At 60.1% G+C, this 113431-nt stretch carries 107 protein-coding genes, 1 tRNA gene and 2 pseudogenes (1 of these 110 cut by a window edge); 62 read left to right on the top strand and 48 right to left on the bottom strand.

The features are described 5' to 3' along the window. The 4 genes in view from ISS99_RS08110 to ISS99_RS08095 are tightly spaced (at most 11 nt apart) and all read left to right on the top strand, a layout consistent with a single transcriptional unit that may run on beyond the window. On the top strand, positions 1-130 hold the final stretch of the coding sequence (locus tag ISS99_RS08110) for a glycosyltransferase family 2 protein (RefSeq protein WP_204631110.1). The gene continues 1382 nt to the left of window position 1, outside the view; the window shows 130 of its 1512 coding nt (coding positions 1383-1512); the start codon falls outside the window, past its left edge; it ends in the stop codon at positions 128-130. After that, positions 127-1422 (top strand): YaiO family outer membrane beta-barrel protein, encoded by a 1296-nt coding sequence (locus ISS99_RS08105; protein ID WP_204631109.1) that lies wholly within the window; start codon positions 127-129, stop codon positions 1420-1422. Before ISS99_RS08110 ends, ISS99_RS08105 begins: the two co-directional genes overlap by 4 nt. Positions 1423-1433: 11 nt before the next feature. After that, on the top strand, positions 1434-3815 hold the full coding sequence (locus ISS99_RS08100; RefSeq protein ID WP_204631108.1) for an LTA synthase family protein: 2382 nt from the start codon (positions 1434-1436) through the stop codon (positions 3813-3815). After that, positions 3812-4747, top strand: coding sequence for a hypothetical protein (locus tag ISS99_RS08095; RefSeq protein WP_204631107.1), 936 nt, complete (start codon positions 3812-3814; stop codon positions 4745-4747). The genes ISS99_RS08100 and ISS99_RS08095 overlap by 4 nt, the downstream gene beginning before the upstream one ends. A gap of 222 nt (positions 4748-4969) precedes the next feature. Here ISS99_RS08095 and ISS99_RS08090 read toward each other — a convergent pair whose 3' ends face one another. Beyond that, positions 4970-5482, bottom strand: coding sequence for a GNAT family N-acetyltransferase (locus ISS99_RS08090; RefSeq protein WP_204631106.1), 513 nt, complete (start codon positions 5480-5482; stop codon positions 4970-4972). Between the two features lie 118 nt (positions 5483-5600). Further along, on the bottom strand, positions 5601-6086 hold the full coding sequence (locus ISS99_RS08085; protein WP_204631105.1) for a CYTH domain-containing protein: 486 nt from the start codon (positions 6084-6086) through the stop codon (positions 5601-5603). Between the two features lie 211 nt (positions 6087-6297). On the opposite strand from ISS99_RS08085, the gene ISS99_RS08080 reads away from it, so the two are divergent. Next, positions 6298-6630 carry a hypothetical protein gene (locus tag ISS99_RS08080; RefSeq protein WP_204631104.1) on the top strand — a complete coding sequence of 111 codons (333 nt, stop codon included), beginning with the start codon at positions 6298-6300 and terminating at the stop codon, positions 6628-6630. Between the two features lie 175 nt (positions 6631-6805). On the opposite strand, the gene ISS99_RS23505 is transcribed toward ISS99_RS08080, so the two are convergent. From ISS99_RS23505 to ISS99_RS08065, 4 genes are all read right to left on the bottom strand, one after another. Continuing rightward, on the bottom strand, positions 6806-6928 hold the full coding sequence (locus ISS99_RS23505) for a hypothetical protein (protein WP_275578128.1): 123 nt from the start codon (positions 6926-6928) through the stop codon (positions 6806-6808). Positions 6929-7079: 151 nt separating this feature from the next. Beyond that, a complete protein-coding gene (locus tag ISS99_RS08075; RefSeq protein WP_204631103.1) occupies positions 7080-7376 on the bottom strand; it encodes a HigA family addiction module antitoxin in 297 nt (98 codons plus the stop codon). Between the two features lie 257 nt (positions 7377-7633). Next, positions 7634-10486, bottom strand: a complete 2853-nt coding sequence (locus ISS99_RS08070) for a TonB-dependent receptor domain-containing protein (protein ID WP_204631102.1) — start codon at positions 10484-10486, stop codon at positions 7634-7636. Between the two features lie 345 nt (positions 10487-10831). Then, entirely contained in the window at positions 10832-12574 is a 1743-nt protein-coding gene (locus tag ISS99_RS08065; RefSeq protein ID WP_204631101.1) for a peptide-N4-asparagine amidase, read from the bottom strand. A 344-nt stretch (positions 12575-12918) separates the two neighbouring features. On the opposite strand from ISS99_RS08065, the gene ISS99_RS08060 reads away from it, so the two are divergent. The 4 genes from ISS99_RS08060 (at position 12919) to ISS99_RS08045 (ending at position 16080) form a co-directional block, all read left to right on the top strand. After that, positions 12919-13299, top strand: coding sequence for a VOC family protein (locus ISS99_RS08060; protein WP_204631100.1), 381 nt, complete (start codon positions 12919-12921; stop codon positions 13297-13299). Between the two features lie 107 nt (positions 13300-13406). Then, entirely contained in the window at positions 13407-13775 is a 369-nt protein-coding gene (locus ISS99_RS08055) for a VOC family protein (protein ID WP_204631099.1), read from the top strand. Positions 13776-13862: 87 nt separating this feature from the next. Continuing rightward, entirely contained in the window at positions 13863-14249 is a 387-nt protein-coding gene (locus tag ISS99_RS08050; RefSeq protein WP_204631098.1) for a hypothetical protein, read from the top strand. A 280-nt stretch (positions 14250-14529) separates the two neighbouring features. Continuing rightward, a complete protein-coding gene (locus ISS99_RS08045; protein WP_204631097.1) occupies positions 14530-16080 on the top strand; it encodes a glycoside hydrolase family 30 protein in 1551 nt (516 codons plus the stop codon). A gap of 269 nt (positions 16081-16349) precedes the next feature. Here ISS99_RS08045 and ISS99_RS08040 read toward each other — a convergent pair whose 3' ends face one another. Continuing rightward, positions 16350-17165, bottom strand: coding sequence for a sulfotransferase family protein (locus tag ISS99_RS08040; protein ID WP_204631096.1), 816 nt, complete (start codon positions 17163-17165; stop codon positions 16350-16352). Between the two features lie 162 nt (positions 17166-17327). Next, positions 17328-18473: a glycosyltransferase family 9 protein gene (locus ISS99_RS08035; protein ID WP_204631095.1), complete on the bottom strand. Its 1146-nt coding sequence runs from the start codon at positions 18471-18473 to the stop codon at positions 17328-17330. A 246-nt stretch (positions 18474-18719) separates the two neighbouring features. Between ISS99_RS08035 and ISS99_RS08030 the strand changes: the two genes are divergently transcribed. The 11 genes from ISS99_RS08030 to ISS99_RS07980 all read left to right on the top strand — a co-directional run bounded on the left by ISS99_RS08030 (position 18720) and on the right by ISS99_RS07980 (position 33096). Then, positions 18720-19505 carry a hypothetical protein gene (locus tag ISS99_RS08030; protein ID WP_204631094.1) on the top strand — a complete coding sequence of 262 codons (786 nt, stop codon included), beginning with the start codon at positions 18720-18722 and terminating at the stop codon, positions 19503-19505. A 61-nt stretch (positions 19506-19566) separates the two neighbouring features. Next, entirely contained in the window at positions 19567-25296 is a 5730-nt protein-coding gene (locus ISS99_RS08025; RefSeq protein WP_204631093.1) for an RHS repeat-associated core domain-containing protein, read from the top strand. A gap of 12 nt (positions 25297-25308) precedes the next feature. Then, on the top strand, positions 25309-25713 hold the full coding sequence (locus ISS99_RS08020; RefSeq protein WP_204631092.1) for a hypothetical protein: 405 nt from the start codon (positions 25309-25311) through the stop codon (positions 25711-25713). A 336-nt stretch (positions 25714-26049) separates the two neighbouring features. Next, positions 26050-26382, top strand: coding sequence for a hypothetical protein (locus ISS99_RS08015; RefSeq protein ID WP_204631091.1), 333 nt, complete (start codon positions 26050-26052; stop codon positions 26380-26382). Between the two features lie 409 nt (positions 26383-26791). Continuing rightward, positions 26792-27292 carry a DUF4142 domain-containing protein gene (locus ISS99_RS08010; RefSeq protein WP_204631090.1) on the top strand — a complete coding sequence of 167 codons (501 nt, stop codon included), beginning with the start codon at positions 26792-26794 and terminating at the stop codon, positions 27290-27292. Positions 27293-27396: 104 nt separating this feature from the next. Continuing rightward, complete coding sequence (locus tag ISS99_RS08005; protein WP_204631089.1) at positions 27397-27927, top strand: DUF3455 domain-containing protein; 531 nt, start codon at positions 27397-27399, stop codon at positions 27925-27927. Positions 27928-28091: 164 nt separating this feature from the next. Beyond that, positions 28092-28757 carry a response regulator transcription factor gene (locus tag ISS99_RS08000; RefSeq protein ID WP_204631088.1) on the top strand — a complete coding sequence of 222 codons (666 nt, stop codon included), beginning with the start codon at positions 28092-28094 and terminating at the stop codon, positions 28755-28757. Further along, positions 28754-30097, top strand: a complete 1344-nt coding sequence (locus ISS99_RS07995; protein ID WP_204631087.1) for a sensor histidine kinase — start codon at positions 28754-28756, stop codon at positions 30095-30097. Before ISS99_RS08000 ends, ISS99_RS07995 begins: the two co-directional genes overlap by 4 nt. Before the next feature lie 137 nt (positions 30098-30234). Further along, positions 30235-31044, top strand: coding sequence for an alpha/beta fold hydrolase (locus ISS99_RS07990; RefSeq protein ID WP_204631086.1), 810 nt, complete (start codon positions 30235-30237; stop codon positions 31042-31044). Further along, entirely contained in the window at positions 31041-31637 is a 597-nt protein-coding gene (locus ISS99_RS07985) for a cytochrome b/b6 domain-containing protein (protein WP_204631085.1), read from the top strand. The genes ISS99_RS07990 and ISS99_RS07985 overlap by 4 nt, the downstream gene beginning before the upstream one ends. 559 nt (positions 31638-32196) lie before the next feature. After that, complete coding sequence (locus ISS99_RS07980; protein WP_204631084.1) at positions 32197-33096, top strand: patatin-like phospholipase family protein; 900 nt, start codon at positions 32197-32199, stop codon at positions 33094-33096. A gap of 308 nt (positions 33097-33404) precedes the next feature. On the opposite strand, the gene ISS99_RS07975 is transcribed toward ISS99_RS07980, so the two are convergent. Next, positions 33405-33815, bottom strand: coding sequence for an MmcQ/YjbR family DNA-binding protein (locus ISS99_RS07975; protein WP_204631083.1), 411 nt, complete (start codon positions 33813-33815; stop codon positions 33405-33407). Between the two features lie 281 nt (positions 33816-34096). On the opposite strand from ISS99_RS07975, the gene ISS99_RS07970 reads away from it, so the two are divergent. The 5 genes from ISS99_RS07970 (at position 34097) to ISS99_RS07950 (ending at position 42240) form a co-directional block, all read left to right on the top strand. Continuing rightward, complete coding sequence (locus tag ISS99_RS07970) at positions 34097-34786, top strand: response regulator transcription factor (protein ID WP_204631082.1); 690 nt, start codon at positions 34097-34099, stop codon at positions 34784-34786. After that, positions 34779-36137: a sensor histidine kinase gene (locus ISS99_RS07965; RefSeq protein ID WP_204631081.1), complete on the top strand. Its 1359-nt coding sequence runs from the start codon at positions 34779-34781 to the stop codon at positions 36135-36137. The genes ISS99_RS07970 and ISS99_RS07965 overlap by 8 nt, the downstream gene beginning before the upstream one ends. Before the next feature lie 157 nt (positions 36138-36294). After that, positions 36295-37473: an efflux RND transporter periplasmic adaptor subunit gene (locus ISS99_RS07960; protein ID WP_204631080.1), complete on the top strand. Its 1179-nt coding sequence runs from the start codon at positions 36295-36297 to the stop codon at positions 37471-37473. Between the two features lie 49 nt (positions 37474-37522). Beyond that, positions 37523-40723 (top strand): efflux RND transporter permease subunit, encoded by a 3201-nt coding sequence (locus ISS99_RS07955; RefSeq protein ID WP_204631079.1) that lies wholly within the window; start codon positions 37523-37525, stop codon positions 40721-40723. After that, a complete protein-coding gene (locus ISS99_RS07950) occupies positions 40720-42240 on the top strand; it encodes an efflux transporter outer membrane subunit (protein WP_204631078.1) in 1521 nt (506 codons plus the stop codon). The genes ISS99_RS07955 and ISS99_RS07950 overlap by 4 nt, the downstream gene beginning before the upstream one ends. A gap of 615 nt (positions 42241-42855) precedes the next feature. Here the strand turns inward: ISS99_RS07950 and ISS99_RS07945 are convergent. Both ISS99_RS07945 and ISS99_RS07940 read right to left on the bottom strand, forming a co-directional pair. Then, positions 42856-43398: a DUF6630 family protein gene (locus ISS99_RS07945; protein ID WP_204631077.1), complete on the bottom strand. Its 543-nt coding sequence runs from the start codon at positions 43396-43398 to the stop codon at positions 42856-42858. 190 nt (positions 43399-43588) lie between these two features. Further along, positions 43589-44212 carry a PadR family transcriptional regulator gene (locus tag ISS99_RS07940; protein ID WP_204631076.1) on the bottom strand — a complete coding sequence of 208 codons (624 nt, stop codon included), beginning with the start codon at positions 44210-44212 and terminating at the stop codon, positions 43589-43591. Positions 44213-44309: 97 nt separating this feature from the next. On the opposite strand from ISS99_RS07940, the gene ISS99_RS07935 reads away from it, so the two are divergent. The 4 genes from ISS99_RS07935 to ISS99_RS07920 all read left to right on the top strand — a co-directional run bounded on the left by ISS99_RS07935 (position 44310) and on the right by ISS99_RS07920 (position 51724). Then, complete coding sequence (locus tag ISS99_RS07935) at positions 44310-45506, top strand: FAD-dependent oxidoreductase (RefSeq protein WP_204631075.1); 1197 nt, start codon at positions 44310-44312, stop codon at positions 45504-45506. A gap of 398 nt (positions 45507-45904) precedes the next feature. Beyond that, entirely contained in the window at positions 45905-47419 is a 1515-nt protein-coding gene (locus ISS99_RS07930; RefSeq protein WP_204631074.1) for an efflux transporter outer membrane subunit, read from the top strand. Next, positions 47409-48602: an efflux RND transporter periplasmic adaptor subunit gene (locus ISS99_RS07925; RefSeq protein WP_239537800.1), complete on the top strand. Its 1194-nt coding sequence runs from the start codon at positions 47409-47411 to the stop codon at positions 48600-48602. Before ISS99_RS07930 ends, ISS99_RS07925 begins: the two co-directional genes overlap by 11 nt. Continuing rightward, a complete protein-coding gene (locus ISS99_RS07920) occupies positions 48599-51724 on the top strand; it encodes an efflux RND transporter permease subunit (protein ID WP_239537799.1) in 3126 nt (1041 codons plus the stop codon). The genes ISS99_RS07925 and ISS99_RS07920 overlap by 4 nt, the downstream gene beginning before the upstream one ends. Positions 51725-51885: 161 nt before the next feature. Here the strand turns inward: ISS99_RS07920 and ISS99_RS07915 are convergent, their stop codons facing one another. After that, entirely contained in the window at positions 51886-52833 is a 948-nt protein-coding gene (locus ISS99_RS07915; RefSeq protein ID WP_204631073.1) for an HNH endonuclease, read from the bottom strand. A 517-nt stretch (positions 52834-53350) separates the two neighbouring features. On the opposite strand from ISS99_RS07915, the gene ISS99_RS07910 reads away from it, so the two are divergent. After that, positions 53351-53830 (top strand): hypothetical protein, encoded by a 480-nt coding sequence (locus ISS99_RS07910; RefSeq protein ID WP_204631072.1) that lies wholly within the window; start codon positions 53351-53353, stop codon positions 53828-53830. 246 nt (positions 53831-54076) lie between these two features. On the opposite strand, the pseudogene ISS99_RS23240 reads toward ISS99_RS07910, so the two are convergent. The 5 genes and pseudogenes from ISS99_RS23240 to ISS99_RS07885 all read right to left on the bottom strand — a co-directional run. Beyond that, positions 54077-54301: pseudogene (locus ISS99_RS23240) on the bottom strand (integrase core domain-containing protein); the annotation flags it as partial. Between the two features lie 354 nt (positions 54302-54655). Further along, positions 54656-55597 carry a hypothetical protein gene (locus tag ISS99_RS07900; protein ID WP_204631071.1) on the bottom strand — a complete coding sequence of 314 codons (942 nt, stop codon included), beginning with the start codon at positions 55595-55597 and terminating at the stop codon, positions 54656-54658. A gap of 388 nt (positions 55598-55985) precedes the next feature. After that, complete coding sequence (locus ISS99_RS07895) at positions 55986-56789, bottom strand: hypothetical protein (protein ID WP_204631070.1); 804 nt, start codon at positions 56787-56789, stop codon at positions 55986-55988. Between the two features lie 52 nt (positions 56790-56841). After that, on the bottom strand, positions 56842-57507 hold the full coding sequence (locus ISS99_RS07890) for a hypothetical protein (protein WP_204631069.1): 666 nt from the start codon (positions 57505-57507) through the stop codon (positions 56842-56844). Then, entirely contained in the window at positions 57455-58447 is a 993-nt protein-coding gene (locus tag ISS99_RS07885; protein WP_204631068.1) for a hypothetical protein, read from the bottom strand. The genes ISS99_RS07890 and ISS99_RS07885 overlap by 53 nt, the downstream gene beginning before the upstream one ends. A 1237-nt stretch (positions 58448-59684) precedes the next feature. Between ISS99_RS07885 and ISS99_RS07880 the strand changes: the two genes are divergently transcribed. Further along, positions 59685-60056, top strand: coding sequence for a nuclear transport factor 2 family protein (locus tag ISS99_RS07880; protein WP_204631067.1), 372 nt, complete (start codon positions 59685-59687; stop codon positions 60054-60056). 190 nt (positions 60057-60246) lie between these two features. Here the strand turns inward: ISS99_RS07880 and rpoD are convergent, their stop codons facing one another. Both rpoD and dtd read right to left on the bottom strand, forming a co-directional pair. Beyond that, positions 60247-62106, bottom strand: a complete 1860-nt coding sequence (gene rpoD / locus ISS99_RS07875) for an RNA polymerase sigma factor RpoD (protein ID WP_204631066.1) — start codon at positions 62104-62106, stop codon at positions 60247-60249. A 165-nt stretch (positions 62107-62271) separates the two neighbouring features. Further along, positions 62272-62712, bottom strand: a complete 441-nt coding sequence (dtd, locus tag ISS99_RS07870; protein ID WP_204631065.1) for a D-aminoacyl-tRNA deacylase — start codon at positions 62710-62712, stop codon at positions 62272-62274. Positions 62713-63133: 421 nt separating this feature from the next. Between dtd and ISS99_RS07865 the strand changes: the two genes are divergently transcribed. Then, positions 63134-64015, top strand: coding sequence for an LpxL/LpxP family acyltransferase (locus ISS99_RS07865; protein ID WP_204631064.1), 882 nt, complete (start codon positions 63134-63136; stop codon positions 64013-64015). Positions 64016-64111: 96 nt separating this feature from the next. Here the strand turns inward: ISS99_RS07865 and ISS99_RS07860 are convergent, their stop codons facing one another. The 4 genes from ISS99_RS07860 to ISS99_RS07845 form a co-directional block, all read right to left on the bottom strand. Continuing rightward, a complete protein-coding gene (locus ISS99_RS07860) occupies positions 64112-64438 on the bottom strand; it encodes a tetratricopeptide repeat protein (RefSeq protein WP_204631063.1) in 327 nt (108 codons plus the stop codon). Further along, positions 64435-66165, bottom strand: a complete 1731-nt coding sequence (locus tag ISS99_RS07855; RefSeq protein WP_204631062.1) for an ArnT family glycosyltransferase — start codon at positions 66163-66165, stop codon at positions 64435-64437. Before ISS99_RS07855 ends, ISS99_RS07860 begins: the two co-directional genes overlap by 4 nt. A gap of 74 nt (positions 66166-66239) precedes the next feature. Next, entirely contained in the window at positions 66240-67280 is a 1041-nt protein-coding gene (locus ISS99_RS07850) for a CDP-glycerol glycerophosphotransferase family protein (protein ID WP_204631061.1), read from the bottom strand. Beyond that, on the bottom strand, positions 67280-68098 hold the full coding sequence (locus tag ISS99_RS07845; protein WP_204631060.1) for a glycosyltransferase family 2 protein: 819 nt from the start codon (positions 68096-68098) through the stop codon (positions 67280-67282). The genes ISS99_RS07850 and ISS99_RS07845 overlap by 1 nt, the downstream gene beginning before the upstream one ends. A 224-nt stretch (positions 68099-68322) precedes the next feature. Here ISS99_RS07845 and ISS99_RS07840 point away from each other — a divergent pair, with 224 nt between their 5' ends. From ISS99_RS07840 to ISS99_RS07830, 3 genes are read left to right on the top strand one after another with little or no spacing between them, the layout of a single operon-like run. Then, positions 68323-69219 carry a glycosyltransferase family 2 protein gene (locus ISS99_RS07840; RefSeq protein ID WP_204631059.1) on the top strand — a complete coding sequence of 299 codons (897 nt, stop codon included), beginning with the start codon at positions 68323-68325 and terminating at the stop codon, positions 69217-69219. Continuing rightward, the gene (locus ISS99_RS07835) at positions 69216-70424 is read left to right on the top strand and encodes an O-antigen ligase family protein (protein ID WP_204631058.1); all 1209 of its coding nucleotides are present in this window, start codon (positions 69216-69218) and stop codon (positions 70422-70424) included. The genes ISS99_RS07840 and ISS99_RS07835 overlap by 4 nt, the downstream gene beginning before the upstream one ends. After that, a complete protein-coding gene (locus ISS99_RS07830; protein ID WP_204631057.1) occupies positions 70421-71254 on the top strand; it encodes a glycosyltransferase family 2 protein in 834 nt (277 codons plus the stop codon). The genes ISS99_RS07835 and ISS99_RS07830 overlap by 4 nt, the downstream gene beginning before the upstream one ends. On the opposite strand, the gene ISS99_RS07825 is transcribed toward ISS99_RS07830, so the two are convergent. From ISS99_RS07825 to def, 5 genes are all read right to left on the bottom strand, one after another. Beyond that, positions 71221-72231 carry a glycosyltransferase gene (locus ISS99_RS07825; RefSeq protein ID WP_204631056.1) on the bottom strand — a complete coding sequence of 337 codons (1011 nt, stop codon included), beginning with the start codon at positions 72229-72231 and terminating at the stop codon, positions 71221-71223. The genes ISS99_RS07830 and ISS99_RS07825 overlap by 34 nt on opposite strands. Next, positions 72218-73975 (bottom strand): ArnT family glycosyltransferase, encoded by a 1758-nt coding sequence (locus ISS99_RS07820; RefSeq protein ID WP_204631055.1) that lies wholly within the window; start codon positions 73973-73975, stop codon positions 72218-72220. Before ISS99_RS07820 ends, ISS99_RS07825 begins: the two co-directional genes overlap by 14 nt. A gap of 108 nt (positions 73976-74083) precedes the next feature. Beyond that, positions 74084-75379: a 16S rRNA (cytosine(967)-C(5))-methyltransferase RsmB gene (rsmB, locus tag ISS99_RS07815; RefSeq protein ID WP_204631054.1), complete on the bottom strand. Its 1296-nt coding sequence runs from the start codon at positions 75377-75379 to the stop codon at positions 74084-74086. Next, complete coding sequence (gene fmt / locus ISS99_RS07810; protein WP_204631053.1) at positions 75376-76311, bottom strand: methionyl-tRNA formyltransferase; 936 nt, start codon at positions 76309-76311, stop codon at positions 75376-75378. Before fmt ends, rsmB begins: the two co-directional genes overlap by 4 nt. Positions 76312-76456: 145 nt before the next feature. Beyond that, positions 76457-76966, bottom strand: a complete 510-nt coding sequence (gene def / locus ISS99_RS07805; RefSeq protein ID WP_204631052.1) for a peptide deformylase — start codon at positions 76964-76966, stop codon at positions 76457-76459. Positions 76967-77158: 192 nt separating this feature from the next. Between def and ISS99_RS07800 the strand changes: the two genes are divergently transcribed. From ISS99_RS07800 to purD, 6 genes are all read left to right on the top strand, one after another. Further along, the gene (locus ISS99_RS07800; protein ID WP_204631051.1) at positions 77159-78307 is read left to right on the top strand and encodes a LysM peptidoglycan-binding domain-containing protein; all 1149 of its coding nucleotides are present in this window, start codon (positions 77159-77161) and stop codon (positions 78305-78307) included. Between the two features lie 80 nt (positions 78308-78387). Then, the gene (dprA, locus tag ISS99_RS07795; RefSeq protein WP_204631050.1) at positions 78388-79533 is read left to right on the top strand and encodes a DNA-processing protein DprA; all 1146 of its coding nucleotides are present in this window, start codon (positions 78388-78390) and stop codon (positions 79531-79533) included. 136 nt (positions 79534-79669) lie between these two features. After that, positions 79670-82186, top strand: coding sequence for a DNA topoisomerase I (locus ISS99_RS07790; protein WP_204631049.1), 2517 nt, complete (start codon positions 79670-79672; stop codon positions 82184-82186). Between the two features lie 50 nt (positions 82187-82236). Next, positions 82237-82827 (top strand): L-threonylcarbamoyladenylate synthase type 1 TsaC, encoded by a 591-nt coding sequence (tsaC, locus tag ISS99_RS07785; protein ID WP_204631048.1) that lies wholly within the window; start codon positions 82237-82239, stop codon positions 82825-82827. A gap of 149 nt (positions 82828-82976) precedes the next feature. Then, the gene (locus tag ISS99_RS07780) at positions 82977-84350 is read left to right on the top strand and encodes an AMP-binding protein (protein WP_204631047.1); all 1374 of its coding nucleotides are present in this window, start codon (positions 82977-82979) and stop codon (positions 84348-84350) included. 75 nt (positions 84351-84425) lie between these two features. Beyond that, positions 84426-85709, top strand: coding sequence for a phosphoribosylamine--glycine ligase (gene purD, locus ISS99_RS07775; RefSeq protein WP_204631046.1), 1284 nt, complete (start codon positions 84426-84428; stop codon positions 85707-85709). 3 nt (positions 85710-85712) lie between these two features. Here purD and ISS99_RS07770 read toward each other — a convergent pair whose 3' ends face one another. The 3 genes and pseudogenes from ISS99_RS07770 to ISS99_RS07765 form a co-directional block, all read right to left on the bottom strand. Continuing rightward, positions 85713-86111, bottom strand: coding sequence for a VOC family protein (locus ISS99_RS07770; protein WP_204631604.1), 399 nt, complete (start codon positions 86109-86111; stop codon positions 85713-85715). Between the two features lie 141 nt (positions 86112-86252). Next, positions 86253-86549: pseudogene (locus ISS99_RS23825) on the bottom strand (GFA family protein); the annotation flags it as partial. Between the two features lie 78 nt (positions 86550-86627). After that, positions 86628-87008 (bottom strand): DUF2784 domain-containing protein, encoded by a 381-nt coding sequence (locus tag ISS99_RS07765; protein ID WP_204631045.1) that lies wholly within the window; start codon positions 87006-87008, stop codon positions 86628-86630. Positions 87009-87127: 119 nt separating this feature from the next. On the opposite strand from ISS99_RS07765, the gene ISS99_RS07760 reads away from it, so the two are divergent. Continuing rightward, entirely contained in the window at positions 87128-89002 is a 1875-nt protein-coding gene (locus ISS99_RS07760) for an MFS transporter (RefSeq protein WP_204631044.1), read from the top strand. Between the two features lie 12 nt (positions 89003-89014). Here the strand turns inward: ISS99_RS07760 and ISS99_RS07755 are convergent, their stop codons facing one another. The 8 genes from ISS99_RS07755 to ISS99_RS07720 all read right to left on the bottom strand — a co-directional run bounded on the left by ISS99_RS07755 (position 89015) and on the right by ISS99_RS07720 (position 94079). Beyond that, positions 89015-89884, bottom strand: coding sequence for a beta-lactamase induction protein (locus ISS99_RS07755; protein ID WP_204631043.1), 870 nt, complete (start codon positions 89882-89884; stop codon positions 89015-89017). 67 nt (positions 89885-89951) lie between these two features. Further along, on the bottom strand, positions 89952-90911 hold the full coding sequence (nudC, locus tag ISS99_RS07750; RefSeq protein ID WP_204631042.1) for an NAD(+) diphosphatase: 960 nt from the start codon (positions 90909-90911) through the stop codon (positions 89952-89954). Positions 90912-90927: 16 nt separating this feature from the next. Beyond that, positions 90928-91296: an iron-sulfur cluster insertion protein ErpA gene (gene erpA, locus ISS99_RS07745; protein ID WP_204631603.1), complete on the bottom strand. Its 369-nt coding sequence runs from the start codon at positions 91294-91296 to the stop codon at positions 90928-90930. Between the two features lie 82 nt (positions 91297-91378). Continuing rightward, positions 91379-91801, bottom strand: coding sequence for a bactofilin family protein (locus tag ISS99_RS07740; protein WP_204631041.1), 423 nt, complete (start codon positions 91799-91801; stop codon positions 91379-91381). Beyond that, positions 91788-92552, bottom strand: coding sequence for a DUF6776 family protein (locus tag ISS99_RS07735; protein ID WP_204631040.1), 765 nt, complete (start codon positions 92550-92552; stop codon positions 91788-91790). Before ISS99_RS07735 ends, ISS99_RS07740 begins: the two co-directional genes overlap by 14 nt. 120 nt (positions 92553-92672) lie before the next feature. Then, positions 92673-93143 (bottom strand): bacterioferritin, encoded by a 471-nt coding sequence (bfr, locus tag ISS99_RS07730; RefSeq protein WP_204631039.1) that lies wholly within the window; start codon positions 93141-93143, stop codon positions 92673-92675. 136 nt (positions 93144-93279) lie between these two features. Beyond that, a complete protein-coding gene (locus ISS99_RS07725) occupies positions 93280-93516 on the bottom strand; it encodes a (2Fe-2S)-binding protein (protein WP_425490444.1) in 237 nt (78 codons plus the stop codon). 23 nt (positions 93517-93539) lie between these two features. After that, positions 93540-94079 carry an RNA pyrophosphohydrolase gene (locus tag ISS99_RS07720; protein ID WP_204631038.1) on the bottom strand — a complete coding sequence of 180 codons (540 nt, stop codon included), beginning with the start codon at positions 94077-94079 and terminating at the stop codon, positions 93540-93542. A 185-nt stretch (positions 94080-94264) separates the two neighbouring features. On the opposite strand from ISS99_RS07720, the gene ISS99_RS07715 reads away from it, so the two are divergent. The 5 genes from ISS99_RS07715 to ISS99_RS07695 all read left to right on the top strand — a co-directional run bounded on the left by ISS99_RS07715 (position 94265) and on the right by ISS99_RS07695 (position 97314). Further along, a tRNA-Met gene (locus tag ISS99_RS07715) sits at positions 94265-94341 on the top strand. 163 nt (positions 94342-94504) lie between these two features. Further along, complete coding sequence (locus ISS99_RS07710) at positions 94505-95773, top strand: tyrosine-type recombinase/integrase (protein WP_204631037.1); 1269 nt, start codon at positions 94505-94507, stop codon at positions 95771-95773. A 207-nt stretch (positions 95774-95980) separates the two neighbouring features. Further along, the gene (locus ISS99_RS23785; protein ID WP_369418045.1) at positions 95981-96316 is read left to right on the top strand and encodes a DUF4258 domain-containing protein; all 336 of its coding nucleotides are present in this window, start codon (positions 95981-95983) and stop codon (positions 96314-96316) included. 51 nt (positions 96317-96367) lie between these two features. Beyond that, on the top strand, positions 96368-96832 hold the full coding sequence (locus tag ISS99_RS07700; protein ID WP_204631035.1) for a helix-turn-helix domain-containing protein: 465 nt from the start codon (positions 96368-96370) through the stop codon (positions 96830-96832). Between the two features lie 302 nt (positions 96833-97134). Next, the gene (locus ISS99_RS07695) at positions 97135-97314 is read left to right on the top strand and encodes a hypothetical protein (RefSeq protein ID WP_204631034.1); all 180 of its coding nucleotides are present in this window, start codon (positions 97135-97137) and stop codon (positions 97312-97314) included. Positions 97315-97389: 75 nt separating this feature from the next. Here the strand turns inward: ISS99_RS07695 and ISS99_RS07690 are convergent, their stop codons facing one another. Beyond that, positions 97390-97785, bottom strand: coding sequence for a hypothetical protein (locus ISS99_RS07690; RefSeq protein ID WP_204631033.1), 396 nt, complete (start codon positions 97783-97785; stop codon positions 97390-97392). Between the two features lie 361 nt (positions 97786-98146). Continuing rightward, positions 98147-98362: a hypothetical protein gene (locus ISS99_RS07685; protein WP_204631032.1), complete on the bottom strand. Its 216-nt coding sequence runs from the start codon at positions 98360-98362 to the stop codon at positions 98147-98149. 261 nt (positions 98363-98623) lie between these two features. Between ISS99_RS07685 and ISS99_RS07680 the strand changes: the two genes are divergently transcribed. Next, positions 98624-98851, top strand: a complete 228-nt coding sequence (locus tag ISS99_RS07680) for a hypothetical protein (protein ID WP_204631031.1) — start codon at positions 98624-98626, stop codon at positions 98849-98851. 96 nt (positions 98852-98947) lie between these two features. On the opposite strand, the gene ISS99_RS07675 is transcribed toward ISS99_RS07680, so the two are convergent. The 3 genes from ISS99_RS07675 to ISS99_RS07665 all read right to left on the bottom strand — a co-directional run bounded on the left by ISS99_RS07675 (position 98948) and on the right by ISS99_RS07665 (position 101700). Then, entirely contained in the window at positions 98948-100000 is a 1053-nt protein-coding gene (locus ISS99_RS07675) for an alpha/beta hydrolase (RefSeq protein ID WP_204631030.1), read from the bottom strand. Positions 100001-100542: 542 nt separating this feature from the next. Beyond that, entirely contained in the window at positions 100543-100740 is a 198-nt protein-coding gene (locus ISS99_RS07670; RefSeq protein ID WP_204631029.1) for a helix-turn-helix domain-containing protein, read from the bottom strand. Positions 100741-100755: 15 nt separating this feature from the next. Beyond that, positions 100756-101700: a toll/interleukin-1 receptor domain-containing protein gene (locus ISS99_RS07665; RefSeq protein WP_204631028.1), complete on the bottom strand. Its 945-nt coding sequence runs from the start codon at positions 101698-101700 to the stop codon at positions 100756-100758. A gap of 317 nt (positions 101701-102017) precedes the next feature. Between ISS99_RS07665 and ISS99_RS07660 the strand changes: the two genes are divergently transcribed. The 11 genes from ISS99_RS07660 (at position 102018) to ISS99_RS23780 (ending at position 109314) form a co-directional block, all read left to right on the top strand. Further along, positions 102018-102224, top strand: a complete 207-nt coding sequence (locus ISS99_RS07660; RefSeq protein WP_204631027.1) for a hypothetical protein — start codon at positions 102018-102020, stop codon at positions 102222-102224. 61 nt (positions 102225-102285) lie between these two features. Continuing rightward, positions 102286-102603 (top strand): hypothetical protein, encoded by a 318-nt coding sequence (locus tag ISS99_RS07655; RefSeq protein ID WP_204631026.1) that lies wholly within the window; start codon positions 102286-102288, stop codon positions 102601-102603. Positions 102604-102716: 113 nt separating this feature from the next. Further along, on the top strand, positions 102717-103271 hold the full coding sequence (locus ISS99_RS07650; protein ID WP_204631025.1) for a hypothetical protein: 555 nt from the start codon (positions 102717-102719) through the stop codon (positions 103269-103271). Between the two features lie 116 nt (positions 103272-103387). Beyond that, on the top strand, positions 103388-103621 hold the full coding sequence (locus ISS99_RS07645) for a helix-turn-helix transcriptional regulator (protein ID WP_204631024.1): 234 nt from the start codon (positions 103388-103390) through the stop codon (positions 103619-103621). Then, a complete protein-coding gene (locus tag ISS99_RS07640; protein ID WP_204631023.1) occupies positions 103618-103821 on the top strand; it encodes a hypothetical protein in 204 nt (67 codons plus the stop codon). Before ISS99_RS07645 ends, ISS99_RS07640 begins: the two co-directional genes overlap by 4 nt. Next, positions 103818-104522 carry a helix-turn-helix domain-containing protein gene (locus ISS99_RS07635; protein ID WP_284343774.1) on the top strand — a complete coding sequence of 235 codons (705 nt, stop codon included), beginning with the start codon at positions 103818-103820 and terminating at the stop codon, positions 104520-104522. The genes ISS99_RS07640 and ISS99_RS07635 overlap by 4 nt, the downstream gene beginning before the upstream one ends. Beyond that, entirely contained in the window at positions 104519-105304 is a 786-nt protein-coding gene (locus ISS99_RS07630; protein WP_204631022.1) for an ATP-binding protein, read from the top strand. Before ISS99_RS07635 ends, ISS99_RS07630 begins: the two co-directional genes overlap by 4 nt. A 132-nt stretch (positions 105305-105436) precedes the next feature. Next, on the top strand, positions 105437-107386 hold the full coding sequence (locus tag ISS99_RS07625) for a lytic transglycosylase domain-containing protein (protein ID WP_204631021.1): 1950 nt from the start codon (positions 105437-105439) through the stop codon (positions 107384-107386). Position 107387: 1 nt separating this feature from the next. After that, positions 107388-108356, top strand: a complete 969-nt coding sequence (locus ISS99_RS07620) for a hypothetical protein (RefSeq protein WP_204631020.1) — start codon at positions 107388-107390, stop codon at positions 108354-108356. Positions 108357-108358: 2 nt separating this feature from the next. Then, entirely contained in the window at positions 108359-108964 is a 606-nt protein-coding gene (locus tag ISS99_RS07615) for a hypothetical protein (RefSeq protein ID WP_204631019.1), read from the top strand. Beyond that, a complete protein-coding gene (locus ISS99_RS23780) occupies positions 108961-109314 on the top strand; it encodes an HGGxSTG domain-containing protein (protein WP_369418046.1) in 354 nt (117 codons plus the stop codon). The genes ISS99_RS07615 and ISS99_RS23780 overlap by 4 nt, the downstream gene beginning before the upstream one ends. A gap of 163 nt (positions 109315-109477) precedes the next feature. On the opposite strand, the gene ISS99_RS07610 is transcribed toward ISS99_RS23780, so the two are convergent. Continuing rightward, on the bottom strand, positions 109478-110101 hold the full coding sequence (locus tag ISS99_RS07610) for a hypothetical protein (protein WP_204631018.1): 624 nt from the start codon (positions 110099-110101) through the stop codon (positions 109478-109480). Positions 110102-110356: 255 nt separating this feature from the next. Continuing rightward, entirely contained in the window at positions 110357-110626 is a 270-nt protein-coding gene (locus ISS99_RS07605; RefSeq protein ID WP_204631017.1) for a hypothetical protein, read from the bottom strand. Between ISS99_RS07605 and ISS99_RS07600 the strand changes: the two genes are divergently transcribed. Beyond that, positions 110625-110873: a hypothetical protein gene (locus ISS99_RS07600; protein WP_204631016.1), complete on the top strand. Its 249-nt coding sequence runs from the start codon at positions 110625-110627 to the stop codon at positions 110871-110873. The two genes, ISS99_RS07605 and ISS99_RS07600, sit on opposite strands and share 2 nt — an antisense overlap. 229 nt (positions 110874-111102) lie before the next feature. Here ISS99_RS07600 and ISS99_RS07595 read toward each other — a convergent pair whose 3' ends face one another. Together ISS99_RS07595 and ISS99_RS23710 are read right to left on the bottom strand one after the other, a co-directional pair. Continuing rightward, positions 111103-111525, bottom strand: a complete 423-nt coding sequence (locus tag ISS99_RS07595) for a hypothetical protein (protein WP_204631015.1) — start codon at positions 111523-111525, stop codon at positions 111103-111105. Between the two features lie 304 nt (positions 111526-111829). After that, the gene (locus ISS99_RS23710) at positions 111830-112138 is read right to left on the bottom strand and encodes a DUF3761 domain-containing protein (RefSeq protein ID WP_204631014.1); all 309 of its coding nucleotides are present in this window, start codon (positions 112136-112138) and stop codon (positions 111830-111832) included. A gap of 222 nt (positions 112139-112360) precedes the next feature. On the opposite strand from ISS99_RS23710, the gene ISS99_RS07585 reads away from it, so the two are divergent. After that, positions 112361-112744 carry an SMI1/KNR4 family protein gene (locus tag ISS99_RS07585; RefSeq protein ID WP_204631013.1) on the top strand — a complete coding sequence of 128 codons (384 nt, stop codon included), beginning with the start codon at positions 112361-112363 and terminating at the stop codon, positions 112742-112744. 67 nt (positions 112745-112811) lie between these two features. Then, complete coding sequence (locus tag ISS99_RS07580) at positions 112812-113213, top strand: hypothetical protein (RefSeq protein WP_204631012.1); 402 nt, start codon at positions 112812-112814, stop codon at positions 113211-113213. Positions 113214-113431: the final 218 nt, after the last annotated feature.

Here is a 113431-nt window from a genome sequence, read left to right as displayed (position 1 = left end):
GTGGTTGTTGGGGCTGCGCAAGCACCATCGATGGGGACACATTTCCCGCGACGGTTCGTGGCAGCAAGAGCATGCAGATGGCGAAGCGATGCCCGCCGATCCGGTCGCCGACAGGAGCAGCCACCCATGAAAACCAGGAATTCATCCGTGGTCATACAACGGCAGCCATGGCAGATGTCCTGTCTGCGCTGGTCCCTGTTGCTCGCCTTGACGGCCGCTTCGCCCTGCTTGCTGGCGCAGACCGCCGCCCCCGATTCGCTCACCGCGCAAATGGTGCAGATCCGCCAACTTGCGACCAGCGGCCAACGGCAGCAGGCCATCCAGGCGTACACCGCCTTGCTGGCCCAGCATCCCGGCAACGGCGACCTGCTGCTGGCGCGCGGACGCACCTACGCCTGGGACGGGCAATACACCGCCGCCGAAAGCGATATCCGCCAAGTGGTGCAGCACAGTCCGGACTACGCCGATGCATGGTCGGCGCTGGGCGACACCTATCGCTGGGCCGGCGATTCGCGACAAGCCGTGGATGCGTATTCGCACTGGGTAGCCCTGGCGCCGCGCGATCCGAATGCGTACATCGCACGCGGTCGTGCGCAGCGCGACCTGGGTCAGCTCGCCGCTGCCCGCGCCGATTTCGACACCGCCGGAACCTTGGGCGCCAACCCCGCCGAAGTCACCGATCTGCGTGAAAGCCTGATGCCGCGTGCGGCCAGCAGCTACGGCGCGGGTTACAACTGGGGCGCGAGCCTCAGCTGGGACCACACCGGCTTCACCGGCGGCCAGCAAGGCTGGAACGACTGGGACCTGTCGTTGCGCCACTACTTCACCGAGGGTTCGCTCGCGGTGGAAATGCTGCGCTCCGACCACTACGGCATCAACGACAACGCCTGGGCCCTGGATGGCTACGTGCCGCTGTGGTCGCGTGCTTACGCCAACCTGCGTTACCAGGAAGGTCCCAGCTCCGGCATCCTGCCGAAGCAGGAATGGCGCGCGGAAGTTTTCCAGGGCGTCGGCCATGGCTGGGAACTGTCGGCCAGCATCGATCATCTGCGCTTCTCCAGCGACACCCAGTTCTACGGCATCGGCATCGGCCGCTACTGGGGCAACTGGTACGCGCGCTACAAGCTGCAATACGTACCGGGTGTGGGTTCCGGCAGCTGGAGCAACCGCTTCCTGTTGCGCAACTACTACCGCGGCGATGCGTACGACTATTGGGAAGTCAGCGTCAGCAACGGCCGCAGCACCGATCTGAACCGCTTCGGCACGCAGGTGATCGACAACAACGCCGCCTTCGGCGTGGCCTGGACGCACTACCTGACGCACCGCTGGGGCTTCAAGGTCAGTGCCGGCTACGGCCTGGGCAGCGACGTGCCCGATGTCAACGAGCAGATCCTGTCGCTGACCTTGTACACGCTGTGGTGAGGGTGTCGACGATGACTCCTGTGGACAACGGCAACGCCTGGTCGCGCTTTGCCGGCGCGTTTCCCGCACTGCTGCTGGCGCAGTTCGCGCTGGTGGCATGCGCGGTATTCAACGGCGTTGCCGATGCCGCCTGGGACGGCAGCCAGCGTTGGGCCATCGCCGGCATTGCACTCGCGCAGGCAGGGCTGGTGCTGCTGCGCGTGGTGCCGATCCTGCTGCTCTTGTCGCTGCCGTTGTTGCTCTTGCAGCGGGAGCGCATGCGCATCGTGGCATTGGCTGTGCTGTGGTCGCTGTTCGTGCTGGTGCAGGCCGGGCTCAATCAATACTTCCAGGTGGCGCACGTGCCGCTGGGTGCGGATCTGTTCGGCTACAGCATGGCGGAAATCCACACCACCTTGTCGGGCGACACGCCGCTCGACCCGCGCAGCGTGCTGGCCTACGTATTGCCGTTGCTGGTGCTGTGGATTGGCTTGTATGTATGCGCACGCCGATGGCCGACCGGCTCCATCCGCTGGACGACCTTGCTGTTGCTGATCGGCCTGCTGATGTGGCTGCCGTCGCTGCCGACCGGCGCGCACGTGTTGAAAGACGATGCAGCGCGCGATCTGGCCAGCAACAAGCTGGCATGGTTCTGCGGCGACGTCTGGCGCTGGTCGCACAACGACAGCGTTGCCGCGCCCGCATCCGGCAAGGCCGCAACCGCTGCCGCCAGCGATGACGAGCCGCCGCTGGATGCGCAGTTTCCGTTCCTGCATCCGGAGCAGACGCCGGACACGCTGGGCCCATATTTCTCTCCCACTTCCGACGGACGTCCGCCCAATGTGGTGATGATCGTGGTGGAAGGCCTGGGGCGCTCGTTCTCCGGTCCGCAGGCATCGTTGGGCAGCTTCACGCCGTTCCTCGACGAGCTGGCGACGCACAGCCTGTACTTCGACAACTTCCTGTCCAACCAGGGGCGCACCTTCGGCGTCCTGCCCAGCCTTTTCAACTCCGCACCGTTCGCCAAAGAAGGCTTCACTTCGCTGGGCGAGCACATGCCTTCCAGCCCGGGGTTGTTCAATCTGTTGCAGAAACAGGGCTACCACACCGCGTTCTACAACGGCACCGACACCACCTTCGACAACGAACGCGCCTTCATGCAACTGCAAGGCGTGCAGCACCTGGTGGACATGAAGAGCTTCGGCCCCGGCTACCAGCGCAACCCCTTCAGCGACTGGGGCTATCCGGACAAGGAGCTGGTCGCGCGCGTGCTGGCCGACAGTCCGTCATTGCAAACGCCGTTCCTGCTGGCGATGCAGACCATCACCATGCACACCGCCTACAAGTTCCCAGGGCAGGATGCGTATGTGGCGAAGTTCGAACAGCGCCTGCGCGACCTGCACGTACCCGAAGACCAGCTCGCGGCCTACCGCGCCAACGCCGACATCTACAGCGCCATCCTCTACACCGACGATCAGCTGCGCCACTATTTCGATACGGTGGCCAAGCTGCCCTGGTATGCCAACACCATTTTCGTCATCACCGGCGACCATCGCTTGCCGGAGATTCCGATGGGCGAGCACATCGACCGCTACCACGTGCCGCTGATCGTCTTCTCGCCGCTGCTCAAGCAGCCCAGGCACTTCCGCGCCGTGTCCTCGCAACTGGATGTCACGCCTTCGCTGCTGGCGCTGCTGTCTCACGACTACGGCCTGCAACGCCCAGCACAAACGCCGTGGCTGGGCACCGGCCTGGATGTGGACGACAGCTTCCGCAACACCCATCAATGGCCCTTGCAGCAAACCAAGACCAGCACGCCGGACTATCTCGCCGGCCGCTGGTGGCTGCACAACGGGCAATTGTTCGAGCTGCAGGACGGCATGCACCTTGCGCCGGCCGACGATGCCTCGGCGCTGGCATGGGTCACGCACCGCTTTCAGCGCTACGAGCAGGCCAACGCTATCTTCATGCAGAAACTGGCGCTGGCGCCTGACGGCGACCAGCCCAAACTGGTCGCCTATCGGGAGCTCGCGCAGAAAGCGCAGCTGGCAAACGATGTGCCTGCCATGCACGGCGTGTCGACTGAATCGGCCGACGTAACCGCGGTCGCGCAGGGCGTGCAACTCACCGCCATTTTCAGCAACGGCGATGCGCAGCAGAGCAGCACCTTCGTGCCGCTGGCCGTGCTCACTGCCGAAGACGGTCGCGAGTTGCAGGAAGTCTCAGGCAGCGCCTTGCAGCTTCCCCCGAACGGACAGCAACAGGTGCAACTCACGTTGCAGCGTCCCGAGGCATGCAGCCATCGCTGCTACGTATCGGTATTTCCATCCGATCCACAAACCGGCAAGGCGATGGGCCTGGGGCGATACCACATCCAGGTGGATGCCAACGTCGCAACCGGAACCGCTCCATGATCCGACTTTCCCGTTTGTGCCTGCTGCTGATGCTATGTGCCTTGCCGATCAGCGCGATGGGGCAGGTGAGCCGCGCCATCTGGACCTGGGAAGCCGACTCCTACGCCATGGTGAAAGATCCGGCCGTGGCGCAAGACGCGGTGGCCTACCTGCAAGCGCAGCACTTCGATACCGTGTACCTCTACGCCGATGCGTATCAGGGACACAACCTGATCGTCGAGCAGCCGAAGTTGTATCGCGCCTTCATTGAGCGCCTGCACCGGCAGCACTTCAAGGTGTACGCGCTGCTGGGTTCAGCCTACCTGCACACCGAAAACTACGTGCTGCCCGCCTATCGCAAACAGGCCGAGGACATGTTCCGCCGCGTGGTGCAATACAACGCTGCTTCGCCGGTAGCCGCGCGCTTCGACGGTGCGAACCTGGATATCGAGCCGCACATCCTGGGCGAATGGAACGACAACACCCGCGAACGCCTGCTGGCCGATTTCATGGACATGGGCGAGGCGATCATGAAGATCAAGCACGACTACCACGCCACCCTGGCAGTTGGCCCCGCCATTCCGTTCTGGCTGGACGGCATCGACGTGGACTGGAAAGGCGTAAAACGCCCAGCCAGCGAACGCATCATCGACCTGTTCGATTACGTCGCCCTGATGGATTACCGGCACAAGGCCCAAGGCAGCGACAGCATCCTCTCTCACGCGGCCAGCGAGATCGCCTATGCCGATCGCGTCAACAAGAAAGTGGTGATCGGCCTGGAGGTGTCACCGGGCGATCTGGAGAAGATCACCTTCGACAAGGTCGGGCCGAAGGTACTGGAGCAAGCCATGGCTACGGTGGAGCAAGCGTTGCAGAACGATCCGTCGTTCGCCGGGTTCGCGATCCATCACTACCGCACGTATCGGAATTGGATCGAGCGGAACAAGGACTGAGTCTGAGATCACTTCCACGTTCTCTAGCTCGTCATCCCAGCGAAGGCTGGGATCCAGAGACTTCGGTGCGGCAAAGTCGCTGGATCCCAGCCTTCGCTGGGATGACGGTGAGTCTCTTTGAAGGTCTCGATCAACCTGGAAGTGACGCTGATTTTGTTCGGGAACACTCAAGCAAAAACGTAGGGAAATCTCAGAGCTTGAGTGCAGGGTTGGCGAATTTCCTCAGCCAACATCGCAAATAAAGTAGCTGCTGGGCCCATCATGCCCAGGCAGTGCGATCTCCGCATCGAAGCGAAACCCCAGCTTTTCCAGCACCCGATGGGAAGCGGTATTTTCCGGCGAGGCAATCGCCACGATGCGCCCGATCTTCAACTGCTGCCGCGCCCGCTCCAGTACCGCGGCGCCGGCTTCGCTGGCATAGCCGTGGCCGTGGTGGCGTTGCAGAAAGGCGTAGCCGAGATCCGGGTAATCCAGCGTATCGCGGCGGATCAGTCCGCTCATGCCGATCACTTCGCCGGTCTGCTTCAGGCTCACGCGCAACAGGCCGTGCCCGTGCTTGGCATACATCGCCAACGGGCCGTCGCGCAGGTAGGCCTCGGCGCCCGCGATATCGCGCACACCCTTGTCGGCGATATTCCGGATGAAATCGGGTTCGTTCAGCAGCTCGAGAATGAAGCCGGCGTCGTCGAGTGATGCGTAGTCGATGCGAAGCCGCTGGGTTTCGAAAGGGCACATGTGTTTCGGGGTCCACGCGTTGGGTTGCGCCGGTACATTACCGCACGCTTGGCATCGGGGAAGCTTCTTTCGCGCGACGTCCTGTTATTGGGCAGGGGCAGGAGCAAGCCGCCTGGGCTCACTCGGTATCGAACCGCCGACTGCTTGCCAGCACCGCCCCGGAATACTGCGCGCAATCCGTTACTTCATCGCCCACAAAATCGGGCGGCACGTAACTCGCGGCCTCGCTCTCTGACCTAAAGTCCATTTCAAAAATGGCGACGGCATCCGCGCCCGGATAAACATCGATGCTACCGCCCGCCACGCCATAGCGACGCTTGCAGACCCGCGAACCCAGTAATGCCGCAAGCGAGAGATATTCCCGTTCCGAGAGATAGATATTGGTGATCGGATTCGCCAACGAATCACCGCGCCCATATTTCTTGCACAGCTTGTAAACAACCGCGCCAGACAAATCGGTCATCTTGCGCAAGCGAAGAAGCGTGCCTTCGATATAGAGATCTTCCACCGTTCGATAAGGCAGGTCTTCAAGCCGCCCAAGATATTCCGACGGCACCAGCCACCGGCGCTCAATCTCGACAAGGGAATATTTCGGCTGATCCACGAGGCTCTCGGCGAAGTCGGAAGATGCGCACACATGTCGTACTAGTCCCATATACACGAGTGTGCGTGACTTGATAGCGTCACACGGTCATCGGCGCATTTCGCGAATCGGGAACGCCGATGACCCAAGCAGCAATGCCTGGAAAAGCGCGGATCGTGAGAGTTACCGCTCCCACGACCCGCTAAGTCAAACCAACTGAACAGAGTTGATCATGACCTACACAAATCATACGGCACCTCCACGCCGATGGGTTCCGAAAGACCCAAAATCTAAACTCACCTCATCCGTCGACGATGCGCGCCTCGCCGAGCGCGCCGAGCGGGAGCGACGGCAAAGCTACGCGTCTCAACAGGCCGGCACCGCGCTTGCCGTGGCGGTGATCGAGGGTCTGCTCAAGGCTCACCGCATCTCCAAGCACGCAGGCGACACCGGCAAACGAACACATCTTTTGCCGCTCAACCCGGTGCAACAGATCGGCCTGGAGACCGCCGTCGACCTCCTGCATCACCACGTCGACATGCTCAGCCACGAGGGGGGTGGATAAACCGAGCGTGTCCGTGTGATGGGGTCATTGGGCGCATGGCGTCGGAAACGATGCGCCGTTTTCGGCACGCTGTTGTGAGAGCGGCGTGCCGGTTTTTTGAGAGTGGGTTACCTGGCTGGGATCTAGTCGTTATCCGTGTCGATCGTTGGCTTGGGGATGCCGGGGTCTGCCAACTTCAATACGCCCGGTGTTGTCGACCTTTGCGAGCGTTCTTCCAGTCGAGGGCGAGTTTCATGATAGCCGCACGAATGTCCCGGTTGCTTTGCGTCGAGGCCAGGGCTTCGAGGATCTTGACCATAGGAATCTCCCGACTTCACAGGACAGGCGGGTTGAAGACGCCTGGACGTATGGCAGGCGCCTAGGCGGGTTGCAGGCGGAAGCCGTCGTCAGCGAAAGGTTTTTTAGGGACTCCGTGGCGGGCTCATCGGGCAGCGCTTGGCTATATTGGATCAGCTGGCTCGCGGATGAATACGCTTCAATGCATCGCCCAATTCCTGGCGAGCACTTTCCAAGTCGTAGTTCGTTTGAAGATTGATCCGGCTCTGCGCATCGGTTCCAAAGTAGCGCGCCAGGCGTAGCGCCGTGTCGGCAGTGATGCCGCGCTTTCCGTTGGCGATGTCGTTGACACGGGCGGGAGTGACGCCGAGTGCGCGGGCCAGCGCATTCGCAGACAGGCCAAGGGGCCGCATGTATTCCTCGCGCAGTATTTCGCCGGGATGCGCGGGTGGTAGCAGCTTCTTGGGCATGCTGGCTTTCCTGTCTTGATGCTGTGTGTCTTTGCCGATCGTTGGCTATGCCGTATATCGATACACGATATGGGCCAAGTAAGCTAACGCCGTTTCGCATTTAGCCAGATTTTCTGCATGTCGCGTAGGTAGGTTGCTCCATCGTCATTAAGAAGCAAAATGACCGAGTCAGTCCATAGAACAAATTTCGCCAGAAAAAAAGCCACCGGTTTTCACCGGTGGCTTCTTCATTCAACCACTACTCAATACCTAAACCATCAATTGGTCTTGCCCCCAAACCGCCAGTCGGCCTGCAGCATGATCTCGCGGCCGTACGGGTTGTAGTTCTCGCTGTTGTAGTAGGGGAAGTTGCCGTACCAGCCGGCGTCCTGCGGCGGCATCTTGTTCATGATGTTGTTGATCATCACGGACAATTCCAGGCCCTTCATCTGGCGCGGGGTGTAGCTCAGGCTCCAGTTCCAGGTGATCCAGGGCGATACGCGTGCCGCGTTGGGCGTGCCGTTGCCGTATTGGATCGCGTTGTAGTTCGGCGACGGTCCGTAGCGGTGCCAGTAGGCGGTGCTGGTCCAGGCGCTGTCGGGCGAGGTCCAGGTCAGCGAGCCGGTGACGATGCTCTTGAATTCGTAGCTGTACAACGGATCGGCGAGCATGTTGATCGGCGCGCTACCGGGGTAGATCTGGTAGGCATGCTTGAGCATGTTGTTGTAGTCGATCTGCGCCTGGAACGAACCCACCGGGGTGGGTTGGAACGCGTACTTGGCTTCGGCGGTAACGGAGTTGGTGGTCTCGCTGGAGATGTTGACGTAATACTCCGTGAGGCCGGTCACCTGATTGGTAAAGGGATCGCGCTGAACCTGGCCGTTTTGTCCGTTCGTGCCGACGGTGGATTTACACAGGGTCGAGCTCATCGGCAGCGAGCCCAGCAGGCATTGTGCGTCCTGCTGCATCAGCTCGTTGGTATCCTGCAACGCCACTTCGTTGTGGATGGCAATGTGCAGGTAATCCACGCTCAGGCTGGCGCCCGTAAACGGTGCCCACACGAAGCCGCCGGTCCAACTGCTGCTCGTGGTCGGCTTCAGCTGCTTGTTGGATAGTTCCGTGGTGAGAATGTAGTCCGTGTAGTTCTGCGTGCAGTTCTTGCCGCCGGCCTGGGTGTCGCACAGGTAGTAGTCGATCACGTTCGGGTTGTAGAGCCCCGTCGGTCCCAGGTAGAGCGAAGAGAGATCGGGTGCCAGGAACGAGGTGGCGTAGTTGCCGCGCAACAGCAAGGTGTCGATCGGGCGGTATTCCAGGCCGATGCGATAAGTGAAGCTGTGGTTGCTTGCACCGGGCACGGTGTAATAGTCGTAGCGAGCCGAGGTATCCAAGGTCAGCTGCTTGAGCAACGGCAGGTTGAACTCGAATGCCGAATCGTAGTGGTCGCGCTGGCCGCCGCCTGAGTTGGAGACCAGGCCGTAGGCGCCGCCGGAGGCGATAGCCGCATTGGCCGGTTCGTACCAAGCTGAGTTGCCGCCTTCGGCAATCCACGCCACGCCGGCGCTTCCGCCGGGCAAGTTAAACAGCTCGCTATTGCTGAGCGTCACGCGGGTGTTGTTGACCCAGGTATTCGACTCGCCGCCAAAGTTCTGGATCATGCCCTTGAACTGCTGGGGCGTGATGGGCGTAAACAACTGGTTCCAGTTGGCGTTGTACATGGGCAACCCAGTGTTGCCATCCTGTCCAGTCGACTGCCCGAGAATATTGTTCCAGTAAGCGGTGCCACCTGCGGTGGTGAAATACGGGTTGCTGGTCAGCGTGTGATCGCCGGAGCGCAGGTAATACACATCCCAGTCCCAGCCGCTGTCGCCGAAGGTGCCGTTGGCGCCGATATCGGCCTGATACATCAGGTCGTCCTGGGTGTCCAACCAGGGCGTCATGCCGCCGGTTTCTTCCGGTGCGAAGCTGCGGGTCGGTGCGATCTGATCGCCTGCCTCGTCTTCGACCAGGCCGCTGTTTGCCAGAACGCCGAATCTTGGCGGACCCCCGGCCCAGGCCTGCTGCTGCCAGTCGACCAGGATGTCGCTGTAAAGGCGAACGTTGTCGCTGAGGTTGTAGCGCAGCTTCAACATGCCGTCGTAGCTGCGGCTCTGGTTCTGCAGCGTCACGCCTTCGGCATCGACATAAGGCGAGCCACAACCGTAGCCCGTACGGCCCTTCACCGTATACGGGCCGGTGGTGCCGTGGTAAAGCCCGCCAATCGGGCTGCAACCGTTGGGAGGGTCGATATAGCCGACCTCTGCCCCGTTAACGTAGATGGGCAAAAACGCCACGCCCAGCGGATTGGGATTGGCCTTGGTCAGAGGAGGCTGCGAAGCCCACATCGGCGAGGCGTTGTCGAACTCCAGCGAACCCAGCACGTTGAGCTTGCCGTAGTCGTGGCCGAACGACACGGCGATGCGCTGGTTGGCGCCGCCGCCGTTGTGATAGTTGCCGGTGCGCACCAGCACTTCCGCGCCATCCATGTGCTGCTTGGTGACGATGTTCACCACGCCGGCAATGGCGCTCGAGCCGTAGATGGACGAACCGCCGCCGGGAATGACGTCGATGTGATCGATCATCGAAACCGGGATGTTGGACAGGTTGTTGAAGTTGCTCGTTCCGTTATAGAGCTGGCCGAACTGCGTGATGGGCTTGCCGTCGATCAGCGTCAGCGTGTACTCGGGGTTGAGGCCGTACAGGCTGATGGTCTGCGCACCCTGGGCAAAACCGCCGCTGTTCTGCGGGCCGGATGCCGGTGTGCCGGTGGCGAACACGGAGTTCTGCAGCACTTCCTGCACGCTGTTGAAGCCGCGCGCCTGGATCTGCTGCGAGGTGATGGTGTAAACCGGGGTGGCCGTCTGAATCTGCGCATCGTTGATCAGCGAGCCGCTGACCACGATGGTGTCCAGCCGCGTAGCCTTCTTGCTGGAGGTGCTACTGGATGACGAACTGCCGTTGGATGCCTGATCCTGAGTCGAGGCGGACTGACTCTGCGAGGGCGAGGACTGCGATGCGGATGCCGTTTGTGCGCTGACTGCGCTACTTCCCAGTAAAGCCGCTCCGATAGCAACCGCTATCATTGTCTTCATCATGTGTAGCTCCCCTTGGTTCAGCGCGGCAGGCCGCGCTCGTTTCTCTAGTTGAAAGTCACGGGCGATCCCGTGGGTGCTTTGGCACCACAGACTAAGACGCAAAGGGAATTGGCTTCCCTACCTTTAGGAAGCTGTGACTAATGTCACTTGAGCCTGTCGGGCTCTCGCGCTGTTTTGGAAAAAAAAGCGGAAATTTCGCGGCAAGCGCGGTTTTCCCGCTTGCAGTGCGCCATCTCGGATAGGCCAAAAGTCATCCCCGGGGAAGGGCTCGTATCCACCACGACGGTCCCAGCAAAAAGGGACCGCGCGAGCGGTCCCTTTTTGCCTACACGTGCTTGTCTTGTATCAGGGCAACAACTGCACCGTGGCGCCATAGGCGTCCGACGCATAACGCGAGAACTGATCGCGCCAGGAGAGATTGTTGGTGCCCAGCCAGCAGCCGCGGCCGTCCACCCAACCGGTGAGTGCGTTGTCCTTCGAGGAAATCTTGCGGTTGTAGCATTCGCCGAAGGTGTCTTTGTAGCGATAGTCCTGGCTGCTGTAGGTATCGGTGGTTCCGTTGAACTGCTGGGTAGCGGTATAGAGAACGGTGTTGTTGCCTTTGAACGTGTTGTCCAGCGAGGCCGATGTCGGCATGCCGAAGCCGGGCTGCAGGAATACCGACTGCCGGAAGCCTTGTTCCTTCACGTCGCTGTATTGCTGGAACGTGCCGTCGGTTTGCTGGAAAAAGCCCAGGTCGAGCTTGAGCGGATAGCTGCGATGCTCGTGCAGCACCACCTCGTTCCAGCGGCCGTTGGAGCGCGTCGTGGTCGAGTCCACCGTCGTGTTCTGCACGATGTTCTCGCCTTCGCTGTTGGCCGGCAGGCTGTAGTCCTGCGAATTGGAGAAATCGACGGTCTGGTCCACTTCGGTTTTCACCGCGCCGTGCGAGGTGTTTACCACGCCGGCAATGGTGAAGCTGCGTTTGGAGGTGACGGTGATATTTCCGCCGGTCACGTTGTTGTTGGCGTCCGTGGTCAGGTTTTCCACGACCTTGGGCGTAGGCGCGGCACTCAGGGTGTTGGTAAGGAGCGATCCGGTGACCTGCTTCGAGCCGTGATCGAGATACAGCAACAGGTTGCCCGCCACGCTGAAATAGCCGTTTGCATTGAACACGCTCATCGATACCGTGTGCGTTTTGCCGTCGTCGAGCATGCCGGCAAACGGAGTGAGGTCGACGCGATACGGCACGAAAGACAGCGTCTGTACGCCGGGCGTGGGCTCCCACAGCCAGGGGTTGCCGGTGCCGCCGGTGTAGATCCACGGGTAGACCGGGGCGACGCCGGCCGGCTGGCCGTCGATGCTGATTTCGGTTTCGCGGAACGCCGTATTGTTGCAGCCGAAGAAGCTCAGGCTGCCCTGGTCGTTCGGATTGCAGGAGTACCAGATTTCATCGTTGCTCTGGCTTTGCGCGTAGACATCCAGATAGGCGCGCTCGATATTTCTGGGCAATGCCGTATAGGTGGCCGTGTATTGGTCGGTGGTCGTGTTCAAGGCAAACGTGCCGTTCGCCTGATTGGCATTCATCGAAAGCACGACATCCGGACGCGGCTGCAAATGGTCGTGACCACGATCGTGATCGCGGCGGTGCGCTACCGGGTAGAAATACAGGCTGGCCGAACCGCTGAGCTTGCCGTCGAACTGGCCCTCCACGTAATTGACGAAGTCGGAGTGGCCGGACTGCGCCGTCGTGAACACGGAGCTGTAGTCGGTTACATCCCGATCGATGTGCCAGGTGGTCGCATTGGGCGGCGCAACGCTGGGTTCTTGCGTGGTGCCGAAATAGAGAATGGCGCCGCCAAGCCAGATGGAGCCGGTGCGGTCGTACTGGTTGGTGCCGAGCATGCTCATGTCGATGCTGAGCACCACTTTCTGCCACGGGCCGGGGCAGGCGGCGGGCGGCGTGTAGTTGATCGGCGTAGGGCCGCTGGGGTTGTCGAACGACTGGTTGGTGTAGAGCGGAACCACGCACGGTGTCGTCGGCGGCGCCGGTATGGTCGGATCGGCAACGGCCACATTGTGCGAGCCGATCGTCAAGGATTGTGCCAAGGCAGTCGAGCAACTCCCGGCGGCCAGAACGGCCAGGATGCACTGCACGAGGGGAAGTTTCAGAGTTCTTGCGGAGTACAAATGGGTGGGCACGGCACTACCTCCCTTTCACAGGTGTCATTTAAACAGGCATCATTTAAATCGATTAAACCCCTAAGCTTTTATGTAGTATCACGGAGCCGCGCGTCCCACAATCTGCATTGCAGCGAATCGTGACAAAAGTGGACGAAATGATTGAGCGGCGCGGATGCCTCGCGCTGCGGCGATAGTGCGCGGCACCTGCGCAAGCGCTCGCTTCACGGCGGATGCCCTACATTCCCGCACCCGGTAAGGATAAATAAGCCATGCATCATTCCCGTCTTTGCGCCGTGCTCATCGATTGCAACACGCCGGATATCGATCAGGCCGCCAACTTTTGGGCCGAAGCGTTGGGCCGGCCGGTGGATGCGGATCATCCCGGTACGCGCGGCAACTACCGCATGCTGGCGACGCCGGAAGACGAACCCATCGTGCAAATTCAGCGTGTTTCGCACGAGAGCAGGGTTCACTTGGACATTGAAACCGATAACATTCCCGCCGAAGTGGCTCGGCTGGAGAAGCTGGGTGCCCAGGTGGTCGATCGCCTCGAGCGCTGGGTGGTGATGCAGGCATCCTCCGGACAGCGCTTCTGCGTGGTGCGCATACAGCGGCCGGGGTTTCCCAAAAATGCAAACCGGTGGGACTGATGCCAATCCATTTGCCATACAACGAGTAAAATCTTTCCGATTATTAAAAAGCGAGTCGCCTGATTAACCGCAAGGCGAAGCGCAAACCCAACATCCAGGGAGTTCTCATGTTTGATCACGTCGTATTCGGAGTCAGCGATTATGCAGCGAGCAAGACATTCTTCCTGAAGTCGCTCGAGCCGCTCGGCATGGTGATCGTGCAGGAAGGGGAGAAAGGTATCGAGCTCAGCGCGGACGGCAAGGTGTCACTGTGCCTGTACCAGACCGAGGAGAAGCCGGCGCGTCTTCACCTGGCGTTCGTGGCCGAGAATCGCCAGCAGGTCGACGCCTTCCATCGCGCGGCGCTGGAGGTAGGCGCGAGCGACAACGGCGGTCCCGGTCTTCGCCCGCATTATCATGCGAATTATTACGCTGCTTTCGTCATCGGTCCGGATGGGCACAACGTGGAAGTGGTGTGTCACAAGCCGGAAGGCTGATCGTTCCACCGGATCGATATCCACGAGCGGGACGCATGGGTGAACAGATGATCAAGCAATGCGACGGTGGCAAGTAGCCGACTTTTCATGTTTCGAAGCGCCGCAGAAGCCATTGGATGCTGGATAGCCCCGATACCGATCGTCGGTGTCGGGGTCGTCGAGTCGATCCTCTATACCCGGTTCAATGCCATCGCCATCCTGTTGCTTTTGTTGATCGTCTACATTTCTGCGCTCGGCTTTACCCTGGTGTTTGGCTATCCGCTTTATCGGCTATTGGCGCGACTGAACGCATTTCGCTGGTGGACGAGCGTTCTGTCGGGATTTGCGATCGGCGCTGCAGCAAGCGCGCTCATCGGCCATCACCCGACGCTTCTGTCAAAAGAAGTGCTGATTAACGCATCGGCCGCGGCAGCGTCCGGCCTGCTGTTCTGGCTGATCCAACAGGGAAGGTGGCGCGAAAACGTGTCGGCCTGATGCTGGACAGGCAGGCGCGCCGGCTAACTGCCCTCAGGGCAGCCCGGTCGAGGCGGTTTGTGAAAAACCCGGTGTCAGGGTCCTTCCAAGATGATCGGATGGGTATCGCTCGCCGGGAACATTCGCGAGAATGTGCGCGCTCTTCGGTGAAGCCTGATGCGGAGCAGGGCTGGCCCGTGGAGCGCTTTCCATGTAGAAAAAGCTCTCCGCCCCCAGAGAAAAACAAGCAGCTGCATGATCCAGGTGAACCGCAACGCGAGCTACGGGCGATTTGCGTCCCATGAATGAGCCCCGCCCGGACTCCCGTCGCACGGTTATCGCCTCCGTTGGCCTGATCCTCGTGCTTACGCTGGCGGCCCTTTCTGCGCCACGCTTTACCTTCGTCGGGGTAAAAGCCAAGGCTATTGCGCCGAAGCAGACAACCATGCCCATCGTGCGGGTGTGGCTGAGCACGGCGGACCGCCGGCTGAAGCTGCAACAGCAGCCCGACGTCGTCATGACCGCCCGCGATTCATTGCCGGCCGATATCGTGATCGACCTGCAGAAGCGTTTTCAGACCATGGTGGGTTTCGGTGCGGCGATGACCGACTCGTCGGCGTGGTTGATCCAGAACAAGCTGAACTTCTTTCAGCGCAGGGCCCTGTTGCGCGAGCTGTACGGGCCTCCGCCCGATCTCGGCCTCAACATGATGCGCTTGACCATCGGTGCATCGGATTTCTCGTTGAAGCCGTACACCCTGGACGATGTTCCCTTCGGCCAGACCGACGAGCAGTTGCAGCATTTCAACGTCACGCCCGCCTTGCACGATGTGATCCCGACGGTGCGCCAGGTGCTTTCCATCGATCCGGGGTTGCGCATCATCGCATCGCCGTGGAGCGCGCCGGCATGGATGAAGACCAGCGAAAACCTGATCGGCGGAGAACTGCTGCCGCAATACGAAAGCACGTATGCGGACTACCTGGTGAAGTACCTCGATGCGTACCAGGGCTATGGCATTCCCATCTTCGCCTTGACCCTGCAGAACGAGCCCGGCTTCGTACCCATCACCTATCCCGGCATGGAAATGCCGGCGGACACGCGGGCGCGCATCGTTGCGCAATATCTCGGCCCGAAGCTGGCAAGCCGCGCGCAAAAGACGCAGATCCTGGAATGGGATCACAACTGGAACCAACCCGAGCAGCCGTTGAGCGTGCTGGCAAACCCCGATGCCGCACGCTATATCGACGGCGTCGCCTGGCATTGCTATGACGGCAGCCAGTATGCGCAAGGCCGCGTCCATCGCGCGTTTCCGCAAAAGGATGCCTATATCACCGAGTGCTCCGGGGGCGATTGGGCGTCGGCGGCAAACGGCGAGCTGCTTTGGTTTACGCGGGAGCTGCTGGTAACCGGCATCAGGCAGTGGGCGCGCGGCGTGCTGTACTGGAACCTGGTGCTCGACGAGCAGCACGGCCCGCATTTCGGCGGCTGCGCGGCCTGCAAGGGCGTGGTCACCATCGACTCGAAGACCGGCGCCATCAGCCGCAACGACGAATACTACGCCTTCGCTCACTTCAGCCGATTCGTGCTGCCGGGCGCCGTTCGGGTGGAATCCACCAAGGACGACGTCAATACCGGACTTGCCAACGTGGCGTTCCAGAATGCTACCGACGGTTCGATCGTACTGGTGGTGGTCAACAGCAATGTGACCGAGCGCCCTGTGACCGTCGAAGAGGGCAAGACGCGTTTCCAATACACCATGCCGCGGGAAAGCGTGGCGACTTTCGTGTGGAATCCGGACCAGGCCAACGCGTGGATGCAAAGCGTTATCGACTGGTGGAAGCGACATCGGTAAAGCGTTCGAGGCGGGATCGGGATCTGATGTTTCCCAACGCTTTTTTGCTTGAACATTCCTGCAAAAAAAAGCGGCGTCACTTCCAAGTTGATTAAGACCTTAAAGGAATCTCACCAGCATCCCGGCGAAAGCCGGGATCCAGCGTCTTTGCCGTATCGAAGTCACTGGATCCCCGCTTTCGCTGGGATGACGAGCGAAAAAAAGCGGGAGCCGCCAGGATTGGGTCGCTTCACGGATTGGCCGACAACACCCATTCGACGGACACCACCTCAGACAACGCGCACGCCACGCGGATTGTTCTCCGCCTGCTTCCAGAACGAATCGTTTTCGAACCGGCGGAACAGGTCCGGCGGCAGCACGCTCTCGCGCGGCTCATGCGCCACCCGGCGCTTGATGTCGTGCAGGCCCGGCGTGCCGGTGCGCAGATCGAACTCGCGCGCGTCGTATTCCACGTTGTCGAAGTCGTGCTTGAACGTGGGCTCGCCGATGAATGCGTAGATGGCGGCCAGGGTCAACCCGGGTTCCTTCACCAGCGAGTCGTATTGCACCAGCATCAGGCGATCGGCCTCGGGGCCGTAGAAGGCTTCTTTCAAGGCGTCGTAGGCATAGCCGACCATGCCGTCGGAGCCGGCCAGGCCGTTGGCGCGCGTATACACGGTGCCGCCGGGGTTGTAGTTGAAGATCGAGGATGGACTGAACGCGTTCTTGCGGACCAGGCGCTCGACGCTGTCGATGATCCATTGCACGTCGCGCACACAGGCGATCACCTTGCTGTTCGGCATCAAGGTCTTGATCGCCGGAAGGCGCGTGGTCCAGGAGCGGTTGGTGTCGAAGATCACCTCGGCATCCGTCTCCGGGCCGTAGTAATTGTCGAACAGGCCGTGCAGCAGGCGCTTGCGTTGTTCGTCGCTGATAAACACCGCCATCTCGTTGCGATGGCTCATTTCCGCCAGCATGGTGCTGAACAGGCCGCCCATCGGGCCGCTCATGCCGGCGTGAAAACGCGGGTTCTGCTTGAGCAGCGCTGCGAGCAGGGTCGAGCCCGAACGGGGCAGCCCCGAGATGAAGTGAATCGTGCGCGACATGGTTTTCCCCGGTGGCCAGGCCGCCATCATCGCAATCCGGCGCGGGTTGATCCAGCGCCATCGGCGTCGCCTCGGAAGGCCCCGGCGGAAGGCCTTGTGGCGCCCGCCGGAGCTGGCAGCTCCGAGGCAGCCCGGAGCGTGCTCGACCGTGTGCAGCGTCGATCAGGTATCCGCGAGTACCCGAGAATCGGCTGGCACTGCATCGCGCGGCCGCTTGGCATTTGGCGCCTTGCCCATGGACTTCGCGGTCGTCGCTTTCCACGGGGGCAGCGAAAGCCAGGCCTCGATGACCTGCTCGGGTGTGATGGCGTCGATGCGCCCCTGCGCAGACAGGGCACGCACAGCGCGCACCGTATCCGGCAAACGGCTGCGCGGCAGCCAATGGCTGGGCGATACGGCTCCGAACATCACCACCAGCGGACACCCCATCGCGGCCGCCAGATGCGCCGGGCCGGTATCGACGGAAATCATGCTGTGCGCACGGGTCGCCAGCACTTTCAGGCGCGACAACGGCAATTCGTTGGCGACCACTTCGACGTGCGGCTGCTTCATCAACCTTTGCATGCTTTCGAGATAAGCGTGTTCCGACGGCGATCCGCAAAGCAGAATGCGCGCGCCCGGCAGACGTGCACGGATCGCCGCGACCAGTGCCGTCCAATGCTGCGTGGGCCACGATTTATCGTCGTCGTGCATCTTGCGCGACGTGCGCCAGCGTTGCGTGCGCCGGTTGGGTGCTTGCAGCAGCACCAAGGGACGATCGGCAAATCCGCGCCTTGCCAGCCACTCGTCGCATGCTGCGCGTTCTTCACGGCTGATGGAAAAACCTGGCACGGCGCTGGTGGAATGCGCAGCGTTGATGGTGCCATCATCGAATGCCGGCGGCGTGGTGTCGGCCAGTCGCAGCAGATGTTCGATCCAGTGCTCATCGTGTGCCAGCGGAACATCGTCCAGAAACACGCAATGCGTGTCGGGAATGCCGGCCAGCTTCAACAAAAAGCGTATGCGCTGCACCGAACGCGGACGCGTCTCGCATACATACACCGCGCACGGTGTTTTCATGCCGCGCAACGCAAGCACCGCCTGCCATTGCGTGGGGCTGATCGGAAAGGGTTGGTGATGCGAGCCGATCGCGATCACGTCCGACACATCGGATTGGCCGCGATACAGTTCACCCGCGCCGCCACCCGCAGCAAGCAGATGGCATGGCTTGCCGTAACGCACGTGCAGGCGCCGCAGCAGCGGCTGCAACAACAGCATGTCGCCGAGGCGGCCGAATCGAACGACCAGCGGGCAAGGCTTTGTCGACATGAACGGTCCTCAGGTCGCAGCCCGGATAAAATGGGCAGGAGATGAGTGATGCACGAAGGCATAGTTGCATCCGCAAGCGTACAGCCTGACTGTTGCGCGGTGATGTCACCGTGAGCGATATCAAAGCGATGCCACGAGAAAGTTGGATGCGTGTTGGGTACGTGCGCTCATTTCATGCAGGTGCGCCGTACGGCCAACCTTATAAACGGGCGGTCTGTTTCCGGAGGTTTGGCGGACCATCGGTAGTTGTGTGCGCCATTTCTCGAATACGTCGGTGCATCCCCGACAGCGGTTCGCTTTCACGACAAATTCACGAGACGATGCAGTAGCTTTCACGCACCGCAAAGGGGCTGGGAGCAGGGAATGCGTGTTCGTCCGGGAATGGCGACGGTTGCGGCAATAGCAATGGCAATGACCGTGTACGGATGCGTGGGGTCGGCTCTGGCCAGCGATGCCCCCGTCAAACTTCCCATTCCCACCCAACAAGCGGATCGGTTCCGTTGCGATGCGCATGCCTGCACGATGCCGTCGCAAGGCCAATACCCGTATGTGGTCATTGGTCTGTACCAGGCCACCGCATCTGCTGAGCAAAGCGAACAACTCTTCAAGGATATGCGGGTGCAGCGGCGTTGGGCCTCGCTGCCCGATGACCCTGCCGCCTTTTACGCCGCGTTGCAACCCGTGAGCATCGCATTGCCGAACGGCAAAGCTCTGGCGCTGCTGATGGCGCAGGAGGAGTTTGCGGTTGCCAAACCGCAAGCAGGAGACCTGGTGCGCTATTCCGCGCATTTCGGCACGCACGAACTACCGCCAGACGACCCGAAGGCGCGCGCCTATTGGTCGGTTGACGGTTGCGTGGCGGTCATCTGCCGCGCGCAGGACAAGGCCTGTTTTGGCCGTTATGTACAGGGTGTTTTCCGTCGCCCGGATGGCATGGCCATCTCGCCGCAAACCTTCAAGCCATTGTCCAACGGCACGGTGATCGACGTCGAATCGCTATTGCCCAAGCACACATCGAAAGCTTCTCTCTAAAAAACGTTTCATTGCTTCGCACGTTGTGGTTGTCCCGTGTTCTTTCCACAAGGATAGGATCATGCACGCACGCCATTCGTTGCTTCGTTGCGCCTTCGTCAACGCATTGCTTCTGGTGGGACTGACCACCATTGCCCATGCGCGCGACGCAGACCTCGATGCTCAGCGCTACGGGGTTTTCGCGGAGCCGCTGATTGCCGCCAATCCCCCTTCATCGAACGAGCAGCTTGCCCTGATGCGCGCCATCGCGGCGTATCGCCAAGCGGGCGACGCCGGTGATACCGCAGCACTGCAGACCTTCCTGGCTGCGCATCCGGATAACCCGTGGCGCGCTTCATTGTGGCTGGATATCGGCCTGGCCGATCGCACGGCCGGGCGCTTCGGCGCCGCCATTCACGCATTCGAACTGGCGCGCATCACGGCGCAAGCAACGCCCATGGCAGCCATGCATCCGATTGCAGTTCGAGCGCTGAGCGAACAGCTGACGCTGGAGGCGCGCCTCGGCCACGAGTCCGCCGTGACGAATCTGCTACAGGCAGCGCAACATCTTGGCATGTCCGTACAAGATTCCATGGCCATGTCGATGGCCGAGGAAAATGTGTGGGACATGCAGCATCATCCGCAAAGTGCATTTCAATGCGGCTGGATAGCCTTACGCGCACTATGGCAAACCCAGGGTATTCGCGTGGATGCGAAGCCGGCGCTGCAGGTGGATGCAAGTCATCGTGGTTATAGCCTGGACCAATTGGTGACCATGGCCGACACGGTGCATCACCCGGTTGCGGCGATCCACCAGGATGAACACGCCGCGATTCCCGTGCCCTCGGTGGTGCATTGGAAGAGCGGGCATTTTGCAACGATCCTCGCGCACGAACAGGGGCGTTATCGCGTTGCCGATCCGACGGTGGAAGGCGGTTCGCTCTGGATGACCGAAGCGGCCGTGCGTGCGGAAAGCAGCGGCTATTTCCTGGTGCCTGCGACTGACCGCGTGTTGGCCATGAACGAGCGGTCGGTGAGCCGCAACGAAGCGGCCACGGTGCGGGGCGCCGGCTATACCACCGCAAACGATCCTCATGGTTTTCCCGGTGGTTGCAACCAAACGTGCACAGGCTCGGACGGCCCTTCTGGCGGCGTCAACGGCGCGGGCGGCAATACTGGCGGCAATACGCCGGGTGCGGCAGGTGCGCCGGCGCCCACCCCTTCAACCGGCATGCCCAGCTACAGCATCAGCCCGATGCTGATCAGTCTTTCTCTGCGCGACACGCCACTCAGTTACTCGCCGCCCAAAGGGTCGGCGATCAACATCACCTTCAGCTACAACCAGCTCGACATCGACCAGCCTGCGACCTTCACCTTCGGCAACGTTGGGCCGTTGTGGACGCACAACTGGCTGAGCTACGTGCAGGACAACCCGACCTCGCCCGGCACCAATGTGATGGTGTATCTGCCAGGCGGCCCTGGGCGCCTCTACAGCGGCTACAACAGTGCTAACGGTACCTTTTCGCCGGAGACGGAAACAGGCGCGCAGCTGGTCGAAGTGTCTACGTCCCCCGTGGTCTATCAGCGCCGCTTTGCCGACGGCAGCATGGATGTATACGCGGCCAGTGACAACAGCAGTTACTACCCGCGGCACGTGTTTTTGACCCAGCGTATCGATGCGCACGGCAATGCCGTGCAACTGGCCTACGACGGACAGAATCGCCTGGCGACGTTGACCGATGCGCTGGGCCAGGTGGTCACCTTCCACTACGACAACACCAGTTTTCCTCTGCAGGTCACCAGCGTCAGCGATGCATTCGGGCGAAGCGCCACACTTGGCTATAACGGCACGGGACAGCTGAGCAGCATCACCGATGCGATCGGCATGATGTCGAGCTTTACCTATGCCAGCGGCACCTCGTCGATCACGGCGTCCACCACGCCTTACGGCACCACCAGCTTCGCCACCGGGCAATCCGGGTTGCAGCGCTGGATCAACATCACCGATCCGGATGGCAACGTGTCGCGCATGGAGTTCAACGAAGGCGTGGCGGGCGTTCCATACAGCGAAAGCCAGGTCCCGCAGGGCATGGCGACCTTCAATGCCTACATCAACGACCGCGACACCTTTTACTGGGATGCCCAGGCGTACAAACTCGACGCCGGAAACTACGCCGATGCGGTGATTTATCACTGGGCGCACCTGGCGATCAACGGTCAGTTCGTGTCCACCCCGTACACTACGTCCGATGCGCTGGAAAGCATCAAATATCCGCTTGAAAACCGCATCTGGTACAGCCATCCCGGCGACATAGCGGGAGGTTCCGGTGCGCTCAATGTGCCGACCAATATCGGTCGAGTGCTTTCGAACGGCAGCACCCAGCTTACCCAGAACAGCTATGACAGCTATGGGCACCTGCTAAGCACAATCGACCCGTCTGGCCTCACTACCACCTACACCTATGCGGGCAACCAGATAGACGTCGTGGCGATCACGCGCAGCAACAGCAGCGGCTACCACACGAGCGAAAGCTTTGCCTACGACAACCTTCACGACGTGGTAAGCCACGTCGATCAAACCGGCGCGACGACGTCGTATACCTACAATGCCGCCGGCCAGCTGCTCACCAGCGCCGATGCGCTCGGTCACGAAGCTACCTATAGTTACAATGCACAGGGTTATTTGCAGTCGTCGACGGATGCGAACGGCGGCGTATCTACCTATACCTACGATCCCGTCGGGCGTCTGGCGTCCGTCACGGATACGATGAATCGCACGACGCATTACGGCTACGATGCGCTGAACAGGCCGATACAGACCACATACCCCGACGGCAGCTCCGTACTCATCAATTGGAACAAGCTGGATATTGGTGCGATCACCGATCGTAACGGTCATACCACCAGGTTTCTCTACGATGGCGTGCGCGACCTGATCACGCGAACCGATCCGTTGGGCATTGCGACGAACTACACGTATTATCCGAACCGCTTACTGGCTACGCGTATTGACGCCAACGGCCACACCACGTCTTGGCAGCGCGACCTGGAAGGACGTGTGACATCCGTCACCGATGCCCTTGGCCACGTGAGCAGCGTCGCTTACGACCCCAGTACGGATGTGCGTGCCAGCAGCACCAATGCAATGGGGCAGGTGACCCAGTACACCTACGACGTGTTTGACAGGTTGGTCGCCAGTACCGACCCGAACGGAATCATCACCAACTTTACCTATACGCCGCAAAGCTGGTTGGCCTCACGCATCGTACGCGCGAATACCAGTGGCAGCCCCTCTTCGGGAGATGCCACGACAACTTATGCGTATGACGCCATCGGGGATGTGACCACGGTGACCGACCCCGATGGGGTTGCGACCAATTACGCCTACGATCCCGATCATCGTCGCATCACGGTGACCGATGCCCTGGGCAATACCCAGAACAGCAGCTACGACAACGTAGGCAATCGCACCCAAGTCACCGCAACCGCCTCCGGCAGTACGACGCCGAGTTGGCAGCAGTCGATGGTTTACGACGTTGACAATGAGCCTGGCGTGCAGGTAGACGCTTATGGCAATACAACAAACCGCATTTTCGATGTGAATGGCCGGCTCCAGGACACCCGCGATCCATTGGGTCATCACACGACCAACACCTATGACGCGATCGGCAATTTGCTCGCTGTCGCGCAAGGGGCATCCGATAGCGGTCAGCCGGTTGCCACTACCTCTTACACCTATGATCAGGATTCCCACCTGCTGACGGTCAGCGATCCAAGTCTGCTGGTGACGTCATATACGTATGATCCCGTAGGCCAGTTGGTACAGAGAAAGAGCCCCGACACCGGCGTCACCAGCCACACTTACGATGCGGTCGGCAATGTACTGACGAGCACCGATGCCAAGGGCATTACCGCCACCAGCACGTACGATCCGCTGAATCGTCTTCTCACCACCAGCTATCCCGATACCACGCAGAACATCATCTACAGCTACGACGATTCCAACAGCATGACCGGGTGCACCGTCAGCTATCCCATAGGGCGATTGACGCGGATTATCGAGAACAGCGTGACGACCGTGTACTGCTACGACCAGCGTGGCAACGTCATCCAGAAACAGCAGACCGTCGGCGGCACCAAGGATACGACGTTGTATGCCGTAAGCCCGGGTGGTCGCGTGGGCGTCATTACCTATCCCAGCGGTACCGTGGTCAACTACGTGCGCGATGGTGATGGTCGCATCCAGGGGGTCAACGTTACCCAGACAGGCGGCGCCACCACGATGGCGGTCGGCGGCGTGGTATATCAGCCGTTCGGGCCGGTTCGCGCTTACGCCCTGGGCAATGGCCAGCAGGTTGTACGCAACTATGACGAGAACTACCGGCTGACGGATCTGACCAGTCCGGCTTTCAACCTGCACGTTGCGCGGGACGCCGTGGGCGACATTGCCGCGGTGGGCAACGCACCTGGCGCAAACCCGGCAACGGAGACGTATAGCTACGACCCGCTATATAGATTGACCGCCGCAACCGAGGCGAATGGCAGCACCTTGGAAAGCGTCACCTACAACGCGACCGGCGATCGCCTTAGCAAGGCCGGCAGCGGTTTGGCGACGGGCACCTACAGCTACAACACGGGTACGCATCAGTTGATTGCAACGGGCAACGCTGCCAGAGCCGTCGACGCGGATGGCAACACCACGGCGATCTACGAAGCCGGCAATACCTACGGCTTTGGGTACAGCGATCGCAATCGCATGGTGGTGGCGCAGCTCGCGGGCAGCACGGTGGGCGCATACACCTACAACGCGCTCAGCCAGCGTATTCAGAAAGTAGCGGGCAGCCAGACGGAGCGTTACGACTACAACGAAACCGGACAGCTTCTTGCCGAATACGGAGCGACCATCCGCGACTACGTCTGGATGGACGATATTCCGGTTGCCGAAGTGGACACCGGAGCCAGTGGCAGCGGTCCGTCGCACTACAAGAACTGCACGATCGGTCCCAACAATACGCTGCTTTGTCAGGTGCCTGGCGAGAACCTTGGCATCAACTACATCGTTGCCGACCAAATGGGCACGCCGCGTGCGGTGTCGGACAGCGGCGGCAACCTCGAATGGCAAAATGCCTATCAGGGCAATCCGTGGAATGAGAAAACGCCCACCAGTCTCAACGGCTACATTCTCAATCTCGGCTTTCCTGGCCAGTATTACGATCTGGAAACGGGCCTCAACTACAACGTCCACCGCGATTACGACTCGAGCACCGGGCGGTACATCGAAAGCGACCCATTGGGTTTGCGCGCAGGCCCCAGTACGTATGCCTACGTGGGCGGGAATCCGCTTGGCGGGGTTGATCCTTCCGGCCAGATAGTGAAGGTGGTGGCCAGCGACCCGCAAACGGCGCAGGTGCTCATGAATGCCTATGCCTACCTGAACCAGAATTCGTCTACGGCACGAGATATGGATACGGACCTGGAGAACTCCGCCACGGTCTACAAAATCGAGCCCACCGATAACAAGGACAACGACGAGTATTGCTCACCCTCGTATGAAGGTTGCCCCGACAACGATCACATCATCTATGTAGATATCTGCGACCTTCCGCTGGTGCCGACAACCGATGGCATGCAGCCGGTTCCCTTACCGGTATTGCTGGGCCACGAATTGGGGCATGCCTGGGCATACGGTCCGGATAATCCGACGGCCAATGATCCGCTCGGCGACGACGTGCGTCAGGTAGAAAACCCCATACGATCGGATCTGGGCCTGCCACTTCGCACCAGCTACTATCCGCCTGCCGGCGGTCAATAGAAGGAGCGCGACGTGAAGATCATGGCGCTGACTGTTCTGTTGTTTTTGTGCGCCATGGCGTGTAGCCAGCCAGGTCATGCGTCGGACGCCGTTGCGTCCGACGACGTGACGGTTTGCTTTCTCGACTTTCGAATCAGCCTGGAGGTTGGCCGGACCGAGTCCAGCATCCAGCAGGCCAAATATTGCCGATACAAAATCAGCCGCAAAACCTTTCTGTCGTTGCTCGTTCCCGAGCCGCCGACATTTTATTTTGAAGGTCGCGATGTTAGGGCGATGGTTTTGCTGCCCGCGACAGACAAATATTTTATCGACGAGAATGGCAGTGTGCGGTTCGACGGCAAACTCTTCAAAGTCGACAAGACGGCGTTCTTCAATGCCTTGAAAGGGCGAAAGAAAATAGCCAATCAAGATCATTGAGCGGGTGCTTCTGTTTTTTTCTCTCGTGCGACAGATTTTGGCCGCGTTTGCGGCGACGGATTAGCTCGGCCGCCGATTTTTTAAATCGCATCGCTTGATGTCGTAACGCCGCCGGATCTTCATTCCAAGCTATGGGTACGATCGCACGGCGTGTGCGCATGTCGTACTAGTCCCATATACACAGGCGAGTGTGACTTGATAGCGTCACACGGTCATCGGCGCACTTCGCAAATACGGAACGCCGATGACCCATGCAGCAATGCTTGGAAAAGCGCGGATCGCAAGAGTGACAGCTCTTACGACCCGCTAAGTCAAACCAACTAGAAGGAGTTGATCATGACCTTCATGGATCATACGGCACCCTCACGCCGATGGGTTCAAAAGGACCCAAAATCTAAATCCACTTCATCCGTCGACGATGTGCGCCTCTCTGAAAGTGCCGAGCGGGAACGACGGCAAAGCTACGCGTCTCAACAGGCCGGCACCGCGCTTGCCGTGGCGGTGATCGAGGGTCTGCTCAAGGCTCACCGCATCTCCAAGCACGCAGGCGACACCGGCAAAAGAACGAATCTTTTGCCGCTCAACCCCGTGCAACAGATCGGCCTGGAGACCGCCATCGACCTCCTGCATCACCACGTCGACATGCTCAGCCCCGAGGGAGGTGGATAAACCGAGCGTGTCCGTGTGATGAGGTCATTGGGCGCATGGCGTCAGAAACGATGCGCCGTTTTCGGCACGCTGTTGTGAGAGCGGCGTGCCGCTTTTTATGCCCGCAGGACGCGGCATCTAAATTGAAGCGGGCTATGGGTTCTATTCGAACAATCAATTAGACGAATTCAAGCCGGCGCTGTCGTAATAACCGAGTTGCACGTTTTAAGCCGATCACGTTGGGTGCCGCCGATGCGGGAGCGGGTTGGCCGGGTCTGCATGAATTTACGCATATATATATCGGCGGCACCGGGGTGTGCGAACCGAGCGGCGGGATATTGTCTGCAATACCGCTATGTGCTGCTGGCGCCTGACTGTCGTGCAAACGCGTGCTCAAGATCAACCGTTCATGACAACGATGGAGATTGCAATGAAACAGCATCTTTCAGCCTTGCTGGTGATCGTCGCGGCGAGCGCATTGCCGCTATCGGTGCAAGCCGCCGGAAACGTTTCCGCTACCGACCGCGCTTTTGTTGCGATGGTCAGCCAGGGCGGCATGTTCGAAGTGAAAGCGGGCCAGCTTGCCGCCGAGCAGGGAAATACGCAGGACATCAAGGACCAGGGAGCAACCGAAGCCCATGACCATCAGCTCGTCGGCGACAAGCTGAGCTCGATCGCCAACGGCGCCGGTATTCCGGTGGCCAATTCGCTCAATGCGACGTTTCAAAAGAAGCTGGACGACCTCAAGGCGCTGTCCGGATCGGCCTTCGATACGGCCTATTTGAACAGCATGGACGACATCCACAACAAGGATGGCGCCGCGTTCGCAAAAGAAGCAACATCCGGAACCAATCCCGACTTGCGCGCCTTCGCTGCCGAAACGCACCGCATTGTCGTGCGCCATCTGGGCGAGCTGCATGCCAAGCCCTGACGCTTGGGTTTGACGCCATGGCTGCGTGAATAGCCGCGATTATCTGCCTGTTTGCAAGTCCACGATCCGCCACCGATAGCTTCGATCTCAACTTGGACATATCCATGAACGGAAAAACCGCATTAGCAACGCTGGCCGCCGCGACATGCCTGATCGGCGGCATCACCGCCGCACGTGCACAAGAGCCGGTGCCAGCAACGCTGCAACCACCGGCCGGCTATACCGTCGCGTTCACCGCCAAGGCCAGCGGGGTGCAGATCTATACCAGCACCGTCGCCAGCGGATCCACGCCGACCTGGACCTTCGAAGCTCCGCTGGCGGAATTGACCAGCCACGGCAAAACCATCCACCACTACGCCGGCCCCACCTGGGAAGCCGCCGACGGAAGCAAGGTGGTTGAAGACAAAGACGTCCCCGTCATCAAGGTGCCTTCCAAACAGGGCAAGGCGAATATCCCTTGGCTGCTGATCAAGGTCAGCCCCGACGCCGCACCGGGCATCCTCAGCAAGGTCGCCTACGTGCAACGCATCTCGACCGCCGGCGGTGTGGCTCCGACGACTGCACCGGCGCGGGCGGGCACGAAAGTCGGGGTTCCGTATTCGGCGACCTATGTGTTTTACTTCAAGTCGAATTGAGGCAAGGTTGCCCGGAAAGCAGGGTGCGTGACCTGCTTTAGACAAGCGCATGCCCGCTCCGGGATTGAGCATTTTGTGAGCCTCAGGCGGAATCAGGGCAAAATCGGCACAGGCGCTTCGGCTAGTATTTTCTGCACCGTGGGTTTCGCGAGTACCTTGAGGTTATGCGCATCCTGCTGATCGAAGACGATCCCATGGTGGGCAAAGACTTGAGCGAGTCCATCAAGGACTCGGGTTTTGCCGTGGACTGGACGCAGGATGGGGTGGCCGGTCAAGGCGCGCTTGGCGCCGGGACTTATGCCGCCGTCGTGCTGGATCTTGGATTGCCCCGCCGCTCCGGATTGCAGGTGCTGCAAGCGATGCGTGCCGGCGGCGATGCCACGCCGGTGATCGTGATGACGGCCCGGGATGGCGAGGACGAACGCGTCGAGGCGTTGGATGCCGGTGCGGATGACTACGTCATCAAGCCATGCTCGGTGAGGGAGTTGATGGCACGCCTGCGCGCCGTCATCAGGCGACGCGATGGCCATGCGCAATCGTTGATCGGAACGGATGCGCTTCAGCTGGACCTGGCCACGCGGGAAATCGTGCGGCGGAACGAGCGGCAATCGTTGTCAGCCCGCGAATTCGCCGTTTTGCACGCGCTGCTCGAACGTCCGGGTTCCATTTTGTCTCGAGAGCAATTGGAAAGCCGCGTCTACGGGTGGAATGAGCCCGTTGGAAGCAACGCCATCGAGGTCGTCATCCATGGCTTGAGGAAGCGGTTTGGCGCGAGTGTGATACTCAATGTGCGAGGCCTTGGCTGGCGCGTGCCAAAGGACGAAGCGTGACATCCCTGAAGCGCCAGCTGTTTGCATGGCTCATTCCGCTGTACGTCGTTACGGCGATCGGGGCGATGTTGGTCAGTTATCGGCAATACGAAACAAACATCGGTGCGTTTATGGATGGTCAGCTGCATGCGCTGGCCAACAGTCATCTGCAACAACTTACGCTTTCCAAAAAGCTTCCGGCTCTATCGCCCGTTGACGACGATCACCTTGAGCACGATGGCACCCCGGTTGTTCAATTCTGGGACAGCGACAAGCGACTGTTGTCCAGTTCGCGCCCGATGCCCGGCCTGACCTTGCAGGATGCGAGTGGGCCGCGCGATGTCGACGCCAATGGCAGCTGGCGGGTGTACACCCTGTTGGCAGCGCCGGTGAGCGTGCAACTCGTTCAAAGCAGTTCATTTCGGCATCGCGTGATGTGGCATTCCGCCTGGAAATCGGCAGAGCCGGTGGCCCTCTTGATACCCCTTTCGATCCTGTTGTTGTGGTTTGTCGTGCGCCGGTCCCTGCATCCGTTGGGTCGCCTCGTCCAAACAATTGCGCAAAAGGACGAGCATGACCTCGCCGAGCTTCCCGTCGACCGCGCGCCTGCGGAAATTACGCCGTTGATCGTATCGATGAACGGCTTGTTGCAGCGTTTGCAGTCGGCATTTACGACACAGCAGCGCTTTGTACAGGATGCCGCCCACGAGTTGCGCACGCCCTTGGCGGCGTTGGTGTTGCAGGCGGAACGGTTGCGCGCGAGGTTGGGCGATACGCCCCATGACGAGCTGGACCGATTGGAGTTGGGCATCCAGCGGCTACACCGGCTGGTGGACCAGTTGCTGAAGCTTGAGCGGCAAGAATGGTCGGTTCACAAACAAGAGCCTCAGACCGTCGACATTCGGGATGTCATCAAAGACAGCGTTTCGGAACTGCTTCCTGTCGCTGACAGGAAGCGCATCGACGTTGGCTGTTACCTCCCCGAGGCAAGCATCATTCGCGTGCGTGTGAGTGATGCACGCAGCGTGTTCGACAACCTCATCGAGAATGCGTTGCGCTATACGCCGGAAGGTGGCGCCGTCGACATCAAGCTTGGGCGCTCGGCCGAAGGCCCCGTCGTCGACATCGTGGACACAGGCCCCGGCATCCCGCCCGAGCTGCTGGGCCGGGTATTCGATCGCTTTTATCGGATGCTGGGCCAAACCGAGTCGGGCAGCGGCTTGGGGCTTGCCATCGCGCAGTCGGCCGCACATCGAAACGGCATGCGCATTGAGCTGCAGAATCGCACCGACAGGACGGGTCTATCGGCTCGCGTGTACCTGCCTGCTTCGCTTAATTCCCACCTAAGTATCGACAGCTAACTTGCCGCCTATCCAAACGGGAAAGGTTGGAAGCTGCCATGAAACTTGCGTGTCTGTGGTGCCTGTTGGTCATGCTTGCGATACCGACGCGATCGGACGCGGCGACGCGGGCCGGATGGGTCGACGTTGGCGACCACGTGCGTATTCACTACTTGCAAGCGGGGCCGGACGACGCGTCCCGCACCTTGCTGCTTATCCCCGGCTGGACCGTAAGTTCGTCCATCTGGTCCAAGCAAATCGCCTATTTTGAAGCGCGCGGCTTTCGCGTGATCGCCGTGGATTCGCGATCGCAGGGCGGTTCGACGGTCGTGACAACCGGCAACGCACCTGAAAACCGAGCGGCGGATATCGCTCAGGTCATCGAGCAGCTGAAAGTGCGAAACCTGGTGCTGGTGGGGTGGTCCCAAGGCGTCCAGGACGTGGCCGCCTATGTCGCACGGTACGGTGCGGGCAAGACAGACGGTTTTGTCCTGGTGGACGGCCCGGTAAGCGGTGGTCAGGATGATGTGAGGGGGAGCCCCGCCTTTGTCGCCATCATTATGCGAGGTATGGCTGCGTACTCCACCGATGCTCATGCCTATACCGATGGTCTCATGCACGCCATCATCAGTACCGCGACACCGGCCAGTGTCTATACGAAACTCGACGAAGAAGCCTCGAAAACGCCGGTCGATGTGGGCGTTTCCATGCTCATGCAGGATCTTTTTACCAAAGACCGGCGGTCGAGCCTGCCCTTGTTTTCCAAGCCGACACTCGTCATTGCGTCCGCCAAAAGTCCGCTTCTCGATGCGCAGCGAAACATGCTCAAGTCGCTTCCGCATGCGAAGTTGACGGTCGTTGAAAACGCGTCACACGCCGTGTTCTTCGATCAACCCGATGTGTTCAACCACGATCTCGACGGCTTCATCGCATCGCTGGGGGCGCCGCAATCGGCGCCGTCGCCATGATGAATATCCTGCCCAATAAATACGACCGGGTGACGCGCTTGCTGCACGCCGCCCTGGCCATCGGGGTCGTAACCCAGTTGCTCTTGAGCGCCGTCATGAAGGTACCCGCCGGCCGCGGCCTGGGCGTGCCTGATTGGCATAGGGCGGCATTCGAATGGCACGCAAAGGTAGGCATCTCCGTCGCCGCCATTTGTTTGTGCCATTGGGTATGGATTCTCCTGCCGCGGGCGAAGCCGGGATATGTGCATCTTTTCCCATGGTTGAAGCGCGATGGACGAGAGGCACTGCGTCGCGAATGGAAAGCGCGGCCGCCATCGAGCCATGCTTCGTTGTCCCATTTGGCGCCGCTCGTTGGAACGGTGCATGGGCTGGGATTCCTGGCAGTCACGGGAAGCGCGATGTGCGGTCTCGTCAATTACCTCGGATACTTTCTCGGTGCGCCCATTCCAAGATGGGTGCTTCATGGTGTGGGCATGGCTCACATCGCATTCGGCTATCTGATTTGGGCATTTGTTATCGCCCACGTCACGATGGCGGTTTTGCATCGAGTTGTCAGGGAGCGGCCTGATGCGTGGGATGTGCCGTCTCGATGAATACGCCGTTGCACATTGCAATGCGCGTTGCCTGTCTTACCGAGGTCTACGCCTCATACGTTGCCCGGATCTGCTTCGCTCGCTGCAGTGACCATTGGCGCCACTCGTCGGAGGCCACGTCTCGGCGCGACGTCTCCTCCCAAATCTCTGTCGGTAATGCCATCCATCAAAAGCCATTTGTTCAGCTGATATTTATATTTCGGCTGCTGTAGTTCGGCGGAAATCAGTTCGAATAAAAACTTTAAATATCATATATTTAACGCAAATAATGGCGGTATTGCTATTTTTCACTCAGTTATATTCATGATTCATTTATAAATCAGCATTCAGGTTGAAGTTCTCGGCTCGCACGTCTTCTGACCCGTGAGCATTGAAACCAAGAGGCGTTTGCCGCGCAGGTATTGCGCATCCGACGCGACCTTTACCGTCCCGGCTTGGGCAGGATCAGCGTCGACGGAAGGAAGGTTGCCTTGGCCGCCTGAAGTTGCAACTTGGGGCAGACATTCTTGATCTGTCGGCAAAATCATCGACTGATCGAATCATCCATACAGAGGTTGGCATGCAAACAGGACGTGAGCGAGCGCTGGTTCTCCATGGTGGCGGGGCGGCGGGCAATGCGTGGGAGATCGGTGTCGTCGCCGGTTTACAGGAAGCCGGGCTGGATGTGACGGAGGCGGATCTGATCATAGGGACGTCGGCTGGATCGACGGCTGCGGCCCAGATCACCAGTGCGTCCCCGGCCGAGCTGCTTGCCGCCATCCTTTCGGCTGCGCCAAGGCCGCGGACGAGCCCGGGTGGTTCCGAGGGCGCGCGCGCGCCCATTGGGCCCGCAGCAAACCACATGGAGATAACGAGCGAGATCATTGCCGCCGCCAAGGATGCAGCTGACATGCGCCGCAGAATGGGTAAGGCGGCGCTCGATGCGGACGCGGCGTCGGACGGCTCCGGGCAAGCGCAGTGGCGCGCTGTCGTTGCCGCTCGGCTGCCCCATCACGGTTGGCCGCAGCGGCCGTTGCTTATCACGGCCGTCGATGCCCATACCGGTGAACCGGTCGTGTTCGATCGCCACAGCGGCGTCGACCTCGTGGACGCCGTCGCCGCCAGCACGTCCAACGGCTTCGGTGTCCCTCCCTACAGCATCGGCGATCGCCGATACATCAACGGTGGTTATCGACGCAACGAGAATGCCGATCTGGCCGCTGGGTACGCCAGAGTGCTGGTGCTCTCACCCTTCGGTGGCAGATCGCGGCATCCGGTGGAATGGGGCATGCACCTTGCCGCACAGGTCGACGAGCTTCGCGCGGGCGGCAGCCGCGTTGAGACGATCTTCCCGGATAGCGACTCGCTCAACGCATTCGGTGCCGATACGATGGATCTGTCGACGCGTCGGCCGGCGGCGCAGGCCGGTTACAACCAGGGCAGGGCCCTCGCCAGGCAGCTCGCCGAATTCTGGCGTTGAAGCCTATGAAACAGTTGCGCCCGCAGGCATGGGGGAAGCTTTCTCTTGTGTCCTTGAATGGCCGAAACGAGCGTTGGAGTTTGAGGTTCCCTCACATTCTTTCCTTGAAAATACCCGCAAGAATCAACGTCACGTCCGAATTGATCGAGACCTTCAAAACGACTCACCGTCATCCCAGCGAAAGCTGGGATCCAGCGACTTCGGCGCGACAAAGCACTAGATGACCAGCTTCGCTGTTGTAAATCGCCCCCAGCTTTCGCTGGGATGACGAGCACAAATGTGGAAAACCTCAGTACGAAAATGACAACTCAAATAGACGGCTTCCTGGTAGAGACCGCCTTGCGCGTCGCCGGCTTAGCCCGCTTCGTTGAGGGAAGCGGTCGCGAATGGACAGTCGATAACGCGAAAGCATGAGCATCATGCAAAAGCCGCGTGAGTTCAGCACGCTTTATCTTGCCCAATCGAACGAGCACGCAGGGATGCGAAAGATAATGCTCGGTGGTGGTGTAGATATCCGGGCTCTGCTCCAGCAGTCGATCCCTTAGTTCAAAACCAACGTGCACGACAACGCAGCCCGCCTCGGCTGTCTTGTTGGTGGGCACACATGCGATGACCTTGCCTCCGAGCTTCAGGGCAGGCGATCCATAAGACGTGCCCTCGGCGACACCGGGCAGCGCAGCGCCGATTTCCCGTACCGTTTCAAAGCTGATAACTGTCACTGGAAACCTCCAGTTGGTGTCTGCCTTGGTTCGAGGCGGCTCTTGGCCATCGTTCAAGCTTCGGATGGGTGCGGCGTGCGCTTACCTACAGCCATTGAAACGGAGGAATAGAAAGCTGCCAATTCCGACAACGTATGGGGTCATGGTCGATGATAATGGTCTCGAAGCGGGCGGTTCGCCAGTACCTCGAAACCCTCTGGATTGCTCATGGGTCAACTGCGGGGATTATTTGTCGTACCATTTGTGCCGCGCCCGCATAGCCATTTCGAGATTCATGCAGCATGCAATGTCTCTTGATCGAAGACGATATCCAGACCGCACGCTTTGTCCATGATGCTCTGCTTCGAGCAGGGCATGAGGTAACGCTTTGCGGCGACGGGGCCAGTGGACTCGTGCAGGCGAGTACCCGGGCCTGGGACGTGATCGTGCTTGACCGCATGTTGCCCGGCGGCATGGATGGCTTGACGGTGCTCTCCACGCTGCGTGCGCGCAACGATCAAACGCCCGTGCTGGTGCTCAGTGCATTGGCCAGCCTGGATGAGCGCGTGCGTGGCTTACGCGGCGGATGCGACGACTATCTCACCAAGCCTTTTGCTTTCGAAGAACTGCTGGCGCGGCTCGAAGCGCTGGGTCGTCGCGCATCTGTCCCCGGAAACTCGCACATATTCGTGGTCGGCGATCTTTCCGTCGATACCCGAACACGCAGGGTCTTGCGTGGAGGCAAGCCCATTGCCTTGCAGCCGCGCGAATACCAGCTACTGGAATACCTGGTTCGACGCCAAGGCGAGGTGGTTACGCGCAAGATGCTGCTGGAGGCTGTGTGGGGTTACCATTTCGACCCCGAAACCAACGTAATCGATGTGCAAATGAGCCGTCTGCGTAACAAGGTGGACAGGGATCATCCCACTGCGCTCATCCACACCGTGCGGGGCGTGGGTTACACCATTCAGCCGCTGGGCGACAATGACTAGCCTGCGCCACTCGCTGATTTTTCGCCTTGCGCTTGGCTATGGACTGCTTTTTCTGTTGTCCATCGGCGTCATTTCCTCCGTGTTCTATATCGGTACCGCCGGTTTGCTTGCCCGGGATGCCGACAAGCAAATTGTCGCAATCGCGCATCAATTGGAACAGACGCACGATCGCAGCGGCGATGCGGGCCTGCTGCAAGCCGTGCATACGCTGCTGACCGACGACAAGGATGTCGAGACAGAGGTGTACTTGCTGCTCGATCCGCACGGCAACAAGGAGATCGGCAACCTGACCTCGTGGCGCCTGCTGCCTGGCGTGAACGATGTGCTGACGAATGCGAAGGTGCAGCGACTTGGGCGGGATTCGACCAGTCGCTTGCTGGTACATCGTTTTGGCGACGGCAGTACATTGGTGGTCGGTCGCGATTTGTATGAGCAACATCAGCTGGAACGCACCATCCTGACTGCACTGGCCATCGGCGGGGCACTCGGCCTTCTGCTTGCCGTGTTGGGCGCTGCGCTGTTCCGCTCGCAATTGCAGGCGCGCATTGCCGTTATTCAGCACGCCACCCACGATGTCTCGGCAGGCAACCTCAATCGGCGCATCGACGTTGGCGAAGCACAGGACGAATTTGCCGGCATTGCGCGTGACATTAACCGCATGCTCGACGACATCAATCGCTTGATGGATACGGCGCGCAATGTTTCCAACACCATTGCCCACGATCTGCGCACCCCGTTAGGGAGAATCCGCGGTGCGTTGGAGGAGGCACTGCAGCCGCTTTCATCGCCTGACGGGCTGCAGCGTGCCGCGCACTACGCTATCGATGAAATTGATACGTTGATCGGCGTGTTTGAAAAACTGTTGCAGATTGCCGAGGCCGAATCCGGCGTGCGGCGCCAGCTTTTTGAGCTATTTCCGCTGCGCCCGGTGCTGGACGATTTGATGGAGCTCTACCAGCCGGCTGCCGAAGCGCGCGGCATGCGGCTGCGCGTGGAGGTGGAGGGCGCCCCGATAGTGCGGGCCGACCGTGACCTGATCGCCAATGTGCTCGCCAACCTGCTGGACAATGCGTTCAAGTATGCCGGCAGCGGCGCCCTGGTTCGGCTGATAGTCCGGCAGGATGACAAACGGGTCCACATCGTGGTCGAGGACGACGGCCCAGGCATTCCAGCCGATGCCCTTGGACGTGTCACGGAGCGCTTCTTTCGCGTAGACAGCAGTCGCAGCCAGCGCGGTAACGGACTTGGCCTTTCCATCGTCGCGGCCGTGGTATCGCTGCACAGGGGAGAGTTGCGATTGGAAGATGCCCAGCCCGGACTGAAGGTCAGTATTTTCTTGCCGACGACCTAGGTCCTTTTGGACCCTTCCGCCATGGCCGGGCACGAGCAGCCCGGCTCCCCTTTGGATGGGTAACGGCGAACCTTTCCAAACGGTAACTTTTTCCAGTGACCACCCCTCGTTATGGTCGATATTCCGGCGCTCTGTCCCAGCGAATCAAGACCGTTTCATGCAACCCAAGCGCGCATACATTCCTATCCTGGCGATCGCTGTTGTGGTCATCGTGGGCCTCGGCTACGCCTGGCTCAGCTATCGCCAGCCCTCGACGCAACGGCCTCAGGCCAGCACCGACTTGCACGGCGTCACCCTTACCGACGTGCAGGCCAGGCAGGTATCGGTGATCGAGGTGGGCACGCACACGTTCGATACGTGGCGACAGGCGGTGGGTTACGTCGACTATGACCAGGGTCGTATCGCCCAGGTCTCCAGCCCCTATGCCGGGCGTGTCGCGAGCGTGGCTGCGAAAGAGGGCGATACCGTACACAAGGGGCAGCTGTTATTCACCATAGACAGCCCCGATTTGCTGCAAGCCGAATCCACTTTGCTCGCCGCCGATGGCGTGCTCACGCTGAGCCGCAAAGCGCTCGAACGCACGCAGAAAATGCTGCCCATCCAGGCCAGCGCAAAAAAGGATGTGGAACAGGCAGTCTCCGACGAGCAAACCGCTGAAGCCAACTACCGGGCGGCGCGCAATTCCCTGCTGCTGTTCGGCAAGAGCGAGGCGGACATCGATCGCTTGCTGACCATGCGCAAGGTGGAAGGTGAGTTGCGCATCTTGAGTCCGTTCGACGGCATCGTCGCCAATCGCTCGCTGGCGACAGGCGACCTGGTGCAGCCTGGCAGTACGCCCACGCCTTTCACCGTAGCCAATTTATCCAACGTGTGGGTGGTGGCGAATGCGCCCGAGGACGATGCCTCTTCGCTGAAGTTGCATCAATCGCTTGCCATTACGGTGCCGGCCTTGCCGGGTCGAACGCTGCACGGCGAGGTGAGCTACATCGCCAGCGCCGTTGATCCCAACACGCACACCGTGGTGATCCGTGCCGACGTCCCCAACCCAGGCGGGGAACTGTTGCCGCAAATGCTGGCAGACATTGCCGTGCAGACCGCGGCGCCCGAGCATTCGCTCGCCGTGCCTGAGGACGGCATCGTCCGCGAAGGCGACGGCACCACCATGGTGTACGTCACGCGCGATGGGCGTCGCTTCGATCAGCGCGAAGTGAAAATCGGCAAGCGCCAACAGGGCATGGACCAGATTCTTCAAGGCTTGCAGGCCGGCGAGCGCGTGGCCGGCGAAGGTGCGCTTTTCCTCGACAACATGCTGGTGCAGCAGCCCGACGACGATTGACTCGCAGGCTGCCACGCATCGACCTCACTTTTAGATAAGGGCGTCACCCGTGTTACGAGGCATCATCGCTTTTGCGCTATCGCGACGTTCCGTCGTGATCATGGCCTTGCTGGCATTCACCGTTGCCGGCTTGATGGCTTATAACAAGCTAAATATCGAGGCTTATCCGAATCCGGCGCCGGTGATCCTGGAGATCACTGCGCAGGCGCCCGGCTTGTCGGCCGAGGAAATGGAGCGGCTCTACACGCGTCCGATGGAATTGGGCGTTGCTTCCACGCCGGGCGTGGACAATATCCGCTCCACCTCGTTCTACGGCTTGTCGTTCGTGCGCGTCACGTTCAAATATGGCGTCGATTACAACTTCGCCTATACGCGTACCGCCATCAATCTGCAGCAGAACGTCAATCTTCCCAACAACACGCAACCGCAGATTCAGGCGTCGAGCCTGGTGGGCGAGATCTTCCGCTATCAATTGGTGGGGCCGCCGCACTACGGCATCACCAACCTGCGCACGCTGCAGGATTGGGTCGTATCGCATCGCCTGATGTCGGTGCCTGGTGTGGGCCAGGTGGTGACCTGGGGTGGTACGACCAAGGAATATCACGTCGATGTGGACATGCCCAAGCTGGAGGGCTACAAGCTCACCTTGCCCCAGCTGATCACTGCGCTGGGCAACGCCAACGAAAACGTCGGCGGTCGTACCATCGACCTGGGCCAGCAATCGGTCAACGTGCGCGGGGTGGGTTTGATCGCCGACACCAACGATATCAAGGACGTGGTGCTCGCGCAGAACAACGGCACGCCTGTGCTGGTCAAAGACGTCGCCAATGTTTCCATTGGCACCGCGCCTCGCCTCGGCAAAGGCGGTCGCGACGACCAGAGCGACGTGGTCACCGGGATCGTGGTGATGAATCCCACGGAGCGCACCAACGAGGTGGTCGCCGCGGTGAAGGCCGAGGTGGATCGTCTTAATCACGATGGTACGCTTCCGCCGGGTGTGAAGGTGGTGCCTTTCTACGATCGCTCCACCCTGGTGTCGGTCACCACCCACACGGTGCTGCACAACCTGATCTTCGGCTGCCTGTTGGTATTCCTGATCCAATGGATCTTTCTGGGCGATCTGCGCAGCGCGCTGATCGTGAGCGCGAACATTCCCGTGGCGCTGTTCTTCAGCATCATCATCCTGGTGCTGTGCGGGGATTCGGCCAACCTGCTCTCGGTGGGTGCGGTGGACTTCGGCATCATCGTCGATTCGGCGGTGATCATGATCGAAAACATATTCCGCAACCTGCAAAAGGGCGACGAGGAGCGGAGGGAAATCCTGCACTACTACGCTGAAAGCCGCGGAGGAGCGGGTCCCGTCGGACCGGGTGGGCATGGCTGGACCGACCGTATCCGGATGCTCTACGTGAGCGCGATGCAGGTGGATCGCGCCGTGCTGTTCTCCTCGGCCATTACCGTTGCTGCATTCATTCCGCTTTTCACTATGCAGGGCGTGGAAGGGCAGATTTTCAACCCGATGGCGCGGACTTATGCCTATGCCTTGTCGGGCGCCCTGATCGCCACTTTTACCGTGACGCCGGTGCTGGCTTCGCTGCTGTTGCCCAAGCACGTGAATGAGGTTGAGACCATTTTCGTGCGGGCGATTCGCCGCGTGTATTCGCCGGTGCTTCGTTGGGCCTTGCAGCGACGCAAGCTGACAGTGGGATTGGGGCTGATCTTTCTGCTGGTGGCTGGCCTGCTGCTGCCACGCATCGGCACCGAATTTCTGCCGTCGCTGGAGGAGGGCAATCTCTGGATTCGTGCCAGCATGCCGCCTACGATTTCGCTGGATGCCGGCATGAGCATGGTGGATCGCATGCGCCACATCATCAAGTCGCATCCGGAAGTCATCACCGTGGTTTCGCAGCATGGCCGCCCCGACGATGGCAGCGACGCGGCCGGCTTCTACAACGTGGAATTGTTCGTGCCGCTGAAGCCGGAAGGCGATTGGCCATCCGGCGACAGCAAGGCCAAGCTGATCGCATCACTGCAGAAGCAATTCACCGACGAATTTCCGGGAGTAAGTTTCAACTTCTCGCAATACATCCAGGACAACGTGGAGGAAGCACTGTCCGGCGTGAAGGGCGCCAATGCGGTCAAGATTCTCGGGCCCGATCTTGCCGAACTGGAAAAGCTCGCCGACGAAGTCATGCACCAAATGGAGCAGGTGCGTGGCGTGCAGGATCTTGGCGTCTTTCACGTGCTTGGCCAGCCCAACCTCAACATCACCATCGATCGCGCCAAGGCGGCGCGCTACGGGCTCAATACCGGCGACGTCAATACGGTGGTTCAAGCCGCCCTGGCAGGCGCGCCAGCTACCACGGTGCAGGAGGGAGAGAAGCAATTCGCGCTGGTGGTGCGATTGTCCCCCAAGTATCGATCCAGCATCGATGCCATCGGCAACATCATGGTCGGCTACACGAATTCGGCCGGCAATACGGCCTATGTGCCGTTGCGCGAGGTGGCGAGCATTACGCTGGATACCGGTGCTTCCTACATCTACCACGAGCGCAACGAACGCTACATCCCAGTGAAGTTCAGCGTCCGCGGCCGCGATCTGGGTAGTACGGTGGAAGAGGCGCAGCAGCGCATTGCCAGGAACGTCAAGCTTCCCAGTGGCTATCACCTTGCTTGGGCTGGCGAGTTTTCCGATATGCAGCAAGCCAAGAAGCGGATGGCCGTGGTGCTGCCGATTGCGCTCGGCCTGATCCTTGCGCTGCTCTTCACGCTGTTCAATTCGATGCGTGACAGCTTGTTGACCCTGGCTGCGATCCCGTTCTCGATTGCCGGCGGCATCATGGCGCTGTATGCGTCAGGATTGAACCTGAGCGTATCGGCAGCTATCGGCTTCGTATCGCTATTTGGCGTGTCGGTGATGAATGGCATTCTCGTCATCACTTACTTCAATCACCTCCTCTTCGAAGGCAAGTCGCCGGTGGAGGCGATGTATCTGGCTGCGGAACAACGCATGCGGCCGATGTTGATGACGGCTTTTTCTGCCTGCATCGGGCTTTTCCCCGCCGCAGTTTCCACCGGCATTGGCAGTCAGGTGCAGCGCCCGCTGGCCACGGTGGTGGTGGGCGGCATGTTGCTGGGACCGATCATGTTGCTGATCGTGGCGCCGGCGCTGCAGGTGATGGTGGTGGAGTGGTCGCAGGCGCGTCGCGCGAGGCGGCAGCTTGCCGATGAAGAAGGAGGCGTGGCATGAGCAGGCACTCGCTCTCATTCGTCACTCGGAGCCTTCGTGTCATGGCGCTCGTTGCGCTCTGCAACGGCTGCGCCGTAGGGCCGGACTATCATCGACCTAGCACGCCGGAACCGGCGCATTTCACGCGCACGCCGCTTCCAGAAACGCTTGGCAGCGCGGGTGACACGCATGATGCGCAACGTTTCGTGCAGGAAGCCGTGCCGCGTGACTGGTGGCAGACATTCGAGTCGCCCGAGCTCAATGACCTGGTCAAACGCGCGCTGGCGCACAATCCCACCATCGATGCCGCGCAAGCGGCCGTGCGGCAAGCTCAGGAAGATGTCGCTGCGCAGCGCGCCAGCTACTTCCCCACGTTGCAGGCCAGCTATTCCCCTTCCCGGAATCGCAACGCCGTAGGCACGATTTCCCCGACGCTCACGTCCGGCCAGACGTATTACACCTTGCATACGGCACAGTTGACCGTTGGCTATGTGCCGGATGTGTTCGGCCTGAATCGGCGCACGGTGGAATCGTTGAACGCACAAGCCGACGTGCAGCGTTATCAGTTGGATGCAACCTATCTCACCCTTGCCGCCAATGTGGTGAATACCGCCTTGCAAGAGGCTAGTCTGCGCGAACAAATCGACGCGACGAAGGCAACGATTGACGCGGAAGCGCGCGCCTTGTCCATCTTGCAACAACAAGCTGCGATGGGCGGCGCCACGGGCCTCGATGTTGCGGCGCAAGCTGCTGCACTGGCGCAAGCCAGGCAAGCTCTTCCGGTGCTGCAGAAGCAACTCGAGCAGACGCGGGATGCGCTTGCCGTGCTCATTGGCGAGACGCCTTCGCAGATCGGCGACATACACCTCGATCTGGCGACGCTGCATCTGCCGTCGACATTGCCAATGAGCCTGCCATCGCAGATTATCCGCGATCGCCCCGATGTGTTGGCGGCCGAAGCGCAAGTGCATGCGGCCAGTGCCGAAGTCGGCATTGCGGTGGCTAATCGCCTGCCTCAGCTTGCGCTTTCAGCGCAATATGGCGGCAGCGCCACGCAGTTCAGCCAGATGTTCACGGATGACAATGTGTTCTGGGCTCTGACGGGCACCGTCTCGCAGACATTGTTCGATTTTGGCGCGCTCAAACACCGTCAGCGTTCGGCCGAGGCCGCGCTGGATCAGGCCAAGGCGCAATACCGCAACGTGGTGTTGGTTGCCTTCCAGAATGTTGCCGACACCTTGTATGCGCTCGACCAAGACAGCAAGGCTCTTGCTGCGGCTGACGAGGCTGAAACCGCGACGCGCAAGACACGCGATATCACGCAGCAACAGTTGCAATTGGGTGATGTCAGTGCGCCTGCATTGCTGACGGCTGAAGAGGCCTATCAGCAGGCGGTGATCACACTCGTGCAGGCGCGTGCAAGCCGCTACGCCGATACCGCGGCACTATTTCAGGCTCTAGGCGGTGGTCGGTGGAATGACAGCGATGCCGGGCTGCAGGGTCAAGCTGGTAGTGCGAAGGGGGCATCCGGTCGGTGAAGCCACATCGGGCTGGAAGGGATAAAAAAGCCCTTCTAATCGGGTGTCTAGCGCTTGCCGGCTGCACGGCGCCGCCCGTTATAAGGCCGGCACGATCGATTGTTTCGGCAGACATCGAGGCGCTTCGTGCATCGCTGCGACCTGGGGTATCCAGGATAACGGGCGTGGTGCTCGTTCACGCTGGCGGCTTCACGCGCTACGGTTCATTCGCGAAAATCAGCATGCTTCCGGATATTCCCTATGTGCGAGCGTGCATTCGGTCCCAAGAACAAAGTGCTCAGGCTTGCGGCGAGTCTTTGAAGCCCTATACGCGGTTCGCGACAGCAGATGTCCAAGGTAGATTTATATTCACCGGGGTGGGGCCGGGCCACTATCTTCTGCGATCGGATGTTTCCTGGGATGTTTCTCGGGGCAAGCTCGAGTCCATCCACGTGTGGCGCACGGCCCAGGCTGACGTCGTGGTTGACGAAGGAGAGGAATCCAGAGACGTGAGGGTGGTGAATTAGGGGTAAGACGGCCGATGGCGCTACCTTGGTCTGCTGCTCAAACGGCGGCTGGTTCAAGGCAACGCCCACGATTTTAGTAGTACGACGATTTGCAGGCTCTGTCCCTGGCTCAAGTGACTTCGTTGCCTGGCCGCATATTGATACCCAGATACGCCGCGACCTCGCGCAAAGGCTCATTGTCGCGCTTCAGCGTGATCCAACCTCCGCAATGATCATCCTCGGTTTCCCAGGCCCACAAGGTATAGCCGTGCTCAAGCAGGCCGTCGTAGGCGGTAGCGAATAGCGAAGCCGCATCCACGTCTGTCGTGTTGAAATCGTCATCGTCCGCATCGATGCCCCAGTCGATGGATATACTCCAGCGCGAGGAAAGCTCATCGATCGCCTGCATCAGCCCACGCGTATCGTCAACGGCAACATAAAAGCCCGACCGCCAATCGATCGCCCTTCGAATAAGGTCAATCGGCTCCGCTTCATGGCCGTCGGATTGCGCGATCGCATCGCGGTAATCCGCAAATTGCTGCAGGGCCATTTCCTCGTCGCCAGGGTTGATCAGGCATAGCAGCTGCCAGACACACGCTTCGACGGAGTCACCGATGCTCTCCTCGTCTTCGGAGTCGTGGTCGGTGTCGAAATCATGATCGGATGGGGTCATTGGAGGTTCTCGCAGGTGAAGCAAATAATTAAATCGTGTCGTGGAAGAGGTTCGTAGGCGAACCTGGCGACAGCGGGAAGTCGCGTCTGAAGCTCAATCGCACACATTGAATTTGACGACTTTTATCCACGCCACTGCAATCGGTTTTCAGCTTTCGGAGTGACGTGCCCTGGGCTCGCTATGCCGAGCATCAAACAGGGTGGCCTGTCTCAAATTGCGCAGCCAGTTGGCGCAGCCATTTCTCGCTCCAGGTCACCTCGCCGGATTCAAGTTCTTCGATCAATCCGCTCAGCCATTTTATTTCCGCTTTCAGCATTGTTTGCTTGTATTCGTCATCGAGCATGCAAATGCGCGGCAGCCCTTTGCCGAGCCATTCCTTGGTGTGGGAGGCGTACTCCGCCAACTGATGCTTCAGCACTTCGCGGCGCCTTTGCAGTTGCGTCAGTACCGCATCGGGTGAAAGCGCCATCACGGTCGCCAGGGCTGCCGGAAATTCGTTGAACTCCGGCCGCGGTTCACCAAGCATGGCTTCAAGCCACGCGTAGAAGGTCTTTTTCCCCAGGGGCGTGATTTCATAGACCACGCGTTCCGGCCGCCCTTCGTCCTGCTTCGTTTCGCGTACCCGGATCAACTCCGCCGACTCCAGCTGGGCGATCGTCTGATAGACGCTATTGCGCTGCGCGACGTTGACCACCTTGTCCTTGCCACGCTGCTTGATCAGCTCATGCATGCGGTAGGCATGCGAAGGGGCCTCCAATACAAACGCCAGGATCACCATCGCGAGGGGAGATCGTTGCCGTGGGCGAGTTTTCACGCGGACATCCTGAATACCAAATCCAGGGACATCTTGCGGAAGTAGTCATAATATGTCTATATAGTCATACTATGACCATTCAGGGCTGGGCTGACGCATGGCAACCGTAAAACACGCACTTATCATCGGCGGCGGCATCGCCGGCCCGGTCACCGCCCTGGCGCTGAACAAGGCCGGTATCCGTTCGACCATCTATGAGTCCTACCCCACCACGGCAGAAGGGCAGGGCGCGGGAATGATGCTGGCGCCCAACGGGCTCAATGCGCTGAAAATCATCGGCGTGGATGCCGAGCTGCAAGCGGTAAGCAGGCCTATTTCGCGCATGACCTTCGCCAACAGCCGCGGAAAGACGCTCGGCGCGTTCAATGGATTGGAGGGCATGCAGGCGAGCCGCGTGGTGTGGCGAAGCGATCTCTACAAGGTACTCCGCGAGGCAACCGAAAAAGCCGGCATACCCATCGTGCATGGAAAGCAGCTCGTCGCCGCGAGCGAGACCAGCGACGGCGTGCATGCGCAGTTTGCCGACGGCAGTACCGCCAGCGGCGATGTCCTGGTTGGGGCCGATGGCATCCGTTCTACCGTACGCGAATTGATCGACCCGAATGCCCCATCGCCGCAATACCAGGGTTTTCTGGGTTTCGGCGGTGGCGCTCCACGCGGCGTGGCGAATGTTGCAGAAGACACCATGACCTTTGTATTCGGCAAACACGCCTTCCTGGGTTATTGGGAAGACCCGGCCCTAGGCATCTGCTGGTTCGGCAGCCTTCCGCACGCCACGCCGCTATCCATGGCGCAAGTACGCCAGGTGTCTGCGATTCAATGGCTGGATCGACTGCGCGACCTTTATCAGGACGACCAGCCCGCACAAACGTTCTTGAGGCACGCTGACCCAAATCAGCTTCTATCCACCGGTGGAAGCGAAATGATGCCGCCTGTCCCGCACTGGCATAGCCAAAGAATGGTCTTGGTTGGCGACGCGGCGCACGCACCGTCATCCAGCTCGGGACAAGGCGCATCGCTAGCCATAGAGAGCGCCATCCAACTCGCACGTTGTTTGCGTGATATACCCCAGCCTCACGACGCTTTCGTTCGTTACGAGCAACTACGCCGTGCCCGCGTTGAAAAAGTGGCCGCGAATGCTGCAAAGACCAATAGTCAGAAGGCGTCGGGGCCGCTGGCCAAAGCGCTCATGCACGTTCTCATGCCTATCGCGATGAAGACATTCTTCAATCCAAGGAAAATGTTTGAATCTCTGCACACGTACCAGATTGATTGGGCGGCGCCGGCACTTTAACTTGCCCGATGAGGCGCGGCGGAAGCGGATTGACGGTGAGCCAGCCGCTTCCAGGCTGCCATAGAGGTAGAAGTCGGTCGTTTGGCGAGAGTTCCGCCACGAGGCAGGCCTGGAAAAGTGTTCTGACCGCTTTGGCTCCCCGGCGTTTCATAGCGCATCGGATATGGCAGAGTGGGCGCGGCTAAGCATCGAAACGTTTGTGGCGGAGGCGCAAGAGCTTGCGATACGCCGATACGCGGGGAGAGGGCTATTGGCCAGGTTCGTAGATCGATAGTCATTATTCGCGCGCGCTGCGGCGGCACTACTATTGAAATCGAGGCGGGGCGGCGGTTTTCATTGACCGACATCAATCGGAAGCTTTTGAGCATGGGCGACTCACGTAATCACGGCGGCGGGCGATGATCGTCCGTCGCGCCAGGGGACTTGCTTCTGCTGCGCCAACGGTGCGGGTTTGCTTCGCGGTGGCGGCGCTGTTGATGGCCGGTTGTGCGGTCGGTCCTGATTTCAAGAAGCCCGCGGCGCCTGCCGTCTCCGGCTATACGCGCACGCCGGTCAGCACCACCCAGGCCACGCCCGGCGTCGCTGGTGGCGAAGCGCAGCGCTTCGTGACGGCCGGCGATGTGAGCCGCGACTGGTGGACGCTGTTCCATTCCCCGGCGCTGAATGCCCTGATCGACGAGTCGCTGAAGAACAACCCCGGTCTCAAAGCCGCGCAGGCCGCGTTGGCGGTGGCGCATGAGAATACGCTGGCACAGCGTGGCGCCTATTACCCGAACCTCTCCGCCGATTTCTCCGCAACGCGGCAAAGTCAGTCCGGCACGCTTTCGCCGACGCCGAACAACAATGCTTTTCTGTACAACCTGTTTACGCCCCAGCTCAGCGTGTCTTACGTGCCCGACGTGTTCGGTTTGAATCGGCGCACGACGGAATCGCTGAAAGCGCAGGAAGCGTCCGTGCGCTTCCAGATGATCGCCACGCACATCACGCTGAGCACCAACGTGGTTGTCGCCGCCGTGCAGGAAGGCTCATTGCAGGCCCAGGTCGATGCGACGCGTGAGCTGATCGACATCAACACGAATATGGTGAAGATCCTGCAGCGCCAGGCCGACAAGGGTTATGCAAGCGGCTTGGATCTCGCTGCGCAGAAATCGCAGTTGGCCCAAACGGTGGCTACCTTGCCGCCGTTGCTGAAGCAACTTGCGCAGCAGCGCGATGCGCTTGCCGTGCTGGTGGGGCGTTTTCCAAGCGATGCGCCTACCGAAAATTTCGACCTGGCGAAACTGCAGTTACCACAGGATTTGCCGGTAAGTCTGCCGTCAGCATTGGTCGAGCAGCGACCGGACGTGCTGCAGGCGCAGGCGAACATGCACGCAGCGAGCGCGCAGATCGGCGTTGCGACGGCTAATCGCCTGCCGAATATTACGTTGAGCGCGAATGCAGGCAGCACCGCGCTGGCGATGGATCAGGTGTTCCATTCCGGTACTGGCTTTTGGGGTATCGGCGCCGACATTGCCGCACCCATTTTTCAGGGTGGCACCTTGTTGCATCAGGAGCGCGCGGCCAAGGCTGCCTATGTGGAAGCCGCGCAGCAGTACCGAAGCACCGTACTCACGGCTTTCCAGAGTGTGGCCGATACGTTGACGGCGCTCGATCAGGATGCTGCGGCATTGAAAGCGGCTGCCGCGGCAAATGACGCGGCCAAAGTGACGCTCGACCTGTCTGAGCGACAGTGGAAAGACGGCTACGCCGGCTACTTGTCGCTGCTGAGCGCTCAGCAGGCGTATCAGCAGGCAAGGATCAACCTGATCGTGGCGCAGGCAAATCGCTTCGCGGATACCGCGGCGCTCTTTCAGGCGCTCGGTGGTGGCTGGTGGCATCGTTCGGACTTGAATCGGGATACAGATGAACATTAATTCCCTAGCCGGCTGGACAGGCGTGCCGGGTCGCACGCTGGTGCAGCACCGATATGCGACCATGCTTGTCGCGCTGCTGGTCTGCGCACTTTGCGCGGGTTGCTCATCCAGCAACGAGGGCAACGCGCAGGCCGCCTCGACGACCCCGGTGAATGTGGCGCTGACGGCGACGCAACGCCAGCACATCAAGTTGTACACGGTTGCGGCCGAGCAGTTCGATCGCACTATCGACACAACCGGCGTAGTGGATTTCGACAACGATCAATCCACCAGCGTGCTGGCTCCCATCTCTGGCCCCGTTTCGCGTCTGGTGGTTTCTCCGGGCGACAAGGTGAAGAAGGGTGATCCGCTCGCTTACGTCGATTCCCCCGATTTCGCGACTGCGGTAAGCACCTATCGCAAGGCACTGGTCACCGCCCACACCGCGCGCCGGCTCGCCGACCTCGACAAGGATCTGCTGCAACACCAGGGCGTCGCGCAGAAGGAAGCCGACCAGGCAGAAACCGATGCGACCAGCGCCGAAGCCGATGCCTATGCGGCAAAGCAAACGCTGGTTTCGCTGAATGTCGATCCGCAGACCATTAAGGACATCGAGCAGGGACGGCCGATCGCCCGCATGCAAGGGGTGATCCGTTCGCCCATCGCCGGCACCGTGGTCGAGAAGCTGATCTCGCCCGGCCAATTGCTGCAGGCCGGTACCACCGCGTGCTTTACCGTTGCCGACTTGTCGCGCGTGTGGGTGATGGCGCAGATTGCCGATTCGGATCTTTCATCCGTGCACGTGGGTGATAGCGTGGATGTGCAGAGCGGCATGGACGCCAAGCCCATCATGGGCAAGGTAGACAATGTCGCCCAACTGGTAGACCCCGATACGCGCATGGTGGCGGCGCGCGTAGTCGTCAACAATGCATTGGGTCTGCTGCGCAAGCAGATGTATGTAAGCGTGCGCATTCATTCCTTGCATGCTGAAACCGGCATGCTGGTGCCGGTCTCGTCGCTGCTGCGCGATGACGAGAACCTGCCGTTCGTCTATGTATCGCAGGCCGACGGCAGCTTCGCGCGGCGCAGCGTCACCCAGGGCTATCGCGTGGGCGACAAGTTCCAGATCCCCAGCGGCCTGCGCGCGGGCGATCAGGTCGTCGTCGACGGCGGCATCTTCGTACAGTTCATGCAAAACCAATGAGCGAGACATTGCCCCCCAGCGAGACACCCTCGCGCACTGCCTCGTTCATGAACCGCATCGTCAGCGCTTCGCTGGGGCAATCGTTCCTGGTCATCCTGCTGACGCTGGTGCTGACCGGATCAGGTGTGCATTCGTTGCAACGTTTGCCGGTCGATGCCTATCCGGATCTGTCGCCGCCGATCGTCGAGATCATTACGCAATGGCCCGGACACGCGGCGGAAGAAGTCGAGCGCCTGATCACGGTGCCGGTCGAGTTGGGCATGAACGGCATTCCCAAAACGGCGACGACACGCTCGATTTCGCTGTATGGCTTGTCCGACGTCATCATTACGTTCGACACCGGCACGGACAATTACTTCGCGCGGCAGGAAGTCTTCAACCGCTTGGGCGACATCACCCTGCCCAGCGGCGTGTCGCCGTCGGTCTCGCCCATGTCCTCGCCTTCGGGCCTGATCTATCGCTACGTGCTGCAAAGCACGGATCGCTCGCCGATGGATCTGAAGACGCTGGAAGCATGGACCATCGAGCCGCAATACAAATCCGTGCCCGGTGTGGCCGACGATTCCGGATTTGGCGGCGGTACCATGCAATACCAGGTGCTGTTGGACCAGGCGAAACTCGCTTCGGTCGGCTTGTCCGCGCCTGAGGTCGAAGCATCCCTCACCGCCAACAACGCCAACTCCGGCGGCGGCTTCTATTCGCAGGGCGGCCAGTTCTATTACGTGCGCGGCATGGGTCGCATGCAGACGCTGGAGGACATTAGCAACGTGGTGGTCGCCGTGCACAACGGCACGCCCGTGCTGGTCAAGGATGTGGGGCGCGTGACGATCGGTATCGCTCCGCGGCTTGGCGAGTTCGGTTACGAGAAGCAAGACGATGCCGTCGAAGGCGTGATCCTGCTTCGCACCGGGGAGAAGACGCAGGACGTACTCAAGCGCGTCGAGGCGAAAACCAAGGAGCTCAACGATCAGATATTGCCGAAAGACGTAAAAGTCGTGCCGTTCTACGATCGCTCCGACTTGATTGCGCTGACCACCAAGACCGTCGAAGACAACTTGCTGCGTGGCATGGTGCTGGTCGTGGTGATCCTGATTTTCTTTCTTTACGACGTTCGGGCGGGCCTGATTGTCGCGGTCACCATTCCACTAGCGCTGCTGTTCGCATTCATTTGCCTGGACGTGCAGAAAGCCTCGGCGAATTTGTTATCGATCGGAGCCATCGACTTCGGGATATTGGTCGACGGTGCCGTGGTGATGGTGGAAAACATTTTCCGTCAGATCGCCGAACGCAGGGGCACGCCGCTCAATGTGAAGGCAATCATCCGTGACGCCGCAGCGGAAGTGGATCGCCCGTTGTTCTACGCCGTCGCGGTGATCGTCGTCAGCTTCTTGCCCATCTACGTGCTGTCGGGCGCATCGGGCACACTGTTCAAGCCGATGGCCGACACGATGATCTTTGCGCTGGTCGGCTCGCTGATCGTGACGCTTACCTTGTTGCCGGTACTGTGCGCGTGGTTCATGCGCAAAGGTGTTACCGAACGGCGTAATCGGATCTTCGAAGCGATCAAGTCGATCTACATCAAGGGTCTCGATGCCTGCCTCAAGCGTCCATGGGCGACCACGCTGGGCTCGGCGATATTGTTGTTCGCGTCGCTGCTGTTGATACCGCGTATCGGTGCGGAATTCATGCCGCATCTGGACGAGGGTGCTCTATGGGTGCGCGCCACCATGCCGTATACGATCTCGTTCGACGAGTCGGCCAAGATCACGCCGAAGATTCGCGACATCCTGCGCTCGTTTCCCGAAGTGACGACGGTGGCCTCCGAACTTGGCCGCCCTGACGACGGCACCGATTCCACCGGGTTTTTCAACGTCGAGTTTTACGTCGGTCTGAAACCGTATTCGCAGTGGACGGGAAAGTACCGCACCAAGGCCGCGCTTACGGAAGCGATCAACCAGAAGCTGCAGGCCTTTCCCGGCATCATGTTCAACTACACGCAGCCCGCTGAGGACGCGGTGGATGAAGCGGAGACAGGGCTGAAAAGCGCGCTGGCGGTCAAGATATTCGGTGCCAACCTCAATACCCTGCAGGAGAAAGGCAAGGACATCAGGAAGGTATTGGAACACGTGCGCGGCATTACCGATGTCACGCTGGTGCAGGAGCTTGGCCAGCCCAGCCTTACGATCAAGATCAACCGCGACGCCATTGCGCGCTACGGTGTGAATGTCGCCGACATCAATGCGTTGATCCAGACGGCGATTGGCGGCGATGTTGCGACCGAAGTGGTGCAGCAGGAAAAGCAGTTCGATCTCGTGGTGCGCCTGGAACAGCAATATCGCGACAATCCCGAAGAGATCGGCAACATCCTGGTCGCCACGCCGGGTGGCCAGCAGATTCCGCTGAAGGAATTTGCCGATATCAAGGTGACCAACGGCGCATCGTTCATCTATCGCGAAAACAATTCGCGCTACATCGGCGTGCAGTTTTCAGTGGAGGGTCGCGATCTTGCCGGCGCTGTTGGCGACGCCATGGTGCAGGTCAACAAGCAGGTTTCGCTGCCGCAAGGCTATCACCTGGACTGGGGTGGCGAGTACACCGAATACACTGCATCGCGCGCGCAGTTGAACGTCATCGTGCCGTTGACGCTGGCGTTGATCTTCTTGCTGTTGTTCACGCTGTACAGCAACTTCAAATTCCCATTCATTACGGTGATGGGCGTGCTGCTGTCGGCGCCGATCGGCGGCATCGTTGCGCTGTGGCTTACCGGAACGCCGTTTTCCGTATCGTCCGGCATCGGCTTTCTTGCGCTGTTCGGCGTTTCCGTACAAACAGCCGTGGTGTATATCTCCTACGTCAACGAATTGCGTCGTGCGGGTGTCGAGGTGACGGATGCCATTCGCCAAGGAGCCATTCTGCGTCTGCGTCCGATCATGATGACAGCCCTGGTCGCCGCGCTCGGTTTGCTCCCCGCCGCGCTCGCTACCGGTGTAGGTACCGATACCCAGCGTCCCTTTGCACTGGTCATCGTCAGCGGCCTGTTTACGCGTCTGCTGATCAGTATTTTCCTGATGCCCGCGCTGTATGCGCTGGTGGCGAGGACAGGCGACAGGCTGGAGGTTTGAGGCTATCGCAGCGGCGGAAACTTCACTGACATGGGTTTTCTCGGCGCTGATTTCCTGCATGGCCCTTGCAATATCGGCCGACCTCTGTCCGAATTCGATGCGGCCGCAATATGCTTTCCAGGTGATCATAAGTCGGCTAAAACGGCCAAAGGATATCTATTTCAGGGTAGTAATACGTTTTGACGGTGAAATGATAGGTAAGCCATCTGCTTTGGATGAAACGGCATTCCGGATTTATCGCAGGCGAGGCTTAGCCCAAGCCGGACAAGATCGGTACGATCAAGCCTGGGCGAGATAACTACTTTGCCGTTGTCCTCAAAGCTGATTAACCCTCGATCAAATAGTCGGTCGACGTGTGGAGTTAGCAGTAGGCCATTTGCACCATCTAGTCGCTCTATGGAGTCGCCGCACAGCCGCCATGGTTTGATGTGACTTGCAACTAATAGGAGGGGGTTATCAACGAGAGTTAGTCTGCATGCTCGTTCGAACTGAAAGATTCGCCTCCGAAATTGCCCTTGGCCATATCGTGCTGATATCAGTTGCTTCTTGGTTGTTGCATCTAAACTCGGATCATTTTGAATGGCTCGTTGTAGCGCATCGTCAATGCCAGCTAAAGGTGCGCCAGCTGCAAACGATTCAGATTCCCTGGTTATATTGCGGAGTCTCGCGCCATCGATCAGAAGCTCAAAAACGGACTTGTCTACTTCAGCAAGATACGTACGTTGATTGCCATTTCCCGTGCCCGATTGAATGGGCGAATACTTTATTGGCAACAGCGGCCCCAGCTTTTGAATTTGGTCTTTTGGACGGATGGAGAGACCTATTGGCTCCCAATGTACGGAAAGAAGCCAGCCATCGTTGTTCCAATAGTCGCCTACAGATCCGAAACTATCAGGCTTTGGAGCAGGGCTGGCGAAGTCCTGGATGAGGCCTATGTAGTTAATAACTCCTTTTGCGAAAGACAGCACCATGTCTCCCGGAGAAGCGCGGCGCATATTTTCGTAGAACTGATTGCGCGCTCCGTCTGCTGCGCGTTTCGGCGACCAAAGGTATCCGCCTTCGACCTCTTGGCGAATGGTTTGTTTGTGATTTACCCACCAATATCGCATCGCTCCACCTTCGCCCCCTGTGGCGGTGCTGTGAGCTTGATTAGCTTGCTGTGAGGTTATTGCTCAGCGTCGAATAAGAAAAGCTTTAAAAGTTCGCACTGAAGGTGCCGAGATGAGGGTCAGGGCCTTAGGTTTTTCCGCCTTTAACGGTGCTCAATCAATAGGTTGCAGTAGTTCAATGTGGCGAAGCTGTGCGCGTACTCCACCACAAACCACTAATTGGAATGAGCCGCCGCACGCTTGCTTTGCGAAGCCTCAGTGAACGACACAGTTTGTCGTTTGCCTCTGATCCGGGATGGATTGCGGCAACGGATAATTGGTGTCCCATCATCTGGATAATTACAGTAAATGATTGACTAATCTTCGTTATTTGTAAAGGCATTGCGCTTATTACTCGCAATCTTACTCACTTTCATGGAGTTGTTCCCTGTCGCGTGAGCCGACTCATGCCTGTTGACGATACGCGACAATGGTGGTCAGCTCTCACCGGAATCGGCGCGACAAAGGAAACCTGACTTTGGATAAAGCAATAATGGACTTCATTTCGGCGCTTACTGGCCATTTGGCTTGGCCGCTGCTAGTCCTCTTCTTGGTCCTAATGTTTCGCGACAATCTGAAGCGACTACTACGCCACATAACGTCCTTCAAGCACGGAGAAACTGAATTGACGTTTGCTGAGCAAAGCGAACAGAAGCTCACCGGCGGCCTGACGGGTGCTAAAAAAAATGACATTAAATTCCAGCAGGTCGTGACGACCAACGAGTACTACACGCTTTACGCGAATGGAACGCTTGTTCAGAGAATGTCGGTGACATCGCGACCCGGCGAGACAGTCATGTTGGTTTTCCCGATCACGTTCCCCAATGAGGCTACGGCAGTGCAGGTCGTTGGCAGCACAGGCGCGCGTGTGATTGAGATCACTCCCAGCAATTGCAAAATTGCCTACCCGCACAACGAAACTCAGCAGACTTTCAAGCTCTTAATTAGCGGGGTTTGAGCCTGCGGAAGCCTCCTTGAGTCGAAGCGGCATGCTTGAAAGGCAATCCGGGCTAAGGTCTGCTTCCACCGGAGCGGACCTCACGAACAGAGTGACGGAATAGCTAAATGGAGCGAAGCCATGGGGGAGGAAGCATCGACTTTAGAAACGGTGTTCTTAGGTAAGGCGCGGGCGGCGCTTGATAACTTGTTCGAGCGCACAGAGTAAACGGGGTCGTGCTGGATTGGTCCCGTTTCCACGGACAGTTTAATTAGTCACCTCAGCCATTCTCTCGAAAGCTTCGGGAGGGCGGTAGTCCAAGCTGCTATGCAATCGTTGTCGGTTGTAGAAGCTCTCGATGTATTCGAAGATCGCCGTTCTGGCCGCATCACGATCCTAGAAACGTTCGTGATGTATCAGTTCCTGGTTGAGCGAGCTGAAAAAGCTTTCCATCACCGCGTTGTCATAGGGAAGACCCTTGCGGCTCATGCTGGCTACGGTAAAAGCATGCAGACATGACACGCCCGCCCGCTTTCGACGTCAAAAGTTGTCGGGACAATCGTGAAACCTTCTGTCAGGCGTAACTCATTGTTGCCGCTAATTACGCTGGCCAGAATATGCTGGACCTTCCATCATATTCGGGCCATTTTGGCCAATTTATGCCGGAATCCACAGATGGTGCGCTTTAAACCATAGATTAGCCGCGCCTCGAACCACAGTTTGGCCATACCCACAAAGAATGGCTTTCTGTAGCCGCCTGGCGGGAGAGATGCCCCGCGAAAGAGGCGCCTCTGTCGCGCGTCCGCAGTTAACCAACGGAGAGCGTGGGAGGCCCGCTAGATTACGTCAGCCGCCTATTTTTTCCACGATTGGTATGTAACTCAAGCCGTCACCGGCCGGAGGCAAGCCATCAAGGATGTAGTCCTGGTCGTCTTTGGAAAAAGTAACTACGCATCGATAGTCGTCGCACAAGATAGCCTCTGCTTTCTGGACCACGCCACCGACCGTTTCATTGGATGCTTTCCTAATTTCACGAATAACTAGGTTTTCAATTGCCTTTTTATCAGCCGATTCATGCCTGGCGGCTTCTAGCTCTGCGTCCATGCGTGCGTCAAAGCCTTTCCTCGGCCGAATTCGCTTGGAATGTCGTTGGATACGTGTCCTTATATCTTTTATCGCTTTCCTGAAAGTCAGCCTTTCTCCGACGTCGCCAACACATTGCAGGTTTTGCGACTCCAGGGGATTCTTGAACTCGACAAGCTCGGCATTCTTGTCGCTGCCGCACCTTACCTTTGCTGCCCACGGCTGACCGTCGACGGAAGAGTATCCGAACACCAGAAAATCGACCTGACTTCCCATTGGCATTTGGCTCGTACTGAACCAGCGTGTGGTGATTTCTTGCAGAATTTGAACTAGCCGAATGGGTTCAGGTCTCGGGAGGCTTTCTCCTGTAAAGACTAGTTGTTCAAGACAGCGCCTATATAGGGCGATGATTGACATTGCTTCGAAACAAGGTCCGCTAAATCCGATTCCAATTTCCGTTGCGTAGTATGGAGTTGACCAAATTCCGCGCACGCCATCAAGAGCGGATAAGTCATAACACCGAACGTGCAAGCTATATAACTTCGTGGTCGTATCACTATTCGTTACCCACTGGCTACTTGGTATCAACATGCCACCATGTCTCATCCAGCCAGTATCAATTCGTGTCGATGTGCGTCCTTCGGCGATAGCCGTGATCCGGCTTCGGCTGTTCGATTTATTGAGCCAGCAGCAAACTAATGTCATCCATAACTCCTATTAGTACAGAAGAATCGTTGATCTGTGATCTGCGTAGGGTGGTTGGTGCGGTTATGGTGTTACGAAATATCGCACGACAGCACCGGCGATGGCGCCGTCACGGAAATTCTTGTAACTGCGACGTCCCCCCGATTGCGAGTGGGCGGACACGCTGGCAAGTGAATTGGTTTTCATCGCTATCGCATCCGCGGATGGCTCCCTAGTGTTCTATGGCCAACGTGATCCTCTGCCCCTCGATCCAACGCCATGGGTCAGAAGCGTTGTCTATCCACTTCTCGAGCGAGATGTGTTTGCCATGAGCTATATGCTCATGACGCGATGCTTGCGCGCGTTTTTAGTCGGCGTGTCCGGCCCGGTGCTCGTAGTACGAGCCTACTCAATGTCGTCGTCCAGAGCGGGATCGGCGTCTCACGCGTGCCTGTTCGCTTTGCTGATCGGTATGCTCGGGGCTTGAGTTAGCTACGGTCGACTGCGGGTAAACGTTCTTAAGTTTGATCGCCAAGTCCAATATGTCCAAAGCGTAAGCTTTCTTGAGATTCCTAAATCGAATAATTAGGCTCGCTATAAGAATCATAAAGGACAGAAACAGAGCGACCGCTACGAGTGCCGAAACGCTCAATTGTGAAATGACCGGCACTTTCAGGCGCGTCAAAAGACCTTGAACATCACCGACGTTTTTCATCGAGGCAACGGCAATACCAAGCAACGCGACGATCGCAGTATCTTTTCCTATGATCACCGCAAGTTTTCGCTCAAATCTGTCACATTGAATTTGTATCGACTTTTGCACGCACTCAAGCATTCCGACGGAATGCTGAGTCAGTGGATTAGCATTTTTGAAATCGTGCTCGCGGACGGCGACCTCAAACGGCTTCACTCGTTTTTTTTTACGATCGTACGCCATCAACACGCCAAGCCACATATGAACTGGAATGAAAACAAACATCACAAGTTCGCCAAATAATCCGACACAAAGCGAAACGTCTTTCCATAGCGCCGAGAAGGGATGCACATATTGATTGACCGCACCGGCCACAATGATTGACAAAAGGGTTATTCCGCCAATGGCTAGACAAACGTTTCCTATCTTCTCTAGCTTCCGACGCAATCCCTTTTCGCGTTCACCGGAATAAGGTGTACAGCTCGTGACGTACGCGAAAACGGCTTCAAGCTTTTCCATGTGACTCCGCGAGCTTAGGGGGCGATAGTTGAATGCACGAATTCAAACGCGACTATTTGTTTTGTTTTTCGTAGGCTGCGTTTGTACTTGCCCTTTTTCTATGCAATAGGGCACCGAGCCAATTCTCATGCAATTCGTATATTTGGAGCGGTAGTAGCAGCGAGCGCACTAAGCACAGCATCGCAAAACCGCACAAAATTGAGCCAATTGTTGTCAAGACAAATTCATTTGCTTTGACCGCATAAAGTAGCATCCAAGCCATGGCTACCAGAGCCATGCAAAGCGAGATTAAGAGCGTAACGCCCTGCGATATAAGTAGGTACTTAACGCGCGTGACGTGTGCACTCACGACCTCGTACGTCGCGTCAGGCGTGTCATCAATGCGGCCTGTGAACAACATCATAGTCGCCAAGAAACCAACGAGCAGTCCAGCAAACGCCAAGATTGCACCAATGAGGCCTACTGGAATGGCAACATCTGCCTTCAATAGACCATGCATCGAGAACCAGCCTGGAATTGCACCCATAAAAAATGGCAGTGCAATTCCTATAAAACTGCGCGGGTAATCGTCTCCAATAGGACCCGCGTCGTCTCTCATTGCGCGAAGTGTGTCGCTCGCGGTCTGCCAATCGAAGGGCATCCACTCTTTCATATTGATAAGAGGCTCAGCGTCTCTTCGATGGAACGAGTTGTGCCTGAACGAGATTCCCTTGGTCATCGAGAACTCTCCACCCTTTGGAATCAACCATTCGTAGTTCATCTAGATAGTGCCACAGCCCTGTCTCAATCTCCGAAACGGCAAGGGCACCCTCAGGCGTTACCTGTACTTCGATTTCTCGTTTAGCCCGATACGTTTCCAACGATGAAATAACTTGTCCGTCTTTGAGCCGAATTGCCAGTGCTTCTAGAGGACTCTCTTTGTGACTCCACTCCTGAGCGACCTTCACAGCGGCTTCTGCGGAGAGAACGGAGTCCTCTGCGACCCAAGAAATTTTAAGTTGCTTTGCACCCGGCACGGATTCGCGCAAGTCGTTCATGCGTTTCGTCACAAAAGTTCGCTTGGGCAATGGCCGAGTGTCCACCAGTTTGAGGTCGATTGATTGAACTCCTCCACCCGCTTCTATCGTGTGATCTAAATCCTTGGTGACGACATCCATAAGTTCGATACCCGGTAAAGTGTCGTCGCAATACCTGTTAAAAAGATGTGCAAGCAAGTGCGAGAGATACTGTAGTCCCCCTGCGCCCCTATTATTTTCTACGATCAGTGCCTGCCCAAGGGCGACACATCGATACGTATGAAGAATTTCCCTGATCTCGCCTTCCTCGTCGTGGACGCGACCAGTTTGGATGTCCGGGTCGGAACTATCAAAGTCTGGCCGAAACTGATCTTGTTCTAGGCCGTAGGTATAGGCACATACTTCGAATATGACGCCGTCATTTGGCTTTCCCGTTCTCGGCGCGATGTTCTTTATAAAGACACACTGCTGGCCATTCGGAAGCGCAGTGGGCGGCGGAAAGTGCCTCTGAGAAAACTTTGTCGTTTGCGCGTGAACCTGCAACAGCAGTTCATGCAAGGCGGGTGGAGTGAAGTCGTGTCTGCGACCGACTCTAAAGCGAGCGAACTTTAGAATCAGGTTGCGTTTGATCTTTGTGGCCATCCAATTAGCCCCTTAATTTTTGACTGCAAAGCAGCTGCAAATTTTATGCCGGATGCGCGCTATTTTGGCTTCAGGCCCAACCATTCTCAAAGTTTTTCCGAAGCGATTCGAAGCTTGACGCTAAAGGAAATCCAATGGACGGCGGATCTCCAGCTGTCTTCGCCCAAGCGAGAACTCGCAAGTCTGCGCTAGGAATACCCCTTTTCGGCCAATACCTGGACAGAGAGAATCCTCAAATCAATCTGACACCAGTGGCGTTTTTACGGAAACACGACTTTGAGCCTGTCATGTTCGGAGGTTCGCGAACTACAAAAGTGCGCCAATTCGGCTTTGAAGCGCTGTCTGATTTTGCAGAACGGCTATACCGGCACTCTGTTCCAGTGCATCTCCTGCTTAGATGCATCGCGGCGCAATGTGCCCGCCATCTTGACCTTTAAGACCTCGGGCATAGACAGTCTCAGCTCACCCTAACTAGAAGATTAAAGTAGGAAAAATGGCTTGTCCATTCGTGCGAACTATCCCCTACCGCGGAGGGAGGGGGGCAATTTATGCCCTAACGGCCACTTATTGCAGACAGCGCTTTTCGCACCCTGACCTGCCGGGGCAATAAGGGCGTGCTTAGGTCGTCTTGGGGGCTGCAGGCAGGTTGCTCGGACACTTTATGCTTTAGTTCAATCATAAAATGTCCGAAACGGACAAGTTATGCTTTAACGAACAAAATGGACTTCATTGGACGATCATTTGGTGGGCCCACCAGGATTCGAACCTGGAACCAAGGGATTCGCGTTGTCCGAAGGTTTCCCTTCAGCGCGGACTATCTCTTCACCCTCCGACGTTTCACAACGTGCGGGTGGGGTGCGGGACGCTCGAGCCTGTTATGAAGGGCGCTTCAGCCCTCAGGTAGTCTCTGCACCTTCCGGCGGTGTACCGCCGGCTTGGCTCAGGGTTGCCATCGATCCGCGCGAGCGCGTCGCTAAGGTTTCCCTGAATTCATCCCGTTCCCGTCCATGCATTACTGCGTGGCGGCACCTTTCGATGAGTCCCCTGCTCTAACCGTTGAGCTATAGGCCCTTTCGTACTTGGTGGCCACACAACCGTGGGCGGCGTGTGGCGCCGGGTGATGATAAACCATTGATATCCAAAATGCGCAGCGTGCCGCGGGAATGCGGTTTAGCAGGTTTGTCACCTATGCGGGTCTAGGCTTGCGGCTTCCCCCAGTGTGTTGAGGAGTATTCCGATGAGTACCGAAGCCGTTGCCAAGCGCCTGGTTGAACTGTGTCGTGCGGGTGAGTACGAGAAGGCGCAGCGGGAGTTGTATGCGGAGAATGCGGTGAGTATCGAGCCGGAGGGTGTGTCGGATGGGATGCAGGTTCGGGTGGAGGGGTTGGCGGGGATTTTTGAGAAGACGCGGCAGTTTCAGTCGGCCATCGAGCAGGTGCATGGTGGCAGCGTGAGTGACCCGGTGGTGGCGGGAAATTGGTTTAGTTGCGAGATGACGGTGGATATCACGATGAAGGGGCGTGGGCGCTCGGTGATGACGGAGATCTGCGTTTATCACGTGAAGGATGGGAAGGTGGATTTGGAGCAGTTTTTTTATGATGTGGGGTAGGGGGGTGGGTGTCTACGTCGTAGAAAGGCTGCGAGATGGTGTTGGTGGAGCAAAGTCGCTGGATCCCAGCTTTCGCTGGGATGACGGTTTTGAGAGATTGGTTTGTCGTGTGGGTTGTGGGTTTTCGGTGGTGTGAACAAAAAAAGCCCCGCGTTTGCGGGGCTTTTTGCTGGTGCTTGCTGCGCGTGGCTTAGTCGATGTCGAGGAAGCTGCGCAGTTGTTCGGAGCGGCTGGGGTGGCGCAGTTTGCGCAGGGCCTTGGCTTCGATCTGGCGGATGCGTTCGCGGGTTACGTCGAACTGCTTGCCGACTTCTTCCAGCGTGTGATCGGTGTTCATGTCGATGCCGAAGCGCATGCGCAGCACTTTCGCTTCACGCGGGGTGAGGCCGGCGAGGACGTCGCGCACGGTTTCGACGAGACCCGTTTCCGTCGCCGATTCGATCGGCGAGCTGGCGTTGGTGTCTTCGATGAAGTCGCCCAGATGCGAATCTTCGTCGTCGCCGATGGGGGTTTCCATCGAGATCGGTTCTTTGGCGATCTTCAGCACCTTGCGGATCTTGTCTTCCGGCATGTCCATTTCTTTGGACAGTTCTTCCGGCGTCGGCTCGCGACCGAACTGCTGCAGCATCTGGCGGGAGATGCGGTTGAGCTTGTTGATCGTTTCGATCATGTGCACCGGAATACGGATGGTGCGGGCCTGGTCGGCGATCGAGCGCGTGATGGCCTGGCGAATCCACCAGGTGGCATACGTGGAGAACTTGTAGCCGCGGCGGTATTCGAACTTGTCCACGGCCTTCATCAGGCCGATGTTGCCTTCCTGGATGAGGTCGAGGAATTGCAGGCCGCGGTTGGTGTACTTCTTGGCGATGGAGATCACCAGACGCAGGTTGGCCTCCACCATTTCCTTCTTGGCGCGGCGTGCCTTGGCCTCGCCCACCGACATGCTGCGGTTGATTTCCTTGATGTCGGTCAGCGGCAGGAACAGCTTCTTTTCGATGTTCTGCAGTTTTTCCTGCTCGCCGTCGATCTGCTCGCGATAGGTCTTGATGTTGGGCGACCACTTCTGGCGCTTGCGGCCAAGCTCTTCGGCCCACTCGAGGTTGCCCTCGTTGCTGGGGAACGCCTTGAGGAATTCGGCCTTGGGCATCTTGACGTGCTTGACGAAGATTTCCATCAGCACGCGCTCGTGGTGACGGATGTCGCCCACCACTTCGCGCAGCTTGCGCACGAAGCTGTCGATCAGCGCGGACGGCAGCTTGAGCTTGAGGAACTCCTCGGCCATCTGGTCGCGCAGCTTGGTGACTTTCTTGTCGTTGATGTCGGTCGCCTTGGGGGCGGCCTTCTGGAATTTGCCGTAGTAGTCGCGCAGCAGCTCCATGCGACGCTTCACTTCTTCCGGATCGGGACCGCTGGGGCCGGCTTCTTCGTCGTCGCTGGCGCCTTCGACACCTTCCTCTTCGTCTTCGTCGGCTTCGCCATCGGCGCCTATTTCCTCGGCTTCGGCCAGGGCGGCGTCGGCGGCCTGCTCCAGGTCGGCGAAACCGGCCAGGATTTCGCTGAGGCGGCGCTTGCCGTCCAGATGCTGGTCGTATTCTTCCAGCAGCAGCTCGATGGTCAGCGGGAAGCTGGCCAGGGCGGTCTGCACCTGGGTGAGGCCTTCTTCGATGCGCTTGGCGATGGCGATTTCGCCTTCGCGGGTGAGCAGTTCCACCGTACCCATTTCACGCATGTACATGCGCACGGGGTCGGTGGTGCGGCCCACTTCGGCGTCCACGGCGGAGAGCAGCGCCACGGCTTCTTCGGCGGCGGCTTCGTCGTCGGTGGAGGCGCCGGGGGCGTTGTCGGCCAGCGGGTCGGCATCCGGGGCGGCGTCGTGCACGTCAATGCCGACGCCCTTGAGCACCGCCATGATGTCTTCGATCTGCTCCGGATCGACGATGTCGTCGGGGAGGTGATCGTTGATCTCGGCGTAAGTCAGATAGCCCTGCTCCAAACCCTTGGAGATGAGCGCTTTAATTTCCGACTGTTGCTCGTGGGCTTTGTTATTCATACCGACCGCCGCGGGATAGGAACCAATCAGTATAGCGATGTGCTGCTTTTTTGACCAGTTTCAAGTGGAAAAATTCGGACGCACACCCACGCAAAAATCGCGCCAAATAGCGGATTTCTGCGTAAATGCACGTAGTTTCAAATCGTCGTTGCGCGTGCTGCGTGCTTAACGCACGTCGAGCCAGAACGTTACGGGACCATCGTTCACCAGGTGCACTTGCATATGGGCACCGAAGCGACCGATTTCCACCTTTGGGTGCGCCGATTTCGCCAATTCGACCAGCCGCTCGAACCAGCGCCGGCCATGTTCCGGCGCTGCGGCGCTGGTGAAACTGGGGCGCATGCCCGAGCGGGTATCGGCGGCCAGGGTGAACTGGCTGACCAGCAGCAGGCCGCCGCCAGTGTCCGTCAGGGAACGGTTCATCTTGCCGGCCTCGTCGGAGAACACCCGGTAGCCGAGCAGGCGTTCCAGCATGCGTTTGGCCTGTGCCTCGCCATCCTCCGGCTGTACCGCCACCAGGGCCAGCAGGCCGGGGCCGATGGCGCCCACGGTTTCGGTCTCGACATCGACACGCGCGGAAAGGACGCGCTGGATCAGGGCGATCATGGATTGCGTGCTGGGAGTTGGGTACGTGCGACAACTTTGCAGGGGAATGGCTGGGTGGGTAAAGAGGCGTGGTTCGGCGGCGGGTGTCGTCGCCATGGAAAGGGTAGGTAGGTTCTTTCTTGTCAACGGCAGGAAGCGGTGCGGCTTGAGCCGGTGCTTTTGCTCCCTCTCCCCTCCGGGGAGAGGGCTGGGGTGAGGGGGCGCTCTTGGTCTGGAGCCAATTCAAAGAGCGATGCTCCTGAGCCTCAGCGCAAGCCGTGGCCCCTCACCTCGATCCTCTCTCCCACGGGACTAGCCTTGCGTCGCCCAGAGGGGAGAGGAGGAAGAGCGCGCTTCCTCACTCAGCCTCCGCCTCGAGGCCGCTCGCCACTCACCGGCCATCCCTTTACCCTTACGCGTCCGCTCCAACACGTTTCCATCCATGCGCCCCGATATCTACCTGGTCTACTTGCTGCTGCGCCTGTTGGGGCTTTTGCCGTTGCGCTGGCTGCAGGCGTTGGGGGCGGGGTTCGGGCGGCTGGCCTTGCGGCGCGGCGGGAAGATGGCGCGCTACACGGCGGTGAATCTCGCCATTGCGCGGCCCGATTTGAGCGCCAAGGCGCGCGCGAAGCTGGTGCGCGACGCGATGTTCGAGGGCGGCAAGTCGATCACCGAGATCGTGAAAATCTGGGGCGCCGGTGCCGAGCGGGCGCTTGGACTGGTGCGCGAGGTGCGCGGCGAGGCGCTGTTCGACGCGGCGCTGGCGTCGGGCAAGGGCGTGATCATCGCGGCGCCGCATCTGGGCTGCTGGGAACTGCTCAACTACTGGCTGTGCCGCAAAACACCGATGGCGATTCTGTATCGCCCGCCGCGCATTGCCGCGGTGGAAGCGCTGCTGCGCAAAGTGCGTGGCGCGCTGGCGCCGGAGCAGGTGCGTGCCGAAGGTGCCGGCGTGCGTACCTTGTACAAGCGGCTGGCGGGCGGCGGCACGGTGGGCATTCTGCCGGACCAGAAACCGCGTGCGGGCGAGGGCGAATTCGCAGAGTTCTTCGGGCGCGAGGCGATGACCATGGTGTTGTTGCCGCGCTTGGCGGCGCGTACCGGCGCCACGGTGTTGTTCGCCTTCGCCGAACGCTTGCCGCGCGGCGAGGGGTATCGCATCCATTTTCTGCCGGCGCCGCAAGGTTTGGCCGACGACGATCTGCCGCGTGCGTGTGCAGCGCTCAATCGCGGCGTGGAGGATTGCGTGAATATCGCCTTCGCGCAGTATCAGTGGCATTACAAGCGCTATTCGGCGGATAACCGGCCGAGTCCGTACGATTGATATCCCGCGCAAATGTGTAGGTTGGGTTAGCGCAGCGTAACCCAACGGTTTCACCGGGTTGGCAAGAGCTGTTGGGTTACGTTGCGCTAACCCAACCTACGGTTGTTCTTTTTCCAACCGCCGCAAGAACACCGTCATCTCTTTTTCTGCCTGCTTGTCGCCGCGCTTCTGCGCCACGGCAATACCGCTTCGCCACGCCTGTGCAGCGCCGTCGTTGTCGCCGCTGGCGAGGCAGGCCTTGCCCAATAATTTCCACGCTGCCGAATAGTTCGCGTCGAACGCAACGGCGCGGCGAAATTCTTCCATGGCGGCCGCGTGTTCGCCTTGTTCCAGCAGCGCATTGCCGAGCGAGAAGCGCAGCAGTGCTCCGTCGCGCGGGCCGTTGCATTGCGCGCGCAGGCCGGCGATCAGCGATGCGTTCACGGCTGCGCGCCGTATTGCACGGTGGCTGGCGCGGGGAAGACGGTGGGCGGCTGGGCGGGTTCGGACGGGGTGCGTCCTGCGCGCAGATCCGCCAGGGTCGAAGCCGGCCACACTTCGATCCACGACGAGCGGAACGGCTGCACCAGCAGCGCGTAGCGCAGGGCAGTCTCGTCGAGATTGCTCGGATGGGTGAGGATCAGGCCGTTCGGGTGGTCCTTGGCGAAATCCTGTATGGCCTCGGGGGTCCACAGCTCGGTGATCGGGTCGTTCAGCCGGCCGGAAAAGTGGTACTGGCCTTCGTAGTTACCCTCGATCGCCACCGGCTGGTGATTGGCCTGCGCGGCCGAGACCGCCGCCGTTGCGGGACCCAGGTCGTACTTGTGCCACAGCGTGAGCGTGAAAAGGGTATTGAGCGCGAGCACGCCGACCAGTCCGGCCAGCGCCACGCGGCGCATTTCGCCGCGCCCGCGCACCAGCAGCAGGCAACCCAACAGCAGGAACATCACGCTGAAGGTGCGGCTGAAAGGTGCGGCGCCTTCCACCCATTCGTTGAGCAGCACGTGACCGTGTGCGATGTAAGGCAGTGCAAACAGCAGCACGGCGAAGAGGATGCTGCCGATGCCCAGCGGCCAGCTGCCCAGCCAATAATGCTCGGCCAGCTTTGCGTGCCGTTCGCGCAGCACGGCGATGGCGCCGGCCACCAGCAACATCCAGCCGGTGAATTCCGGCAGCAGGTAGTACCACTGCTTGCCGCTGATGATCGAAAACACCAGGAACGACGGCACCAGCCAATACAGTGCAAAGCGCAGCCCCTGATCCAGCGGCCTGCGCAGCGCACCCAGCGCGACCCATGCGCGCGGCCACGCGCTGAAGGGGAACAGCAACATCGGCAGCGACAGCAGGTACCAGCCGAACCAGCGCGGATGGCTTTGCAGTTTTTGATCGCTCTGCACGCCTTTGACTACGCGCCCCGCGGTCTGGGTGAAGAACAGGCGATGGCGATAGGCCTCGCCGCCGCTGAAACCGGCGGGAATGGCCCAGGCCAGCAGCATGGCGAAGCCGAGCAGAACGGCCAGCAAGCCGCGGCCGTACCAGCGCGCGCGATGTTCGCGCGCCCAGTCGTTCCACAGCGGACCGAGCAGCCACGGGAACGCGATGTGCAGCAGCATCACCGGACCCTTGGTGAGCAGGCCCGCACCGATCAGCAGCCCGAACAGCAGCCAGCGCGGCTCGGCGCGTTGGGGTTTCGGCGTGAGGCAAAGCAGTGCGCCCAGCACGAAGTCGGTCAGCAGCACCTCGTACATGATCTGCTGGCCGAACAGGAACGCATACGACAGCGCCATCAGCATCCACGGCGTGGCCTTGGCCACCCACGGGCGATTCGGGAACAGGCGCCGCGCCAGTACGCACGCGAGTACCAATTGGACCGCGCCGAAGATCACTTCGAGCAGGCGCGGCCAGATGTCGTTGACGCCGAACACGAGCCAGCCGGCGTGGATCAGCCAGAACAGCAGCGGCACTTTTTCGCTATAGGGCTGGCCGTTGATGTATGGCACCAGCCAGTGGTGCTCGTTCCACATTTCCCAGGCCACGGCGAGTGTGCGCGTGGAGTAGAGCGGCATCGGGCCGTGCGAGAAAATCGCGATCAGGGCGACGACCACCCACAGTGGCAGCCACGGCCACAGGGCGCGCAGGTTTTCGGATCGGCGATAGCTGTTAGGGGACAAAGTTATGCCATCCGGCTTGGGTGTCGAAATTCTACTGAGCTGAAGGGGTGAACTGGCGGTGAGCGCCTGGGCGCTCAGGCCGGCCCCCAATAGCCGATGCGGCGGCGCAATTTGAATTTGCGCCAGAAATTCAATGGCTTGCGCTTGCGATTGCGACCGCCGCCGGCGATGAACGCGTCGATCGCGTCAAGCACGCGTTCACTTGAGTGGCCGTCGCGATACGGGTGAATGGCGTCGCCGAAATCCCGGATCGCCTGCATCAGCTCGGGCGGGCGCGCCAGGGCGCGTTCGATCGCCGGCTCAAATTGGGCCGGATCGTCGATGTCGATCAGCTGCGGGCCGGGCGCGCGGTTCTTGAAGGTCACCACCGGCTTGCCGGTGAGCAGGAATTCGCTGAGGGCCGAGGAGGTGTCCGAGCACATCATGTCGACCTGCGGGAACAGGTCCAGGATGTTGTCGTTTTCGGCGAAGGTGAGGTACTCGTTTTGCAGCGCCTTGTACTTCGCCGTGGTTTCCGGATTCATCTTGGGATGGAAGGTGATGATCCAGTGCCAGCGACCGTCGCGCGACAGACGCTTCACTTCTTCGTACAAGGTTTCCGCCGCGCTCCACGAAGGCGAGAACGTGGAGTGGTAGAGAATCACCGGCGGCTTGCGCACAGGGGGCAGCGGGCCGGCGATCTCTTTCATGAAGGGATCGAGCTTGGGCCAGCCGGTTTCGGTCACGCTGAAATGGCCAAGCTTTTTCGCCAGCGCGCCGAACTGGGCGGTGTCCTTCGGGCCGGTGGTGCAATACAGGTCGAAGAAGCCGCGGATATACACGTGCCGCGGCTTGCCTGCGTTGAAGCCGTGGAAGGTTTCAACCTTCACGCCGGGAAAGAAATGCGGCAGGTGGTTGCCGGGTGTGATGACCGCGATCGGCTTCCAGCGGCGCACTTCTTCCACGCTGAGCAGGCGCTCGCCTTCGACCAGATCGCTTGCGCCGGGGCCGTCGAAGAACCAGGCGGTTTCGTCGCCGCGCGCGCGGATGGCGTCCTGCAGCGGGCGCAGGATGGCGAGCGCGTAGCGCTCCGAGCCGTATAGCAGGTAATGCTTCTTTTGAGCGGGCGTGGGCATCAGTGATCCAGTCCGCTGCGGGTCAGGGCCGCGGCGGCAGTGTCGCGAGAAGCCGGATTTTGCCGCATCTCGTAGTAGCGCATGCGTTTGTAGGCGGCGTAGCTCGCTGCCGTCTGCGCGATGGCGTAGCCGCGCCAGCCGTCGAGAAAGCCCAGGCGCAGGAAGTAGTCCTTGATGAAGGCCAGCCCAAACACGAACGGGGTCTGCCACATGCGCGCGGACTTGTCCTTGTCGAGCCAGTCGCGGCACTTGAGTTCGGAGTACAGCAGCACCTTGAGCTGCTTCTCGACCAGGCTGGGGTTGTTGTCGTGCAGGAACGGCGCATCGAGCGTGATCGCCGGCCCTTGGCATTGCAGTGACTCGTGCACGCGCACGTCGCTCCAGCGGGCGCGGTCGCGGTGGTAGAGACGGGCCATCTTTTCGCCTACCGCCGGGCGATACCAGCGCATGGGGCGGCCCATGTAGATGAGATGCCGGCGCAGGATGGCCGCGGCGGCATCGCTTTCCATCAATCCGGGCAGGCGTTGCTGCAGCTCTTCGATCAGGGCTGGCGTGAGGTATTCGTCGGCATCCAGCGCAAGAATCCACGGGTGGCTGCACTGCGTGGCGGCAAAATTGCGCTGCGGGCCGAAGCCTAGCCAATCCTGATGCACCACGCGCGCACCGTGCGCCTGTGCAATGGCGACGGTGTCGTCGGTGCTGCCGCTGTCGACGACCAGTTTTTCGGCGGCAAACGGCACGCTGTCCAGGCAGCGCGCGATTTTTTGCGCCTCATTGCGGGTGATCACAACGAGCGTGAGCGGAAGAAGATGCGCCATGCGTACATTCTAGCGGGCATCCGGCCGAATCCGTGCACGTGGCACGTGACCGGGTCGGCGCGTTCGGGACACGCTTCATTTTGCCCGGATGCATTGGGTTAAGATGCGGTCGCTAAGGGAAGTGTTCGTGTCGGAACCCTTGCGGGCTCGAGGTCTTGCCGCTTCGCATGGGGAAATGAATGCATCGGCGTTTCCTGGATTTTGAATGAGAAACCGAGATCGTCATGTCCCAGACACCCGTGGCCAGCGTTACCTTGATGGTCTCCACCTACAATTGGAAAGAAGCCCTGGCGCTGGCCCTGCACAGCGTTGCCGGGCAAACCCGCCTGCCCGATGAGGTGGTCGTGGTCGACGACGGTTCGCGCGAAGACACTGCCGAACTGCTGCGTGCGATTGCCAAGACCTTTCCCGTGCCGCTGCGGCACGTCTGGCAGCCCGATGACGGTTTCCGCAAGGCGCGCATCCTCAATCGCGGCATCGCGGCGGCGCGTGGCGAATATGTGATCCAGTTCGACGGCGACATGCTGCTGCACCCCCGTTTCGTGGAAGACCACCTGCGCCTGGCGCAACCGGGCCGCTTTCTGCAGGGCACGCGCATCCGCACCACCGATGCGGAGACCGCACGCCTGCTCGGCGGCGGCGAGCCTCGCTTCGGCTTGTTCGTCGATGCCTATTTCCGCGACGACCGCGATCGCAGCACCTATCACTTCGGACGGCGCCATCACACGTTGCGATTGCCGTGGCTGGCGCGCATCAAGTCGCGTTCCACCGGGCATCCGATGGGTTGCAACGTCAGTTTCTGGCGCGAGGACCTGGTGCGCGTCAACGGCTACGACGAGCGCATGCACGGCTACGGCAGCGAGGATCTGGAAATCGACATCCGCCTGCGCAATGCCGGCCTGCGCCGCAGCCAGATCAAATTCGCAGCGCTGGCGCTGCATTTGGAGCATCGCAGCGTGTCGAACCAGGACCCGAGTGATCCGGAACTGCCCAATAACAAGCTGATGCACGTCACCGTGGAGCAGCGCCTGGTTCGTACCGAGTTCGGCCTGGACAAGCATCTGGCCGATTTCGCGCAGTCGCCGGCGGACCTGCGCACGTCAGCAGGCCAGCACGCATGAGCGATCTGATGGCGGCAACCAAGGTGTGGGGCGACCCGGACGACACCGCCTTCACCGGCTGGATGCGCCGCGTGATGGTGGTGGGCATGGTGTGGCTGGTGGTCGGCATGGCGGTGATGCCGTCCGGCCCTTCCTACAATCCCAGCAAGGCCTACCAATATGTGCTGGCGCTGACGCTGTGGCTGCCGGCGATCATCCTGACGGCCAGCCATCCGCGTCGGGTGCTGGCGTTTTTTCGCCTGCCGTTGATGTCGTGGTCCGTCGTCCTGCTGATCTGGGGCTGGATATCGCTGTGTTGGACGCATGCGGTGCGCCCGGCGGATGAAGTCGCGCGCAACCTGAGCATCCTGCTGTTTCTGTTCGCCTGCCAATGGGTCTTCGGTGCGAATGCTTTGCGCACCCGGCGCATGCTGGTTTTTTGCAGCATGGTCATGGCGGCGGTGGCGGCGGCGATCCTCGTGCACTACGGGCTGCATCCGCCTGCCGGTGGGCGCCTGGTCGGCGTGGGTGTGATGGCCAACTCCAATCTCGCCGCGGCCGGCATGGCGGCGGCCATGCTGTGGCTTTGGCCGTGGCAAGTGGAAAGGGGGCGCTGGATGTTGGCCAAATGGCTGGCGATCAGCGTGCTGATCCTGTTCGTGCTGCTTACCTTTACGCGCAGCGCATGGGCCGGCATGTTCGCCGCCCTGGTGGCACTGGTGTTGTGCCGGGGCGGTCCCCGCGCATGGCTGTACGCCGGGCTGATCTGCGTATTGGGTGCGCTGGGCGCGCTGGCCGGGCTGCACGTTCTGCTGGAACGTGGCTGGTCGCTGCGGCCGCAGATCTTCGCGCAGTCGATGGATCTGATCAGTCAGCACCCGCTGCTTGGACTGGGGCAGGGCAGCGCGTTCCAGATCGACGCGGGCACCGAGGTGCTGGATCACGCGCACAACATGTTCGCCCAGCTGGCGATCGAGTTGGGTGTGCCGGCCTTGTTGCTGTGGCTGGGCATCTGGCTGACGCTGGGGTGGCGCGCATGGAGCCATCGGCACCTGGCGCTGGGGCAGGTGGTGCTCGGCTTGTGGGTGTTTGCCACGGTGGCGGTGCAGTTCGATCTGCCACACCTGCTCGACAGCCCGCGTCCCGGCTGGCTGATCACCTGGCTGCCGCTGGCCCTGGCCACGATGTTCGATCGGCAGGACGCGAAACCGGCAAGCCAGGCATGAACGTTTCGCTGATCATCATCACGTACAACTGGCCGACGGCCTTGCAGCGCACGCTGGAAACCGTGGCCATGCAAACGCGCCTGCCCGACGAGGTGCTGATTGCCGATGACGGTTCCGGCCCGGACACCGCCGAGGTGGTCGCGCGCGCCGCCGCGCAACTGCCGGTTCCGGTCAGGCACATCTGGCAGGAAGACCTGGGTTTTCGTGCCGCGCGTTGCCGCAATCGAGGCATTGCCGCGAGCACCGGCAATTATGTGGTGCTATTGGATGGGGACATGCTGATGCATCCCCGCTTCATTGCCGATCACGTGATGCTGGCCGAGCCGGGCTTTTTTTTGCAGGGCGGCAGATTGAAGGCCAATCATCTGGAAAGCCAGCGCCTGCTGGCCGGCGGACGCGCGGTCTACACGCCGTGGGTCAAGGCGAACTTCCACGAGTTCGACGGCACCCGCCGGCTCTACGCGTTTCGCCAGCCGATGCTGGCGCGCTGGAAAGCCCGCTCGCGCAACGGCGGCCGGGTGATGAGTTGCAACATGAGCTTCTGGCGCGACGACCTGCTGCGCGTCAACGGTTTCGACGAACGCATGGAAGGCTACGGTGCGGAAGATCGCGAACTGGTGGTGCGCCTGGAAAACGCCGGCCTGCGCCGGCGCGCATTGAAGTGGGCGGCCCTGGCGATGCATCTGGAGCATTCGTCGCGTGCGCAGGATTGGGTGAATGATCCGTCGCTACCCAACAACCAGTTGCTCCAGGCCAGCATCGATCAGCGGCTGGTGCGTTGCGAGCGCGGTATCGATCAACACGTGGCGGAATTTGCTGCGGTTTCCTGATCCAGTGCGCGCAGCGCCTCGCGCAGCCGGCGCGGAAAATCGGCGTGATTGTCTTCATACCAGCGCCGCGCCGCCTGGCCCATCTGTTCGGCCGCGCTCGCATCCAGGTGCAGGCAGCGTTCGACGGTTTGCTCCATCGCCGCTTCTTCGAAGCCGTACAGCGTGGCGAGATCCTGCGTGCCCGCTGCCTGCGCCGGCACGAGCAGGCCGCGCTCAGGTGTGATCAGTTCATTCATCGGTTCGGCATCGAGCGTTACGACCACCGCGCCGCAACTCATCGCTTCGACCAGGTAGTGGCCATAGCCTTCGGTTTGCGAAGGGCATAGATGGAAGCGGTGCTCGTTTTGCAGGCGGCGATAGTCGGCGTCGCTGAGGTGTTCGCGAATCAGGGTCACGTTGGCGGGCAATGCGTCGATTTCAACGCGCTTGCGTCGCCACACCACGGTCAGCGTCGGCCATTCCGGATGCTTCTTCCACAACGCCAGCAACGCCTGGGTGCCCTTGTTTCCGCTGCGGCCGGGGCCGTGGAAAAAAGCCTGGCGGCGAGGCACCGCGGGGTCGAGGCGATCGGGGCTGGTAAAGCCGATGTAGCAGGTGCGTGCGCCGAGCGCCTGGAACAGCCGTTCGGCATGACGCGTTTTCACCCACGTCAGATCCATGCCGGGCAGCGCTGCGCGATCCTGCGTGCGGAAATATTCCGGGTTGGGGATCAGCACGTTGCGTCGCGCCGCGCGTTGGAATTCCGGGCGAATGCGCTCGAACATCACGTTCACGTCGAATGCCGGGCTTTTGCGCGCAAGTTGCAGGCGCGTCAGCCATTCCGCCAGGCGGCCGCGATGCGGCAGGCCCAGCGTTTGCGTGTCGCATCCGGCGCGCTGCAAGGCATCGGCCAGCAGCGGCAGGTCGCGGCTGAGCCCGGCACCGTTGTCGCGCGCGATCAGCTGGCAGCGCAGTGGTGTGGAATCAGGGGCTGCCATCTTCCGTTTCCGTGGCTTCGTCGCTGTTCTTGGGTACGCAGCCGGAAATCACGGCGTCGGCCTTGAATAACCACCAGTCGCGGCGATTGGCGTGGCCGATGTTGATGCCTTTGCTGCGATCCACGCATGGGCCCATGGAGGGTTCCTGGATAAACAGCCAGCGGGTGGCCGGCGCGGCGGCCTGCCATTGCACGGCGTGTACGAACTGTTGCGAAGTGGGCGTGCTGAAGCCGAAGTCGACCGCAGGGCGATCTAGCATGAGCAGGTTCTGCTCTTTCCAGTCGATCAGCCCGATCTCGTCGTGCGGCCCCAGATGTTTGCGCACATTGGCCATCAGCTCGGAGGCGGAGCTGCTGTCGTTGAGCAGCGGATATCCCCACAAACCCCACACCATCCACAGCGCGAGCATGCCGCCGACGATGGCGTAGTGCATGCGGCGCCAGCGGAATATCGCAAGCGCCAGCCATTGCGAGGCGCCGATGGCGACGCACATCCACCACAGGCTGTCGGCCGGGCCGTCGAAGCCACGCTCATAGGCCAACCGGGTGGTGAAGGCCGGATGCGCATGCAAGGCGTAGAAGCCAAGTCCCAGCATGCAGCCGCCGGTGGCGATCAGGAACAGTGCGCCGAGTGCGCGCAGCCAGCGCGTGGACAGCATGGTTTCCAGATAAGGCGCGGTAATCAGCGCCACCATCGGCAGCATCGGCAGAATGTAGACGTCGCGCTTGCCCTTGGAGGCGCTGAAGAACAGCAGCACCAGCAGCGACCATGCAAGCGGCAGCAGGATGCGCGCATCCTTGGCTTTCAGCCCCTGCCACCAGCGCACGAAGCTGCCGGGAAAGGTCAACGACAAGGGCAGCCAGTTGTAGAGCAGGATCGGCAGGTAATAGAACGCCGAATGCACGTGCTGCCAGGCATGTGCGTAACGCCCCGCGGTCTGGTGGAACAGGATGTTGTTGACGTAGGCGGCGTAAGCCGGATTGTCGCTATGCATGCGCGCTGCCAGCAGCATCGGGACCAGCCAGACGCCGATGGCCGCCAAGGTTGCCGGGAGGCCGAGCAGCCAGCGCCACCACGCGCTGGCGCCCATGACGGCGATGCCGTTCCATTTTTGCCGCGCCGCCCACGCATAAGGCAGCAGCATGAATAGCGCGAGGAAACCCACGCCCTTGGTGATTACGCCCAATCCGGCGCAGAAGCAGCCGAACCAATACATGCGCCAGTTCGGCCCGCACAACAGATGGCGCAGCAGTCCCCAGTTGGCGGCGGTGATCCAGAACACCACCAGCGGATCGATCTGCGCACGCTTGGCCTGGAACACGAACTGGATGCACATCAGTGCGGCCATCGCGGCATACACACCGACTTTGCGATTCCACAATCGCCGTCCGAGATCGTAGACGAGCAACAGCGTGCCCAATGCCGACAAGAACGAAGGCAGCATGAAAGCGATGCGCCAGTTGCGCACGATTTCGAAACTGGCCGCTTCCAGCCACATCAGCATTGGCGGCTTGTCGGCATACAGCTCCATGCCGCGATGCGGGAACATCCAGTCGCCGCTTTCCACCATCTGCTTGGCGGCGAGCGTGAAACGCGGTTCGTCCGACGGCCACGGATCGCGCAGGCCGATACCGATGCCGAGCATCACGATGGTGAACAGCAGCATCAGCCAGAACTGGCGGCGTTCCTGAGTGGTCGCTCGCTCTCCTGCGGAGAGTGGGGCGTGATGGGCTGCGCTGGCCATAGATCCCGTGGGCTTCGGTGTGGCTTGGAATAGGCTATTGGAACAAACGAGTCTTACCGCAAGATTGGCCTCTCGCCCCGGCCCTCTCCAGAGAGAGGGGAAGTAGCGCTAGCACCGCTCGAACACGGCATAGTACATGCCGTCGAGATCCCCATCGCCGGGCAGGATCTGCCAGCCAGCGGCGGCGGCCTGTCCGACCGGAAGCTGCATGGGCGCCTCTTTCGCATCGTTGCGCGCGGCAAAGAAGCCGTCGACGACGGCCTCGTTTTCGACACGCAGCAGCGAGCAGGTGATGTAGACCAGGCGTCCGCCCGGGGCCAGCAACGGCCACAGTGCTGCAAGGATGCGCCGCTGTTGCGTCACCAGTGCCTCGATGTCGCTGGCGCGGCGGTGCAGGCGTACGTCGGGGCGGCGGCGCAGCACGCCGGTGGCCGAGCAGGGCGCATCAATCAGGATGCGGTCGAACGGCTGGCCGTTCCACCACTGGGCGGGCTCGCCGGCATCGCCCACGCAGATCTCGGCGCGCAGGCCCAGGCGATCCAGGTTCTGGCGGATGCGCGTGGCGCGCTTGGCGTCGAATTCCAGCGCGGTGAGTTCGATGTCCGCGCGTTCCAGCAGGTGGCAGGCTTTGCCGCCGGGTGCCGCGCATGCATCGAGCACGCGCTGGCCGTGGCGGATGTCTGCCACATCGGCGGCGATCTGTGCAGCACCGTCCTGTACCGCAAACAGTCCCTGTGCAAAGCCGGGCATGCGGGTGACGTCGGTGCTATGCGGCAACACGATGCCGTCGGCGAGCCAGGGATGCGGATGAGCTTCGTAGCCCTCCGCGTGGAATTGTTCGAGCAGTGCCTCGCGCGCGACGCGGCGGCGATTCGCGCGCAGCATCAATGGCGGTTCGCGATTGCTGTCGGCGAGCACGGCTTCCTGCTGTGCCGGCCAATCCGCAGCAAAGGATTTCGTCAGCCACGTCGGCATCGCGTAGCGTGTCTGCGGTTGCGTATCGAGTGCCGCCAGCAGTTGCTCGCGTTCGCGTTGCCAGCGGCGCAGCACGGCATTGACCAGGCCGGCAAGGCGCGGGCGTTGCAGTGCGCGCGTGGCTTCCACGGTGGCGGCGACGGCGGCGTAGTCCTGCAGTTGCAGGATTTCCAGCTGCACCAGTCCCAGCACCAACAGTGCGTGCACTTCCGGTTCCTTGCGGCGCAGCGGCTTGTCGAGCAGGCGGTCGAGCGCGGCGTCGAAGCGCAGCCACCAGCGTGCGCCGTCGCTGAGCAAGGCCATCATCAGCGCGCGGTCGCGCGGGTCGCGCAGCAGCGGCGCCTTTTTTTCCATGGCCTCGCGCAACGACGTGCCGCGGAGCGCCACATCGGCCAATGCCTGTGCGGCCAGTGCGCGCGTATCGTTCATCGTGCGCTGCGCAGTTCGGGACGAGCGTTGAGATAGTCGGCGGCGGTGATGCGCTTGCCGCCGGCCCGCTGCAGCGCGGTGACGCGCAATGCGCCCTCGCCGCAGGCGATGTCGATGCCGTGGCGATGCGTGCACAGAATGCTACCCGGCGGGGCGGGGCGATCTTGCTCCACCGCTTGCGCCGACCAGATGCGCACGCGCTCGCCGTTGATGTCGCCTTCGGCGACGGGCCATGGATCGAAGGCGCGCACCTGATGTTCCAGTGCAAGCGCCGGGCGCGCGAAATCGAGCAGCGCCTCGGCTTTTTCCAGCTTGTGCGCGTAGACGACGCCGGTTTCCGCTTGTGCCTGCGCCGCCAAGGTTTCGCCGGCCATGACGCGGGCGATACCTTCCATCAGCACGTCGGCGCCGAGCAGCGAGAGCCGGTCGTGCAAAGTGCCGCCGGTGTCTTCACGGCTGATCGGTGTGCGGCGTTCCAGCAATACCGGACCGGTATCCAGGCCGGCTTCCATTTGCATGAGATCGACGCCGCTTTCCGCGTCGCCGGCAAGAATCGCGCGCTGGATCGGCGCGGCGCCGCGCCAGCGCGGCAGCAGGCTGGCGTGCACGTTCCAGCACCCGATGCGCGGAATCGCCAGCACCTTGCGCGAAAGGATCAGGCCGTAGGCCACCACGACCATCAGGTCGGGCCGATAGGCGGCGAGCGTTTCGCGTGCTTCGATCGTCTTGAGGCTTTCCGGTTGCTCGACCGCGATGCCGGCCGCCAAGGCGGCTTCCTTTACCGGGCTGGGTGTCAGCTTGCGACCGCGGCCGGCCGGGCGATCCGGTTGCGTGTAGACGGCCACCACCTCGGCGCCGCTGCCGCGACAGGCTTGCAGGCAGGGGACGGAAAATTCCGGGGTACCGGCGAAAACGATGCGTAAGGGATGCACTGATCTGTTGTTCCGTGTAGGTGGCGCTGATGCTGTCTGTTCGCCGATCACCGGGACGCCGGCGTGGACAAACTGGCTGGCGGTCGAGTCAGCGAACCGACAGTGCCGATGACGCCCGCACGGAACGGATCAGGGTTTCTCTCGATCAAGCGCTTGCAGCCTGCTTGCGTTGCTTCTCCAGCCGCTTGAGCAGGATCGAGCGCTTCAGCGGCGACAGGTAATCGACGAAGACCTTGCCAGCGAGATGATCCATTTCGTGCTGGATGCACACGGCCAGCGGGCCTTCCACTTCCAGCTCGAAGCTTTTGCCTTCGACGTCCTGGGCGCGGACTTTCACTTTCAAGGCGCGGGTGACGTCGGCATAGATGCCGGGGAAGGACAGGCAGCCTTCCTGGTAGACCTGGCTGCCGTCCTTTTCCAGGATCTCGGCGTTGATCAGGGCCAGCGGCTGGTCGCGCTCCTCGCTCATGTCGGCCACCAGCACCCGCTGGTGTACGTTGACCTGGGTGGCGGCCAGGCCCACGCCGTTGGCAGCGTACATCGTCTCGAACATGTCATCGACGAACTGCTTCAATGCAGGGTCGAATACCGTGACCGGCGCAGCCTTGGTGCGCAGCCGGGGGTCGGGGAATTCAAGGATGGTCAGTACGGACATGGCTTTTTACCTCAGGCGCCGGAATTGCGGGCGAATTGGTAAAAAACCAGCCCTGGCGCAGTCTAGAATGTGCTTATTGTACGTGGTTCAACGTGTTGTCGGCGCACGAATTTGCCAACTGGATACGTGTTGCTTGGGTTAATGCTTCGGTTACACTCGCCCGAGCAAGGGGGCATTGGGGGATTCCGGTTTATGATTAGAAAGTCCATCGGGCTGCTGGCCGGCATGCTGGTCACAGTGGCCGTTTATGCGGCCGGTACCCAGCTTCGTGCCGATCACCCTGACAGTTACACGGTGCGCCGCGGCGATACGCTGTGGGCCATTTCCGCCCGTTTCCTGTCCAAGCCATGGCTGTGGCCGGAGATCTGGCAGGCCAATCCGCAGGTGCACAACCCGCATTTGATCTACCCGGGCGACGTGCTGGACCTGTCCTTTATTAACGGCGGCCCCGCGCTGCGCCTGGAACCGGCCATCCGCCACGAGGGCGAGGCGATTCCGGCCATTTCGGTGGACCAGCTCAAGCCGTTCCTGCGCGATTCGCGCGTGGTGGACCCGGACGAGGTGAAGAACGCGCCTTATGTCATGGGTTTCGAGGAGGCGGACATCACCGGCACCGCCGGCCGCAACCTCTACGTGCGCAATCTGCATGCGCAGCCCGGCCAGCGCTGGGCGATCGTGCGCCCGACCCACGTCTTCCGCACCTACGGCGGTTCGGAAGAAGAGGAAAGCAACGACATGGCGGCCAATCTGGTCGATAGCGACGTGGCTACCACGCGCTCGCCATGGAACGAGGAATGGACGACCGACATGGGCCGCTCCACGCCCAATCACGTCTTCCGCGGCAAGACCCTGGCGATGGAAGTGGAAGTGATCGGCCAGGCGGAAGTTCTCCGCGGCGGCGATCCGTCGACCCTGTTGCTGCTCAATTCCATCATGGAAATTCGCGCCGGCGACCGTCTGATGCCGGTGGACGACAACCCGTACGACCCTTACTACTACCCGCATCCGCCCAAGAGTGCACCGGGCGACGGCCGCGTCATCGCCTTCTCCCACGAGCGCATTACCCAGGTCGGCCCGAACGACGTGGTGGTGCTGTCGATCGGTTCGAAGGATGGCGTGGACAACGGCACGACCTTCTCGCTGTGGCAGCCGGGCGAGCAGGTTTACGACGACGTAGCCCACGATGTGTGGAACCGCTACGCCTTCAAGACCGTGACCCTGCCGGACGAGTACGTCGGGCACGTGATGATTTTCCGCACCTTCGACCGGGTGAGCTACGGCATCGTGATGGACGGCCTCAAGCCGGTGCACATCGGCGCCAGGGCCAAGATGCCCGAGTAGCTTCAAGGCGACATCGGCCCACAGCACGGCGCGGCGATCCCGCGCCGTGTTCGTTTGTGGCGCTCGCTTAGACTCGCGGCATGGATGAGCAAGCCCAATGGCGAGATTGGCTGACGCTTCTGCGCACGCCAGGGTTGGGCCCGGCAGGCCTGCGTGAGCGGCTGACTGCGGCGCAGGGACGGGCTGACCGAGTGCTTGCCCGGCTTCGGCAGGAGGCGGCCCTGCTGGCGCCGGAGGCGCGGGCCTGGCTGGAGCGGCCGGATGAGGCGAGACTGGCCGCGGACCTGGATTGGCTGGCGGCGCCGAACCATCACCTGCTCCGTTGCACGGAGCCCGATTTTCCACCCCTGCTCGAACACATCCCGCAAGCGCCGGTGGCGCTGTTCGTCAGCGGCGATACCAGCCTGCTGCTGCGTCCACAGGTGGCGGTGGTAGGGGCGCGCAGCGCCAGCGCCGCCGGCAAGAGCGTCGCGGGCGCCTTTGCCAGGCAGCTGGCCCAGGCGGGCTTCGTGATCACCAGCGGCCTGGCCGACGGGATCGATGGTGCGGCCCACCAGGCGGCCCTGACGGAAGGCTTGCCGACCATCGCCGTGATCGGCACCGGCCCCGACCGGGTTTATCCCCGCAAGCACCGCCCGTTGCAGGCGCAGGTGGAAGCCGCTGGCGCAGTGGTCAGTGAATTTCTGCCCGGTACGGCGGCACGCGCCGACCACTTTCCGCGCCGCAATCGCATCATTGCCGGCCTGTCGCTGGGAACGCTGGTGGTGGAGGCAGGGCTGCAGTCCGGTTCGCTGATTACCGCGCGGCTGGCGGGCGAACAGGGGCGGGAGGTATTCGCCGTGCCCGGATCCATCCATAATCCGCTCGCCCGTGGTTGCCACCGTCTTATCAAGGAAGGTGTGCGGCTGGTCGAAGGCGCGTCGGAAATCGTCGAAACCCTGGCTCCCGCCGCGCGGGCCCTGGGTGTCGAACTGGCCCGACGCCTGGACCAATCGCCGGAGGCAGGCACAGAACGCGATCGGCTGCCTTCGGACGGCCGGCGCGACGATCCGGACTACCGACGCCTGCTGGACGCGCTCGGCCACGCTCCGGCGGCCTTGGACGAGCTGGCTGAACGCACCGGCCAAACCGCTGCCGTTTTGTCATCCATGCTGCTGATGCTGGAGCTGGAGGGCCGTGTCGAGGGGCTGGCGGGTGGTCGCTATCAGCGCTTGCCAGGTGTTTGAGACGCGTCGGAAAGGGTCGTAGACCTCGCTTTCACAAGTGGCAGCTTGACAGCCGTCGAGCTGGCATGCTTCCAACTATATATAGAGCGGCCGTCCCCATACGGTCGCGCATGGCATCTTTGGAACCCCCCGCCACATGGCAAAAAACCTGCTCATCGTCGAGTCGCCGGCCAAGGCCAAGACGATCAATAAATACCTCGGCAAGGACTTTCAGGTCCTGGCCTCCTACGGTCACGTGCGCGACCTGAAGCCCAAAGAGGGCGCAGTCGATCCCGACCACAACTTCGCCATGAAGTACGAGGTGATCGAGCGCAACGAGAAACACGTCGACGCCATCGCCAAGGCAGCCAAGGTCGCCGACGACATCTATCTGGCGACCGACTTGGATCGCGAAGGCGAGGCGATCAGCTGGCACATCAGCGAGATCCTGAAAGAGCGCGGCCTTGCCGACGGCAAGCAGATGCACCGCGTGGTGTTCTCCGAGATCACCCCCAAGGCGATCAAGGCTGCCGTGGCCGCGCCGCGCGCCCTGTCGCACGACTTGGTCGACGCCCAGCAGGCGCGCCGTGCGCTGGACTACCTGGTCGGCTTCAACCTGTCGCCCGTGCTGTGGCGCAAGGTGCAGCGCGGCTTGTCCGCCGGCCGCGTGCAGAGCCCGGCGCTGCGCATGATCGTGGAGCGCGAGGAGGAAATCGAAGCCTTCGTCGCCCGCGAATACTGGACGGTGGAAGCGCAGCTCAAGCACGCCGACGGCGATTTCAGTGCGCGCCTGACCAAGCTCAACGGCAAGAAGTTCGAGCAGTTCGACCTCACCAACGAAACCGATGCGATGGCGGCGCGCGCCGCACTGAAGGAAGCTGCCCGCGGCCACCTTACCGTCAGCGAAGTCGGCAGCAAGGAGCGCAAGCGCCGCCCGGCACCGCCCTTCACCACCTCCACGCTGCAGCAGGAAGCCGCGCGCAAGCTGGGCTTCGGCACCAGCCGCACCATGAAGGTGGCGCAGGGGTTGTACGAAGGTGTCGGCCTGGGCAGCGAAGGCAACGTCGGCCTGATCACCTACATGCGTACCGACTCCACCGCTTTGTCGGACGATGCCGTCGGCGAACTGCGCCAGCTGATTGCGCGCGACTACGGCAACAAGGCACTGCCGGACGGTCCGCAGGTCTATCGCACCAAGTCCAAGAACGCACAGGAAGCGCACGAGGCGATCCGTCCCACCTCGGCCATGCGCACGCCGCGTGAAGTGGCGCAGTTTCTCAACGACGAGCAGCGCAAGTTGTACGAGCTGATCTGGAAGCGCACCGTCGCCTGCCAGATGATCCACGCCACCATGAACACAGTGTCGGCGGATTTCGACGTCAAGCAGGTGAAGGGCGGCGACGCCGCGTTCCGCGCCACCGGTACCACCATCGTCGATCCCGGCTTCCTTGCCGTTTACGAAGAAGGCCGCGACCAGAAGTCCGCCGAGGACGACGACGAAGGCCGTCGCCTGCCGCGCTTGCAGAAAGGCGAGCAGGTGCCGCTGCACGAAATCGTTGCGGACCAGCACTTCACCGAGCCGCCGCCGCGCTATTCCGAAGCCAGCCTGGTGAAGGTGCTGGAGGAATACGGCATCGGCCGTCCGTCCACCTACGCCAGCATCATCCAGGTGTTGCAGAACCGCGAGTACGTGCTGCTCGACAACCGCCGTTTCCGTCCCACCGACGTCGGCCGTGCGGTCAGCAAGTTCCTCACCCAGCATTTCACCCAGTACGTCGATTACGACTTCACCGCCAAGCTTGAAGACGAGCTCGATGCGGTGAGCCGAGGCGAAGAGGCCTGGGTGCCGCTGATGCAGCGCTTCTGGCAGCCGTTCAAGCAGCAGGTCGAAGAGAAAACCGAATCGGTCGATCGCAGCGAAGCCACCGGCGCACGCGAACTCGGCACCGACCCGAAAAGCGGCAAGCCGGTTTCGGTACGCCTGGGCCGCTACGGACCGTATGCGCAGATCGGCGACAAGGACGTGGACGAGAAGCTGCAGTTCGCGTCGCTGCGTCCGGGTCAGAGCATGCACACGATTACGCTGGAAGAAGCCATTGAGCTGTTCAAGCTGCCGCGCAAGCTCGGACAGGCTGAAAACGGCGATGAAGTGAGCGTCGGCGTCGGCCGCTTCGGTCCCTTCGTGAAGCAGGGCAGCACCTATGCTTCGCTGAAGGCGGAAGACGATCCGTATACGATCGAGCTGCCGCGCGCGCTGCAGATCGTGCAGGAAAAGCTGGAGCTGATCGCCAATCGCATCATCAAGGATTTCGGCAACGGCGTGCAGGTTCTCAACGGCCGCTTCGGTCCGTACATCACCGATGGCGAGAAGAACGCACGTATCCCCAAGGATCAGGAGCCGAAGGATCTGACCGAAGCGCAGTGCATGGAGCTGCTGGCGGCGGCGCCGGTCAAGAAAGGCCGTTTCGGCAAGAAAAGCGCGGCCAAGAAAGCCGAGCCTGCCGCGAAGAAAGCTGCGGCTAAAAAGGCGCCGGTAAAGAAAGCTGCCGCAGAGAAAACGGCGACCAAGAAAACGGCAACCAAGAAGACGACAGCCAAGAAAACGGCAACGAAAAAAACGGCGGCCAAGAAAGCGCCGGCCAAGAAGGCTGCCAGCAAGAAAGCCAAAGCCTGATCGACACGCCCCCTCTCCCTTCGGGCGAGGGGTGCCTTGGATACATAGCGATGGAATCGGGAAGCACAGTCCCCAAGCACTACACGCTCGCCCAGCTCGACCAGGCCGCCAGCGCGCTGCACGCCGGCGGTGTGCTGGCCTATCCCACCGAAGCGGTGTTCGGCCTCGGTTGCGATCCGCACAATCGCCAGGCTTTCGAGCGCATTTTTGCCTTGAAGCAGCGCCCGGCCACGCAAGGTGTATTGCTGATTGCGGCCGACTTCGCCGACGTCGAGCGCTACGTCGATCTGCCCAAAGTGCCCCGCGGCGTGCTGGCCCAGGTGCAGGCCAGTTGGCCCGGCCCGTTTACCTGGATCTTTCCCCGCAGCGCGGAAGTTCCGGAGTGGGTGGCCGGTGCCCATGCCGGCATTGCCTTGCGTGTCAGTGCCCACGCCCCGGCCATTGCGCTGTGTCGCGCCTTTGGCGGTGCTCTGGTATCGACCAGCGCCAACCCTCACGGCCAGCCGCCTGCGCGCGATCTGGCGACCCTGGATGAGTATTTCGGCGCTGCCCTGGACGGTGCCGTCGATGCGCCCCTGGGCGGTGCATCCCAGCCGACCACCATTCGCGATGCGCTGACAGGCGCTATCATCCGCACCTGAATCCCGGGCAAGCGGCACCCGGCGCAAGTAGGCGCCGATTCAGCCGCAACCATGAGGATGGGGGATAACAATCGGCACTCCGATCACCGGCAGCACGGCTGCCCGGGCAGACGGGGTTATGCATCGGCAAGGCAGCAGGAGCACGTGGCGTGGCGATCGTCTACGACACCTATCAACGCGATGAAGCAGAACGCCTGCTGCCTTTGTTGAAGGCGGGCGACGGACTGCGCATCGTGGCGCTGCACGAAGGCGAGACGATTACCGCCGCGCAATTCGTGGCCCACGTCGAACACGTCGCCGCCCAGCTGCCGGAAGCCGCGGCGGCGGTCAATCTGTGCGAAGACCGTTACGCATTCCTGGTCGCTTTCTGCGCGATCGCCCTGCGCGGCCAGGCCAACCTGTTGCCGCCCTCTCGTGCACCGCATGCGGTGGAAGAGGTGATGGCCGCCTATCCGGGATGCCACGTGGTTGGCGACCGTCCGCTGGACCCCGCTCCGCAGCGCTACCACGTATTGCCAGCGTTGACGGTGGGTGCCGCGGTGCCCGTTCCCATCGAATGGCCGTCCATTCCGGCCACGCAGTCCGTGGCGGTCGGCTATACCTCCGGTTCCACCGGCTCGCCGCGTCCGAACGTGAAAACCTGGCGCAGCCTGTGCGCCAGCACCGCTGGCAACCTGCGCATGCTGCAGCACGTGGTCGGCGAGCATTTTGCCGTGGTGGCCACGGTGCCGCCGCAGCACGTCTACGGCATGGAAATGTCGGTGTTGCTGCCTTTGCTGGGCGAGGTGCAGGTGCACTCCGGTCGGCCGTTCTTCCCCGCCGATATCGCCACTGCGCTGTCCGCGATGCCCGAACCTCGCGTGCTGGTCACCACGCCGGTGCATTTGCGCGCGCTGGTCGAATCGGGTGTGGCACTGCCGCCGCTGGCTGCGATGCTGTCAGCCACCGCGCCGATGCCGCCGGAGCTGGCAGCGCAGGCGGAGCGCCATTTCGGCGCGCCGCTGCTGGAAGTGTTCGGCTCTACCGAGACCTGCGCTTTTGCCTCGCGCCGGGTGATCGTGGACAGGCATTGGTCGCTTTATCACGGCGTGCATCTGCATCCGCAGCCGGATGGGACGCAGATCGAGGCACCGCAATTGGACGCACCGGCAACGCTCGCCGATATCGTGCAGTTGCACGAGCAAGGTCGGCACTTCGAGCTGTGCGGCCGCCATGCCGACCTGCTGGAAATTGCCGGCAAGCGCGCTTCGCTCGGCGACCTGACCCGCCGCCTGCTGGCCATTGAGGGGGTCGAGGATGGCGTGGTGTTTCAATCCGACGAGGCCGACGCCATCGGCGTGCGCCGCATCGCCGCCCTGGCCGTCGCGCCGGGGGTAAGCGAGCAGGCCATCCTCGATGCTTTGCGTGCGTCGATCGATCCGGTGTTCCTGCCCCGCCCGCTGCGCCTGGTCGGCAGCCTGCCCCGCAACGAGACCGGCAAGCTGCCCCGGGCCGCCCTGCTGGATCTGCTCGCCAGGCCCTAGCTCAAGGCAGGCCGGGTCCCCGCTACAATTGCACAGTTGCGCCCTCGCGGCGCCGGCAATTTCGGAGTCCCCGGCATGAAAGTTCTGGTTATCGGCAACGGCGGTCGCGAGCACGCGCTGGCGTGGAAGCTCAAGCAGTCGCGGCGCGTCAGCGAGGTGATCGTGGCGCCCGGCAACGCCGGAACCGCGCGCGAACATGGCGTGCGCAATGCCGATGTGGCGGTCACCGATATCGAGGGGTTGCTGAAACTGGCCAAGGCCGAAAAGGTGGAGCTCACCGTAGTCGGTCCCGAAGGGCCGCTGGTGGCCGGCGTGGTCGACAAGTTCCGCGCCGCCGGCTTGCGCGTTTTCGGGCCGCGGGCGATTGCCGCGCAGTTGGAAGGCTCCAAGGCCTTCGCCAAGGATTTCCTGCTCCGCCACAACATTCCGACCGCGCACTACGCGGTGTTTACCGAGCTCAACCCCGCGCTGGCCTATGTGCGCGAACGCGGCGCGCCGATCGTGATCAAGGCCGACGGCCTGGCGGCGGGCAAGGGCGTGGTGGTGGCGTTGACGTTGGGCGATGCGGAATTGGCGCTGCACGACATGCTTGGTGCGCACGCTTTTGGGGATGCTTCCGCGCGCGTGGTGATCGAGGAGTTCCTGGAGGGCGAGGAAGCGAGCTACATCGTGATGAGCGACGGTTCGCACGCGTTGCCGATGGCCAGCAGCCAGGACCACAAGCGCCGCGACGACAACGACCTGGGTCCCAATACCGGCGGCATGGGCGCCTATTCGCCTGCGCCGGTGGTAACGCCCGAGGTGGAAAAGCGCATCCTCAAAGAAGTGATCGAGCCTACCTTGCGCGGCATGGCTTCCGAAGGGGCGCCGTTTATCGGATTCCTCTATGCCGGGCTGATGATCGACAAGCAGGGCACGCCGAAGGTGATCGAATTCAACGTGCGCTTCGGCGATCCGGAAACCCAGCCGATCATGCTGCGGTTGAAGTCCGACTTCGTCGATCTGATCGAAGCGGCGCTCGATGGCGAACTGCACCACACCCACGCGCAGTGGGATGCACGCCCGTCGATCGGCGTGGTGATGGCGGCGAGCGGTTATCCGGGCAAGGTGAAAAGCGGTGACCTGATCGAAGGGCTGGATGCCGAGCTGGGTGCGGACGTCAAGGTTTTCCAGGCGGGCACCAAGCTGGATGTGCATGGCCGCCCGATTACCGCCGGCGGTCGCGTGCTTACCGTCTGTGCGTTGGGCAAAGACATCGCGGCAGCGCGTGAAAATGCCTATGCGGCGGTCAGGAAGATCCACTTTGACGGTGCTTTCTGTCGTCGCGACATCGCGCACCGGGCTCTGCGCCGAGGCTGATTTTCAGTCGCGGCGGTATTCCAGCAGATCCCAGCGGTTGCCGTAGAGGTCCTCGAACACGGCAACCGTTCCGTAGGCTTGCACACTGGGCGGCCGCACGAACCGGACGCCCGCGGAGATCATGTCGCGGTAGTCGCGCCGGAAGTCGTCCGTGCCGAGAAACAGAAACACGCGTCCGCCGGCCTGGTTGCCGACAAAGGATTCCTGTTCCGGCGTGGACGCGCGCGCAAGCAGCAAGCTGGTGCCGCACGACCCTGGCGGCGCGATGACGACCCAGCGCTTGTCCTGCTCCGGTTGATAGCTGTCTTCGAGCACGACGAAGCGCAGCTTTTTGGTGTAGAAATCGATGGTCTCGTCGTAATCGCGAACCACCAGCGCAACGTGAGCCAGCGCTTGTTGCATGGTCGTGCCTTCACCAGGGGCGGCGAATGACACATTCGCAATCCAGTTGCGTTTGCGGCGTTCGAGTCGCTCGTCGCCGGTTTCCTCGTCCAGCGTCGACGATGAACGTTGAAGTAGGGAGGGCGGCACGTTTTGGAAGGTGTTGACGTTGACGACGGCATACAGCTGGCCATCAATCCGGCTCGTCACCACCGGCACGCCGCCGCAGCGCGCGCAGACCTGAAAATCGGCAGTGCCGGTGCCAAAGGCATAGCGTGATACCAGCGAAGGATCACGCACGGTTATCTGCAGCGAGCCGGTCGGGCAGGATGTCCAGACGCCGCCGTGGCCGGTACAGAACGAGCAGGTGCAGGCACGCGCAGGGATCTGCGATGGATCGGTTTTCCAATCCAGCTCATATGCGATGTTTCCGCAATGACAACGTCCTGAAATCACCATGGCGATACTCGCAGACCTTTCCGGGCTAGGCGGTCAAGCTTAAGCGAGCAGCGCGTGGCAAATCCACGCCACGATGATTCAACGGACGGGTTTGCGGCGTCGGCGTCGGATCATCAACCAGGCGTACACGCAAGCGTTCACGCCCAGCACGAGCGCGCCAAGCAGGTATTGGATCTCCCGGGTGAGTCCGGAAGGGTAGATCGTCGCCAGCAGGTAGTGTCCGATGAAGTCTCCGCTGTAACCGGATTCTCCCGCCGCGGCGCGGAAATGGTTTTCCACGTAGGTTAGCGGACAGATCCTGCCGCTAAGTTCCACGTAGAAGCCCCACGCTGCGGCCGGCAGTTGCAGCCAGGGAATCCAGCGCCACTTCAGGGCAAGCAGTGCGCCCAGTGCAACGAACAAGATGAAGGCCAGATGGAAGGCCAGTACGGCGTCGGCGACGATAAGCGGCCAGGCCATCGCGGAATGTCCTCGATCAGTCGCGCCATGGTACGCCGCGCGGACGTGGCGATGGAAAGTCTTCGATGACGCGCAGGGTTTCGCGCTAGGCTACGCCCAGCCCAACGCCAAGGATCAGCATGAGCCAGTTCACCCTGTTAGGACGCCGCCGGTTCGCGCCGTTTTTCTGGACGCAGGCGCTGGGTGCCTTCAACGACAACGCGTTCCGCAGCGCCATGGTGGCGCTGGTTTCCTACAGGATGGCATTGCCGCAGAGCGATGTGAGCTTGTACAACAATCTCGCGCCGGGCTTGTTCATTCTGCCGTACTTCCTGTTTTCGGCATCGGCCGGGCAGTTGGCGGAGCGCTTCGAAAAGACGCGCATCATCCGCTACGTCAAGCTGTTCGAGATCCTGGCGATGATGTTGGCGGCTTATGGGTTCATTACTCATCACCTGCTGCTGTTGCTCTGCGTGCTGTTCATGATGGGCATGCATTCGACGGTATTCGGCCCGATCAAGTACGCGATTCTGCCGCAGGCCCTGAAACCCTTCGAGCTGGTGGGCGGCAACGGGCTGGTCGAGATGGGCACGCAAATGGCGATCCTGATCGGCTTGATCGCGGGTGTGCAGGTGATGCAGATCGCCGATGGGGGATCGCATTACTCCGCGGCAATGACCATCGGCATTGCCATCGTTGGCTATTTCGCCAGCCGCCTGATTCCTGCGGCTCCCGCCACGGCGCCCGATCTGAAACTCAACTGGAATCCCGTGTCGGAAACGATGCGCGTGCTGCGCATTACCCGCGAGAGCCACGCGGTATTCAACGCGATCCTCGGCATCTCCTGGTACTGGTTCTTCGGCACGCTGGTGCTGGCGCATCTGCCGATGTACGCAAGCATCGATCTGGGTGGCGATGCATCGGTCTACACGACGGTGCTGGTGTTGTTCTCGGTGGGTACGGGGATCGGCGCCTTGATGTGCGAAAAGATGTCCGGCCGGCGCGTGGAAATCGGTCTGGTGCCGCTCGGCGCGTTCGGCCTGACCGTGTTCGCGCTGGATCTGTATCTGCGCGGGCCCGTGGCCGCGGGGGTGCACGGGCGCAACTGGTCGGCGTTCCTGCTTGCTGCGGGAAGCTGGCGGATCGTGCTGGACCTTACGCTTATCGGCGTGTTCTCCGGCTTCTACGTGGTACCGCTGTTCGCTTTCGTGCAAGCGCGCACCAAGGCCGACCGGTTGTCCCGCGTGATTGCCGGCAACAATATTCTCAATGCGCTGTTTATCGTGACCGCCTCGTTGTTCGGTTTGGTGCTCGACCGTGTGGGTTTGAGCGTGCCGCAGGTGTTCCTGGTCGCAGCGGTGCTCAATGTGGTGGTGGCGGTCTATATCTTCACGCTGGTGCCCGAATTCCTGATGCGATTCATCACCTGGATACTGGTGAATACGCTTTATCGCATTCGGGTGGAGGGCATGAAGCATCTGCCGGAAGAGGGCGCTGCGCTACTGGTGTGCAATCACGTGAGTTTCATGGATCCGTTGATCCTGATGGCAAGCCTGCGCCGGCCGGCGCGCTTCGTGATGTATTACAAGATATTCAAGATCCCGTTGCTGCACTTCGTGTTCAAGACGGCCAAGGCGATTCCCATCGCCGGCCAGAAGGAAGATCCGGCCGTGTTGCAACGGGCCTTCGAGGATATCGACGAGGCTTTGGCAAACGGCGAGCTGGTATGCATCTTTCCCGAAGGCGGATTGACCAGGGATGGCCAGCTTGCGCCGTTCCGTGCCGGGGTCGAGAAAATTCTGCAGCGCAGGCCGGTGCCGGTCGTGCCGATGGCTTTGCGCGGATTGTGGGGAAGCGTGTGGAGCCGGCGCGATTCCATGCTCGGACGTGCGCGCCTGCCACGCCGCTTTCGTGCACGCATCGAATTGGTTGTGGACGCCGCCGCACCTGCCGCGCAGATGGATGCCGCGGTATTGCAGGATCGCGTGCAAGCGCTGCGCGGAGATTTGGCCTAGCGCTAACAGGCCCTAGTGCAGCCAGCCGCCCACGACAATCAAGGCCACTATGCTCAGCCAGGTGAGCAGGGCGCGCAGCAATGCATCGCGCAGGCGGCGCAATTCGCGTAGCGGATCGGTACGCTCTTCGGCGTAGCCGTCGCCGCCCTCGATATCGGTGAGGACATCGGCGCGCGCCGCGGCGCCGAGGAAGCCGGGATTGGACAGATACCAGCTGTTGGGCGCGGCCTGCTGGTGCCAGCGGCGCCATGCGCCGATGACGGCATCCCAATGGCCGACCAGTGCAAGGGTGAACACCATCAATTGAGCGGGCAGCCAGTCCAGGCCGTTGGCCAGGTAGCGTGCATAGGTGCGGGCGTCTGCGTCCAGCGCCAGCGAACTGTCGTGGCCCAGTTGTCGTGCCAGCCGATACAGCAGCGCGCCGGTCGGGCCGAGCAGGAAAAACCAGAAGATCACGCCGAAACGGCGGCGCAGGGCTGCATAGGCAGTGGCTTCGCCCAGGTCGGCGGTAGTCCAGGCGACGGTTTCGCAGTCGTCGCACAGCGCTTGCGCGGCGGATTCGCGGCGCTGCTGGTCGGGCGCTTTGAGAATGGCTTCGATGTCCGCTTCAAAGGCGTGCGGTCCAAAGGAAAACAGCAGGACCGCCAGACCGAACACCAGTTGCAGCAGCGCCGCCAGCGGAAGGCCGTGCAGGATCCACGCGACCAGCGCGCAAGCGGCGATCGGCGCGAGCACGGTCAGCAGCACGCGTGCGCTGCCGCGCGTATCGGCCAATTGGGCCACCCAGCGACGAAAGCCGGCATCGCCGCGCCAATGCGCTAGTTGTGGCTGCAGATGCAGCAATCCCAGGGCGACAAGCGCGGCAAGCAGGCGAATGGCCATGAAGGCGGACTCCGAAAGATGACGCATTGTAAGCGAGCGAAGGGGGCCTGTTCAGGCCCCATCGAAGTCAGTGCGCGCGCTCGACCAGCGCGTCCAGGTCCAGCCCCGCGCGTTCGCGCAACCAGTGCGAGAGCAACTGGTAGGACACGGAGAGTCGGCTCGGCGTACCCAGGCTGCCGTCGGCCAGACCGTCGACGATCTGCCGCGGCGTGAACCAGCGTGCATCTTCCAGTTCGCCGTCGCGCAAGCGGATGGCCGGCGAAATGGCGTTCGCGGTAAAGCCCACCATCAGCGAAGCGGGCAGGGGCCACGGTTGCGATGAGTGGTAATGCACGTCGCCGACGATGACGCCGGATTCTTCGGCGACTTCGCGGCGTACGGCATCTTCCAGCGCTTCGCCGGGTTCGATGAAGCCGGCGAGCGTGGAGTAGCGGCCCGCCGGCCAGCCTGCTTGCCGGCCGAGCAGGCAAGCACCCTCGTATTCGACGATGACGATGATCGCCGCGTCCGTGCGCGGAAAGTGGAGCCGGCCGCACGCTGCGTTGGTGCATTGGGCGCGATGTCCCGACGACACCAGTTGCAAGGGCGAGCCGCAGCGCGCGCAGAACTGCGTTTCGCGCTGCCAATGGGCCAGTCCTTTGGCGTAGGCGAACAACCCTGCCTCCGGGGCGGCCAGGCGCAAGCCGGCTTCGCGCAGGCTCATGCGGCGGGCATCGAGGGCCGATTCCAGCGAGACGTGGTCGTGGTGCTCATCCAGCAACAGCATGAAATGCGGCTGCCCGTCGGCAATGCCGAGCAGGCTCCACGATGCGTCGGGCAGCAGCAGTTCGCGCTCGGCGGCATCCAGCCAGCGCAAGGCTTCTTCGTGGCGATGCAGGTAGGCATCGCCGGAAGGATCGAGCAATAGATACCGGGCGTTCCGGGCTCCGGCTTGCTCAGTGACCCAGTCGCCAGCGTCGCGCTGTTCGGAAACGCGATCGAGGATCAGGCTGAGTCCGGCGAAGGTGTTGAGGTTCGTCGAAGCCATCCGTGTCGGTCGCCGCTCAGGTGGAGAACGACGAACCGCAGCCGCAGGTGGTCTTGGCGTTGGGGTTGCGGATGACGAATTGCGAGCCGCTGAGGTTCTCGGTGTAGTCGATTTCGGCACCGGTGAGGTATTGCAGCGACAGCGGATCGACCAGCAGGGTGACGCCTTCGCGATCCAGCGCGAAGTCGTCTTCGGCGCGTGCCTCGTCGAAGGTGAAGCCGTACTGGAAGCCCGAGCAGCCGCCGCCGGTGATGTACACGCGCAGCTTCAGCTCAGGGTTGCCTTCTTCCTGAATGAGCTCGTGCACCTTGCGTGCGGCAGCTTCGGTAAAGACCAGCGGAGCGCCGGCCTGGCGGTAATCGGGGATTGCGACGATGGTTTCCATGGCGCGGAAATGGGGTTGATGCGGGGCGGAGTCAAGCATATCAGCAGCCGGCCCCGGCCCGCCGGGTCCCGCCGCGCCCGATTCAGGCGGTCGCGGCTTCCGAGCGTACTTCCGGGGCCGGCAGTTCGCGTTGGACGTGATCTTCACCCTGGTGCGCCATGCGGCCGTTCACTTGTGCGCCGGCTGCCATTTCCAGCGAGTTGTAGCGAACGTCGCCGACTATGCGGGCCTGCGCGGCCAGTTCCAGCCGCTCGCTGGCGTAGATGTCGCCGGTGACCTGGCCGTTGATCATGGCGTGCGGCACGCGCACCTCGCCCTGCACCTGGCCGTGCTCGCTCAGGGTGAATACAGCACTGGAGCCTTCGCCCAGCACCGAACCCTCGATGCGGCCATCCAGGTGCAGCGTGCCGGTGAAGCGGACATCGCCGCGGATGATCGTGCCGTGCGCGATCAGGCTGGTTTCGGCGTTTCTGGGTGCCGATTCGTTGCGTTTACGGCTGAGCATCGGTGGTGTCCCCCTGGTTGTTGGTCGTTGGGCTGGATAAGGCGTCGTTCCAGGCTACGGCGCGGCTGACTGGATCGCCATTTTCCGGCTGGACTGTGACATGCAGACGCGTCGGCTGAAAATCGGACGGCAGCGCAATGGTGGCGTGAAGCTGTTGGAAATACCGAAATCGAAAGGGGATTCCGGCTTTTTCGGAGGCATCGCCCAACGTGGACCAGTCGAGCTGCTCTACCTTGTTGTTGCGCAAGCCTTCCACGCTGATCGTGGTGGTTCCGCTGGTGTCGTCGTCGCGCTTGATGTTCTGCGTGAGGCTGATGGCGAGGTTCCACGCTTGCGAGTGCGGCACCGGTTGCAGCGACACTTCCTGCACTTTCAATCCTTCGCGCTGCGCGTCGCCGCCGACCAGGCGCGAATAGAAACTGAGATCCGCGCGCAAGCCGCTGATTTCCTCGTCGCGCTGCGAGATGGTTTCGCGCAAAGCTTTGGTGGCAACGTCGGTGACTTGCTGGGAGCGCTGCAGATTGGCGACCTGCTGCTTGAGGTCTTCGTTTTGCGTGGTGAGTTCGCGCAAATGGCGCCGGTCGGCGATGCGCGGCACGACGCCTTTCCATTCACCCACGGCGAACGCGACGATCACCGCGACCAGCAGCACGCTGCCAAGCCAGGCAAGCCCCAACCACAGCAGATAGCGCCGCTGGCTGGCGGCGTCGTGCGGGCGTACGACGTAGCGCGGTGGTGGGCGGGAAGGCATGGGCGGCCGTTTCGGAAAAGCCGAGGATATAGCCCGCTGGCAACGACACCGTCAAGGAATCTTCCCGCGCTTTGTGCCCGCAGTCGCTTTGCTGCGCTGCGGGCGGGCTTTTTCTTAACGTTAACTTTCCATCTTCGACTGCAGATAGCGCTCCGAGCCGATGTCCTTGACCAGGCTGAGCTGGGTCTCCAGCCAATCGATGTGCTCTTCTTCGTCGTGAAGAATGATTTTGAACATGTCACGGCTGATGTAGTCGGCGACGCTCTCGCAATATGCGATGCCTTGGCGCAGATCTATCGTTGCCGCCATTTCCAGGTCGAGATCGCCCTGGATGCATTCGAGCGCGTTCTCGCCGATACGCAGCTTGCCCAGGTGCTGCAGATTGGGCAGGCCTTCCAGGAACAGGATGCGCTCGATCAGGCGATCGGCGTGTTTCATCTCGTCGATGGATTCCTTGTATTCGTGTTCGGCCAATTCCTGATAGCCCCAGTTCTTGAACATGCGGGCATGCAGGAAATACTGATTGATGGCCGTCAGTTCGTTGTAGAGCACCTTGTTGAGGAACTCGATGACCTTGGCGTCGCCCTTCATGGCTGCTCTCCGTACGTTGGCTGAAATAGCACTATACGGATTCTGGGTACGGACGGGCGTCAATGCGGACTATTGGCGGATACGAAAACGCCACCGGGAAAGGCCGGAGGCGTCTCTTGAAAAGCTTTGGGTGGAATCAGGCGGCGACCAGGATAGGCAGATCGAGCGCGACCTGTGCCACGGCAGCATCCAGCGTGCTGCGTGCTTCGGCTTCGCAGCAGCCGCAACAGTCCGAGCAGCCGGTGCGCGCCTGCAGTTCCGGGAAAGTCCGCACGCCTTCCGTCGCGGCGCGGCGAATGTCGTGATCGGTAATGGCGTTGCACAGACAGATGTACATGGCCCGCATTTCAACGCGAATGCGAATGATTGTCAATAAGTGTTCGCTGAACGGGGGAGTCAGGCCGCCTGCTGCCGGCCCCGGTTGTTCCGCGGTTGCGGCCGGGGGCCCAGCTCGATGCTCAGGATGGTTTCCACCAGCGGGGCGAAATGGCGCAAGGCGCGGTGGTAGACGTCACGCTTGAAATTCACCACGTGGGCGGCCGGGTACCAGAAATCCACCCAGCGCCAGAGGTCGAATTCCGGCTTGTCGCAGGCATCCAGGCGCAATGCATCCTCGCCGCCGACCAGCTTCAGCAGGAACCACACCTGCTTCTGGCCGATGCAGGTCGGTTGCTGGTGGTGGCGGATATAGCGGCTGGGAAGCTTGTAGCGCAGCCAGCCGCGGGTACTGCCCAGTACCTCGACGTGCTGGGGCGAAAGGCCGGTTTCTTCTTCCAGCTCCCTATACATGGCCTCAAGCGGCGTTTCGTCGCTGCGCATGCCGCCTTGCGGGAACTGCCAGCCGTCGCGATGGATACGGCGCGCCCAGAACAGCCGGCCGTCTGCATTGAGCAGCACGATGCCAACATTCGGACGGTAGCCATCAACGTCGATCATCCAACCTCCTCGGATCACGTAGGCGCATTCCGCCGGGGGAATAGCGCATGTAACCCGGGATCGATTCAACCACAGCCTACAAAGCGGGAGCAAGCGAACCACTTGAACCGCAGGGGCCAGACTATTACACTGCCGCGCCCCGCCTGAATCCAGCCGATCCGGCTCCTAGGCGGCGAGACCCTCAAGGCTATGTAGCTCAGCCGGTTAGAGCACAGCACTCATAATGCTGGGGTCGGTGGTTCGAGTCCACCCATAGCCACCATATACGCATCCATCCCCGTCCATACAAGTCCGAAAAACCCAGATGTACCAAGGGTTTCGGGCGATGCGTTGTCTCATGCCGTCCAGCGTCGTCCATTGAAATCCACCATCTGGTGACGGTAGGTTTGACGGTAACAGGACTTACCGTCAGGGGTGTTACCGTCATGGCGCTTACCGACACTGCAATCCGCAAAGCCAAGCCAACGGACAAGCCGTACAAGATGACAGACGGCGACGGCCTCTATCTTTTGGTGAGTCCCAACGGCTCGCGCTGGTGGCGTTTTGACTACCGTTTTGCGGGTAGGCGCAAGACGCTGAGCATGGGCACCTACCCCGACACTGGGTTGGCCGAGGCTCGAGAGAAACGGGATGCTGCGCGCAAGCTGGTGGCGCTCCGGACCGACCCTGGTGCTCAGCGTAAGGCGGAGAAGGTGGCCGGTGCCGAGCGGGCCGCCAATAGCTTTGAGGTGATCGCCAGAGAGTGGCTCGAGGTGAAGCAGCCGGAGTGGACCCCTGGGCAGTTCGATAAGGAGCGCCTCCGCCTGGAGAATCACGCCTTCCCGCGGATTGGCGCCGCACCCATTGCTGCGATCGGCGTGGCCGAGATCCGCCCCTTGCTGGCGCATCTGGTGAAGCAGGGGCATATAGAGCAGGCCCATCGGCTTCGGCACCAGCTCAGTCGGGTGTTCCGCTTTGCCGTGGCCACCGAGCGCGCCAGCCGCGACCCTGCCGCGGACCTACGGGACACCCTGCCTGCGCGGAATCCCAAGAACCACCCGACCATTACCGACCCGAAGCAGGTTGGCGATCTCATGCGCGCGATCGACGGATTCACCGGCACCTTCCCCGTGAAGTGCGCCCTGCAGCTGGCGCCCCTTTGGTTCTGTCGACCTGGCGAGATCCGCATGGCGGAATGGTCCCACTTTGACCTGGACGGCGAGCACCCGACCTACACGGTGCCACCGGCGAACCGAAAGCTGAAGAAGGCAGCCAAGGAGAGCCCGCAGACGCCGCCTCACATCGTCCCACTCTCCAAGCAGGCGCTGGATATCCTCCGAGAGCTGCGCCAGCTAACCGGCCACGGGAAGTACCTCTTCCCCGGCGGGCGTGATCCCAGGCGCCACATGTCGGATGGGGCCATCAATGCAGCTCTGGCTCGTATTGGGTATAAGGGCATCATCACGGGGCATGGGTTTCGCCACATGGCCCGTACGCTGCTTGGAGAGATGGGGTGGAGTGCTGAGGCATTGGAGCGCCAGCTCTCTCACAAGGAGCCCGGCGTGGCGGGCGTTTACAACAAGGCCCAGCACCTGCCAGAGCGTAGGAAGATCATGCGGGCATGGGCTGACTACCTTGACGGGTTAAAGCTAGGCGACGAGATCGTACTGTTAGCAGGCCATCAGGGCGGGCGCGCCAAAACGAGCGTCGAATAGCCGTGAAAATCGCAGAGTACATAGGCTAACGGCACCTATGCCGCCCCCTTGTCTGGCCTTTCCATAGATGTTGTGGGGGGAAAGTGGCGCTCATCTCGGATGAGATGGCATGGCGCTCTATTGACTGCATATGGCTGCTGAAGGTGTTTCGAAAACCGTGACTTTAGGCCTTGCAAATACGGTCGATACCCATAAATACTATGGGTCATGGCAGACGTAGTCCCATTTCCCGGGCGAAGTGGTTTGCCCTCTTCACTTACGCCCGATGAGCTCGTAGCCCTGATCCGGGAACTCTTGGATCAGGGTGGAAGGATCGTCGCTCGAGAGCATGCATATACGCGCATGGAGGAACGCGAGATCAGCATGCGACAGGTCCGGCATGTGTTACTTCGTGGAGAAGTCATCCGTGGGCCCGAGTGGAGCAAGTATCAAAACTGGTATTTCACCATGAGGGCAGATACGGCCGGGCAGTTAGTGACAGTGGGCGGCGCAATTGATACGGATCTGATGGGACAAGCGGTGGTCGTAATAACCGTCTACTAAGTACGTCAGAAGCAGTTACGCACACAGAATCGAAGAGAATAGAGAGGAGTTATGGAGACGAACCTGTACCGCTACAAGGGGTGCGGTCTGGACAATGTCTACCTTCAAAATGGCTATACGGTGAGTACGCTTCAATCTGGGGATGAGGTTGTGTCCATCGAGGACATTGAGGGCCTGCACTGTGCGATCGCCTCGGTAATAGTTGATTCCGCATCGGCACTCGATGCTAAGACGTTTAAGTTCCTAAGGAAGGAGCTTGATATGTCGCAACGTCAGGTCGCGCAGATGCTTGACGTCGACGAGCAGACTGTCTCGTTGTGGGAGCGTGCGCGCACGCCGCTACCGCAACATGCGGATCTTTTGTTGCGTGCGTTGGTAAAGGAAAAAATGAGCGGCAACGCAGAATTGCGAAAGCTCATTCAGCTCTTTAATTCGCTAGATAGGGAGGCCCGTGCTATGGAGGCAAAGATTGCATTTGAAAAAGATGATGGGCATTGGATACAACGCGCTGCTTAATCCGTTTTTTTAACCCCGCTCCGGCGGGGTTTTTCATGTCTGAGAGGATGTCGTGAACACATATCGTATTTGGATGAAGGTCAGGCAAGATGGCTCCGCAGGACAGGACATAGAAATAGCCCGGGTCGTTCAAGCGACTAATGACTTAGAGGCTGCCGAGAAAGCAATGCTCACGGTGAGAATAGGGAACTCAGACGTCAACGCGGCAAATATCTGGGCGTCATCAAGAGAATGGATTCGAAACAGCTTGGTGATCGATACCCTGCAAGATGAGATTCGATCCACAGAGGAGATGTGCGCGCATGCATGAAGAGGAATGGCAGAAAGAGTTCGATAGGTTAGATGCTTTGTCGAAGCTGGCGCGAGATGATATCGCTCGGCTCGAGCAGGTTGGTCCGAGCTTGGATCTGATTAAAGCGTATGAGCGGATTGCCGAGATATCCGTCCGGATGTACGAGCACTTGAAAAGTAAGTTTTTTTGAATTTCCAAGCTTCGTATTAGAGGGAGAAGGTGACCGTGCCGCATAAATGGCACGGTGCCGCTGGCGCGCATCGCACTACTCGGCTCCACGCTCTCGCAGGATATGCTTGATTTCGTTCAAGGCGGCGATTTGGCGCATTTCAAACTCTGTAGGCTGCTCGAAGGTTTTAACTGACACGAGGCCACAGGTTATGCCGCCACCGCCTAGCAGAAGGGCGGAAAAATTTGTTTGACCATGCCAGTAAAGCCACAGTGCTCCAGCGCACAACAAAAGCGTTACTACCAACCATAATAGGGCTAGCCGCTTTACCTTTCCGAATCGTTCATTGCGCAATAGCATCTTGCGATGCGTGCGTTCCGCATGCAATTCATCATTTGCGCAGTGAATCAGGAGTTTGTGTTCAATGGACTGATCATGGATGTAGACGTCACCGCCCACATTGATATCTCCACCAGCATGGAAGTCCCGCATGAGTATCCTCCTAGAAATTTAGGGGCTCTAGCGCAAGAGCTTAGGCCTTGAAGCTTACTTATCGGCAGTCGGGTTGATGACTTTAGATATTTTGGTTGCCCACGGCGGCACTGCTCTATCCTACTTCAGCGTCAACTCACTAACTCGCACTGAGGGAAGTTGAATGATCCTTTTGGCAAGCAGCGGTCCGATCACATGGCAAGGAACGCTGAAGTCTGCTTTCGTTCTCTTCGTGCTCATGTGCATGCTTATCAGAAGGCAGTTTGTTCGCCGCAAATTGCTCAAAAAGAACGCGAAGGAAAGCTGGCCTGCCTGGCGGAAAGAGTGGCGTAGCAAAAGGCAGCGTAAGGCGGGTTAAGGCCTAAGCTTCCGAATCGTCATCGGGTTCGGTATCGATTTCGCGAAGACACTCTTCGATACGCTTGCGGGCTTCCTTCTCCCACGTTTCACTGCCAGCCCCCTGGGTCACTAGGTGCTGTGGCTCGATGAGTTGAATCCACCCCTTCCGACTGTCGGTATCTATGTCGTATTCGTGGATAAACGCGATGCCCATGTGCTCGCCGTGAACTTCGTGCATCAGCCACTCTCCTCCCGGTAACCAAGTGAAAGGTTACCTCCGGATGGGTAGCAAGTGACTGCGGAGCCGCCGGTCGAAGCAGACATGTAGGGTGAAGGCACGATTCCCCCTGTACGCGCCAGACGGTAGGCCGCGGAGAATCATATTGTGCGGTGCGCGAGTAGATGGAGAAGATTGGCTGATCCGTGAAGCTCGCCAGGCGCTAATATCGGCACGGAAGCTGTAAGGTTCGTAACACCAAATTGCGATTTGAGGGCATTTATGGCCGAAGCAATCGTGGGCCCATATCATGTAGGCAGTCTTGGATCCTGCACCGATCAGAATCGGGGATGGAAAGGTGAGTATGTGATCAGGCTAGGTGAGGAGCTGATCCACCGCGAGACTGTTCAGACGTATTTTACTGGCTTGATTGAAGCCAGCCATCACGCGTTAGAGATTGGAAAGCAACATGCTCAACGCCTGATCGATGAGGCAGAAGCAAAAGCCTGATCAGTTTTGCCGCGCCTAGGACGGCCACATTGCGTCACAAACATGGCCGCCACCTACTGGGCGTTGGCATTTTCCCTCCGCGAAAAGATAGACCCATCAACGCGTCTGGGTCGAAGGGGTTTCCTTCAAAACTTCTTCGATGGCGGCGATGACTGCACCTGGCTGGTCAAGCTGGATGTAGTGGCTGGTGTCGGCAATGACCCGGTTCTGTCCACGCGTCGAGCGGGAAGCTAGTTCGTCGTGCATCTGCATCCAGTTGCCGAGAAGTATCTGCCGCGAACGCTTCGTTTCGTCTGCCCTGAGCGGTGCCTTGGCCTCGTGATCCAGCGAGCGCGTAAGCACGATGAGCGGCATGTCGCCAAAATTTCGATGCGCAGCACGAACTTGTTCATCGCTGATGCCGCCGCGCACGCTTTCGAGTTCGGAAGCCAATGCCTTCTGATACGGCGGCTTGACGTATTTGGCTTCGTACGCCGCGTTAATGGCGGCCGACATGGTGGGATCGGGCTTGGTTATGCACTTTTGATACAGTTCGGATCCTGGCTTGAATCCGATTTCGGATTGCTTGATGCAAGCTTGGTGCTGCGCAATCCATCCGGACAGCATCTTTTTGTCATAGTTGGGAAACGCCTGGCGCAGTGCGTCGACTTGCCGTTCATTAGCGGGGTCCACCGCGACCATGCCTACCACCTCTGACCGATACCGACTGGCGAACAGCAGCATATTCAGGCCGCCGTACGAATGCCCCACCAGAACATAGGGTGCAGGGATGCGTGCATGGACCAGCAAGTTGTGCAGGTCGTCGACGATGTTGGCGCTGGTCCCCGGGCGCGTTGCCGGATCGCTGAATCCAATGCCCGCGCGGTCATAGGAGCAGGTGCGCGTAAGCTTGGCGATCACCGGCTGCACGAAGCCCCATACGGCGGTTTCGTCGCCCATGCCGGCATCGAAAACTACCGTAGGCGAGCCTTGTCCCATGCACAACAGATTTAGGCGCCGGCCAGGCGCCACCTCGACCATTTGCTGAGCTTGCGTATAGCGGAAGTCATCGACAATGGGTTGCTTTGTGCTCGATGTAGCCTGCGCGTACAACGGCGAAATGCTCGACGCCAACAAAAGCATCAGCCAGGAAGCTCGATAAGGGCGCATGGTCGCTGAAATCTCCAGATGGTTTGCCCGTGTGGCTGTCTTCGTGACGCGCCGTGCGAGGGCTTGCGTAAATGTATAAACCAGCTTTGCGGCCGTCCCATGCTTAACGTCATGGGCATGGCCGGCTGACAAGTGCGTTTTTCGCCGCCACGAAAGGCGCTTCATTCCGCGCGTTTTGTGCGGGTACGTCGCGGAGCGGCGTCCTTGCCGCCAATCGTCCCCTGATGCAGCGCCGCCGTTCCCGGTATGTGCCGTTTGAAGGCACGATTCCCCCTGTAGAGTTGCGTGCTTGCAACAGAGGGCCGCAGCATTTTGTAGGAATCCGCCTACAAGAGATGGCGACGGCGCCTGATAGCCCGCTCTCTCGAGGTTACGGAGAATAAGCCCATGCCCCGTGAGTCCCGCCGACGTTCGGCTGGTGACACGGATGTCAGGCGCTACAGGACGTGGCGATCCGACAATTGGGGCATCGTGCACAGGACGTGTACAAGGCCCCGGCAAAACCGGGGCTTTACTTTTTGGTGCCTGCGAAGAAGACCGTTTTAGGTATCCTCCAGTACGCGCAGCACCAATTCATCGCCATCGGCGAGCCATGCATGCTCGTCGACGAACCAAGAGCCGCCGACCTTCCGGCCCGGGATCTTTCCGTCGCTGAGCCAGCGGCGCAGGGTGATCTCGGACGGTCGACTACCTTGGTCGAAATACTTCGCCGCCCATTGTTGAGGTGTCATCAAGAGCATAGTGCCTCCGCACCATTAAGTGCTCAATATGCGTCGCAATGTCGCCTTCGTATCAAAAATCAGAGTTTCTCCCCCAAGTCCACGCACTACTTTGATGTGACCAGCATCTTCCAGCCGATGAATTGCATGTTCAACAAGCGGACGTGAAAGTTCGGCTACGCGTGCAATTGTGGCGCCATCCTTTGCATTGTCATTCAGTATTGCGAAGCCGACTTTGCGGATCAGGGGACCTTCCTCGGAACCGAGCACTTTTGAAATGCCATAGGTGGTTATTCGCGTGGGATACGGACCGGGTCCGAGATAGTGAATGATCTCGGCAAGATGCTGGCTGGCTAATATTTCAAAGCTTTCCGAAAGCAGCTCAGTGCCGATGCCATATCTAGTCGATGCTTCTGTAATTGTGTTGGCGTCAATGAAGCTGTTGTGACAATCTGCCGAATACTTTTCGAACAGTAGCTGCAATGCCGCCGCATCCGCTCGCGTCATGCCATTGATTTGGGGCAGCGATGTTGCTGTCGCATATGATGGCGCCTTCCCGAGGGCGGGCTTAGTTTTATGGCCAAATATCGAATCGACTACACGCCCTAAGCATTCGTTGAAGTTCCGCACGTCTTTGACTGGCTCCCAAACCAAGGATCGCAATGCTTGCGGAACTTCGCATGAGTCGAGAACAACGGGTATGACCTTTGTGCCGCGGCTGATTCTATTGACCACTGCGGCATTCAACTCTTCTCGTACCCAAGGTTTAGAAACGCTCACATTTGAAAGAATGATTACAACTGCAGCGGCCTCCTTCAGTCCCTCTTCGAAGATTTTGTCTACCAGGCTATCGCCCGGCAGCATTTCCCACTTGTCCACCCATGCATCAACTCCACGTTCTCGCAGGGCAGTCGCAAATGGAATTGCAAACCGTTCCTTGTCCTCACTTGCATGACTGACAAATACCTTCGGTGCCGTCATTGGATTCCCCTTCTGATTGCTATTTGAAGTATTTAGCATGTGCATAGGCCAACAACAGTATTGACAAGCAGTCAGAGCAGGCGCACCCTAAATCCGTCCCCGCCAATTCGGGGGCCAGGCGTGAGAACCTGAGTTGACATAGGCGCAACAGCGCCTACGGCGCTTTTTTTGTGCCCGTTGAGCTATGCCCGCTTTACGGTGGGCGTGCAGGGCAGCCATCCGCTGGCCGGCTTCCTATGTCGCCGGTTTCTCACTCCTGCACGTCCACCACCCTCGCCGCAATGGCAGGGTGGTCAACAAACCGTGGAGGGCAACAAATGAACGCCGGAGCAAACATCTCCATCGACATCGACGATGCCGAGGTCAGGGAACGGACTGCTGCACTACTCGACAAAGCCCAGGCAATTCTCGATCTGATTATCTCTGGCGCCGCCTCAGACGGTGACTTCAGAACTGTAACCAGCGCCGCCTGGGCCATTCGCGACATGATCGCGGAGGCCAATCGGATCAACGGCTGGTTCTAACGAAGCCTTCGCTTATCGATCATCAAAAACACCTAATCCCTAAATCTTTCAGAGGTGGACCATGAACATGAGACCAGAGAATATTGCGGTTATCCCTGCAGAAGCGGATCAAGCTCGCAAATTTTTTCAGTTCGCGGGAACCTATAACGTGTCGTCAGACACCTCGGCAGAGGCTATGGCGAGCGATGCTTCCTGTTTTCTCGAATCCGTCGAGGCCATGCTCAATAAACTCATTTTGGGCTTCAGTAGCGATGTCCCTCTTGAAGATCAATCAATGATCTTTGGTATACGCCACTTCGTTGAGATGGCAAACAACCTCTGCCAGGAGATTCGAGCCGATCTTGAGAGGGTGCGTCGCAACACGCAAAGCGCAAAATGACTTGATAGGCTGTGTGTAGCCGGTTTATGCCGCGCCTAGGCTGATCCCCTAACAACGCCCACCTTCGGCGTCTGGCGCGGCTCCCATTTGAAGGGCGCTTGAAGGAGCGCAGTGTGGGAAAGGTTGAGCCACTCACCGTCGAGCAACAGCTTCAGCGCCTAAACGATTGGCAAAGGGCCATTGACGATAGACCGAAACCCTCAAGTGCCACGTCTCGTGAGCGATTCGTTGATCAATGGGACGCTCTTGAGTCGGCGGACCCCTCCATCAAGGCAAACGCGGGATACCTTTTACGCGGCTCGACACACAACAACAAGCCGCCGCTCGCGCAGCTCTTCGAGTACGTTGAGGAGGGCTTCTATCCACCGCCTGATTTACTGCTGACAGTCCTGGATGTGTGGAACACATACCGGCAAGCAGCCGGCGACGTAGAGCTGGAAGAGGCTTTCTTTGGGAAGCCTAAGCCCAAGGCCGGGAGTTATGCTCGTCGAGAAATGAAGAAATGGCGGGATGCAGGTGCTGCGTTCCAGTTGGGTGAGCTCATGGCCGAGGGCAAGACTAAAGACCAAGCTTCCGAGATCATTTCGGACAAGTACGGCGTGTCAAAGGAATCAATGAAGAAGTTAAAACCGATCGATCCGATCCGCCCCCCCAAATCGGAAAAATAAAGGGGTTATTTTTCCTCGCATCGCAGCTTTTCTGTGTTCAATATCTAGACCGTCCAAACCAATCGGGGACGGCACGGCGCAATCCGTAACCGTCCATCCAGCTAGAGGGCGGTCACATGCAGGCACAATCCACTCAGCAATACGTGCGCGTTGGCGACATCGTCACGACCCGCAAATCCGGTAAACCCGAAAAAATCGGAATCCTTCCAATCTCCAGCGCCACCTGGTGGGCTTGGGTAAAGGCCCAAAAAGCACCAGCACCTTTGAAATTATCCCGGGGCGTCACTGTTTGGCGCCGTGATGACGTCATCAACTTTGCGGAATCTCTGGCTGGTGGGGCCGTCCAATGACCGGCGCCAATCGCCCGCTAGACGAGGTCGATGCCCAACTGCTGGCGGCTTGTCACAGCATGGGCGTCCTGGCTGACCATATCGCCTCCCATGGGCTCCAGGAACAGCCCCTGATCAACCTGGAGCGGGTGGCCGATGGGTTCCAACGGCTCACTGTCGAGCGACGCGCAGCGCTGATATCCGCGGGGATCGTGGCGTGAGTAATGCCGTCATGAATGCCTGCTGGCCCCTCCAGATGCCGCCGACGCCCAAAGCGGTATTGATCTCGCTCGCCGACAAGGCGAACGAAGTGGGGTACTGCTGGCCTTCATTGACCACGATTTGTGATCGGACGTGTTTTGGTCGCACCGCGGTTATCGACGCCATCAAATGGCTGGAGGCTCACGGCGCACTGAGGGCCGATCGAAGCAACCGCTATAAGACTTCCTATACGGTCACCCCTGCGGCATATGCGCCTAGTGAACTAGTCCGGGAGACGGACGACGAAGTCCGGCAGGCGGACACTAACCATCAAGAACCATCATTAACCACCACTAAGAGCAACCATCAGCGCAAACGTGCGCCAAATATGTCAGGAACTCGATTCGACGAGTTCTGGACAGCCTACCCGGTGAAGACCGAAAAGCGCCAATGCGCCGAACTCTGGCTGTCTGAGAACCTCGACCAATACGCCGACGCAATCCTGGTCGACATTTCGGCAAAGCGAGAAAGCGACAAACGTTGGTTGGGTGGATACGTACCCAACGCGCGGACCTATCTCAACCAGGAACGCTGGAACGACCCGGTGCAACCGCAGCAACAACATGCGCGCCGACCCTCGGTCACCGACCAGTTCACCAATGCCCACTACGAAAGCTCCCGCGAGGAAGAGCTTCCCGAATCGCTTAGGAGTCCTGCATGAACCTCGATATGCAGATGGTCGAACTGCCTGTGCAATGCAAGACGCATGGAGCCCAAACAGTGCAGCGGATCAAGTCACTCGATGGAGTCGAATTTAATTTCGATCGTCCGGCAGAGTGTCCCGTATGCGGCGCTGAACAAGCTGCCGCCAAGAATCGGGAGGAGGAAGAGCGCCGGCAGCGTGAGATTTTGCAGGGCTATATCGATTGGGCCCGGCTGCCACTTCGATACAAAGGCGTCAGCTTCGGCGACTACGACACGTCGCTTCCGGAGCAGAAGCGAGTTCTGGAGATATGCCAGCGATACGTGACGCGCGTGGCGACCAACACCTACCGCGGTTGGCTAGTGCTCTCAGGAGTACCTGGCACGGGCAAAACCATGCTTCTTTGTTGCATCGCAGTCGAGCTAGCCAAGCAACGGTTCCGGTCGCATTACACCACTCAGGCCTCAATGGGGAGGGAGTTTCGCGCAACCTATCAGCGTAGTGCGGAACGTTCTGAGCCCGAACTATTTGACCACTATTCGAAGGTTCCACTGCTTTTACTCGACGAACTGGGCGCCAGCAGTACGGAGCATACCGACCGAATGGTGTTTGAAGTCCTCGACACCCGATATGCCAACAACCTCCCGGTTGTGATTGCAACCAATCATCCCCGCGGCGCCCTGAAGGATGTCGTAGGTGAGCGTCTGTTCGATAGGCTCAATGAGGAAGCTGCCTTCCTGGCCTTTGATTGGGAGAGCGGCCGCAAGCCAGCCGGGCTTCGCACGAGGCGGGCATCGTGATTTCGACTTCCATGCACACAACCAAAATCGATCTCGCAACTGGCGCCATTACATGGCTGATCTCTCCGTGGCGGAATGGCGCCATTTTTTAAATGCAGAGATCACATGCGTCGCTATTAGAAGGAAACATCCATGGCAAACAAAAAAATCCTTTCCATAGACATCGACGACGAACGCTTTAAGGTGTTCTACGAGCAGTGGAAGGAGTTCAGTGTCGATTTGGAGAACATGCCTGACGAATGGAAGGAGTTGGCACAGGAAGCCGAAAAGAGCCATGAAGCAATTGCCGCTGCAGCGGGAATGCTTCTTGAGAATTTGAGTCAGGCCAGCCGGCATGCGAAGGACTTGGTCGATCACCTCAAAAATGCTGCTGACGCTCAGAAGGATTTTGTTGCAGCATCGACCGATGGCGAGATCACGCTCAAAAAAATGGGCAAGGAGGCAAAGGAGTTCGCCGGAACCATATTCAATCTCGGCAAATTTCTGATGAAGCTCGACGTGATTGGTGCAGTCACGAGCGCAGGCGCTTTTTGGGGTATCGACAAGCTCGCTGGCGGCGCTATCGAAAGTCAAAAATTTGCACGCGGCCTTGGAATGACAACCGGTCAGTTAAAGGCCTTTGGGACCGACGTCGTCTCCAGAGGGTATTCGGACGCCTCGACGTTGGACACGGTTTCCAATGCAAAAAATGATTTTCTCGGGAGATCCTACCTGTCAATGGCGACCGGCCTGACTGCGCAGCAGGTTATGGACATGGATGCGGGCTCGATCGCGATAAAGCTGACCCAGCGTGAGCACGATCTTTGGAATAGCACGTCACCCGGTCAGCGCCCGCTCCTCAGCCAGCAGCCATGGTTCCAGGGCTTAGGTCAGGGAACGGCCCAGTTCCAGCGTAGTGGCGCCGCGTCGCAAGACGAGTTGACCTCGGCGCTGACGAATTACCAGAACGACAGCCGCCAGCTCAATATCAACGACAACGATACGAATGCCCTTTTTGACTTCAAGCGGCAATTGGTGCTCGCGGGGCAAATGCTCGAGACCGATTTTTCCGACAAGCTCGCCGAGTTGAATCGAAGCGGCGCGCTATCAGGTTTCATTCATGCACTTGGCGACGACGCGAAGATCCTTGTCGACGATGTGCTGAAGCCGGAGAACCTAAACAAGATCAAGGATGCGCTGTCCGATACGGCGCGCTTCTTGGGTTCTGAGGACTTCAAGAAGGATCTCGATGCAGGAGCTAGCGCGATCAAGGAGTTTGCCAATACGACGGCCAGTGTCGTCGACTTTCTCAAGAAGGAATTCCCGGCGGCATCTGATCTGCAAACTGCCAGGGACATCATTGAAGACCCGCTCGGCGGCTCTCACAAGAATCCGAAAGATGAGAACGGTGTCGATCGCGCTCTGGATTTCCTGCACTACAGCAAGCAGGAATACGATCATGTTGTGCGAAACGCTGCGCAATTGGCCCTGGGTTCCATTATGAAGAGCGGCGATGTCGCTGAACAGCACAGTGTTGGCGCGAAAATAATCGGGAGTCTCGCAAGCAGCGCTCTTGACGACGGGGCCGATTTCGCCGGTGGACCGAAGAACGTGATCGACCGGGCCAAGGCCGAAGCACTGTTTCGACGCCTTGAGATGGCAAAAGGGCTTCCGGCCGGAATCATGGATGCGCTTGCCTACAACGAATCCAGCTACGACGCATCGGCGGTCTCGAAAAAGGGAGCGCAAGGGTTATTTCAACTCATGCCTGAAGTTTCCAAGGCACTTGGGATGACCGACCCATTCGACTGGCGTCAGAGCGCGTTAGGGGCGGCAGAACTGCTGGAGGAACTGCAGCGGCGCTACAAGGGCGATCTCGCGAAAGAGCTTGCCGCCTGGAATTGGAATCCGAGCGCTGTCGATAAAGATGTTGCGCAAAACGGACCGGACTGGCTCAGCCACTCGCCGCAGGAAACCCAGAACCTTTACCAGAAGGTTGTCAAAACGATGCGGTCGAATCAGACCGGCACCAACGTGACTGTGACCATTGTTAACAGAGCCGGCGCCGATATCGCGGCCTCCGTGAACTCAGGAGGGATCTGAGATGCGTTATTACGACATAGCGCTATTCAATTCCAGCGGAACTTCCACCAGTGGATCGACACCTTTTCGCCGTTGGACATCGCATCCGAATGGTCAATATGACCCCACTGCGCCACTGGTGGAATTCGATATGCCTGTCTCTGCCTACGGGGCGCCCGTCGGCGCACAGGCCATAACGATCCACGGCGTTCCTTTGACGGATCTGAGTCAGGCATACCAGCTCGCTGGCATGGAAGTCGTCGTCACAGGCGGCATGAAGATGGGCCTCCCATTGGCGAATCCAAACCAGGCCGGATTACTTCTCAAAGGTCAGGTCTTTCAGTCGTATGGAAACTGGCAAGGCACGGACATGCGGCTTGAATTGGTGGTTTATCCATCCCAATACACTAACGATTTACCGGGAAACTTCGTCGTCAATTGGCTGCCAGGTCAATCGTTGATCGACGCATTGAAAACAACGCTCAAGATTCCTTATCCCAATATTCCGGTCAGCATCAACATAGGCCAGAACTTCGTCTTCGACACCGCCGAGGTTCATTTCTGCGCGACGCTGGAAGAGCTGGCGCAGTACGTAAGCGATCTGACCGCCTCAGTCTTCAAGCAAGAGGTCACGATTACGCTGCAGGCGGGAAAGTTCGTCATCTTCGATAAGACCTACCAGCCCTCACCTATTGAGATCGCTTTTACGGACCTGATTGGGCAGCCGACCTGGATCCAGCCGAAGGTGATGCAAATGAAAACCGTGATGCGCGCGGACCTTCAGATCGGATCACGCATCACCATGCCGCAGGGATTCCAAAATGCCCCAGGACTCGTTACCACTCTCGGCAGCTCTTTGCCATCGAGCGTTAAATACCAGAGCGCCTTTCAAAACAATTTCACCGTGACCGAACTGCGCCACCTGGGCAATTCCCGGTCTCCCTCAGGCGAGGACTGGGCCACCGTATTCAATTGTTTTGAAGGGGGCTGATCGTGGCAAACAACTCGGCAAAACTCTGGATTCAGCAAAGTCTCAATGACACGGCAATCCAGCGTGCACAACAGGCTATCCGGAGCACCGGTCGTGCGCTGCCATGTAGCGTTGTGGCCGTGCAGGGAGCGCTGGTAACGGTGAAGTTCGAGGTCGATTCCGCGCCCTGGACCCTGCCCCAGATCACCATACCCAAGGCGGAAAGCCAGTGGGTGCGGATGCCCACCCAGGTGGGAGATTTAGGGGTGACGATTCCGGGTGATGTCAGCCTTGCCGGCGTTAGCGGCATGGGCTCCGGCATCGCAAACATGGGGCGCCGCGGCAATCTCGCCACGCTTGTCTTTCTGCCCCTCAGCAACAAGAACTCGCCGCCGATCGACCAGGACGCGGCTCAGATCGAGGGCCCAAATGGGGCCATCATCCGGACATCGAGCGGTAGCGCCTCCCTGACCGTCAACGACGACGGAATCACCATGAGCTTCGGCGGGAAAACGGTCCTCCTCAACGGGAGCGGACTGACGATCGACGGCGTGCTGTTTGACACCCATACCCACCTGTATGCACCAGGCACGGGCACGCCGACTGAGACGGGAGGGCCGCAGTCATGACCAGGGAGACCGCTGCAGCAGGCTTGACCGCGGATGACGGGAGGCAAAAGGAGCGCTTCGATCTCCGATATTGGAAAACCCTCCGCAAGAAGCCTAACCCGGCCCCAGGCGAGACGAAGCGAGGTATTCCTGCTGACTATGCCGGCGATGATCCTCGCTTGTGCAACACCAGGACTAAATCGGGCCGTCCGTGTCGTGCCCTAGGGGTATATCCGAACGGGCGTTGCAAGGTCCATGGTGGGGCGCCGACCGGCCTGGGAACACCAGCGTGTAAAGCCACATCTGCGAAAGACCTCCGGGCACGCAGGAAGCTAAAGAACCGGGTGGCAAAGGCAATCGAACAGATATAGGAATCGTCTAAGGAGACGTGAGGACGGGGAGGGAGCCCATCTTTGCGCCATTCCTACCCACTTCGCGCACGCGTACGCGCGCGAGGGTCGGGATCAGGCCGAGTACGGGGTCCCACATGCCAATCCCCCTAATGCGCGCGAATGCACTTGGTGACGTTGGGCGTTATTCGATCTGGCAGAGATTTTTGGGTGCCGGCCCGTTCGTCAGGAAAATATCAAGCGAATTGCTGTCGCCACCACTTCCATGGCCTGTCGAATAGGCGAGATAGGCGATTTTTCCTGGCATCGAAATGCGGGCTCCGGAAACCGCCTGGCCCATGGCTTCGTTCCGGCAAACCGGGTCGACCTTGAAGCCCGCAGATTTCAGCTCATGGTCGATTGAAAACTCACACTCGACGGTATCGCAATGTGGCTGCAGGCTAATCACTTGCGGCGGAAACTTCGCCGGCATAGACGAATGGATGAAGATTTCCCAGCTCACGGGCTCAATCTTTTGCCGAAGGTTCTTTAGTTCTTTCCCGCCCACGGAAATTCGCGCTTCGCCCCGGCGACAGGTTGCGTAGGCTCCGCATCCTTCATCCTGGACTCCTTGCGATAGCCATTTAATCGAACTATCAGCACCGGCCCCCATGGACCAAGGAAGATCCGGATCCGCTGGCGCCAGTAGCACTTTGATTACCTTGCCGAGGGGCATGGGTGTGAGCTGGTCGACGTTGTCATCGGCGTGCGCCAGGCCAGCGGCCAGCAAGCATCCAATGAGCGCGCATGCGATAAGCGAGAGCTTCATTGCGGTTTCCCCTTGCTGACGTTTGGAAGGCCAGATGCTACCTCCAATTCTGTTAGCCAGTGCAGATGTGTGGAGTGGCGGGGACAGTTCGATTCCTGTGTCAGGAACTTCGCCGTCCCCTGAAGGCCGCGTCTGACCGTGCAACACTGCAGTCAATGCGAATAGATACCCATGCATCTACCCTCATTGAAGCGTGGCAGCTTGCGACCTTCCAGGATCGCCCTCACCATGGGGACAGAGAACAGGATCGGGATCTCACGCATGGCTGATTCCACTATCGAGCGTCGTTTCGAGGTAGCCGGACAGTTCTGCACGGCGATCTTGTCGGAAGGGTGGCCACGTGGGGGTTGGAAAGCGCGTGTTCGCCTTCAGGATGGCCGGGAGCGTCCGGTTCCTGGCGTCTTCAATACGGAAGGCCAGGCGGTCATTGCTGCGTCGCGAGCGGCGGAAGACATGTTGCATTCTTGATTGCGCACTGATCGCCCTCACGGTAGGGGAGCAGAACAGGATGAGGAATTCACGCATGTCGGTTACTCGCAAAATCCAACACCCGGATGGGACGATCGAGCACTGGCACACCGTTGTTCACGAAGGCTTGCCTTTTGAGGTCGCCGTCATTCGTGACCCGCACGGCACCTGGCGCATGAAGAGCTACCAGGTCGAAGGTGGCGTCCCGATTTCCCTGTCGCTTGGAGAAGGATTTCCGAGTGAAGCCGCCGCGGTGGAGGGCGCCAAGGTCACGGCATGGGAAGACATGGACGAGTTCGATTAGGTAACTGCTCATCCGCGTACTTCCGGATAGGCGTTGTGTTCGACGTCATCGAGTAGGTGGACGAAGCAAAGGGTAGGGATCGTGAGTTCTCAGTGCTTCCTCCGCTGTCCGTCGGCGTGGGGTAACAGGGAACAAGCAAGCTCCGATGCCAATGGCAGTGGCGCACGGTTCATGCCCATGGGGCCGTCAACGTCGGTCAAATCTGTTGAGTGGCCTTGAGAGGCTTTACTTAAACCGTTGATTGTTTATCCGCGAAGTACCTAGCTTGTTGCAATGCTTCGCGTGCAACTTCACATTGCGTGCTTTTGTGTGAACCAACAAGGTGCCGACGAAGACCTTCGGGATGCGCAAAACCATTGGTGGGGTTGTAGTAGTCCTGAGCACTGTCCCCACAGAGTGGGCAAATAGCTCTCTCCCCTAGAGATTCGTAGTCCGTTCGACGGTCTTTAGGGATGATCGGGGCCTCGTGAATGACCTGCTCGATAACCTTTTCGAACCAGTCATAGGCTTCTTGCCACGACTTTAGATTGTAGGGCGGTGAAAGAACTTGGCTAGTTGTTTCGCCCGTAAGTTTGATAACGGTTCGCCGTGCAAGATAGAGCTGCTCTTCCAGCTCGCGAATCCGAGCGTGTGGTGATGACGTGAATTTCATGCGCCCCTCCTAGACGTTATGTGATCGCCGCTGATATCTGACGATAAGAACCTAAGTCGGTCGATCATAGATCGATCGGAAGCACCCGGTGTAGGCTACGAGTTACCCGTTATCGACCATCAATGTGCGGCAATAGGTGTCGACGTTAGTTATCGCTGATTTGTGTGACCGGGGAAATTTAGGTCGTTGTAAGCCAGCATGATCCTTCCGCAGCTTGGGCACGCTGCTGCGTTATCGCTGACTTTGTGATCACAATCCGGGCAGTTGATCAAAGCGATGAATCCATCCAGACAAATCGGTTGGCTTATTTAAGCCACTGCGACACACCGCCATGATGCGAGCAGGTGCCGCGGTGATGGAGGCTAAAGCTATAGCTGCCGTCCCGGCACTGCGCAGAAGCACCAGGTGGGACAGCTCCAGACACGGTATGGGCTGGGCGATGCACGACCACCCCGTCCCTATTGACGTAAGCGCCCTGTTCTATCAGCTGGGTTGAGCCGTTTGTGACGCTGTGCGCCGGCTGCGTAGTAGTGGTTGGTTGAACCTCCTGGCCAACCGCTGTGGCGCTAAGGCCAAGCGCCAGCAATGAAAGCAGGCAAATCCGAATGCGCATATATCCCCTAGGCCGTTCTTTAACTGAAGGACAGAAGCAAGTGCTTTGCCAGATCATCCGCCTTATTGTGGATTCCGGCCAGGATAAACATCGACTCCGGTAGATGCTGGCCAGCCGGCTGGTGGCGATCACGCGTGCTGAGGGAGAATTGCGCGCTATATTCTCGAAACGTGCGCTTTCGAGGCAAAGCGGTCACTGTTGTCATCGCCAAGGGGAGGGGAAATGACCAAAGAAGTCTGGCTCGTAGAGAATGGGGCAAGTCCGCAGGCGCTGAGCGCGCTGCGCGAAGCTCTGCCGCTTCTTCCTCCCTCCTATCTGGACCTTCTCTCTCGTGGAAACGGTGGCGAAGCCGGTTTGGCGGCCCCGCCGCTGATTCTAGTCCTTGATCCAGCAGAGGACGCACTTTCCTTTTGGCATAGCGGGGTTTGCACAATGGAAGGGGTGTTCGTGTTCGGGGGAAATGGCGGACTGGAGCTGTTGGCTTTCGACATGCGAGGGAATCAGCCGTGGCCTGTCATTTCATTTGATCCAATCGATCCTGATGGAAGCGTTGAGACGCTAGCAGACGACTTCCCGGCATTTCTGCGTCTCGTCGAGGCGATTTGAAGATTTGGAACTGTCTCGTTTCGACCCATAGCGGACCTCAGCGAGCTGGAAGACAGGGAGAGGGAAAATGGGAACCTTGTGGACTGTTTGGCCGCTGGACGATCAGATGCGGACTTGGCTTGATGAGATCGGAGTGGGCTATCCGGATAAGCCATCTCGATTCCCGACCGGCGCCGAAATTAAGGCAGCCCTTTCCCGCTTACGCGACCTGTCAGTGAGCGTAAGCGATAACGGGCTGAATGCGACATGGCAGGCATCCATCGAATCTCGAGAATCTCGTGACGCTGGCCCCTGGACGTTGTTAACCATCAACAACTTTACGGGCGACGATCTACCTCAGGAAGTCTGCTTTGAAAAGGGTTGGGAAAGCCTCATCAAACGTGTTCTAGGTGAGTTCGCCCAAAGCAGCGGTCCGCTGGTTCTATTGGCTGATACGGGCGATGGCGAACCTCAAATCGTTGACCATTGATAGCTGACTGTAGTTGAGGCAACGTCCGCTTTCGACTGCGATCTCAATGGGTCAATGCAACCCACGGCGGACGTTTCAAAACGGGGCAGGCGCACTTTCTCAAGCGACAGCGTACTCACCCTTGCGGATAGCCGGACGGATCGGCAGCGTGAGGTCGCCGGCGATGAGCTGCAGTTCGCCGTCCTGGATCAGGCATTGCAGGCGCATGCTGCGCTCGC

The sequence above is a fragment of the Dyella mobilis genome (assembly GCF_016904945.1).
GTDB classification, from domain to species: Bacteria; Pseudomonadota; Gammaproteobacteria; order Xanthomonadales; family Rhodanobacteraceae; genus Dyella_B; species Dyella_B mobilis.
Note: the sequence above shows the minus strand (reverse complement) of the source record. Positions and strands in the feature narration are given on the sequence as shown.

What these genes read in the sequence shown, in the direction of transcription:
- ISS99_RS07835 (WP_204631058.1), top strand. Translation starts at nt 69,216, where the DNA reads ATGAGCGATCTGATGGCGGCAACCAAGGTGTGGGGCGACCCGGACGAC.
- ISS99_RS07610 (WP_204631018.1), bottom strand. Translation starts at nt 110,101, where the DNA reads ATGAAGCTCTCGCTTATCGCATGCGCGCTCATTGGATGCTTGCTGGCC.
- ISS99_RS07585 (WP_204631013.1), top strand. Translation starts at nt 112,361, where the DNA reads ATGACCAAAGAAGTCTGGCTCGTAGAGAATGGGGCAAGTCCGCAGGCG.
- ISS99_RS07580 (WP_204631012.1), top strand. Translation starts at nt 112,812, where the DNA reads ATGGGAACCTTGTGGACTGTTTGGCCGCTGGACGATCAGATGCGGACT.
- ISS99_RS07765 (WP_204631045.1), bottom strand. Translation starts at nt 87,008, where the DNA reads ATGGCCTGGCCGCTTATCGTCGCCGACGCCGTACTGGCCTTCCATCTG.
- ISS99_RS08095 (WP_204631107.1), top strand. Translation starts at nt 3,812, where the DNA reads ATGATCCGACTTTCCCGTTTGTGCCTGCTGCTGATGCTATGTGCCTTG.
- rsmB (WP_204631054.1), bottom strand. Translation starts at nt 75,379, where the DNA reads ATGAACGATACGCGCGCACTGGCCGCACAGGCATTGGCCGATGTGGCG.
- ISS99_RS07655 (WP_204631026.1), top strand. Translation starts at nt 102,286, where the DNA reads ATGAACATGAGACCAGAGAATATTGCGGTTATCCCTGCAGAAGCGGAT.
- ISS99_RS07890 (WP_204631069.1), bottom strand. Translation starts at nt 57,507, where the DNA reads ATGACCAAGGGAATCTCGTTCAGGCACAACTCGTTCCATCGAAGAGAC.
- ISS99_RS07945 (WP_204631077.1), bottom strand. Translation starts at nt 43,398, where the DNA reads ATGACCCCATCCGATCATGATTTCGACACCGACCACGACTCCGAAGAC.
- ISS99_RS08080 (WP_204631104.1), top strand. Translation starts at nt 6,298, where the DNA reads ATGACCTACACAAATCATACGGCACCTCCACGCCGATGGGTTCCGAAA.
- ISS99_RS08075 (WP_204631103.1), bottom strand. Translation starts at nt 7,376, where the DNA reads ATGCCCAAGAAGCTGCTACCACCCGCGCATCCCGGCGAAATACTGCGC.
- ISS99_RS23710 (WP_204631014.1), bottom strand. Translation starts at nt 112,138, where the DNA reads ATGCGCATTCGGATTTGCCTGCTTTCATTGCTGGCGCTTGGCCTTAGC.
- ISS99_RS07630 (WP_204631022.1), top strand. Translation starts at nt 104,519, where the DNA reads ATGAACCTCGATATGCAGATGGTCGAACTGCCTGTGCAATGCAAGACG.
- ISS99_RS07760 (WP_204631044.1), top strand. Translation starts at nt 87,128, where the DNA reads ATGAGCCAGTTCACCCTGTTAGGACGCCGCCGGTTCGCGCCGTTTTTC.
- ISS99_RS07645 (WP_204631024.1), top strand. Translation starts at nt 103,388, where the DNA reads ATGCAGGCACAATCCACTCAGCAATACGTGCGCGTTGGCGACATCGTC.
- def (WP_204631052.1), bottom strand. Translation starts at nt 76,966, where the DNA reads ATGTCCGTACTGACCATCCTTGAATTCCCCGACCCCCGGCTGCGCACC.
- ISS99_RS07800 (WP_204631051.1), top strand. Translation starts at nt 77,159, where the DNA reads ATGATTAGAAAGTCCATCGGGCTGCTGGCCGGCATGCTGGTCACAGTG.
- ISS99_RS07925 (WP_239537800.1), top strand. Translation starts at nt 47,409, where the DNA reads ATGAACATTAATTCCCTAGCCGGCTGGACAGGCGTGCCGGGTCGCACG.
- ISS99_RS07710 (WP_204631037.1), top strand. Translation starts at nt 94,505, where the DNA reads ATGGCGCTTACCGACACTGCAATCCGCAAAGCCAAGCCAACGGACAAG.
- ISS99_RS07980 (WP_204631084.1), top strand. Translation starts at nt 32,197, where the DNA reads ATGCAAACAGGACGTGAGCGAGCGCTGGTTCTCCATGGTGGCGGGGCG.
- ISS99_RS07660 (WP_204631027.1), top strand. Translation starts at nt 102,018, where the DNA reads ATGAACGCCGGAGCAAACATCTCCATCGACATCGACGATGCCGAGGTC.
- ISS99_RS07640 (WP_204631023.1), top strand. Translation starts at nt 103,618, where the DNA reads ATGACCGGCGCCAATCGCCCGCTAGACGAGGTCGATGCCCAACTGCTG.
- ISS99_RS07680 (WP_204631031.1), top strand. Translation starts at nt 98,624, where the DNA reads ATGGCCGAAGCAATCGTGGGCCCATATCATGTAGGCAGTCTTGGATCC.
- purD (WP_204631046.1), top strand. Translation starts at nt 84,426, where the DNA reads ATGAAAGTTCTGGTTATCGGCAACGGCGGTCGCGAGCACGCGCTGGCG.
- ISS99_RS07670 (WP_204631029.1), bottom strand. Translation starts at nt 100,740, where the DNA reads ATGCTCTTGATGACACCTCAACAATGGGCGGCGAAGTATTTCGACCAA.
- ISS99_RS07605 (WP_204631017.1), bottom strand. Translation starts at nt 110,626, where the DNA reads ATGCGTGAATTCCTCATCCTGTTCTGCTCCCCTACCGTGAGGGCGATC.
- ISS99_RS07895 (WP_204631070.1), bottom strand. Translation starts at nt 56,789, where the DNA reads ATGGAAAAGCTTGAAGCCGTTTTCGCGTACGTCACGAGCTGTACACCT.
- ISS99_RS07770 (WP_204631604.1), bottom strand. Translation starts at nt 86,111, where the DNA reads ATGCAACAAGCGCTGGCTCACGTTGCGCTGGTGGTTCGCGATTACGAC.
- ISS99_RS07915 (WP_204631073.1), bottom strand. Translation starts at nt 52,833, where the DNA reads ATGCGATATTGGTGGGTAAATCACAAACAAACCATTCGCCAAGAGGTC.
- dtd (WP_204631065.1), bottom strand. Translation starts at nt 62,712, where the DNA reads ATGATCGCCCTGATCCAGCGCGTCCTTTCCGCGCGTGTCGATGTCGAG.
- ISS99_RS07865 (WP_204631064.1), top strand. Translation starts at nt 63,134, where the DNA reads ATGCGCCCCGATATCTACCTGGTCTACTTGCTGCTGCGCCTGTTGGGG.
- ISS99_RS08000 (WP_204631088.1), top strand. Translation starts at nt 28,092, where the DNA reads ATGCGCATCCTGCTGATCGAAGACGATCCCATGGTGGGCAAAGACTTG.
- ISS99_RS07880 (WP_204631067.1), top strand. Translation starts at nt 59,685, where the DNA reads ATGAGTACCGAAGCCGTTGCCAAGCGCCTGGTTGAACTGTGTCGTGCG.
- ISS99_RS08015 (WP_204631091.1), top strand. Translation starts at nt 26,050, where the DNA reads ATGACCTTCATGGATCATACGGCACCCTCACGCCGATGGGTTCAAAAG.
- ISS99_RS07830 (WP_204631057.1), top strand. Translation starts at nt 70,421, where the DNA reads ATGAACGTTTCGCTGATCATCATCACGTACAACTGGCCGACGGCCTTG.
- rpoD (WP_204631066.1), bottom strand. Translation starts at nt 62,106, where the DNA reads ATGAATAACAAAGCCCACGAGCAACAGTCGGAAATTAAAGCGCTCATC.
- ISS99_RS07595 (WP_204631015.1), bottom strand. Translation starts at nt 111,525, where the DNA reads ATGAAATTCACGTCATCACCACACGCTCGGATTCGCGAGCTGGAAGAG.
- ISS99_RS08090 (WP_204631106.1), bottom strand. Translation starts at nt 5,482, where the DNA reads ATGTGCCCTTTCGAAACCCAGCGGCTTCGCATCGACTACGCATCACTC.
- ISS99_RS07675 (WP_204631030.1), bottom strand. Translation starts at nt 100,000, where the DNA reads ATGCGCCCTTATCGAGCTTCCTGGCTGATGCTTTTGTTGGCGTCGAGC.
- ISS99_RS07900 (WP_204631071.1), bottom strand. Translation starts at nt 55,597, where the DNA reads ATGACATTAGTTTGCTGCTGGCTCAATAAATCGAACAGCCGAAGCCGG.
- ISS99_RS07825 (WP_204631056.1), bottom strand. Translation starts at nt 72,231, where the DNA reads ATGGCAGCCCCTGATTCCACACCACTGCGCTGCCAGCTGATCGCGCGC.
- bfr (WP_204631039.1), bottom strand. Translation starts at nt 93,143, where the DNA reads ATGAAGGGCGACGCCAAGGTCATCGAGTTCCTCAACAAGGTGCTCTAC.
- dprA (WP_204631050.1), top strand. Translation starts at nt 78,388, where the DNA reads ATGGATGAGCAAGCCCAATGGCGAGATTGGCTGACGCTTCTGCGCACG.
- ISS99_RS07695 (WP_204631034.1), top strand. Translation starts at nt 97,135, where the DNA reads ATGCATGAAGAGGAATGGCAGAAAGAGTTCGATAGGTTAGATGCTTTG.
- ISS99_RS08070 (WP_204631102.1), bottom strand. Translation starts at nt 10,486, where the DNA reads ATGATGAAGACAATGATAGCGGTTGCTATCGGAGCGGCTTTACTGGGA.
- ISS99_RS07965 (WP_204631081.1), top strand. Translation starts at nt 34,779, where the DNA reads ATGACTAGCCTGCGCCACTCGCTGATTTTTCGCCTTGCGCTTGGCTAT.
- ISS99_RS08045 (WP_204631097.1), top strand. Translation starts at nt 14,530, where the DNA reads ATGAATGAGCCCCGCCCGGACTCCCGTCGCACGGTTATCGCCTCCGTT.
- nudC (WP_204631042.1), bottom strand. Translation starts at nt 90,911, where the DNA reads ATGGCTTCGACGAACCTCAACACCTTCGCCGGACTCAGCCTGATCCTC.
- ISS99_RS07665 (WP_204631028.1), bottom strand. Translation starts at nt 101,700, where the DNA reads ATGACGGCACCGAAGGTATTTGTCAGTCATGCAAGTGAGGACAAGGAA.
- ISS99_RS08040 (WP_204631096.1), bottom strand. Translation starts at nt 17,165, where the DNA reads ATGTCGCGCACGATTCACTTCATCTCGGGGCTGCCCCGTTCGGGCTCG.
- ISS99_RS08025 (WP_204631093.1), top strand. Translation starts at nt 19,567, where the DNA reads ATGCACGCACGCCATTCGTTGCTTCGTTGCGCCTTCGTCAACGCATTG.
- ISS99_RS07985 (WP_204631085.1), top strand. Translation starts at nt 31,041, where the DNA reads ATGATGAATATCCTGCCCAATAAATACGACCGGGTGACGCGCTTGCTG.
- ISS99_RS23780 (WP_369418046.1), top strand. Translation starts at nt 108,961, where the DNA reads ATGACCAGGGAGACCGCTGCAGCAGGCTTGACCGCGGATGACGGGAGG.
- ISS99_RS07820 (WP_204631055.1), bottom strand. Translation starts at nt 73,975, where the DNA reads ATGGCCAGCGCAGCCCATCACGCCCCACTCTCCGCAGGAGAGCGAGCG.
- ISS99_RS07960 (WP_204631080.1), top strand. Translation starts at nt 36,295, where the DNA reads ATGCAACCCAAGCGCGCATACATTCCTATCCTGGCGATCGCTGTTGTG.
- tsaC (WP_204631048.1), top strand. Translation starts at nt 82,237, where the DNA reads ATGGAATCGGGAAGCACAGTCCCCAAGCACTACACGCTCGCCCAGCTC.
- ISS99_RS07845 (WP_204631060.1), bottom strand. Translation starts at nt 68,098, where the DNA reads ATGGCGCATCTTCTTCCGCTCACGCTCGTTGTGATCACCCGCAATGAG.
- ISS99_RS07735 (WP_204631040.1), bottom strand. Translation starts at nt 92,552, where the DNA reads ATGCCTTCCCGCCCACCACCGCGCTACGTCGTACGCCCGCACGACGCC.
- erpA (WP_204631603.1), bottom strand. Translation starts at nt 91,296, where the DNA reads ATGGAAACCATCGTCGCAATCCCCGATTACCGCCAGGCCGGCGCTCCG.
- ISS99_RS07920 (WP_239537799.1), top strand. Translation starts at nt 48,599, where the DNA reads ATGAGCGAGACATTGCCCCCCAGCGAGACACCCTCGCGCACTGCCTCG.
- ISS99_RS07685 (WP_204631032.1), bottom strand. Translation starts at nt 98,362, where the DNA reads ATGCACGAAGTTCACGGCGAGCACATGGGCATCGCGTTTATCCACGAA.
- ISS99_RS07740 (WP_204631041.1), bottom strand. Translation starts at nt 91,801, where the DNA reads ATGCTCAGCCGTAAACGCAACGAATCGGCACCCAGAAACGCCGAAACC.
- ISS99_RS08055 (WP_204631099.1), top strand. Translation starts at nt 13,407, where the DNA reads ATGTTTGATCACGTCGTATTCGGAGTCAGCGATTATGCAGCGAGCAAG.
- ISS99_RS08100 (WP_204631108.1), top strand. Translation starts at nt 1,434, where the DNA reads ATGACTCCTGTGGACAACGGCAACGCCTGGTCGCGCTTTGCCGGCGCG.
- ISS99_RS07840 (WP_204631059.1), top strand. Translation starts at nt 68,323, where the DNA reads ATGTCCCAGACACCCGTGGCCAGCGTTACCTTGATGGTCTCCACCTAC.
- ISS99_RS08060 (WP_204631100.1), top strand. Translation starts at nt 12,919, where the DNA reads ATGCATCATTCCCGTCTTTGCGCCGTGCTCATCGATTGCAACACGCCG.
- ISS99_RS08105 (WP_204631109.1), top strand. Translation starts at nt 127, where the DNA reads ATGAAAACCAGGAATTCATCCGTGGTCATACAACGGCAGCCATGGCAG.
- ISS99_RS08035 (WP_204631095.1), bottom strand. Translation starts at nt 18,473, where the DNA reads ATGTCGACAAAGCCTTGCCCGCTGGTCGTTCGATTCGGCCGCCTCGGC.
- ISS99_RS07700 (WP_204631035.1), top strand. Translation starts at nt 96,368, where the DNA reads ATGGAGACGAACCTGTACCGCTACAAGGGGTGCGGTCTGGACAATGTC.
- ISS99_RS07885 (WP_204631068.1), bottom strand. Translation starts at nt 58,447, where the DNA reads ATGGCCACAAAGATCAAACGCAACCTGATTCTAAAGTTCGCTCGCTTT.
- ISS99_RS07970 (WP_204631082.1), top strand. Translation starts at nt 34,097, where the DNA reads ATGCAATGTCTCTTGATCGAAGACGATATCCAGACCGCACGCTTTGTC.
- ISS99_RS08050 (WP_204631098.1), top strand. Translation starts at nt 13,863, where the DNA reads ATGTTTCGAAGCGCCGCAGAAGCCATTGGATGCTGGATAGCCCCGATA.
- ISS99_RS08010 (WP_204631090.1), top strand. Translation starts at nt 26,792, where the DNA reads ATGAAACAGCATCTTTCAGCCTTGCTGGTGATCGTCGCGGCGAGCGCA.
- ISS99_RS07850 (WP_204631061.1), bottom strand. Translation starts at nt 67,280, where the DNA reads ATGCCCACGCCCGCTCAAAAGAAGCATTACCTGCTATACGGCTCGGAG.
- ISS99_RS07620 (WP_204631020.1), top strand. Translation starts at nt 107,388, where the DNA reads ATGCGTTATTACGACATAGCGCTATTCAATTCCAGCGGAACTTCCACC.
- ISS99_RS23505 (WP_275578128.1), bottom strand. Translation starts at nt 6,928, where the DNA reads ATGGTCAAGATCCTCGAAGCCCTGGCCTCGACGCAAAGCAACCGGGAC.
- ISS99_RS07790 (WP_204631049.1), top strand. Translation starts at nt 79,670, where the DNA reads ATGGCAAAAAACCTGCTCATCGTCGAGTCGCCGGCCAAGGCCAAGACG.
- ISS99_RS07930 (WP_204631074.1), top strand. Translation starts at nt 45,905, where the DNA reads ATGATCGTCCGTCGCGCCAGGGGACTTGCTTCTGCTGCGCCAACGGTG.
- ISS99_RS07600 (WP_204631016.1), top strand. Translation starts at nt 110,625, where the DNA reads ATGTCGGTTACTCGCAAAATCCAACACCCGGATGGGACGATCGAGCAC.
- ISS99_RS07720 (WP_204631038.1), bottom strand. Translation starts at nt 94,079, where the DNA reads ATGATCGACGTTGATGGCTACCGTCCGAATGTTGGCATCGTGCTGCTC.
- ISS99_RS07625 (WP_204631021.1), top strand. Translation starts at nt 105,437, where the DNA reads ATGGCAAACAAAAAAATCCTTTCCATAGACATCGACGACGAACGCTTT.
- ISS99_RS07755 (WP_204631043.1), bottom strand. Translation starts at nt 89,884, where the DNA reads ATGGCCATTCGCCTGCTTGCCGCGCTTGTCGCCCTGGGATTGCTGCAT.
- ISS99_RS07935 (WP_204631075.1), top strand. Translation starts at nt 44,310, where the DNA reads ATGGCAACCGTAAAACACGCACTTATCATCGGCGGCGGCATCGCCGGC.
- ISS99_RS23785 (WP_369418045.1), top strand. Translation starts at nt 95,981, where the DNA reads ATGGCAGACGTAGTCCCATTTCCCGGGCGAAGTGGTTTGCCCTCTTCA.
- ISS99_RS07950 (WP_204631078.1), top strand. Translation starts at nt 40,720, where the DNA reads ATGAGCAGGCACTCGCTCTCATTCGTCACTCGGAGCCTTCGTGTCATG.
- ISS99_RS07690 (WP_204631033.1), bottom strand. Translation starts at nt 97,785, where the DNA reads ATGCGGGACTTCCATGCTGGTGGAGATATCAATGTGGGCGGTGACGTC.
- ISS99_RS08005 (WP_204631089.1), top strand. Translation starts at nt 27,397, where the DNA reads ATGAACGGAAAAACCGCATTAGCAACGCTGGCCGCCGCGACATGCCTG.